The organism is Lentibacillus persicus (genome assembly GCF_900112705.1).
Lineage (GTDB): Bacteria > Bacillota > Bacilli > Bacillales > Amphibacillaceae > Lentibacillus > Lentibacillus persicus.
In genome coordinates, this window is sequence record NZ_FOMR01000002.1 from 1 (window position 1) to 115,343 (window position 115,343).

General features: G+C 41.1%; 120 protein-coding genes, 2 pseudogenes and 3 riboswitches (2 of these 125 only partly in view). Of the genes and pseudogenes, 22 read left to right on the forward strand and 100 right to left on the reverse strand.

Translation table 11 applies throughout. From position 1 onward, the window contains the following. Nucleotides 1-130 precede the first annotated feature (130 nt). The 7 genes from rpsA to prsW form a co-directional block, all read right to left on the reverse strand. Nucleotides 131-1,264 carry a 30S ribosomal protein S1 gene (rpsA, locus tag BMZ22_RS02235; protein WP_090080637.1) on the reverse strand — a complete coding sequence of 378 codons (1,134 nt, stop codon included), beginning with the start codon at nucleotides 1,262-1,264 and terminating at the stop codon, nucleotides 131-133. 74 nt (nucleotides 1,265-1,338) lie between these two features. Continuing rightward, complete coding sequence (locus BMZ22_RS02240; RefSeq protein ID WP_090080639.1) at nucleotides 1,339-1,944, reverse strand: lysophospholipid acyltransferase family protein; 606 nt, start codon at nucleotides 1,942-1,944, stop codon at nucleotides 1,339-1,341. Then, nucleotides 1,931-2,635 carry a (d)CMP kinase gene (gene cmk / locus BMZ22_RS02245; protein WP_090082049.1) on the reverse strand — a complete coding sequence of 235 codons (705 nt, stop codon included), beginning with the start codon at nucleotides 2,633-2,635 and terminating at the stop codon, nucleotides 1,931-1,933. Before cmk ends, BMZ22_RS02240 begins: the two co-directional genes overlap by 14 nt. 453 nt (nucleotides 2,636-3,088) lie before the next feature. Further along, nucleotides 3,089-3,736: a flagellar brake protein gene (locus tag BMZ22_RS02250; protein WP_177183333.1), complete on the reverse strand. Its 648-nt coding sequence runs from the start codon at nucleotides 3,734-3,736 to the stop codon at nucleotides 3,089-3,091. A 77-nt stretch (nucleotides 3,737-3,813) separates the two neighbouring features. Beyond that, the gene (ypeB, locus tag BMZ22_RS02255; RefSeq protein WP_090080643.1) at nucleotides 3,814-5,157 is read right to left on the reverse strand and encodes a germination protein YpeB; all 1,344 of its coding nucleotides are present in this window, start codon (nucleotides 5,155-5,157) and stop codon (nucleotides 3,814-3,816) included. A 15-nt stretch (nucleotides 5,158-5,172) separates the two neighbouring features. Then, a complete protein-coding gene (gene sleB / locus BMZ22_RS02260; protein ID WP_090080645.1) occupies nucleotides 5,173-6,030 on the reverse strand; it encodes a spore cortex-lytic enzyme in 858 nt (285 codons plus the stop codon). A gap of 160 nt (nucleotides 6,031-6,190) precedes the next feature. Beyond that, the gene (prsW, locus tag BMZ22_RS02265) at nucleotides 6,191-6,856 is read right to left on the reverse strand and encodes a glutamic-type intramembrane protease PrsW (RefSeq protein WP_090080647.1); all 666 of its coding nucleotides are present in this window, start codon (nucleotides 6,854-6,856) and stop codon (nucleotides 6,191-6,193) included. Nucleotides 6,857-6,944: 88 nt separating this feature from the next. Between prsW and BMZ22_RS02270 the strand changes: the two genes are divergently transcribed. Next, complete coding sequence (locus BMZ22_RS02270; protein WP_090080649.1) at nucleotides 6,945-7,913, forward strand: asparaginase; 969 nt, start codon at nucleotides 6,945-6,947, stop codon at nucleotides 7,911-7,913. Nucleotides 7,914-8,114: 201 nt separating this feature from the next. On the opposite strand, the gene BMZ22_RS02275 is transcribed toward BMZ22_RS02270, so the two are convergent. The 7 genes from BMZ22_RS02275 to BMZ22_RS02305 form a co-directional block, all read right to left on the reverse strand. After that, complete coding sequence (locus tag BMZ22_RS02275; protein ID WP_090080650.1) at nucleotides 8,115-9,116, reverse strand: YpdA family putative bacillithiol disulfide reductase; 1,002 nt, start codon at nucleotides 9,114-9,116, stop codon at nucleotides 8,115-8,117. A 140-nt stretch (nucleotides 9,117-9,256) separates the two neighbouring features. Beyond that, the gene (locus tag BMZ22_RS02280) at nucleotides 9,257-10,537 is read right to left on the reverse strand and encodes a Glu/Leu/Phe/Val family dehydrogenase (protein WP_090080652.1); all 1,281 of its coding nucleotides are present in this window, start codon (nucleotides 10,535-10,537) and stop codon (nucleotides 9,257-9,259) included. Nucleotides 10,538-10,700: 163 nt separating this feature from the next. After that, on the reverse strand, nucleotides 10,701-11,279 hold the full coding sequence (locus BMZ22_RS02285) for a genetic competence negative regulator (protein ID WP_090080654.1): 579 nt from the start codon (nucleotides 11,277-11,279) through the stop codon (nucleotides 10,701-10,703). A 234-nt stretch (nucleotides 11,280-11,513) separates the two neighbouring features. Beyond that, nucleotides 11,514-11,858, reverse strand: a complete 345-nt coding sequence (locus BMZ22_RS02290; protein WP_090080655.1) for a hypothetical protein — start codon at nucleotides 11,856-11,858, stop codon at nucleotides 11,514-11,516. Between the two features lie 11 nt (nucleotides 11,859-11,869). Further along, entirely contained in the window at nucleotides 11,870-12,436 is a 567-nt protein-coding gene (locus tag BMZ22_RS02295) for a CPBP family intramembrane glutamic endopeptidase (RefSeq protein WP_090080657.1), read from the reverse strand. Next, nucleotides 12,423-13,940: a RecQ family ATP-dependent DNA helicase gene (locus BMZ22_RS02300; RefSeq protein ID WP_245745163.1), complete on the reverse strand. Its 1,518-nt coding sequence runs from the start codon at nucleotides 13,938-13,940 to the stop codon at nucleotides 12,423-12,425. Before BMZ22_RS02300 ends, BMZ22_RS02295 begins: the two co-directional genes overlap by 14 nt. 37 nt (nucleotides 13,941-13,977) lie before the next feature. Beyond that, complete coding sequence (locus BMZ22_RS02305) at nucleotides 13,978-15,027, reverse strand: YpbB family protein (RefSeq protein ID WP_090080662.1); 1,050 nt, start codon at nucleotides 15,025-15,027, stop codon at nucleotides 13,978-13,980. 165 nt (nucleotides 15,028-15,192) lie between these two features. On the opposite strand from BMZ22_RS02305, the gene BMZ22_RS02310 reads away from it, so the two are divergent. Next, nucleotides 15,193-15,444 (forward strand): ferredoxin, encoded by a 252-nt coding sequence (locus tag BMZ22_RS02310; RefSeq protein ID WP_090080664.1) that lies wholly within the window; start codon nucleotides 15,193-15,195, stop codon nucleotides 15,442-15,444. Nucleotides 15,445-15,560: 116 nt separating this feature from the next. On the opposite strand, the gene BMZ22_RS02315 is transcribed toward BMZ22_RS02310, so the two are convergent. The 13 genes from BMZ22_RS02315 to BMZ22_RS02375 all read right to left on the reverse strand — a co-directional run bounded on the left by BMZ22_RS02315 (nucleotide 15,561) and on the right by BMZ22_RS02375 (nucleotide 27,755). Beyond that, nucleotides 15,561-16,076, reverse strand: a complete 516-nt coding sequence (locus BMZ22_RS02315; RefSeq protein WP_090080665.1) for an ECF transporter S component — start codon at nucleotides 16,074-16,076, stop codon at nucleotides 15,561-15,563. Beyond that, on the reverse strand, nucleotides 16,077-16,517 hold the full coding sequence (locus tag BMZ22_RS02320) for a DUF4430 domain-containing protein (RefSeq protein WP_090080667.1): 441 nt from the start codon (nucleotides 16,515-16,517) through the stop codon (nucleotides 16,077-16,079). It abuts the gene before it with no gap. Between the two features lie 180 nt (nucleotides 16,518-16,697). Then, a riboswitch (cobalamin riboswitch) is annotated at nucleotides 16,698-16,885 on the reverse strand. A 61-nt stretch (nucleotides 16,886-16,946) separates the two neighbouring features. After that, entirely contained in the window at nucleotides 16,947-18,710 is a 1,764-nt protein-coding gene (locus BMZ22_RS02325) for an ATP-binding protein (RefSeq protein WP_090080669.1), read from the reverse strand. Beyond that, entirely contained in the window at nucleotides 18,710-19,426 is a 717-nt protein-coding gene (locus BMZ22_RS02330; protein ID WP_090080672.1) for a response regulator transcription factor, read from the reverse strand. The genes BMZ22_RS02325 and BMZ22_RS02330 overlap by 1 nt, the downstream gene beginning before the upstream one ends. Nucleotides 19,427-19,479: 53 nt before the next feature. Then, entirely contained in the window at nucleotides 19,480-20,670 is a 1,191-nt protein-coding gene (gene ccsB, locus BMZ22_RS02335) for a c-type cytochrome biogenesis protein CcsB (RefSeq protein ID WP_090080674.1), read from the reverse strand. A gap of 30 nt (nucleotides 20,671-20,700) precedes the next feature. After that, entirely contained in the window at nucleotides 20,701-22,335 is a 1,635-nt protein-coding gene (resB, locus tag BMZ22_RS02340; RefSeq protein WP_090080676.1) for a cytochrome c biogenesis protein ResB, read from the reverse strand. Nucleotides 22,336-22,369: 34 nt separating this feature from the next. Further along, the gene (gene resA, locus BMZ22_RS02345; RefSeq protein WP_090080678.1) at nucleotides 22,370-22,945 is read right to left on the reverse strand and encodes a thiol-disulfide oxidoreductase ResA; all 576 of its coding nucleotides are present in this window, start codon (nucleotides 22,943-22,945) and stop codon (nucleotides 22,370-22,372) included. A 53-nt stretch (nucleotides 22,946-22,998) separates the two neighbouring features. Beyond that, entirely contained in the window at nucleotides 22,999-23,745 is a 747-nt protein-coding gene (locus tag BMZ22_RS02350; protein ID WP_281242067.1) for a pseudouridine synthase, read from the reverse strand. 62 nt (nucleotides 23,746-23,807) lie between these two features. After that, entirely contained in the window at nucleotides 23,808-24,338 is a 531-nt protein-coding gene (locus BMZ22_RS02355) for a spore maturation protein (protein WP_090080680.1), read from the reverse strand. Further along, nucleotides 24,335-24,925 carry a nucleoside recognition domain-containing protein gene (locus BMZ22_RS02360; RefSeq protein ID WP_090080683.1) on the reverse strand — a complete coding sequence of 197 codons (591 nt, stop codon included), beginning with the start codon at nucleotides 24,923-24,925 and terminating at the stop codon, nucleotides 24,335-24,337. Before BMZ22_RS02360 ends, BMZ22_RS02355 begins: the two co-directional genes overlap by 4 nt. Further along, nucleotides 24,918-26,027, reverse strand: coding sequence for a D-alanyl-D-alanine carboxypeptidase family protein (locus tag BMZ22_RS02365; RefSeq protein ID WP_090080685.1), 1,110 nt, complete (start codon nucleotides 26,025-26,027; stop codon nucleotides 24,918-24,920). Before BMZ22_RS02365 ends, BMZ22_RS02360 begins: the two co-directional genes overlap by 8 nt. Nucleotides 26,028-26,268: 241 nt before the next feature. Then, nucleotides 26,269-26,856, reverse strand: a complete 588-nt coding sequence (gene scpB, locus BMZ22_RS02370; protein WP_090080688.1) for an SMC-Scp complex subunit ScpB — start codon at nucleotides 26,854-26,856, stop codon at nucleotides 26,269-26,271. Nucleotides 26,857-27,008: 152 nt separating this feature from the next. Further along, the gene (locus tag BMZ22_RS02375) at nucleotides 27,009-27,755 is read right to left on the reverse strand and encodes a segregation/condensation protein A (protein WP_090080691.1); all 747 of its coding nucleotides are present in this window, start codon (nucleotides 27,753-27,755) and stop codon (nucleotides 27,009-27,011) included. A 219-nt stretch (nucleotides 27,756-27,974) separates the two neighbouring features. Between BMZ22_RS02375 and BMZ22_RS02380 the strand changes: the two genes are divergently transcribed. Next, entirely contained in the window at nucleotides 27,975-28,058 is an 84-nt protein-coding gene (locus tag BMZ22_RS02380; protein WP_090080693.1) for a YjcZ family sporulation protein, read from the forward strand. Between the two features lie 84 nt (nucleotides 28,059-28,142). Here the strand turns inward: BMZ22_RS02380 and BMZ22_RS02385 are convergent, their stop codons facing one another. The 20 genes from BMZ22_RS02385 to BMZ22_RS02480 form a co-directional block, all read right to left on the reverse strand. Continuing rightward, entirely contained in the window at nucleotides 28,143-28,517 is a 375-nt protein-coding gene (locus BMZ22_RS02385) for a GNAT family N-acetyltransferase (protein ID WP_090080696.1), read from the reverse strand. Between the two features lie 350 nt (nucleotides 28,518-28,867). Then, a complete protein-coding gene (locus BMZ22_RS02390; RefSeq protein WP_090080699.1) occupies nucleotides 28,868-29,317 on the reverse strand; it encodes a site-2 protease family protein in 450 nt (149 codons plus the stop codon). A 9-nt stretch (nucleotides 29,318-29,326) separates the two neighbouring features. After that, nucleotides 29,327-29,764 carry a peptidylprolyl isomerase gene (locus tag BMZ22_RS02395; RefSeq protein ID WP_090080702.1) on the reverse strand — a complete coding sequence of 146 codons (438 nt, stop codon included), beginning with the start codon at nucleotides 29,762-29,764 and terminating at the stop codon, nucleotides 29,327-29,329. Nucleotides 29,765-29,953: 189 nt separating this feature from the next. Next, complete coding sequence (gene lysA / locus BMZ22_RS02400; protein WP_090080705.1) at nucleotides 29,954-31,261, reverse strand: diaminopimelate decarboxylase; 1,308 nt, start codon at nucleotides 31,259-31,261, stop codon at nucleotides 29,954-29,956. A gap of 164 nt (nucleotides 31,262-31,425) precedes the next feature. Further along, nucleotides 31,426-32,898, reverse strand: a complete 1,473-nt coding sequence (locus BMZ22_RS02405; RefSeq protein ID WP_090080708.1) for a spore germination protein — start codon at nucleotides 32,896-32,898, stop codon at nucleotides 31,426-31,428. A 60-nt stretch (nucleotides 32,899-32,958) separates the two neighbouring features. Next, nucleotides 32,959-33,387 carry a stage V sporulation protein AB gene (locus BMZ22_RS02410; RefSeq protein WP_090080709.1) on the reverse strand — a complete coding sequence of 143 codons (429 nt, stop codon included), beginning with the start codon at nucleotides 33,385-33,387 and terminating at the stop codon, nucleotides 32,959-32,961. After that, complete coding sequence (locus tag BMZ22_RS02415) at nucleotides 33,384-33,983, reverse strand: stage V sporulation protein AA (protein WP_090080711.1); 600 nt, start codon at nucleotides 33,981-33,983, stop codon at nucleotides 33,384-33,386. Before BMZ22_RS02415 ends, BMZ22_RS02410 begins: the two co-directional genes overlap by 4 nt. A 102-nt stretch (nucleotides 33,984-34,085) precedes the next feature. Then, a complete protein-coding gene (sigF, locus tag BMZ22_RS02420) occupies nucleotides 34,086-34,841 on the reverse strand; it encodes an RNA polymerase sporulation sigma factor SigF (RefSeq protein ID WP_090080713.1) in 756 nt (251 codons plus the stop codon). Nucleotides 34,842-34,849: 8 nt separating this feature from the next. Then, a complete protein-coding gene (gene spoIIAB, locus BMZ22_RS02425; protein WP_090080715.1) occupies nucleotides 34,850-35,287 on the reverse strand; it encodes an anti-sigma F factor in 438 nt (145 codons plus the stop codon). Next, nucleotides 35,284-35,637, reverse strand: coding sequence for an anti-sigma F factor antagonist (spoIIAA, locus tag BMZ22_RS02430; RefSeq protein WP_090080718.1), 354 nt, complete (start codon nucleotides 35,635-35,637; stop codon nucleotides 35,284-35,286). The genes spoIIAB and spoIIAA overlap by 4 nt, the downstream gene beginning before the upstream one ends. 102 nt (nucleotides 35,638-35,739) lie before the next feature. Next, nucleotides 35,740-36,918 (reverse strand): D-alanyl-D-alanine carboxypeptidase family protein, encoded by a 1,179-nt coding sequence (locus BMZ22_RS02435; RefSeq protein ID WP_090080720.1) that lies wholly within the window; start codon nucleotides 36,916-36,918, stop codon nucleotides 35,740-35,742. 108 nt (nucleotides 36,919-37,026) lie between these two features. Next, a complete protein-coding gene (locus BMZ22_RS02440) occupies nucleotides 37,027-38,331 on the reverse strand; it encodes a pyrimidine-nucleoside phosphorylase (protein WP_090080723.1) in 1,305 nt (434 codons plus the stop codon). Nucleotides 38,332-38,348: 17 nt separating this feature from the next. Continuing rightward, the gene (locus BMZ22_RS02445) at nucleotides 38,349-39,170 is read right to left on the reverse strand and encodes a purine-nucleoside phosphorylase (RefSeq protein ID WP_090080726.1); all 822 of its coding nucleotides are present in this window, start codon (nucleotides 39,168-39,170) and stop codon (nucleotides 38,349-38,351) included. Nucleotides 39,171-39,189: 19 nt separating this feature from the next. Next, nucleotides 39,190-40,380 carry a phosphopentomutase gene (gene deoB, locus BMZ22_RS02450; protein ID WP_090080729.1) on the reverse strand — a complete coding sequence of 397 codons (1,191 nt, stop codon included), beginning with the start codon at nucleotides 40,378-40,380 and terminating at the stop codon, nucleotides 39,190-39,192. Between the two features lie 126 nt (nucleotides 40,381-40,506). After that, nucleotides 40,507-41,400, reverse strand: a complete 894-nt coding sequence (gene xerD / locus BMZ22_RS02455; RefSeq protein WP_090080732.1) for a site-specific tyrosine recombinase XerD — start codon at nucleotides 41,398-41,400, stop codon at nucleotides 40,507-40,509. Nucleotides 41,401-41,405: 5 nt separating this feature from the next. Continuing rightward, the gene (locus BMZ22_RS02460) at nucleotides 41,406-41,621 is read right to left on the reverse strand and encodes a DUF4227 family protein (RefSeq protein WP_090080736.1); all 216 of its coding nucleotides are present in this window, start codon (nucleotides 41,619-41,621) and stop codon (nucleotides 41,406-41,408) included. A gap of 261 nt (nucleotides 41,622-41,882) precedes the next feature. Next, a complete protein-coding gene (gene fur / locus BMZ22_RS02465) occupies nucleotides 41,883-42,341 on the reverse strand; it encodes a ferric iron uptake transcriptional regulator (protein WP_090080739.1) in 459 nt (152 codons plus the stop codon). Between the two features lie 113 nt (nucleotides 42,342-42,454). Beyond that, nucleotides 42,455-43,096, reverse strand: coding sequence for a stage II sporulation protein M (gene spoIIM / locus BMZ22_RS02470; RefSeq protein ID WP_090080743.1), 642 nt, complete (start codon nucleotides 43,094-43,096; stop codon nucleotides 42,455-42,457). Nucleotides 43,097-43,208: 112 nt separating this feature from the next. After that, a complete protein-coding gene (locus BMZ22_RS02475) occupies nucleotides 43,209-44,378 on the reverse strand; it encodes an endonuclease Q family protein (protein WP_177183334.1) in 1,170 nt (389 codons plus the stop codon). A gap of 3 nt (nucleotides 44,379-44,381) precedes the next feature. Further along, the gene (locus tag BMZ22_RS02480) at nucleotides 44,382-44,930 is read right to left on the reverse strand and encodes an NUDIX hydrolase (RefSeq protein WP_090080748.1); all 549 of its coding nucleotides are present in this window, start codon (nucleotides 44,928-44,930) and stop codon (nucleotides 44,382-44,384) included. 114 nt (nucleotides 44,931-45,044) lie between these two features. On the opposite strand from BMZ22_RS02480, the gene BMZ22_RS02485 reads away from it, so the two are divergent. Together BMZ22_RS02485 and BMZ22_RS02490 are read left to right on the forward strand one after the other, a co-directional pair. Continuing rightward, nucleotides 45,045-45,959, forward strand: a complete 915-nt coding sequence (locus BMZ22_RS02485) for an aldo/keto reductase (protein WP_090080751.1) — start codon at nucleotides 45,045-45,047, stop codon at nucleotides 45,957-45,959. Between the two features lie 168 nt (nucleotides 45,960-46,127). Further along, a complete protein-coding gene (locus BMZ22_RS02490) occupies nucleotides 46,128-47,378 on the forward strand; it encodes a Y-family DNA polymerase (protein ID WP_090080754.1) in 1,251 nt (416 codons plus the stop codon). A 587-nt stretch (nucleotides 47,379-47,965) separates the two neighbouring features. Here BMZ22_RS02490 and BMZ22_RS02495 read toward each other — a convergent pair. Beyond that, nucleotides 47,966-48,931, reverse strand: coding sequence for an MBL fold metallo-hydrolase (locus tag BMZ22_RS02495; protein WP_090080757.1), 966 nt, complete (start codon nucleotides 48,929-48,931; stop codon nucleotides 47,966-47,968). Nucleotides 48,932-49,006: 75 nt separating this feature from the next. Continuing rightward, nucleotides 49,007-50,629, reverse strand: coding sequence for a M20/M25/M40 family metallo-hydrolase (locus tag BMZ22_RS02500; protein ID WP_090080762.1), 1,623 nt, complete (start codon nucleotides 50,627-50,629; stop codon nucleotides 49,007-49,009). 261 nt (nucleotides 50,630-50,890) lie between these two features. Between BMZ22_RS02500 and BMZ22_RS02505 the strand changes: the two genes are divergently transcribed. The 4 genes from BMZ22_RS02505 to BMZ22_RS02520 are packed head-to-tail and all read left to right on the forward strand — an operon-like array spanning nucleotide 50,891 to nucleotide 55,002. Beyond that, entirely contained in the window at nucleotides 50,891-51,655 is a 765-nt protein-coding gene (locus tag BMZ22_RS02505) for a glycerophosphodiester phosphodiesterase (RefSeq protein ID WP_245745168.1), read from the forward strand. Nucleotides 51,656-51,671: 16 nt separating this feature from the next. Beyond that, entirely contained in the window at nucleotides 51,672-52,688 is a 1,017-nt protein-coding gene (namA, locus tag BMZ22_RS02510; protein ID WP_245745174.1) for an NADPH dehydrogenase NamA, read from the forward strand. After that, nucleotides 52,688-53,611 carry a ribonuclease Z gene (gene rnz / locus BMZ22_RS02515; RefSeq protein WP_090080769.1) on the forward strand — a complete coding sequence of 308 codons (924 nt, stop codon included), beginning with the start codon at nucleotides 52,688-52,690 and terminating at the stop codon, nucleotides 53,609-53,611. The genes namA and rnz overlap by 1 nt, the downstream gene beginning before the upstream one ends. Before the next feature lie 14 nt (nucleotides 53,612-53,625). Then, complete coding sequence (locus tag BMZ22_RS02520; RefSeq protein ID WP_090080773.1) at nucleotides 53,626-55,002, forward strand: aldehyde dehydrogenase; 1,377 nt, start codon at nucleotides 53,626-53,628, stop codon at nucleotides 55,000-55,002. Between the two features lie 91 nt (nucleotides 55,003-55,093). Here the strand turns inward: BMZ22_RS02520 and BMZ22_RS02525 are convergent, their stop codons facing one another. The 6 genes from BMZ22_RS02525 to BMZ22_RS02550 form a co-directional block, all read right to left on the reverse strand. Beyond that, nucleotides 55,094-56,227 carry an alcohol dehydrogenase catalytic domain-containing protein gene (locus tag BMZ22_RS02525; protein ID WP_090080776.1) on the reverse strand — a complete coding sequence of 378 codons (1,134 nt, stop codon included), beginning with the start codon at nucleotides 56,225-56,227 and terminating at the stop codon, nucleotides 55,094-55,096. A gap of 124 nt (nucleotides 56,228-56,351) precedes the next feature. Continuing rightward, the gene (locus BMZ22_RS02530; protein ID WP_090080781.1) at nucleotides 56,352-57,599 is read right to left on the reverse strand and encodes a DNA polymerase IV; all 1,248 of its coding nucleotides are present in this window, start codon (nucleotides 57,597-57,599) and stop codon (nucleotides 56,352-56,354) included. A 175-nt stretch (nucleotides 57,600-57,774) separates the two neighbouring features. Then, nucleotides 57,775-58,902 carry a M20/M25/M40 family metallo-hydrolase gene (locus tag BMZ22_RS02535; protein WP_090080785.1) on the reverse strand — a complete coding sequence of 376 codons (1,128 nt, stop codon included), beginning with the start codon at nucleotides 58,900-58,902 and terminating at the stop codon, nucleotides 57,775-57,777. 70 nt (nucleotides 58,903-58,972) lie between these two features. Beyond that, entirely contained in the window at nucleotides 58,973-60,520 is a 1,548-nt protein-coding gene (locus BMZ22_RS02540) for an acyl-CoA carboxylase subunit beta (protein WP_090080788.1), read from the reverse strand. Further along, nucleotides 60,520-61,341 carry a methylmalonyl-CoA epimerase gene (mce, locus tag BMZ22_RS02545; protein ID WP_090080793.1) on the reverse strand — a complete coding sequence of 274 codons (822 nt, stop codon included), beginning with the start codon at nucleotides 61,339-61,341 and terminating at the stop codon, nucleotides 60,520-60,522. Before mce ends, BMZ22_RS02540 begins: the two co-directional genes overlap by 1 nt. A gap of 74 nt (nucleotides 61,342-61,415) precedes the next feature. Next, nucleotides 61,416-63,068 carry an acyl-CoA mutase large subunit family protein gene (locus BMZ22_RS02550; protein WP_090080797.1) on the reverse strand — a complete coding sequence of 551 codons (1,653 nt, stop codon included), beginning with the start codon at nucleotides 63,066-63,068 and terminating at the stop codon, nucleotides 61,416-61,418. Between the two features lie 109 nt (nucleotides 63,069-63,177). On the opposite strand from BMZ22_RS02550, the gene prli42 reads away from it, so the two are divergent. Further along, nucleotides 63,178-63,315, forward strand: coding sequence for a stressosome-associated protein Prli42 (gene prli42, locus BMZ22_RS17345; protein ID WP_177183335.1), 138 nt, complete (start codon nucleotides 63,178-63,180; stop codon nucleotides 63,313-63,315). A gap of 50 nt (nucleotides 63,316-63,365) precedes the next feature. Here the strand turns inward: prli42 and BMZ22_RS02555 are convergent, their stop codons facing one another. The 10 genes from BMZ22_RS02555 to BMZ22_RS02600 all read right to left on the reverse strand — a co-directional run bounded on the left by BMZ22_RS02555 (nucleotide 63,366) and on the right by BMZ22_RS02600 (nucleotide 75,166). Further along, entirely contained in the window at nucleotides 63,366-64,355 is a 990-nt protein-coding gene (locus BMZ22_RS02555; protein ID WP_090080802.1) for an aromatic acid exporter family protein, read from the reverse strand. Nucleotides 64,356-64,452: 97 nt separating this feature from the next. Next, entirely contained in the window at nucleotides 64,453-64,884 is a 432-nt protein-coding gene (locus BMZ22_RS02560; RefSeq protein ID WP_090080805.1) for a BrxA/BrxB family bacilliredoxin, read from the reverse strand. 173 nt (nucleotides 64,885-65,057) lie between these two features. Beyond that, complete coding sequence (locus tag BMZ22_RS02565; protein WP_090080810.1) at nucleotides 65,058-66,320, reverse strand: dihydrolipoamide acetyltransferase family protein; 1,263 nt, start codon at nucleotides 66,318-66,320, stop codon at nucleotides 65,058-65,060. Between the two features lie 25 nt (nucleotides 66,321-66,345). Next, the gene (locus BMZ22_RS02570; RefSeq protein WP_090080814.1) at nucleotides 66,346-67,329 is read right to left on the reverse strand and encodes an alpha-ketoacid dehydrogenase subunit beta; all 984 of its coding nucleotides are present in this window, start codon (nucleotides 67,327-67,329) and stop codon (nucleotides 66,346-66,348) included. A 14-nt stretch (nucleotides 67,330-67,343) separates the two neighbouring features. Beyond that, the gene (locus tag BMZ22_RS02575; protein WP_090080817.1) at nucleotides 67,344-68,336 is read right to left on the reverse strand and encodes a thiamine pyrophosphate-dependent dehydrogenase E1 component subunit alpha; all 993 of its coding nucleotides are present in this window, start codon (nucleotides 68,334-68,336) and stop codon (nucleotides 67,344-67,346) included. Nucleotides 68,337-68,370: 34 nt separating this feature from the next. Beyond that, a complete protein-coding gene (gene lpdA / locus BMZ22_RS02580) occupies nucleotides 68,371-69,792 on the reverse strand; it encodes a dihydrolipoyl dehydrogenase (protein ID WP_090080823.1) in 1,422 nt (473 codons plus the stop codon). Next, on the reverse strand, nucleotides 69,776-70,900 hold the full coding sequence (gene buk / locus BMZ22_RS02585; RefSeq protein ID WP_090080827.1) for a butyrate kinase: 1,125 nt from the start codon (nucleotides 70,898-70,900) through the stop codon (nucleotides 69,776-69,778). The genes lpdA and buk overlap by 17 nt, the downstream gene beginning before the upstream one ends. Nucleotides 70,901-70,931: 31 nt before the next feature. After that, on the reverse strand, nucleotides 70,932-72,029 hold the full coding sequence (locus tag BMZ22_RS02590) for a Leu/Phe/Val dehydrogenase (protein WP_090080831.1): 1,098 nt from the start codon (nucleotides 72,027-72,029) through the stop codon (nucleotides 70,932-70,934). A gap of 60 nt (nucleotides 72,030-72,089) precedes the next feature. Then, entirely contained in the window at nucleotides 72,090-73,004 is a 915-nt protein-coding gene (locus BMZ22_RS02595; protein WP_425434265.1) for a bifunctional enoyl-CoA hydratase/phosphate acetyltransferase, read from the reverse strand. 113 nt (nucleotides 73,005-73,117) lie between these two features. Further along, on the reverse strand, nucleotides 73,118-75,166 hold the full coding sequence (locus BMZ22_RS02600; RefSeq protein ID WP_090080834.1) for a sigma 54-interacting transcriptional regulator: 2,049 nt from the start codon (nucleotides 75,164-75,166) through the stop codon (nucleotides 73,118-73,120). Between the two features lie 219 nt (nucleotides 75,167-75,385). Here BMZ22_RS02600 and BMZ22_RS02605 point away from each other — a divergent pair, with 219 nt between their 5' ends. Together BMZ22_RS02605 and BMZ22_RS02610 are read left to right on the forward strand one after the other, a co-directional pair. After that, entirely contained in the window at nucleotides 75,386-75,619 is a 234-nt protein-coding gene (locus tag BMZ22_RS02605; RefSeq protein WP_090080840.1) for a DUF2627 domain-containing protein, read from the forward strand. Between the two features lie 49 nt (nucleotides 75,620-75,668). Then, entirely contained in the window at nucleotides 75,669-77,015 is a 1,347-nt protein-coding gene (locus BMZ22_RS02610) for an aspartate kinase (RefSeq protein ID WP_090080845.1), read from the forward strand. A gap of 127 nt (nucleotides 77,016-77,142) precedes the next feature. Here the strand turns inward: BMZ22_RS02610 and spo0A are convergent, their stop codons facing one another. From spo0A to BMZ22_RS02740, 26 genes are all read right to left on the reverse strand, one after another. Then, nucleotides 77,143-77,925, reverse strand: coding sequence for a sporulation transcription factor Spo0A (gene spo0A, locus BMZ22_RS02615; RefSeq protein WP_090080852.1), 783 nt, complete (start codon nucleotides 77,923-77,925; stop codon nucleotides 77,143-77,145). 267 nt (nucleotides 77,926-78,192) lie between these two features. Further along, nucleotides 78,193-79,512 (reverse strand): SpoIVB peptidase, encoded by a 1,320-nt coding sequence (spoIVB, locus tag BMZ22_RS02620; RefSeq protein WP_090082064.1) that lies wholly within the window; start codon nucleotides 79,510-79,512, stop codon nucleotides 78,193-78,195. Between the two features lie 146 nt (nucleotides 79,513-79,658). Then, complete coding sequence (gene recN, locus BMZ22_RS02625; protein ID WP_090080857.1) at nucleotides 79,659-81,377, reverse strand: DNA repair protein RecN; 1,719 nt, start codon at nucleotides 81,375-81,377, stop codon at nucleotides 79,659-79,661. A gap of 19 nt (nucleotides 81,378-81,396) precedes the next feature. Then, nucleotides 81,397-81,846 carry a transcriptional regulator AhrC/ArgR gene (gene ahrC / locus BMZ22_RS02630; protein WP_090080860.1) on the reverse strand — a complete coding sequence of 150 codons (450 nt, stop codon included), beginning with the start codon at nucleotides 81,844-81,846 and terminating at the stop codon, nucleotides 81,397-81,399. Nucleotides 81,847-81,888: 42 nt separating this feature from the next. After that, entirely contained in the window at nucleotides 81,889-82,698 is an 810-nt protein-coding gene (locus tag BMZ22_RS02635; protein ID WP_090080863.1) for a TlyA family RNA methyltransferase, read from the reverse strand. 35 nt (nucleotides 82,699-82,733) lie between these two features. Continuing rightward, complete coding sequence (locus BMZ22_RS02640; RefSeq protein WP_090080866.1) at nucleotides 82,734-83,327, reverse strand: hypothetical protein; 594 nt, start codon at nucleotides 83,325-83,327, stop codon at nucleotides 82,734-82,736. 673 nt (nucleotides 83,328-84,000) lie between these two features. Next, nucleotides 84,001-84,891: a polyprenyl synthetase family protein gene (locus tag BMZ22_RS02645; RefSeq protein WP_245745179.1), complete on the reverse strand. Its 891-nt coding sequence runs from the start codon at nucleotides 84,889-84,891 to the stop codon at nucleotides 84,001-84,003. Further along, entirely contained in the window at nucleotides 84,888-85,121 is a 234-nt protein-coding gene (gene xseB, locus BMZ22_RS02650) for an exodeoxyribonuclease VII small subunit (RefSeq protein ID WP_090080872.1), read from the reverse strand. Before xseB ends, BMZ22_RS02645 begins: the two co-directional genes overlap by 4 nt. Continuing rightward, complete coding sequence (xseA, locus tag BMZ22_RS02655) at nucleotides 85,105-86,463, reverse strand: exodeoxyribonuclease VII large subunit (RefSeq protein WP_090080875.1); 1,359 nt, start codon at nucleotides 86,461-86,463, stop codon at nucleotides 85,105-85,107. Before xseA ends, xseB begins: the two co-directional genes overlap by 17 nt. After that, nucleotides 86,453-87,313: a bifunctional methylenetetrahydrofolate dehydrogenase/methenyltetrahydrofolate cyclohydrolase FolD gene (folD, locus tag BMZ22_RS02660; protein ID WP_090080879.1), complete on the reverse strand. Its 861-nt coding sequence runs from the start codon at nucleotides 87,311-87,313 to the stop codon at nucleotides 86,453-86,455. The genes xseA and folD overlap by 11 nt, the downstream gene beginning before the upstream one ends. A 15-nt stretch (nucleotides 87,314-87,328) precedes the next feature. Further along, nucleotides 87,329-87,709 (reverse strand): transcription antitermination factor NusB, encoded by a 381-nt coding sequence (gene nusB / locus BMZ22_RS02665; RefSeq protein ID WP_090080883.1) that lies wholly within the window; start codon nucleotides 87,707-87,709, stop codon nucleotides 87,329-87,331. Between the two features lie 270 nt (nucleotides 87,710-87,979). Beyond that, nucleotides 87,980-88,366, reverse strand: coding sequence for an Asp23/Gls24 family envelope stress response protein (locus tag BMZ22_RS02670; protein ID WP_090080887.1), 387 nt, complete (start codon nucleotides 88,364-88,366; stop codon nucleotides 87,980-87,982). Next, nucleotides 88,366-89,727 carry an acetyl-CoA carboxylase biotin carboxylase subunit gene (gene accC, locus BMZ22_RS02675; protein WP_090080889.1) on the reverse strand — a complete coding sequence of 454 codons (1,362 nt, stop codon included), beginning with the start codon at nucleotides 89,725-89,727 and terminating at the stop codon, nucleotides 88,366-88,368. Before accC ends, BMZ22_RS02670 begins: the two co-directional genes overlap by 1 nt. Before the next feature lie 13 nt (nucleotides 89,728-89,740). Then, nucleotides 89,741-90,244 (reverse strand): acetyl-CoA carboxylase biotin carboxyl carrier protein, encoded by a 504-nt coding sequence (gene accB, locus BMZ22_RS02680; RefSeq protein WP_090080892.1) that lies wholly within the window; start codon nucleotides 90,242-90,244, stop codon nucleotides 89,741-89,743. A gap of 208 nt (nucleotides 90,245-90,452) precedes the next feature. Next, nucleotides 90,453-91,025 (reverse strand): SpoIIIAH-like family protein, encoded by a 573-nt coding sequence (locus tag BMZ22_RS02685; protein ID WP_090080894.1) that lies wholly within the window; start codon nucleotides 91,023-91,025, stop codon nucleotides 90,453-90,455. A gap of 11 nt (nucleotides 91,026-91,036) precedes the next feature. Beyond that, nucleotides 91,037-91,672: a stage III sporulation protein AG gene (gene spoIIIAG, locus BMZ22_RS02690; protein WP_090080896.1), complete on the reverse strand. Its 636-nt coding sequence runs from the start codon at nucleotides 91,670-91,672 to the stop codon at nucleotides 91,037-91,039. Continuing rightward, nucleotides 91,669-92,298 (reverse strand): stage III sporulation protein AF, encoded by a 630-nt coding sequence (gene spoIIIAF / locus BMZ22_RS02695; protein ID WP_090080899.1) that lies wholly within the window; start codon nucleotides 92,296-92,298, stop codon nucleotides 91,669-91,671. The genes spoIIIAG and spoIIIAF overlap by 4 nt, the downstream gene beginning before the upstream one ends. A 10-nt stretch (nucleotides 92,299-92,308) precedes the next feature. Beyond that, on the reverse strand, nucleotides 92,309-93,496 hold the full coding sequence (gene spoIIIAE, locus BMZ22_RS02700; protein WP_090080902.1) for a stage III sporulation protein AE: 1,188 nt from the start codon (nucleotides 93,494-93,496) through the stop codon (nucleotides 92,309-92,311). A 29-nt stretch (nucleotides 93,497-93,525) separates the two neighbouring features. Then, the gene (gene spoIIIAD / locus BMZ22_RS02705) at nucleotides 93,526-93,918 is read right to left on the reverse strand and encodes a stage III sporulation protein AD (protein WP_090080905.1); all 393 of its coding nucleotides are present in this window, start codon (nucleotides 93,916-93,918) and stop codon (nucleotides 93,526-93,528) included. Between the two features lie 6 nt (nucleotides 93,919-93,924). Continuing rightward, nucleotides 93,925-94,131 carry a stage III sporulation protein AC gene (gene spoIIIAC, locus BMZ22_RS02710; protein ID WP_010530955.1) on the reverse strand — a complete coding sequence of 69 codons (207 nt, stop codon included), beginning with the start codon at nucleotides 94,129-94,131 and terminating at the stop codon, nucleotides 93,925-93,927. A 17-nt stretch (nucleotides 94,132-94,148) separates the two neighbouring features. Next, nucleotides 94,149-94,661 carry a stage III sporulation protein SpoIIIAB gene (gene spoIIIAB / locus BMZ22_RS02715; RefSeq protein ID WP_090080908.1) on the reverse strand — a complete coding sequence of 171 codons (513 nt, stop codon included), beginning with the start codon at nucleotides 94,659-94,661 and terminating at the stop codon, nucleotides 94,149-94,151. After that, the gene (spoIIIAA, locus tag BMZ22_RS02720; protein WP_090080911.1) at nucleotides 94,606-95,583 is read right to left on the reverse strand and encodes a stage III sporulation protein AA; all 978 of its coding nucleotides are present in this window, start codon (nucleotides 95,581-95,583) and stop codon (nucleotides 94,606-94,608) included. Before spoIIIAA ends, spoIIIAB begins: the two co-directional genes overlap by 56 nt. 132 nt (nucleotides 95,584-95,715) lie before the next feature. Next, nucleotides 95,716-96,273 carry an elongation factor P gene (gene efp / locus BMZ22_RS02725; RefSeq protein ID WP_090080914.1) on the reverse strand — a complete coding sequence of 186 codons (558 nt, stop codon included), beginning with the start codon at nucleotides 96,271-96,273 and terminating at the stop codon, nucleotides 95,716-95,718. A 28-nt stretch (nucleotides 96,274-96,301) separates the two neighbouring features. Then, nucleotides 96,302-97,363: a M24 family metallopeptidase gene (locus tag BMZ22_RS02730; protein WP_090080918.1), complete on the reverse strand. Its 1,062-nt coding sequence runs from the start codon at nucleotides 97,361-97,363 to the stop codon at nucleotides 96,302-96,304. Between the two features lie 19 nt (nucleotides 97,364-97,382). Continuing rightward, nucleotides 97,383-97,811, reverse strand: coding sequence for a type II 3-dehydroquinate dehydratase (gene aroQ / locus BMZ22_RS02735; protein WP_090080921.1), 429 nt, complete (start codon nucleotides 97,809-97,811; stop codon nucleotides 97,383-97,385). A gap of 90 nt (nucleotides 97,812-97,901) precedes the next feature. Further along, nucleotides 97,902-98,417, reverse strand: coding sequence for a YqhR family membrane protein (locus BMZ22_RS02740; RefSeq protein ID WP_090080924.1), 516 nt, complete (start codon nucleotides 98,415-98,417; stop codon nucleotides 97,902-97,904). Nucleotides 98,418-98,703: 286 nt separating this feature from the next. On the opposite strand from BMZ22_RS02740, the gene BMZ22_RS02745 reads away from it, so the two are divergent. After that, a complete protein-coding gene (locus tag BMZ22_RS02745) occupies nucleotides 98,704-99,087 on the forward strand; it encodes an SA1362 family protein (RefSeq protein WP_090080927.1) in 384 nt (127 codons plus the stop codon). An 11-nt stretch (nucleotides 99,088-99,098) separates the two neighbouring features. Here BMZ22_RS02745 and BMZ22_RS02750 read toward each other — a convergent pair whose 3' ends face one another. The 4 genes and pseudogenes from BMZ22_RS02750 to BMZ22_RS02765 form a co-directional block, all read right to left on the reverse strand. Beyond that, entirely contained in the window at nucleotides 99,099-99,989 is an 891-nt protein-coding gene (locus BMZ22_RS02750) for a patatin-like phospholipase family protein (RefSeq protein WP_090080930.1), read from the reverse strand. 80 nt (nucleotides 99,990-100,069) lie between these two features. Then, nucleotides 100,070-100,489 carry a transcriptional regulator MntR gene (mntR, locus tag BMZ22_RS02755; RefSeq protein ID WP_090080933.1) on the reverse strand — a complete coding sequence of 140 codons (420 nt, stop codon included), beginning with the start codon at nucleotides 100,487-100,489 and terminating at the stop codon, nucleotides 100,070-100,072. A 242-nt stretch (nucleotides 100,490-100,731) separates the two neighbouring features. Then, nucleotides 100,732-102,495, reverse strand: a pseudogene (locus BMZ22_RS02760) (vitamin B12-dependent ribonucleotide reductase); the annotation flags it as partial. A 493-nt stretch (nucleotides 102,496-102,988) separates the two neighbouring features. Further along, nucleotides 102,989-103,789 (reverse strand): annotated as a pseudogene (locus BMZ22_RS02765) (ribonucleotide reductase N-terminal alpha domain-containing protein); the annotation flags it as partial. 387 nt (nucleotides 103,790-104,176) lie between these two features. On the opposite strand from BMZ22_RS02765, the gene BMZ22_RS02770 reads away from it, so the two are divergent. Then, a complete protein-coding gene (locus BMZ22_RS02770; RefSeq protein ID WP_090080945.1) occupies nucleotides 104,177-104,548 on the forward strand; it encodes a rhodanese-like domain-containing protein in 372 nt (123 codons plus the stop codon). A 63-nt stretch (nucleotides 104,549-104,611) separates the two neighbouring features. Here BMZ22_RS02770 and gcvPB read toward each other — a convergent pair whose 3' ends face one another. The 3 genes from gcvPB to gcvT are packed head-to-tail and all read right to left on the reverse strand — an operon-like array spanning nucleotide 104,612 to nucleotide 108,533. Beyond that, on the reverse strand, nucleotides 104,612-106,069 hold the full coding sequence (gene gcvPB, locus BMZ22_RS02775; RefSeq protein ID WP_090080949.1) for an aminomethyl-transferring glycine dehydrogenase subunit GcvPB: 1,458 nt from the start codon (nucleotides 106,067-106,069) through the stop codon (nucleotides 104,612-104,614). Continuing rightward, nucleotides 106,062-107,411 (reverse strand): aminomethyl-transferring glycine dehydrogenase subunit GcvPA, encoded by a 1,350-nt coding sequence (gcvPA, locus tag BMZ22_RS02780; protein ID WP_090080954.1) that lies wholly within the window; start codon nucleotides 107,409-107,411, stop codon nucleotides 106,062-106,064. Before gcvPA ends, gcvPB begins: the two co-directional genes overlap by 8 nt. An 18-nt stretch (nucleotides 107,412-107,429) precedes the next feature. Continuing rightward, nucleotides 107,430-108,533, reverse strand: coding sequence for a glycine cleavage system aminomethyltransferase GcvT (gcvT, locus tag BMZ22_RS02785; RefSeq protein WP_090080957.1), 1,104 nt, complete (start codon nucleotides 108,531-108,533; stop codon nucleotides 107,430-107,432). 85 nt (nucleotides 108,534-108,618) lie between these two features. Next, nucleotides 108,619-108,720, reverse strand: a riboswitch (glycine riboswitch). Between the two features lie 3 nt (nucleotides 108,721-108,723). Further along, nucleotides 108,724-108,821, reverse strand: a riboswitch (glycine riboswitch). Between the two features lie 120 nt (nucleotides 108,822-108,941). Here gcvT and BMZ22_RS02790 point away from each other — a divergent pair. Together BMZ22_RS02790 and BMZ22_RS02795 are read left to right on the forward strand one after the other, a co-directional pair. After that, the gene (locus BMZ22_RS02790) at nucleotides 108,942-110,594 is read left to right on the forward strand and encodes a DEAD/DEAH box helicase (protein WP_090080959.1); all 1,653 of its coding nucleotides are present in this window, start codon (nucleotides 108,942-108,944) and stop codon (nucleotides 110,592-110,594) included. Further along, nucleotides 110,584-111,363 carry a YqhG family protein gene (locus tag BMZ22_RS02795; RefSeq protein ID WP_090080963.1) on the forward strand — a complete coding sequence of 260 codons (780 nt, stop codon included), beginning with the start codon at nucleotides 110,584-110,586 and terminating at the stop codon, nucleotides 111,361-111,363. The genes BMZ22_RS02790 and BMZ22_RS02795 overlap by 11 nt, the downstream gene beginning before the upstream one ends. Nucleotides 111,364-111,393: 30 nt before the next feature. On the opposite strand, the gene BMZ22_RS02800 is transcribed toward BMZ22_RS02795, so the two are convergent. After that, nucleotides 111,394-111,582, reverse strand: a complete 189-nt coding sequence (locus BMZ22_RS02800) for a YqzE family protein (RefSeq protein WP_425434266.1) — start codon at nucleotides 111,580-111,582, stop codon at nucleotides 111,394-111,396. 70 nt (nucleotides 111,583-111,652) lie between these two features. Further along, on the reverse strand, nucleotides 111,653-112,144 hold the full coding sequence (locus tag BMZ22_RS02805) for a shikimate kinase (protein WP_177183336.1): 492 nt from the start codon (nucleotides 112,142-112,144) through the stop codon (nucleotides 111,653-111,655). A 101-nt stretch (nucleotides 112,145-112,245) separates the two neighbouring features. Here BMZ22_RS02805 and comGA point away from each other — a divergent pair, with 101 nt between their 5' ends. Further along, on the forward strand, nucleotides 112,246-113,262 hold the full coding sequence (comGA, locus tag BMZ22_RS02810; protein ID WP_090080973.1) for a competence type IV pilus ATPase ComGA: 1,017 nt from the start codon (nucleotides 112,246-112,248) through the stop codon (nucleotides 113,260-113,262). Continuing rightward, entirely contained in the window at nucleotides 113,219-114,274 is a 1,056-nt protein-coding gene (comGB, locus tag BMZ22_RS02815; protein ID WP_090080976.1) for a competence type IV pilus assembly protein ComGB, read from the forward strand. The genes comGA and comGB overlap by 44 nt, the downstream gene beginning before the upstream one ends. Before the next feature lie 16 nt (nucleotides 114,275-114,290). Continuing rightward, nucleotides 114,291-114,599 carry a competence type IV pilus major pilin ComGC gene (comGC, locus tag BMZ22_RS02820; protein ID WP_090080979.1) on the forward strand — a complete coding sequence of 103 codons (309 nt, stop codon included), beginning with the start codon at nucleotides 114,291-114,293 and terminating at the stop codon, nucleotides 114,597-114,599. Next, nucleotides 114,596-115,024, forward strand: a complete 429-nt coding sequence (comGD, locus tag BMZ22_RS02825; protein WP_090080986.1) for a competence type IV pilus minor pilin ComGD — start codon at nucleotides 114,596-114,598, stop codon at nucleotides 115,022-115,024. Before comGC ends, comGD begins: the two co-directional genes overlap by 4 nt. Next, nucleotides 115,011-115,343, forward strand: partial view of a competence type IV pilus minor pilin ComGE gene (gene comGE / locus BMZ22_RS02830; protein WP_177183337.1) — the 5' portion only. 9 nt of this gene lie beyond the right edge of the window; the window shows 333 of its 342 coding nt (coding positions 1-333); its start codon is at nucleotides 115,011-115,013; its stop codon lies off the right edge, out of view. Before comGD ends, comGE begins: the two co-directional genes overlap by 14 nt. Beyond that, nucleotides 115,300-115,343 carry the 5' end (the start) of a ComGF family competence protein gene (locus BMZ22_RS02835; protein ID WP_090080994.1) on the forward strand. 403 nt of this gene lie beyond the right edge of the window, so 44 of the gene's 447 nt are visible here — the first part of the coding sequence; the start codon lies at nucleotides 115,300-115,302; the stop codon falls past the right edge of the window. Before comGE ends, BMZ22_RS02835 begins: the two co-directional genes overlap by 53 nt.

A 115,343-nucleotide genomic window follows, 5' to 3' on the forward strand; every position in this document is an offset into this window, starting at 1 on the left:
GTGCCAAGGCACTTCGTTGTCTCACCTATGCCTCTCTTCCCGCAGGAGTCTCCGCATATTTCCTCCGCTAACCTTGATTATCGTTCGTCTTTTATATTGCTGTTATGTCCCAGCCTGTTTTTTTATTACATTATTTGTACTTATTCAGCTTATCGCCGATGAAATCCCCAAGCTGAAATCCTGACTGATCGTCATCTTTTTCATATTGTTTTACTTCGGAAGCTTCCTGCTCCTGTTCAAGCTCTTTAATGCTGAGAGAAATTCGCTCTTCTTGCTCGTTAACATCTAATACTTTCACCTGAATCTCTTCCCCTGCATCGAGCACTTCCTGCGGTGTGCCAATATGGCGGTTAGCAATCTGTGAAATATGGACCAGACCTTCAACGCCAGGCAGAACCTCAACGAAAGCCCCAAAATTCACAAGGCGTTTAACAGTTCCTGTCAGCACATCGCCTTTTGAAATTCGGTCTTCAATATTCGCCCATGGCCCCGGTAATGTTTTTTTCCGGGACAAGGAAATACGTTCATTATCTCTATCAATGGACAGGACTTCCACGCTGATTGTATCGCCTTTTTCCACTACATCGGAAGCTTTCTCGACATGTTCATGAGCAAGCTGGGAAATATGGACAAGTCCATCAATTCCGCCAAGATCAACAAATACACCAAAGTTTGTCAAACGCTGGACTGTGCCTTCAAGCACCTGCCCTTCTCCAAGGGAATCCAGGACTTCTTGTTTTTTGGCAGCCAATTCATCTTGTACAACATCTTTATGAGATAAAATAATCCGATTTTGTTCCTTGTCCAAATCAACAATTTTAACTTTTAGGGAACGGTTTATATAGTCGGAAAAGTCCTCAACATAATACGTTTCCACAAGTGATGCCGGGATGAATCCACGCACACCAACATCAGCAACGAGGCCGCCTTTGACGATTTCTTTAACCTCAGTTTCAAATACCTCGCCATTTTCGTACTTTTCTTCAAGTTTGCCCCATGATTCTTCAGCATCCACTGCTTTTTTGGATAAGATAACTTCATCATCATCATCCATTTTTTTAACGTATAATTTTAATGAATCCCCTTCCTGCACAACATCACCAGCTTTTTCGATGTGCAGACTTGATAATTCACCAATCGGCACAATTCCTTCCGTTTTATAGCCAATATCTACAAGAACTTGCTTATCCTCTACCTTGATTGCAGTCCCTGTAACGATATCTCCTATATTTAATTGCGTTAATTCGTTACTGGATTCACTCATACCATTAGCCCTCCTTAAATTACATACCAACAGAAAATCAAAATACTCTTTTTTATAACTTCTAATATTTATAATTATTTGTCAAGCGAAGCATGCTGAGAATTATAATTTTCAAGCAAAAATTTTATTTCGCTCATGATCGCTTCAGCCGTTTCTTTTGCTGATGTCTTTTCTGCACGATAAGACGCTATATCCATTGGCTTGCCATATATAACAGTCAGCGTCCTGCCCGGTTTGTACGGGCCAATAATCGCACATGGAATAATTACAGCATCTGACCTGAGTGCAAAAAAACCAGCCCCTGCCAACGGCTTGCCCAGTTCGTTAGTCTTACTGCGTGTCCCTTCAGGAAATAAACCCAGCGTGTTGCCTTCTTCGAGAATTTTTAAACCTGTCCGCAAGGCATTCCTGTCCCGCATCCCCCTTTTAACAGGGAAGGCTTGGATACCTCTCAGAAGCTTGCCTAGTATTGGCTTGTCAAACAGTTCCCCTTTGGCCATAAAATAAATGTCCCTCGGGGATGTTATGCCGACGACTGGCGGATCCAAATTAGATATATGGTTTGAACATATAATGACCGGCCCATCTTTTGGCACATTCTCTTTCCCGATAACCCGGATTCGGTAAAGTGGGTAGAAAATTAATGATACAACCGATTTGGCCACTTTATAAAGACTCATTGTTCTCCCCTTCATCCCTTATGACTCGATTGGCTTCTTTTAGTATAGCATCTGTTACTTCATCAATTGACAGGTTTGTCGTATCTAGTTCAATCGCATCATTAGCTTTTATTAATGGGGCAGCCTCACGCTCTGAATCGATTTGGTCTCTTTGTTCAATTTCTTTTTTCATTTTTTCAAGGTCTGCTGAAAAACCTTTTTGAAGCATCTCCTCATAACGGCGCTTGGCCCGTTCCTCAACTGAAGCTTTTAGAAAAATCTTGACTTCAGCATCAGGGATAACATGCGTACCAATATCCCGTCCATCCATCACTACACCGCGTTTTTCAGCGAGATCCTGCTGCCTCTTCACCATTTCACGGCGGACTTTTGGATGTTTAGCCACATATGACACATTATTCGTGACATGGACAGTACGAATGTCTTCGGTAACATCATCCCCGTCAATTAGCACATGTTGCTGTCCTTTGCCATGAACAATTTCAATCGTCGTGTCAGCTAAGACAGTGGCAAGTTCTTCTTCGTCTTCTAATGAAATTTGATTTTTCAGCGCTTTAAATGTCAAGGCGCGGTACATAGCCCCCGTATCGATATAAATAAAAGAAAGTTCTTTTGCAACTTGTTTGGAGACTGTGCTTTTGCCGGCCGCAGCGGGACCGTCAATCGCTATTGCTATTTTATTTTTATTCATTGCTGTCATCAATTCCTCTCAATCCCGCCAATTACAATCAAGAAGATAATTACTTGATTTTTTAAGGTTTGTTCTATGTAATAGCTTCTGTTAAAGCATAACATACAACCCAAAAAAAGTTCTACTGATAAAGTGAAACTTCAATCAGTGGGACGTTTTCCCCCACTGATTGTTAGTTGAACCAATCGGGCATTTAAGAACAGTTAGCCGGCGTACTTTGACGGCATACTGTCCTTTACATGCGGGGAAAAGTGAAACTTCAATCAGTGGGGCGGTCTCCCCCCACTGATTGTTAGTTGAACCAATCGGGCATTTAAGGACAGTTAGCCGGCGTACTTTGACGGCATACTGTCCTTTACATGCGGGGAAAAGTGAAACTTCAATCAGTGGGGCGGTCTTTCCAACTGATTGTTGGGGGCTGCCAGTTATATGCAAGATAAAAAAGGTGTTGCACTACAATAGTTCTTTCTTTCTGGCTTCAAGCTGTTTTTCAAAACCATAGCGAATAATAGCTTGCTGATCATTTTTGCTTATTGACAAAAACTTTAAGGATGCCTTCCTGAGACTTTCATTATCATCAATACGAACGACTTCACCTTTAGCAGAAATATAATTGATCTCACCGGATTGCATATGGAGCACCATCCATATTTCAACGTTTTCAGCAATTTCAAAAGTGTATGACGGCGGTAAAATAATTGAGACACCACCCCCGCTTACATCTACTGTCACTGTTGTAAACGATATATCGGAACTGTGAATGGCTACGTCAACTGCCGTATCAATTCTGACAAATCGTCGGCGCTGTATTGTTGTAATTTTCTCTTCTGAAGGAAGTTCGATGACAATAGCCGGTAATTCGCCCTTAGCCAATCTCAATATTTTTGTATTAAACAGGTGAACTGATTGGTCTCTTCCAACGTAACTTATTTTAAAAGGTGTTCCTTTTGGAAAAATGGTGGTTTTATTTGTCTTGTTATCATTAAGTAAATCAATAAAAAGATATTGACCTTCTTTTTCAATTATTTTGCTGCGATAAGTATTCGAATAACCTGTTTCTGGCTCAATTTTTTCTAATTTAAGTACCGTACCTATTTTCATACAAACACCTCGGACGAAAAACTTTATAACCATTATGTCAAAAAACGCAAAAAAGGGGAAGAACTTAATCTTCCCACTTAGGACATGGATGCATAATTTATTTCCGTACCACCAAGTTTTTCAACTTTTTCTTCAGTGCCGTCCATAGCATTTATAAATATACGATATGTCTCACCGTCAAGGACGCCAAGAAATTCATACACAAGCACCTCTTCACCAACATCATTATCAATAACCGCCATATAATCTTCATTGATCTCTACACCCGGATTTACTTTATCCTTGGCTTCTTCAATGGATATTTCAGGCTCAGGAATATCCCGTTCTTTATGGTTCATGAAATAGTTCCTGGCCGTCAGTCCGAGTAGGTCACCGTTATCGAGAGCCACTTTCAATTCAATAGCATCGGAATAGATGCGGACATCATCCTGATTATAAAGATATGAATAGACGCCAACGTTGTCATATTGATTGCTTGTGAAAATTTGCATATCCTCAAAATTATGTTGTTTTAGATACTTGTTTGCTTTTTCCATCCCCTCGTTTAAACTGATTTTCTGTTCCTGAACATCACGATTGACAAGAAGAGTGAGCGGTCGGCCTCCCTGTTTCGATATATCGATATAACCATTTTTGTTATCGTTCTGATAAGAAACACTGTATATTGGGACATCTGCACCATCGCCACTTTCTGTAACATTTAAATCGTCTGTATTTTTCAGGCTGAGCAATTGGCTCCCTTTTTCAGCGGCTTCTTGCTGATTAATTGTTTTGCCTGAAAGATTCTCGTATTCATGTTCTTCTGAGGATGTTCCTGTCAGTGCGGAATCAGTGTTACTTTCAGCATACCCCTCAACTTTTTTCTCGACTGTTTTAAACCCATCAACAATGGTATTATCAGATTGCTCATCCTGTTGGGCTAAAGCCAGCTGCACATCCATCCAACGCAGGTTTTCATCCAGCACTGTATGCTGTACCTGCCTTAACTCATCTTTCAATTCTCCTGATTGTTCATATAAATTTTTAAGTGTTTTAACTTCTTTATCATTCAAAGGCTCATCCTTCAGGTCCCTTACAGCTGTTTTGTATGTGAAATCGCCTATATTCGAAAGAAATTCCTCTGTTTTGTTGAAGGGCATTAACGTGAGTGGGAGCTGTCCGACATCTGATATTGCTTCAGACGTCAGCCTCCATATTTCAACCATTTGCGGTGAAAGACTTTCTCTGGAATTCATAGCTAATGCTGTTCCAATTTTATCGTGCATGAGATCCATACGGTATGAAAGGTCATGAAACGCCCGCTGATACGTGTTCTCAGCTTGTATCAATACAGCATTTTTTTCCTGGTGCTCCTGATAGCCCCAAAATCCAACACCCGCAACCCCCAGTGAAAGCACACCGATTAAAATCCATCTGATCATTAGCCTTACTCCTTCCTATTTAGCAAATATATGTTTCCCGATTTTTTTAATTTGCGGTCTTGACCATATCCAGTCAGAGGTTGCCGTTTCCGGATTAAAATAATAGGTTGCGTTTCCACTAGGATCCCATCCGTTGAGCGCATCCATTACTGCTTTTTTGGAGGTTTCATTGGGTGTCAGCCAGATCTGTCCATCCGCTACAGCCGTAAATGCACGAGGCTCAAAAACAACCCCTGAAATCGAGTTGGGAAACGTCGGACTTTCAACACGGTTTAAGATAACTGCAGCAACCGCGACTTGCCCTACATAAGGCTCCCCTCTTGCTTCGCCATTTACGGCATTAGCCATCAATTGGATATCATTTTGAGAATACCCTTGAGGCACATTTACCGCGGTTGGCTCAGCATTTGCATTCTTATTTGCATCACCGGCTGTCCCATTTTCAGTTGTGTTATCCCCAGTATCGCCACCTTGGCCTTGTTTCGATTGCTCAGAATTATCCATTCCGCCATAATGTGTGAATTCATTGCCCTGATTTATTTGATTGTTTACATAATCTCGATCATATTCACTTGCTGAAGCCAGTTTTTCTTTTGTTTTCGTTCCGGCGATGCCATCGATCTCCATTCCAAATTCATATTGAAAATTTCTTAGCGCCCAGTATGTGCCCCAACCGAAAACACCATCAATCGTGCCATTATAAAAACCCAGATACTGTAACCGTGCCTGCAGTTCGATAACATCATCGCCCACAGCACCATGCTGGATTACCTGATCAGAAAAAGCACTTACCGGTTTAGCTGAATCTGCCGTTTGCAGTCCTGTTATCAAAAAACATATAATGATAAAAAGGCTCAATTTATTTTTCAACATGTTGTTTCCTCCTGCCCATGCTTAATCAAAGTTTCTGAGCCTATTTTTTTACGTAATTGCCTTTTTATTCATCATTATTATCTAATAAAAGATTATGTCGTGCAGATTTCTGTGCTGCAAGGCAAAGAAAAATCCTTTGCATCGTATAATACAAAGGATTTTACGCTTCTATTTCTGTATGATATAAAACATATTTATTAGCTTTTTTCATTCGGTGTAAAGCGGTCCACCAAAGCCCAATCATAAATGGAATAAGTAAAATAAGCCAATCGCTCGTCACAGTTGCAAGAATAAAATTATAGGTCCCATGCAATAAGAACGGCAGCATAAAAGCCAGCAGCAAATTCCAATGTTTATGCCGTCTGTTCATTTTAGCCTTGCCGAGGTGATAACCTGCTATAACAGCGAATAATGCATGCGAAGATACCGGGAATAACGCACGTATAACAGCAAACTCAAGGCCATTTATCATTAAATATAATATATTTTCAACCGCTGCAAAACCAAGACTGATAGCTACAGCATAAACAATCCCATCATAATGGGAATCGAATTCTGTATGGTGAAAAACCACATAAATAAAAATAAACCATTTAAAAAATTCTTCAATCAGTGCCGATTGGACAAATGACTGAACGATACTGCTTTCTGCCAGGTTTTCAACCGTTAGACCATATTGTATAAACATAATAGGGAATACGAGAAGAGCGCCTAACAAAAATGTCTTACACATTAATATTAAAGGTTCAGCATACTGGTCTTTCAGATAAAAAAAAGCCATTAATGCAAGAGCAGGTGCTATCCCCGCTGTTAAAAAAGCAAGCATTTTGTTAGCCCTCTTTTCCCATTTAAGTTGTCATTATCATATCATGCAATCAAAGAATTGAAAATAACACACTGAAAAGGTGATTTTTATGAAAAACATTCTGATTATACATACCGGCGGGACTATATCAATGCTCGAAAATAAAAATACAGGCGACGTTACAACCGCGAAGCATCATCCATTAAAAGATGTAACGGACCATATGTCCTTTCCTGCTAATATTGAGGAAGTCATTCCATTCTCAGTCCCTTCTCCGCAAATTACGCCGAAGCATATGGTGGAACTCGCAAATAAAATCAATGAGGCTTCAACTAAATATGATGGTTTTGTGATTACACACGGCACAGATACGCTTGAAGAAACAGCCTATTTCCTTGACCTTACAATAACTGTTAATAAACCCGTTATTATTACAGGTGCGATGCGCTCAGCTAATGAAATAGGGTCTGACGCACTTTATAATCTAATAAGCTCTTTGAGAACCGCCACAAGTGATGCTGCGTGGGACAAAGGCGTGTTAGTGGTTATGAACGATGAAATCCATACAGCGCGAAACGTTACAAAAACGTCCACAAGTAATATTGCTACGTTCAAGAGTCCGCAATATGGTCCAATTGGCATTGTAACGAAAGATGATATTATATTTCATCATGCAGTTTTGTCCAAATACACTTATCCGGTCAGCAAAGTAAATAAGCATGTATATTTGTTAAAAGCGTATGCGGGAATGACCGGAGATATATTCGATGCTGTCCATCAGCTTAAGCCAGATGGCCTTGTCATCGAAGGACTGGGACAGGGGAATTTACCCAAGGACACTCTAAATGTATTACAACATATATTGAAAGAGAATATTCCAGTCGTATTGGTATCACGATGCTATCAGGGAATTGTTCAGCCGACTTATGCTTACGACGGAGGTGGAAGGCAGCTTAAAGAAATCGGCGTCATATTCGCAAATGGATTGACCGGTCCTAAAGCTCGTCTTAAGTTGTTAATTATGCTGGAAATAACGAGCAATTTTCAAGTGATAAAAGAAACTTTCGAAAAGAAATGAGTGAGTAAATACACATTTAAATCCTTACACAATGACTGGACCATAACTAAAACGAGGGTTGAGGAAGGCGAACAAAACGATCTGCCAAAGGAGACATTAAAAGAAAACTCACTGGGCAGGGGCATAGTGAGCCCCCAAAGCGTACCCAAGTATATTTCTGAGGCGTGCATCGCGCCCAGCTTACTTCGTTGTTCGACATCCTCAACGAATACTCTTTTGTTTGAGCTTCTTACGTTTGATGGCTTCAGCAATAATGCCACCATGGAATCGGCCATTTTCAATAAATATTTCATTATTGTTATAACCTGCTGCCACTACACCTGCTACATAGATGCCCGGCACGTTGGTTTCCATAGTTTCAGGGTCATAATATGGGCGTCCACTTTCATCATCTATCGAAATCCCAGCGTTTTTTAAAAATGTGTGATCGGGTTTATAACCGGTCATGGCAAAAACGAAGTCATTTTCAACTTCCTTTAATCCATTGTCAGCAGTATAAATAATTTTATCGTGTGTTATTTCATTGACTTCAGCATTAAATTCCATATTCACAACATTTTTCCGCACCAGCGAATCAAATTCGGGAAGTATCCACGGTTTAATGCTCTTCGAATAATCGTCACCGCGATACAGAACTGTAATATTTGCCCCAGCCTTGTGTAATTCAAGTGTTGTGTCAACAGCTGAATTTTTGCCGCCGATTACCGCTACATTTTTACCAAAGTACGGATGTGCTTCCTTAAAGTAATGCATAACTTTCGGCAGGTCTTCTCCCGGGATATTCATCTTGTTTGGCTGATCATAATACCCTGTAGCAATAATAACGTTTTCAGCTGTGTAGCTTTCATACGTCCCTTTCGCAGTTTCTGTCTCAAGCACAAACGTGTTGTTTTCAGGTTGTGACACCTTGATAACGCGCTCAAATGCATTTATTCTCAAATTTTTTCTGTTTGCAACTTCTCTGTAGTAAGCCAGCGCCTGATTACGTACCGGCTTTTTCATTTCAGTTATAAAAGGGAGGTTTCCAATCTCGAGTTTATCACTTGAACTGAAAAATGTTTGGTGAGTTGGAAAATTATAAAGTGTGTTAACAACATTTTCTTTTTCAATAATTAATGGGTTTACCCCGTTTTGCTGAAGGCTTATGGCACACGACATGCCACAAGGGCCGCCTCCGATAATGATTGTATTTTCCTCTTTCACTGTACGCACTTCCTTATTTCATAATTCCATACAAAAACTCTTATCCAACTATACATGATAAGAGTTTTTTCGTCACATAAATTGTTTTATGCTTAAATTCCTGCGTTGCTAGGCAGCAACTTGTAAAGGTAATCCCAGATTTATACCCAGCCGCGAAATCTTGCAGCTTCCGCCATTTTTCGCACGCCCGACATATAAGCTGCCAGACGCATATCAACACGCCTGGTCTCTGCGGTATTATAGATGTTATTGAACGCTTTTATCATAATCTGATGCAGCTTTTCATCAATTTCTTCGGCAGACCAGTAGTAGCCTTGGTTATTTTGCACCCATTCAAAATAGGAAACAGTGACGCCGCCTGAAGATGCAAGGACATCTGGCACCAATAGAATCCCACGCTCTGACAGAATTTTGGTTCCTTCCAAAGTCGTTGGTCCATTAGCAGCTTCGACAACGATACCAGCTTTTATTTTATGAGCATTCTCACCGGTGATTTGGTTTTGGACTGCTGCAGGCACAAGTATGTCACAATCCAATTCGAGTAATTCATTATTGGAAATAGTGTCTTCAAATAACTTAGTGACCGTGCCGAAACTATCTCTTCTATCCAGCAAATAATCAATATCAAGGCCTTCCGGGTCATGAAGAGCTCCATAGGCATCAGATATGCCAACGACTTTTGCGCCTGCATCATGCAAGAACTTGGCAAGGAAGCTGCCTGCATTTCCAAACCCTTGAACAACTACGCGTGCACCTTTAACATCGAAACCTTTCTTTTTAGCCGCTTCATTTATGCAAATTGTTACACCTTTAGCAGTTGCAGATTCTCTACCGTGTGAACCACCAAGAACGATTGGTTTTCCTGTAATGAAACCGGGATTGTTAAATTCATCAATACGGCTGTATTCGTCCATCATCCATGCCATAATTTGTGAATTTGTAAAGACATCTGGAGCGGGTATATCCTTGTTGGGTCCAACTATTTGACTGATGGCACGAACATAGCCTCTGCTAAGTCCTTCCAATTCGCGAAATGACATCTCCCTCGGGTCGCAAATGATGCCGCCTTTTCCGCCGCCATATGGCAAATCAACAATCCCTGCTTTTAAACTCATCCATATTGATAAGGCTTTTACTTCCTTTTCAGTTACATTTGGATGAAATCTGACACCGCCTTTTGTAGGCCCGACAGCATCGTTATGCTGGGCACGGTATCCAGTGAAAATCTTGATTGAACCGTCATCCATGCGAACTGGGATTCTCACCGTCATCATGCGCATGGGATCTTTCATCAGTTCAAACACTTCATCAGGGTAACCCAATTTTCCCAATGCGTTTTTAACAACAGTCCGTGTTGAGGCTAACACATCTGTGCTTTCATTCTTTTCTTTGGTAGAATCTGCTGCGTTGTCGGCTACCATGAATTTACCTCCTATAAAATCAATAAATATTTAGATATATCGGTACTCAGAGATTAGTATACACTTTCCAACTAAATATGCAATAAAATCAAACGATTTTCTTTAGGGGAAAAGCGATAAATGTAAACGGTTGCAGCGGCACCTTTTCGAATACTAAGAATCATCAGTAAAACGTATCCATGATTTGTTTTACAGCAGTTGAACTCATAATTTGTTTCCCATATTCTTTTAACCGGTGGGATGTGATGATACTCGGGAAAGAAAACTCTGACATAACCGCAATTACATTTTCTTTATCCTTCTGAAGAAATTCAGCTTCATGAAATAACATATAGTAATGCTGATTCATATGATATATTTGTCCGCCATTTATTCCTAATGATGTCAGATTAGATGCCACAAGTATGATGTCCTCAAAATCATCAAATGAGAAAATCAGTTCCTTGCTCTCATCCATTGTAACTTTCATCTCAACAAAATCCTCATCCCATTCATCAGTGCTCCCCTTTTGCGTTACAATAACATGCATTCCCTGCGCCTGCATTAAATGCACCTGTACAAGCAAAAGACCTTCAAGTTCAAACCCCAGTTCACTACTGGCTTCATACATCATATCACTAAACAAATTGCGTACATTAGCAGCATCATACCACAAATCTTCCTTTGTAAAACCTCGATCTATTAAGTCATCAAACGTGAGAAAAATTGTAAATTGGTTGTTGGACACCCGTTCAATACGCATAAAGCATCCCCCTCTTTTTAACTTGGTTATATCCGAATGAGAAACCATCATAATTTCCTTTACTTTACTATATGCTGTCAACGAAATTGTTGAACATTATTAATTATTATTTCTTATTAGACAGGTTCTATAAGCTTTTATAAACATGGCGCTTTATTGATTATATCATGCTCTGAACTTATCCCTTCCATGTGCTCTCTCGCAGTTTATGTATTAAACGTTATTTTTTAGTGATTACATATTTTCAACCACATCAAGGAGTTCCTCTCCCCAAAAATAAAACATAACAACAAACAATACAACCAGTAAAACAGCAACAGTAATAAACCTTTTTGAAGGGTTGCTCATTTTTAATCTTGTGTGTGTTTTTGTGCTTCCGTGGACTTCCTTACGGGGGGGCAAGTTTAATATATCTATATTGAGATCCCTGTTGCTCTTTTTTTCTGTATCTGCCTCTGCTTCTTTTCTTTGGTGCGTTGTTTCCTCTAGATTCGTCACTTCCTGGCCATTTTCCACTTCATCAAGCAATTTTCTCAGTTCGGATGCTTGATCATCAGCCTCTTTTGTTTTATTCTCCATCAGCCTGCACCTCATTTCTTAAAGCGAATGATAAGTCCCAATACAAAATCCACCGTAAAATGAGCAGTTATTGTAACGAATAAATTCTCAGTAAGAACAAATATGTACCCAATGTAAAAGCTTATAAATATAACCGAAACCAGCAGCACCGGTTTGTTTAAATAACGAATGTGAACAATGGCAAATAGGACACTTGCAACTATATACCCGAATACGGTCTGAATCACACCCCGAAACAATAGCTCTTCAGTAACGGCCACAAGCAGAGCAATTCCAAAAATTCCTCTGACAGAACGATTTCTAAAAATTCTATCATTGATTCCACCGTCATCATAGTATTTTTCAGGAAAAACTCTTATGAGCAACAGGTCAATGAGTACAATAAAGATTCCCGTCAGAACGCCGTATAATATCAAATCGCTCATATGAAAGCTGAAGTAGTTAAGCCAGTCGCTCATTTTTTCAAAGAAAAAGAAACTTAATAAGAAGCTCAAACCCACCATTATCATCTGACTAAACACCAATTGTTGTGTTAACTCACGATCACTTAACTGCTTCACTATCTCACTTTGTTTCATTATTAAAACCCTCTGCGAGCATTAACTCTTTAAGTTTGTCATGCCACGAAAGCATCGTTTCGTCACGCCGGATCTGATCGGGTTCCCAATTTTCAAAAGTGAAGCCACAATTACTGCAGCACTCAAACAGCGGCGTCTTGTAACTATCCTGAAAACCTATGTAAAGTCGTTCCCGTAAACAGCCGTCCGCATGTATCCAGTTAAAAATATCGTATAGTTTTCTTTTTTTAAATGCTGTTCGTTCATCTATAAACTGAACGATTTCTTGAATGGACTGTTCCAAGTAACCTTTATTATAAACAAGTGTTTTTCCGTCCATTATACCATGTTTCTCCATTTGATAATATAAAAATCGCCCTTGAACGTCATTTAACTCTAAGTCCTCAATGACCTGGGATGCCGGCGGCAGTTCCTTGTTTTTCGAAGCCATTTGCAGTACTTTATTGAACAAGCTTTTCACGTCTTCCTTTGCAGGAAGCTCATTATGGATAATCGAGTTGGGGACTATTTCGTCTCCGGGTGCGTATAATAATAAACTGACACTCGATTTGCCGTCGCGCCCTGCCCTGCCTATTTCCTGCAAAAAAGATTCAATTTGCAATGGAAAATGATAGTGAACTACGAGCCGAATATTCTGTTTATTAATCCCCATTCCAAATGCACTTGTGCAACAAATGATATCGAGCTGCCCATTCATAAATTGCTGTTGAATTGTAATTCTGTCCATTTGATCCATGCCGCCATGATAAAAGGCCACCCGCTGGAATGGAAGCTTTTCTGTTATGTATGCGGCAGTTTCTTCAGCCTTTCGTTTACTGGAAAAATAAATCAAAGCCGGAATTTTGTATTGCTGCAAAATTTGATTCAATAAACTTCTTTTTTCATTTTCACTGTTTACTTTCTCAACTACAAACGTTATATTTTCTCTGTCCATTGGATAAATATGCTTAGTAATTTCAGGTCTTTCCAATGAACTGATGATGTCATTTTGCACCTCTTTTGTAGCTGTAGCGCTAAGTGCCAGCACAGGGGGATCGTGCAATTTGTTTAAGACAGTGCCCAGTCTTAAATAGTCCGGCCGGAATTCATGTCCCCATTGAGAAATACAATGTGCTTCATCAATAACAAACAGGGAAATATCAAAAGTTTTGATCTGTTCAATCACTTCGTCTTGCTGAAGGAGCTCCGGCGACAAATAAATTAATCTATACTGATTCAGTTGCTTTAAGGCAGAGGCTCTCTCATCAGGTCGCATAAAACTATTTAAAGCTACAACATCTTTAAATCCTGAAGCTTTCAGCTGTTTAACCTGATCTTCCATTAAAGAAATTAAGGGAGAGACCACAATTGTAAGTCCGCTAAATATAGATGCAGGGAACTGATAGCATAAAGATTTTCCCGATCCCGTCGGTAAAACCCCCAAAACATCCTTACCATCCATCACATCGTCAATAATTTCCTTTTGACCTTCCCGGAAGCCGGTTATATTAAATTGTTGTCTCAATTGACTTATTATTTCTTCTTTAATCAAAACACTCACCTTACCAGGTTATTTTATCGGTTGCTAAAACAAGACGAATTTGAAAATAACTGATGGACGCTGAGACATGCTGCTTAATGTCTTTAAGTTTATAGGAATCTGCGGCTGCAATAGCTGCACGAATTTGAGCTTGAATATCGGGAGTTACATAGTGTCCCAGCGGGAAAGCTTTATCATATAGTGCAATCTCAACCATATGATCATAGATTGTATTTAGTTTTAACTGTCTTATTGATGCAATGTTTTCAGCCGAATAACCTTTAGCCATAAATTGCTTCGTTTTATTTGCTGAATTTGTTACTTTAGCCTCATGCGTCAAATCTTGCAGAAAATGCTTTAATAACGGGGTATGTTGTTCATTTTGGCTGATAAGCATGAGCATACGATGGATAGTCGATGTTCGGATTAAAGGGACATCCACTTGTTCCAGCCCATAGCGTTCAGCAATCTGAAAGCTACTCATCCCATAATGATTGTATCCTGTCAAACTATCAACAAAAATGCTTGCCTCTGTAGTGTCAAATTGATTCAGCAAATGAAACAGCTCACTGTATAGCTTATTTAAAAATAACGATGTATCATACTTCCATAGTCGATACTGTTTTCTCACCCAGTCTGTGATTTCTGTTTTATCAATAACCGGAATAAAATTAAAATGATGTCGTTTGCTGTTTGTCATCGTTTGAATCATTAGAAGCAGCCGTTGCCAGAAGACAGGTGCATAGCGGCTGTATTCCATGCCGTGAAAGTAACAACCGGACACATTTATTGCCTCTTGATTAATCCAGTTTTCGCCCTTTCTGGTCACTATCGCGGTGTTATCCCCTTTAAGAGCGAGATCGTTATTTTTAATCAATTGTTGTACGTGTACCTCAAAGTCGTGTTTCGATAATGTTGGATAAATTCCATAGAAATGATTTAATTCATAAATATGAGCATCCTGAACGGTTTGAATTGATCGTTTTCCTTTTAATAAATGAAAGACAGCTGAAGTGCTTCTGTCTTCCTGGAATTTGGTACAGCATGAAAGGATGATATAATTAAAGAGCAATGTTTAAGACTCCTTTAACATAAATATATATCATGTTACCTTTAAGTTTGTTCTCTTAATCAATCATAACACGTCATATATAAGTTGAAATGATAAAGATGCCGTTTTACAATTATTATAGTGTACATAAAACGGACGGAGCGTTTTGAGCAATGGAGGAAATATATGGCTAAATATACAATGATAGATCAGGAAACGTGTATTGCATGTGGTGCATGCGGGACCACAGCGCCGAAAGTTTACGATTATAACGACGAGGCTTTGGCCTACGTGGTTTTAGATGAGAATGAAGGAGCTGTTGAGGTTCCCGAAGAACTGGAAGATGATGTATTAGATGCGTATGAGGGCTGTCCGACAGATTCTGTAAAAGTTGCAGATGAACCATTTCATGGCGACCCATTAAAATTCGAACCATGATATGGACGGCACTGTCGATACCCTATTTCTAAATAACGGACTTTTATTCATATGCCAAAAGCGTTCCTTAAATAATCGGATCCCTTTTGGCACATTTAAAAGGCCTCCTTAATCAGTCAGCCGGTATTTTGCAAATAAAAATGGTTGTTGGCATATTTATTAAAAAAATGACTGATTATGGGATACAGAAAAATAATAAAAACGGCATTACCGATTGCATGGTACGTATCAAACGGAAGACCGGCCACATAATACGGCCAGAATTTGCCGGCGATTGAGTACGTTGTCAAAGAGATAATAAATCCATATAAGTAACCGCTGAATACCGAGAACATAACCATGCCATACACCGAAAAATTTTTAAAACACTTTCCAAGCAAACCGCTCATAATACCTATTAAAACCCAGGCGATTACTTGCCAAATGGTCCATATGCCCATACCGAGCAGCATATTTGATAAAAAGGTTGTTAATAAGCCAAGAAATGCAGCGGCCACTGGTCCGAGCAGCACACCGCATATAATAACCAATGAAGTGACCGGCTGAACGTTGGGGAGGAATGTAAACAAACTCCGCCCTACAACAGCAAGTGCAGCTAGCAAGGCCAGCAAAGTCAGTTTATATGTGTTCATTTATTCCCATGCCTGAAAGTCAAATGTTATTTCATCACCAGGTGATAATTCATACTCAGAAGCACCTACATTAGCCATCTCGCCGTTAACTTCGAAAATCCAGGACTTTTCTTCCCCTTCTTCAGCTGACACTCGCTCAATTGATGTTACAAACTGGTCATTCTCTGCAGTTTCTACATAGAAATTTTCTTTCAAGACGTCCATTAGTTTAGCGCCTTCTTCGATCTCTATCTCTTCTTCGGCTATATATTCACTGCCGTTATCTTTGCTTACCGTGATACGAACTTCGTTTTCACCGAGTTCAGCTTCACTATTTGTTTCTTCAGAAGTTTGTTGACTGCTTTCGTCTGAGTCGGTTGGCTCCTCACTACCTGCACCGCAGCCTGTTAGAAATCCGATTACCATTAAAATTGATGCGAGATATAACATCCATTTTTTCATACCTTATTCCTCCTGTACTTTTATTCTCTTCGAAGGAAAGTTGAGCGACGAAATTACTGAAAACGCAAGAATACTAAAAAAGCTGACCTCCTTCAAAGGTCAGCTTACAAAGACAATCGAAATATACATACGTCATTTAAAACGTTTCCGGTTGCCTCAATCGCTTTAATCCCCGAAGCATTGAAACATCAGACATTGGCAGGTCTACTGACTTGTGATTATATCCTACTCTAAGCCCTTCCCTTATGGCGACTTCTCCACAAAGTGGTTAATGCTTATTTCGTTTACCACTCACAGTTGCGAGGACAGCTCCAGAATTGCACTGGATTCCCTTTTAAACAAAATACACCAAAATCTGTTTTATATTTTTGATTTCAACATAACATTACCATAAAGCGTTTGTTTCTGCCAGCATTATTCCAAAAAAGTTTAAGAGTTATTTAACGGAATCCTTACCTCAAACATTGTTCCTTCATCTGTTTTACTTTTAACAGTAATAACACCTTCATGTGCTTCGACAATATTTTTTGCAATGGCCAGCCCTAGACCGGTCCCTTTTTTCTTGCCGTTTTTCACACGTGATTTATCTGCTTTGTAGAATCGTTCAAAAACAAAAGGTATGTCTTCTTCCGGTATACCACTGCCATTATCCTCAATTGAAATATATAGTTCATCCGGTGTCGTCTCTGCAACTACTTTAACAAAGCCATTTTCTTTTGTATGTCTAATTGCATTATCAATCAAATTTGTAAAAACCTGCTCAATTCGATCTGCATCAATTGTGATATTGGAAACAGGCAATTTTGTTTCTGGTATTAATCGAACACCATTATCTTCGGCAATACCTTTGAATTTTTTAATGATACGCTCAATATAAGTTTCAGCATTAATTGTTTCTTTATCCAGCTGTGTGTGCCCCGCTTCCATGCGCGCCAAGTCCAATAATTCGTTCACAAGTCTTCCCATTCGGAATGATTCCTCATGGATTATCTGTGCCAGTTCGTTTTTCTCCTTTTTCGACTCTGCTACGTCATCTATAATGGCTTCACTGTAGCCTTGAAGCATTGAAATTGGCGTACGCAGCTCGTGCGAAACATTCGCTATAAAATCTTTGCGCATCTTATCCATTTGTCTTTCTTCGGTCATATCACGGATAACTGCTACGGCACCACGTATATAGGTTTGGTCGTACAATGGGGTCATGATCATAACCCATGTACGTCCCTGACTGCTAATTTCACGGATAACTTCTTCTTCATATTGAATAACGCTTCTCAAAGTATCATTCAATGGTTCGGGTGTTTTATGCGTGCTGTTACCAAGTTCCATCCCTTTATCATAATTAAGGTTTTGGATAAATTGTTCTGCAGGCGGATTTGTAATAAGCATGTCGCCGTTCCGGTTTAAGGTAACGACCCCATCGGCCATCGACCTGACAATACTTGAAATTTGTTCTTTTTCCTGTCTCAATGCATTAATATGAAACTTAAGCTGTCTGCCCATTCGGTTGAACGCTATCGCCAACTCGCCAATTTCATCATGTGTAAGGATTGGCACTTTTGTGTGAAATTCACCTCGTGTCAAGTCCAGGACGGCTTCACGCATTTTAATAAGAGGCGATGTGATTCGTGTTGACAGAAAGAAAGCAAATATCACAGTTAAAACGATAGCAATGCCTGCAGCAAGTAAAATAATTTTTGTGGTTTCAGCTTTAGTTTGATTCAAAATGTCCAACGACTGATAAATAAAAACAGCCCCGTCCTGACCGATCGGTGTTCCTACAATCATTGCTTTCTCGTCACTATCCGGCAGATTGGTTTCTTTTCGAACATTTTCCCCATTTGTAAAAACATCCATTAAATCTTCATCTGTTCGAAGCCAACCCGGATTTAACTCATTTAATCCATCATCTGTGCTTTCAGATGTACGAAACGTACCATCACTGTTAACAATAGTCATGCGGCTTAGCGGGTCTTTAATTAAGTTGGCATTTTCAAACGCCAGTTCCTGATCATCATACTGTTCCACCATGTGCGACACTTTCGTTGCTGTCTGCATCATATCATTCTCAGCTTGGTTAACGTGAAACGTTTCAAAAAACTCAAGCAGCAAAATCGTCAGAATAAATAATACAAAAGAAACTAGCAATAATATTGTTATTGCTAGCTTTCCTACTACACTGCGCCAGAACATTAGGCATCATCTACCTCAAATTTATATCCGACACCCCAGACAGTCACAATCATGTCCGCAGCCTGTTTGGATACATGATTCAACTTTTCCCGGAGCCGTTTCACGTGTGTATCGACTGTTCTCAAATCGCCAAAAAACTCATATTCCCAAACCTCTTTAAGCAGCACTTCCCTGCTGAATACTTTGTCAGGCGCTTCGGCAAGGAAACATAGTAATTCGTATTCTTTCGGTGTCAAATTAACTTCTGCACCTTCAGCTGTTACCCGGTGAGCATCGTAGTCAATCGTTAAATGAGGAAAAACAATTAAATTTTTGGTTGGTTTCTCTGCTTCGTTGTATGTGCTCGAAGTGACTCTTCTTAACACAGCTTTAACCCGTAACACGACTTCGCGCGGACTAAATGGCTTGACAATATAGTCATCTGCGCCGACTTCAAAGCCTTGCACACGATTTGATTCTTCGCCTTTTGCTGTAAGCATAATGATGGGCGTGTTTTTTTCTTTACGCAATTCCTTTGTCACGTCAATGCCATCCATCTCCGGCATCATAATATCAAGTAAAATGACATCATAATCGGAAGTGAGCGCAAGTTCTAAAGCTTCTTTTCCATCCGCTGCTTCTTCAACAAGAAAATCTTCTTTTTCAAGATACATCCGTACTAACCTTCGTATGCGATCCTCATCGTCTACTACGAGTATTTTAGGATTTTCCTCCATTTAGACTCCCCCTATTTGTTATTTTCAAAACGTCGCTCTCAATTAATGAAGCTTTATGCATAGGAGTGAAGCCCCGCCAAAATAAGGTTAACTGCAATTAAATTGAACATGATAATCGCAAAACCTATAACAGCAAGCCAGGCTGATTTTTCACCATGCCATCCTCTCGATAACCGTAAGTGAAGAAATGCGGCATAGAAAAACCATGTTACCAGAGCCCAAACTTCTTTAGGGTCCCAACCCCAAAAACGATCCCAGGCAATTTGCGCCCAAATTGATGCAAATATTAAACCGCCAAGGGTGAATACCGGAAACCCGATAGCAACTGAACGATATGATACCTCATCCAGCATATCAGGTTTTACTTTTTTCAGGAAGGGCTGAATGGCAGCACCAATTCGTTTGCGAAGTATCAGTCTGAATAAACCATACAATGCTAGTCCGGTTAGCACCGACCAAATAAGTGTATTAAATTTGCGTGCGGCATCCACCCCTTGCATCCAGCCTGGTGCAGCGAATAATGGTTCCATCCGGTCTCCTGTTAAAAGTTCCCCTTCATTTGGACCGGCAATCGGTGGTAAATGATAATCAGTTGTCATCGTCTGGCCATTTGAAGAGTACTCAAATTCCGCACTATAGCCTGACAGGTTAAACCCGGCCGATATAACACTGAAGCCGATGAATACAAACAAACCGACCAAAATGACTTCCAGCCATGTTGTTCGTTTGCTTCTGACGGTCTGATCTATTTGCCTGATTAAATAAATCAGCCCGGCAACGAAACTGATACTCAATATAGCCTCACCCAAAGCTACAGTTGTAACGTGAATATAAAGCCAATGGCTTTGAAGTGACGGAACTAATGGTGAAATCTCCGTCGGAAAGACACTCGCAAAAGCAATGACAACCATGGCAATCGGAAGGGCAAACAGTCCCAATATATTCAACTTATATATAAAGTAAATAATAATAAACGCAAAAACCAATCCCATGCCAAAAAACGTCATAAATTCAAACATATTGCTGACAGGAGCATGTCCGCTTGCCATCCATCTTGTAATAAAGTAAACAATCTGTGCTGTAAAACCAATGATGGTAAGCGTAATTCCTATTTTTCCGCTTATTCCTTTATTAGTATTCTTATTTTTTTGTCTGATTGTCGCGCCAAAGAAAAAGGTGGCGATCAGATACAGGACAAATGCTGTATAAAGCATTGTACTGCTAATATTAATTAAAGAATCCATTCATATCCTCCTTCAGCTGTACGCATGCAGCTATTCAAGTTCCTGCTGATCCTTAACCATTTTCACATTGGTATCTTCGATCGCATATTCAATATCCTTTTTAAGCCCAAACCAATTTTTATTCGTATGACCAGCCAGCAGGACACCTTCACCTTCAGGGTTCAGCCAAATTCGGCGGTGCTGCCAGTACATTCCTTGAATAACCCCAATCATAAAAATGGCTGCACCGATAATGAAGAACGGCAGTGTATAATCAACCCTAACGGTCAACCCGCTCGCATAGCGTGTCTCAAAATCCTGCACACCCAATTTATAATCATTTTCACCTGATGCGTCAACGTTTCTGCCTATCCCAACAAAACTCATTTCGGGTTCTTCATTATCAGGAGGATGGACCGTAAAAACGAAAGCGGGGTTTCTAGGGTAATTCGTTTTTGATCTTGGTTCACCTTCATCCATTTCATAATCCGGATAATACTGACTGACAACTACCCGGAAACCGTTATCGAGTGCATACGTATCTTTCGGGTCTGTCAAATCTACTTTAAACTCACCAAGTGAGGCTTCTTCCGGATCGTCTGTTTCATGTATTTTAAACGACATACTTTGAAATTCATTCTGTTGATAACCCGCTTGATATAATGTATATTTATCAAAGTTAAGCGGATGATTCATACGGATTTCGTCTTCAGTGACTTTTTCAAGTTCCGGTTCGGCTCCAGCGACTTCTTCACCAGTTTCTTTATAAATAACGGCGTTGGTCTGAAAGTTTTTTTCCACCATGCCTTCCTGCTGTATTGCTTCTTGGAACCGCTCGTCATTCTCATCATATGTTTCTAAGATAAACTCTTTATTCTCAATGTAATATTCCCTGTCTGTTCCCGGGATTACAGTTCTTTCTCCTTCACGAACCCATACATACTCATCCATATACATAAACGGTGTCATTCGCAGCAGAGCGGCAACCAATATGATAATCAAACCAATATGATTGACATATGGACCCCACCTTGAAAACCGGCCTTTTTCTGCCAGTATGTGCCCTTTTTCTTCATGAATTTTATAACGTTTTTTCCTGAGCTTGGAAACAACAGCTGATTTATCCTCATCAGAAACGTTATCGGTTTCGCTGAAAAAGCGCTGTCGTTTTAAGAACTGAGCATGCCGCCTTGGTTTCTGGCGTCTTAGCGCTTTGAACAGCGGGACAAAACGGTCAATGCTGCATATAACAAGTGAAATACCGATTAAGGCAATCAGCAGCATGTACCACCACGAACTGTACAAATTGTGAAAGCCAAGCTGGTAATAGATTTGCCCAAGTATTCCATACGTTGCTTCATAATAAACAGACGGGTCACGATCGACAGCCTCTGGCGGTATGTATTGTTCCTGAGGGAAAATCGTTCCGACACCTGATGCTATGAGTGCCAGGACGATGAGCCACACGCCTACTTTAACGGATGAAAAGAAATTCCATATTTTGTCGACAATCGTTTTATTATAAGTTTGCGATCTGCGTGCGCTTCCCTCATAACGCATATTCAATAATTTTCGCTGATCGTTGCCATCAATATGCTGGTTTTCTTCCACCGGTTTCCCGCATGCTTCACAGAGGACTGTCCCTTCCGGGTTCACATGCCCGCATTCACATTTGATTTTTTTCATACGTATCCCTCACAATTAGCACCAGTTGAATTGTTTATTGCTCCGGCTGTATCTGTTGCAAATATCCTTCTATTTTGTCAAGTGTCAGTCCGCCTTCTACCACCTCGACAATTTCCCTATCAGAGTTAATAAAAAATGTTGTCGGCAAGGGTTCCACTTGATAGGTGTCCATGACTTCTTTATTTGAATCATACGGCACAGGAAATGTTAAATTATATCTGTTGATGAATCGATCTACAACAAATTGCGTTGTGTCCAGATTGACCGCAACAATTTCTACGCCTTTTTCCTTATATTCCGGATAAAGTTCTTCCATATAAGGCATCTCGTCCTCGCAAGGTTCACACCAAGTCCCCCAAAAATTAAGCATGACACCTTTTCCTTCCAGATCACTTAACTGAATGGTTTCTTTCTCATTATTTTTATTAATTTGTTCAAGTTTAAAATCCGGCGCCTGTGCACCAGCCCGGACTTCGGTTTGATCTTTAGTAAAATTTGTTACTAAGGCGTATATAACTGCAACTAGCAAGACAGCCAATACCATTGTCCTGAAAATAAGACGCTGTTTTTTCTTCTGTTGTTTATTACCTTTTGCCACTGGTTTACTCATTGGTTACTCACTCCCAAAGGTATTGTATCATGTAAGCAATACGTTAAATTTGTCTATTGTTTAACAATTTTATCACTCGCCAATAGACGCATTTTTTTAACTTCATGCGGAGTAAGCTTCCTGAAGTCTCCCGGCTGCATACGATTCAACGTCAACAAACCATACTTTTCACGTTTCAATTTGGAAACAGTATAGCCCAGCGCATCCATCATTCGTCTGATATGTCTGTTTTTGCCTTCATGCAACGTCATTTCGACGATCATTGTGTTTTTTTGCCTGTTTACTTCGATTATTTTATAACTGACAATTTTTAACAGGTCGTTCCCGTCACGAACCCCTTTTCGCAGCTTATTAAGCTCACGCTTGTCGGGTATGCCTTTGATTTTTGCCACATAGACTTTATCGATGCCATAGCTTGGGTGCATCAGTAAATTGGCAAAATCCCCATCATTTGTTAAGAGCAAAATTCCTGATGTGTCATAATCGAGTCTGCCAATTGGGTAAATACGCTCTTCGACTTCGCCCAAATAATCAGTAACGACTTTTCTGCCTTTATCATCGCTAATGCTTGAAATGACTCCTCTTGGTTTATAAAGCATATAGTAGACAGGTTCTTCTTTCTCCAGAAGGACGCCCTCTACTTCAATATCATCCTGGGGTGACACTTTTGTTCCCATTTCGGTCACTTTTTTATTGTTAACTTTTACTTTACCTTGAGCAATCAGTTTTTCTGCTTTTCTCCGGGAAGTAACACCACTTTGAGCAATTACTTTTTGCAGACGTTCCATTGAGTTTGTCATTTTATCACCATTTTTTAATCATAATAGAAGCGTTAACCTTATGTTAACGCCACAAGAAATCTTTATCCAAAAATTAACGTCACGATGACTATCGAAGCAATTATACCAACAAAATCGGCTAATAGTCCAACCTTAAGTGCATATCGCATTTTTGTAATGCCTACAGCCCCGAAATAAATTGTCAATATATACAAGGTGGTGTCTGTACTTCCCTGCATAGTTGAGGCTAATCTTCCTATAAATGAATCCGGTCCGTGAGCCCCTATGAGTTCAGTTGTCATCCCTAAAGCAGCCGTTCCCGAAATAGGTCTGACCATAGCGAGAGGAATGATATCCGGCGGGACGCCAATGAAAATAAGGAATGGGGAAATAAATTCAATGAACGCATCAAGTGCACCTGAACTTCTTAATATTGAAATGGCTACAATCATTCCTAATAAAAAAGGAAGTAAGGAAAATGCCATCTTGACACCCTCTTTACCTCCTTCCACAAATATTTCATATGCCGGTACGCGTTTCCATGTAGCCACGGAAAGCACAACCAGAATAAAGCACGGAATCAGCCAAGTGCTGATTACAGTTATAATACTCATGTCTTCGTCCTCCTGAGACTTCTGTAATAAAAGATACGATCAATCATTAGTGCACTTATCGATGATATAAGAGTGGCAATTATCGTAGTGCCAACAATCTCGGTAGGTGAAACTGAATCATATTGCATTCTTATTGATATGACTGTTGTCGGGATAATCGTCAAACTTGATGTATTGATTGCCAAAAAAGTAATCATCGAACGCGAAGCAGTGTCACTTCCGCTTAATTCCTTCATATGCTCCATTGCCTTAATGCCCATTGGTGTAGCAGCATTACCAAGCCCAAAGATGTTGGCGGTAATATTTGATAATATATATCCCATCGCGGGATGGTCCTTTGGTATCTCAGGAAATATTTTAACAATGACCGGCCTGAACAATTTTGCAAGGCCATTTAAAATACCTGCCTCTTCTGCTACTTTCATAATACCAAGCCAAAAAACAAGTATACTAATCAGCCCGATTGATAATGTAACCGCTTCTTCAGCGCTTTCAAATAAAGCTTTATTAACCTCATCCATCGTTCCGTTGAACATCGCGTATACGATCCCGATTCCGGCCATTAATGCCCAAATAATGTTAACCATTCGGAACAAACCCGGTCATGCGTAAATAAACCAATGCAATCTTATTCATTAATCCTGAACTGGGCCGTTCAGAATATATAGGTGACTCTGTAACAGGTAAAGAATCAACGAAATATATTGTTTTTCCAATAACCTCCTGTTCAGAACGAGGGTTTTCATGCAATATATATGACTTGCTTTCAATTTGAGTTCGTTCATTAATTTTAAGCGGCAGTACAATATCATGATGCAAATAACCTTTAACCTGCATGCCTTCATCATTCATATCATATATACTTTCGCCTTTTTGGTCGATGGTTGTCATTTTAAATTCATCAAACCCCCATTCAAACATTTCTATATGATCACGCCAATCATCAGGATCGTTCAGTGTGACAGCGATAAGCTCCATGTTTTTCTTTTGAGCAGTGCTGACAAGTGTTCGTCCTGCGATTCGTGTGTAACCGGTTTTTCCGCCATTTGAGTGATCGTACATACCCGTGAGCAATTTATTTTTGTTGTGCCAGGGGTAGGCGCTATTATCGGGTTTATAGCTTGCGCTGCCGGTAACCAGCCTGAATTGTTGATTCTCCATGGCATAGCGCATTAACAGAGCCATATCATAAGCTGTTGAATAGTGGTTATCAGAGTCAAGTCCATGTGGATTATCAAAAGAAGTGTTCGTCATTCCAATCCATTTTGCTTTCTGGTTCATTAAATGAACGAAACCTTCCATACTTCCGCCAACTTCTTCACTAATCGCGATAGCAGCATCATTCCCGGAACGTAGCATTAAGCCGTAAACAAGATCTTTCAACTTAATTTTTTCACCTTTTTCCAAATAAATGGACGAACCGGGGGCATGAACCGCCCGATTACTTACAGTTACAGTATTATTTAGTTTTCCTGATTCGATGGCAATGATGGCTGTCATAATTTTCGTTATACTTGCAATTGATTGCTTTTCATGAGCTTGTTTTTCGTATAACACCCTGCCCGAAGACTGTTCAATCAAAATGGCATTGTTGGCAGAAACTTCTGGAGAAGACGCTGCTTGTCCAGTCTTGGGGATAAAAAAACTGCATATGAGAAGACAAACAAGTGTCAACACTGTATACCGCATACATTTTCCTCCCGGGAGACGTTTAATTTATCTGTACAGTTTATGCATGGCACCACAGAGGATATGCCTGGAAAAGCACAGGTTATTTATTTATCCCAATGTCCGTGGCACTCTTAACTTTGAAAATGAGAGATGATGTACCACAGGGCAGTTCACTTTCCTGTTTCAACATTAAAAAAATCCTTACTGAATTGAGTAAGGATCGGGGAATTAATATGCAATACTTTTAAAGTTCCAGGTCTTACTTGTCTTCCATTTGTTCTGAAAATTGGTCAAAAAATAAATCAGCTTCCTCTTCCAATTGACTCGCATTCACATCCTCAGGCAAAGGTGGCAATTCTTCCAGCGAAGTCAATCCAAAGTAGGTCAGAAAGTCTCTTGTCGTAGAAAATAATATCGGGCGGCCTGCCCCTTCTTTTCGGCCTGTTTCTTCAATTAATGACCTGGATAACAAGGTTTGCACAGGTCTGTCACTCTTCACACCACGAATATCTTCAATTTCAGTCCTCGTTATTGGCTGTTTATAGGCTACGATGGCCAATGTTTCAAGTGCTGCTTGCGACATTCTTGTGGATTGAGGTGTTTCTAACAATGTTTCCAGATAAGGACTGTGTTCGGATTTAGTCGTCAGTTGAAATATACCATGTGACTGCATCAATTGAATTCCACGGTTTGGATTATGATATTCATTTTTTAATTCTTCCAGCAAATGATCTGCTGTTTGATTCGAGACATTAAGGATGCGTGCCAATTGTTTTACAGTTAAACCCTCGTTTCCTGAGGCAAACAGCAGCCCTTCTGTGATTGCTTTCAGTTCATTAGTTTCCACGCTCATCCCCCATATAAAGTAAAACTTCAATCAGTGGGGGTTTTCTTCCTCCCCCGGCGATGGTTAGTTGAACAAAAATCGGCCTTATACTGGCTAGTTGGACTCCCCGCTTATCCGCTTATGTTTACCTCTTAACGTCTTGAAGTGGGGCCTTACTGCCAGTTACATGCGGGATAAAATACATGCAGTTGCCCGAAATGGTTTTCTTGTTCACAGATGACTTCATTATTCTTCATAAGTTCCAGCAGGGCCATAAATGTAACGACCACATGCGATCGATAAGGATACTCAAACAGTTCATCAAACGTTATACCGCCGTCATTGGAATATTTCAGTTTTTCCAAAACCTCTGTCATCCGCTGTTCAATAGAGATTTCACTGCTTTTTATTTTTGTTTCGAGCGGTTCAGTCCATCTTTTGCGCTCAAACATTTTACCTAGTGCATTAATCATTTCATAAACCGAAATATCACTTTTAACAGCCTTCGCTTTTTTCTCCGGGTCGTCTACGTGTAATGGCGGCCTGCTAAATGTCTGATTAGAGCCTAATTCTCTGGTCTCTAGTCTTTTAGCAGCTTCCTTGTATTTACGATACTCTATCAACCGCTGCATCAATTCCTCCCGGGGATCCTCCATATAATCCTCATCAGATTCATCAATTTCCTGTTTTGGCAGCAGCATTTGACTTTTAAGGACGAGAAGTGTTGAAGCCATTACTAAATATTCACTTGCAACGTTAAGTTCCAGGTATTGCATCGTATGTATATAATCCATGTATTGCTCAGTAATTCGGGCCACGGGGATATCATAAATATCAATTTCATATTGGTGAATCAGGTGGAGAAGTAAGTCAAGAGGACCTTCAAAGGTATCTAACTTAACCTGATATGACCGATTCAATATAATCCCCCCTCTTGGCTGAATTCGCAGAACAACTATAAGCTATTTCCGCGACAGTAGCGACCATCGATCATTAATTTCTAATAATTTCTTAAAAAAACAGCATATATTAGCCTAAATGCCTATACAACATGACTTCTGTTATCATAAGTTATTAACGTAAGATAAATGTTACCAAAAAAACATTTATTCGTTAAGCAATAAAGGAGGAATTTCATAATGAGTTATGGTCATGGCGGAGGATTTTCGCTTATTGTTGTATTGTTTATTCTTCTGATTATCGTCGGCGCTGCATGGATGTAATTGTTGCTATAGTGAATTAAGAAACACCGCAGAAAATAACCTTCACAAGTAAGAGCCATCTCCAATGACGAGATGGCTCTATTTTTATTCGGTTTCTTTATTTTGCTGTTCTTCATTCGTACACTTGCTTAAAAATTGCTGTGTCGAGTCATCAGCGCAGACTGCATATTTTTCGCCATACATGTGATGTATTTCGTCCACCATTTTTTTGCCGATCCCCGAATTTCGGTGGGAAGGATTTACAGATATATGCTGTACAACTGCGTTAATGTTATTTTCAATACGGACACCGATAGCCCCAAGAACATCTTCTTCTTTCCAAAGGAAAAGACTCCAGTCCGGATTTGTTTCATATTCTTTAATGGTTTGCTGCAGCTTTTTTACATCCTTTTCCTCAGGCATAAAAGAAAGAAGGCCCATCGCTATCTTTTCATAATTCTTTTTGTACCGTATAAACATACATATCCCTCATTATGATAAAGACTTACCATTCCAACAGAGCAAATCGTTTATTTAATGGTATCCTATTTTAATCGAAGTGTGTATATATAGTTATGACGCATGAAATATTTTTTGTCAACACTAAGTTAATAACTTTTTACGAAATAGACTTACACACGTTCTTCCTAAACCCATGGTGGTAGCATTTGTTAAATGAAGTTATAAAACAATCAGGAACCAATAAATAAATCCCCAGACAATTCCAAGGCCCAGAAGGATAAAAAAAAGCAGCCAATTCTTTTTACGGTAATTCAAGTCCACATTCATCCTTTATCATCTTCACCATTTTTTTTAATACGCATACCCGGTTATTTATTTCTTACTGCCATACAAATGGTATACCCATCGGATTTTTTTTCTTTATAACGAAACGGGATGATATTAACACCCGCCACCCATAAATTAAATAATAAAAGCACAAGCAAATATTTATTTGAAAAAACATTATAGAGACAAAAGCATGCACCTGCTGCCGCTAAACTCATGAGCGGCCCCCCACTTGCAATTGTTATCTGCTCACCCGGGAGATAGGGGTCTTTCCTCCGGCTGCCAGCCATGCCCCCTAAAAAGTAAAATAGCCGTATGGTATATACTGTCTTTTTAAACACAAAACGGCCTATAATTCTGCCTGTGCCGATCGTTAGTGTCGTCATGTCAGCCCTGACCAACGTTGCACCGAGAACATGGCCAAGCTCATGTATCACCGTTCCGATCGGTGCAGCAACTAGGATTAGATAAACGAATAAATATATATCCATACAATTTAATTAATCTGTTGTAACTTTTACTTCTTTCATAACATCGCCATTTTTCATCTCTTTGGCATACTCGACTCCTGAAGTGACCTGCCCAAAAACGGTATGCACACCATCTAAGTGCGGTTGTTCTGCGTGTACAATAAAAAATTGACTGCTTCCAGTATCTTTTCCTGCATGAGCCATTGAAAGAGATCCTTCCACATGTTTATGCGGGTTCCCTTCTGTTTCACACTTAATTGTGTAGCCGGCGTTTCCTGTCCCGGTTCCATTTGGACAGCCTCCCTGACTTACAAAACCATTAATCACACGGTGAAACGTTAAACCGTCATAAAATTCACTATTAGCAAGCTTTTCGAAGTTTGCAACCGTGTTTGGCGCCTCATCGGGATAAAGTTCAAACTCAATTTTGTTCCCGTTTTCCATTAAAATGTAACCTTTTTTTTCCATCCTTGACATCCCCTTTTAGTTGTATTTATAGTGTATGTTCAAAAAGGATGATAACGAACAAAGCAACCTCCACAGGATGTGGTTGCCAGAATCGAAGGGTCCTTGTTATCATTATCACTTTTTGAACAGTCAATTATAGGACAACCTTTCCCATTATTTTAGCTGACCTTTTGCGAGAAGACAACAATATCACTCATAGGAAATATCATTTTTAACAAGGTCCTGATAAGTTTCGCGTTTTACAACAAGTTTATCAGTGCCATCTTCCACAAACACTGCAGCGGGCTTTGCAAATCGATTATAATGATTAGCCATTGAATAGCCATAGGCGCCAGTGGAGAAAACAGCCAAAATATCATTACCGTCAATTTCAGGCACCGGGAGGTCCCATATCAGCATGTCTCCAGACTCGCAACATTTTCCGGCTACAGAAACAGTCTCAGCAGTTGGAAGAGATGCTTTATTCGCCACAACAGCCTCATACTTAGCCTGGTACAGTGCCGGACGAATGTTATCAGTCATGCCTCCGTCAACTGAGATATATTTGCGGACGCCGGGTATTTCTTTCGTTGAGCCTATTGAATACAATGAAATCCCTGCATTGCCCACAATCGAGCGGCCAGGCTCAATCCATATTTCAGGCACAGGAAGATTAAAAGAATTCGACTGTTCCCGGACAGCTGCAACAATTTTATCGACATGCTCAGCGTAAGCCAGCGGCTGGTCCTCTTTTGTGTAACGAATGCCAAAACCGCCTCCAAGATTCAAAACCTCCGGGACAAAACCATATTTACGGTGCCATTCAGCTAATTTATTAAATAAAACGCTCACCGAGAGTTGAAATACTTCTGTTTCGAATATCTGTGATCCAAGATGATTGTGCAAGCCTTTAAAGTTTATTTTATTGTGTTCATGTAATTTTAAAAACGCCTCATCAGCCTGCCCATTTTCCAAGTTGAATCCAAATTTGGAATCTTCATTTCCGGTTACAATATATTGGTGAGTGTTTGGCTTTATGCCTGGTGTTACCCGCATTAAAACATCGATTGATTTATCTTTTTCCTGCAAAATTTGACTGAGTAAATCAATCTCATGAAAGTTATCAACTACAATACAGCCAATGTTATGATCGACCGCCATTTCGAGTTCATCATAACTTTTATTATTGCCATGCATATGAATCTTTTCTACAGGAAAGTCTGCAAGAAGTGCGGTATATAATTCCCCCTGTGATACTACATCAAGGCTCAGGTTTTCCTGCTTTATCACTTGAAGCATTGCAACAGAAGAAAATGCTTTACTCGCATACGCCACTTGCGCACGTACCCCAAGCTCCTGAAATGTGTTGACAAACGTACGGCAATTTTCGCGTATTAACGATACATCAAAAACATATAATGGCGTACCATACTTATCGGCAAGCTTCACAGCATCCATTCCTCCGATTACCAGGTGTCCAGCTTCATTTATTCCAAAAGGATGATTATCCACGATCATATTTTTCCTCCTATTCCATTGCGGCCAACGACTTTTAATAAGAAATCTCTGCCCTGCTAAAGCGTAAAAATACTTTATCATATAAAAACGAAAAAAAAAAGTGGAACCGGAAACCTCTTTCCAGGCCAAGTCGTGGACTCGGATTTCCAGTAACACTTTTTCCATTATTTTGGCTGCCTGAAATCATTTCTGGGGCGCACAACGCTTGGACGCCGTCTCGAATACGGTATCGGGACACGGAAAATAATTTCAGTCATACCTTTTGCTTCAAAAGGCAAAAACGGCCACAGGTATGGTGTTTTTAATGATTTTAGCTGTGCAAGATATAAGATAAATAAGGTGAAGCTGACAGCAAAGCCAATCAGACCAAACAAAGCCGTTGCAAGAATCATCATGAGCCTGGCAATCTTATTGGCCACTCCCAGTTCATAGCTTGGTGTGACATATACACCAATAGCGCTCACGGAAACATATAAAATGACTTCCGGACCAAACAATCCTACATCAATAGCAATTTGACCAATCAGCACTGCTGCAATTAACCCCATTGAGGTGGCAAGCGGTGTGGGCGTGTGGATCGCTGCCATTCGTAAAAATTCTATTCCTAAGTCAGCCAGAATAATCTGTACAGCGATTGGAATCGTTCCTTCTTCTTTAGGACCAATAAATGACAGTTCACCAGGCAATAAAGCTGGCTCAAGTGCAAACAAAAGCCATAGAGGCAAGAGAAAGATGGAAGCCATGATAGCTATAAACCTAGTCAAGCGCATAAACGTTCCAATTAATGGTGTTTGCCGGTATTCCTCTGCATGCTGAACATGATGAAAAAAAGTTGTCGGCAAAATAATAACACTTGGTGATGTGTCGATAATCAAAACGACGTGCCCTTCCATGAGATGTGTCGCTGCCACATCAGGACGTTCAGTATACCGCACCAGAGGATACGGCCTCCACTTTGGTCCAACAATATATTCTTCCACTGTTTTATCTGTCATGGTGATGCCGTCAACTTCAATCTGGTTTATTTTGGTTTTTATCGTTTCGATAAGATCTTTATTTGTAATATCCTCGATATAGCATAAGCTGACGTCTGTTTTTGATCGTTCACCCACTCTCAGCATCTCGATTCGAAGTCTTGCATCACGAATTCGTCTTCTGGTCAAAGCTGTGTTTTCAATGATATTTTCTGTGTAGCCGTCCCGTGAACCCCGCACAACATGCTCGGTATCAGGTTCTTGAGGCGTCCGTCCCGGATAATTTCGAACGTCTACAATAAAGGCATAACGTATGCCGTCAACGAAAATGAGAATTAATCCTGACAACATTTTATCAACCGCTTCATCAAGCGATTCCGTTCGTTCGACTTGTTGATAAATTATTCGATTTTCGATAATCTCGGGCACTTTTTTCAAATTGGATTCGTAATCATTTATTTCAACAAGCTGACGCATAATTTGCTGTACAACTGAAGCATCACAAAGCCCGGTGACATAATACAAATGAATTTTTGTTTTTAAGATTGTTAATTCCCGAAAACCAAAATCGAAAGAAGTTCCCAGCCCTACGTTGGCCTTCATATACTGTTCGTTTTTATTGAGTTTTGCATAAATGTGGCTTTTGTTATTATTTGAACTCATATAACGTCAACTCTCCAGTTAATGTAATTTTCCTATTTATACTGACAAAAATAAGTTTGTCTATTTTACAAAAATAGTCCATTGAAATAAGGATCCGGCAATTTTTCCAAAAACAATTGCCATCAATAACCATAGAAGTTTATCTTCGAGCCGGATACGTTTGGAAAGGATCGGAAATACATTCAGAACTTCCGTCAAAGCTGCAGCAAGCATCCCATTGAATATCCCATGGAACGCTCCCCAAAGAACGAGCAATATAAAAGACTGATTAAATGATATATCTGCAAATGACAAATAGATACCGATCAATGAACCAAGTATTAAGCTTGCTATATAGACCGGTATGAGTTTATCCGTCTTACTTAACTGGATTAGTCTCGGAATAACACCCAATAATGTCAAAAAAGCTACAAAACCGCCTCCAACAGCAATACCAGCAGCAAAACCGATAAAAATTTCCAGAAGAATAATAACACTATCAGCTATCATCGGAGCTTATTCTCAAAATGGCTGAGATAATTATCAATATTCTGCTGGTAATTAAAGATTTCAACTTCAAGTGGGCTGGGTTCTTCATTAATACGCTTTTGAAACCAATGGTTAAAAAACAACAACATGCCCACCCCAAGCCCGATAGAGTATGGTATTTGAATCCAAAGAGGATGTTCACTCCGTACGCCTGTGAGTAAAAAATGAAGTTTTTGCTGTACTTCCTGCATACTGACATCGTAATGAAAATTCATAATTGTCATAGCCGTCCCTATAAAAAGAAGCAGCCAGACAAACGCTACAATTAATAAATTTGGCGGTTTTTTATATTTATTAATTCTAATTACTGTATGTGAAGGACCAACAAGCTGAAATTCAAGGTTATTGTATTGTTCATTTAAATGATCAATTACTAAAAAGCTGTCGATGATCACAACATTCCGGTCTTTACTGGTAATACGGTAAACCGGCATTCGCTCCAAATCTTTTTTAAAGGGCGAAACTGTTGAGATGTAAGCTATATCCTTAAGATTCATTTGCCTTAATTGAGATGTTTCAATGTTCTTTTTCATCCGCAGGTAGACGATATCTGACATCCAGCGATCATCCTTTGTTAGATGTTATATCTGATAGTATTTACTGAGAGCAGGATAATTATCACAAAAAAAGCTGTCCTGTTAACTGGACAGCTTTTTGCTTCATGAAAACATATTCATTTTCATATCTTTCAGTATTTTTTTCTCAAGTCGTGATACTTGCACCTGGGAAATACCCAGTCTGTCAGCTACTTCTGACTGTGTACGGTCTTTATAATAGCGCAAATAAAGGATTAGCCGTTCACGTTCCTCCAAATCTCTTATAGCTTCCTGCAATGTTATTTTATCAAACCATTTCGTATCATCATCAGCTATCTGATCCAACAAGGTAATTGGGTCTCCATCATTCTCGAAAACTGTTTCATGAATCGAGTGTGGTGACTTTGCAGCCTCTTCAGCATGAACGACTTCTTCAGAGGTGATTTCAAGCGACTCGGCTATTTCATTTACCGTTGGCGTCCGGCCAATCTTTTTTGTCAATTCCTCTCGCTTTTTACGTATTCTGTTCCCTGTTTCTTTTAAAGAACGGCTGACCTTCACACTTCCATCATCCCGGATAAACCGTTGTATTTCACCAATAATCATCGGCACGGCGTAAGTGGAAAATTTGACATCATATGATAGATCAAATTTATCGATGGCTTTTATTAGACCGATGCTCCCTATTTGAAATAAATCATCCGGATCATAGCCGCGATTAATAAACCGTTGGACAACAGACCAAACAAGCCTGACATTTTGTTCGACCAGCAAATCACGTGCCTGTTTATCACCTTGCTGGCTTTTCTTAATGTAAGTCTTCACTTGTTCGTCAGTTAACGATTCGTGACGATTTTCATTTTTAACATTTACATCCATAGGCATCCCTATTTAGATACCGTTTTTTTTGATAGTTGTTTTGTCATATGAACAGTGGTCCCATTTTCCGGAGATGATATGACATCCAGATTGTCCATAAAATTCTCAATGATGGTAAATCCCATCCCGGATCTTTCTAACTCTGGTTTAGACGTATAAAGTGGCTGTTTTGCTTCCTCTACGTTACCAATGCCGATTCCTTTGTCTTTGATGGTCAATTCCACTTCGTCCTCATACAATACACACGCAATGGAAACGTGATGACTTGGCTCATTGTTGTAACCATGGATAATTGCATTTGTAACAGCCTCCGAAACAACGGTTTTTATTTCGGTCAATTCATCCATCGTTGGGTCAAGCTGTGCTACAAATGATGCGACTGTCACCCTGGCAAACGATTCATTCTCACTGACACTTGCAAACTCAACGAACATTTCATTTTTCATGAAGCCACCCCCAACGTAAATAACGCATGTTCTTCGTTCTCCTCTAACCTTACAATTTTAAACATTCCTGACATATCAAATAAGCGGCGAACAGGGGCAGAAACGGAACAAACGACCATCTCCCCTCCCAACTGCAGGACTTCCTTATATCTTCCAAGAACCACTCCGAGACCGGAGCTGTCCATAAATGATACAGCCTCGAGATTCAAAACGATGTGTTTAATCGCGTTAGTATACATCATTTCTTTCCATTCGTTTCTTAAACGCTCTGCTTCATGGTGATCCAATTCGCCAGCCATCCTGACAATCAGGACATCTTGTTTAACATCAAACGAAGTAGTCAGTCCCATCTTATTTCCTCCCCATATTTTCTTTCTGAAATACTAATTCGGCACACTGTTTAGCGATTCCTGCTTAACGACAAAAGAAGTAAAAGTTCGTTTGAATCCTTTTTAATTCACCATTTTTTGCATTGTTCGTTTTAATAATGTTATATAGGTGGCTTTTTTAACATCGTGGTCTGCAACCAATGGTGTTTGTGTTAAGACCTGTCCATTATTTTTTATAATCAGTTCCCCAACCTGGTCACCTTTACTCAGTGGGAGCTCCACGTTATCGCTCAATTTCACTGAGGTAGTGATGTTTTTATCTGCCTCGCCTTTACGATGAATTGTACTGACGGATTCAGAGGCTACAGCGTCTACGGAGGCTTCCTCGGCTTTCAGGAATTCAAGGGAAGTAATCATCTCACCCTTATCATACAGATTGTTTGTTTCAAAGTGATTAAATGCATAATCAAACATTTTAGTAATATCTGCATTACGTTCTTTGGTCGTCTCCGCTCCCATAGCAACCGCAATAACACGCATTCCCTCTTTTTCACCCGTTGCTGTCAGGCAGTATTTGGCTTCATTCGTATAGCCGGTTTTTAAACCATCAGCTCCTGGGTAAGATTTAATTAATTTATTTGTATTTACAAGCCAGAATTCATTCTCTTCTCCTTTGCGCAAATAATCATCATAAATTGATGTATAATCTGTTATGGATTCATATTTTAACAATTCTTTAGCCATCACTGCCATATCATAAGCCGTGCTGTAATGATCGTCTGCCGGCAACCCGGTCGAATTCTGGAAATTAGTATTTTCCAGGCCGAGTGCTTCGGCTTTTTTATTCATTTCTTCAACGAATGCTTTTTCGCTTCCGGCAATGCGCTCTGCCAGAGCAACGCTTGCATCGTTGGCTGAGGCAACAGCTATGGCCTTAAGTAAATCGTTGACACTCATCTCTTCGCCAGTCTCAAGAAACACTTGCGAACCGCCCATTGACGCTGCCTGTTCACTGACGCGTATTATTTCATCTTTACTGATTTTTTCGTGATCCAGAGCTTCCATAATCAGTAATAGAGTCATAACTTTGGTCATGCTTGCAGGCGGCAGCTGCTCATGCATATTCTTATCAAACAGCATTTTTCCGGTATCACGTTCGATCAGAACAGCTGACTTGGAATCAGGGGCCAAGTTCAGCTCCTGTTTTGCATCACTGTCAACCTGCTCCTGGCCAAACACGGTTAACGGTAAAAACAGAATTGAAAACAGGATGATGCTAATTAATACCACATGCTTTTTCATTATCCACCCTCCACATCAAATATAGTTTTAGGGTTGCCATTTCAGGCCGGTCTTATACCATAAAAAAACGCATACTCAAAATCAGTATGCGTTAGGTCGTGTTAATAGTTATTCTGTTATTTTGTCATAAATTAATGGTGGCGATTCAACCGTCTCACTTGTTATTGCAATACTTTCATATAACTTTTCTTTTACATCCTCAACTTGATCAGTATTAGCGTGGATTCTTAACAACGATTCGCCCTTATCAATGGGGTCACCAACTTTTTTATTAAGCACGATGCCGACAGACAAATCAATTTCAGAATCCTTTGTAGCTCTGCCGGCGCCGAGCATCATTGCTGCGGTACCGATATTATCGGCTATGATTTCTGAAACCGTGCCAGATTGCTTTGCGGAAAGCTCAAACGTATGGGCAGCCTGGGGCAATAAGTCAGGATTGTCAACGACACCTGCATCGCCTCCTTGTGATTCCAGAAATTGTTTAAAGTGGTCAAGTGCCTTGCCATTATGCAAATTGTCATAAAGAAGTTCTTTTGCTTCTTTAAGTGTGTTCGCTTTACCACCCAATACGACCATTTGGCTGCCAAGTTCCAAACATAATTCAGTTAAGTCGTCAGGTCCTTTGCCACGCAAGGTTGAAATCGCCTCTTTAACTTCCAGGGCATTCCCAATGGCGTTACCGAGCGGCTGACTCATATCAGAAATAACGGCCATTGTGTTGCGGCCCACTCGATTTCCAATCGAAACCATTGCACCGGCTAATTCCTTTGCCTCTTCAAGCTCCTTCATGAAGGCTCCCGCGCCGGTTTTAACATCCAGTACAATAGCATCTGCGCCGGAGGCAATTTTTTTACTCATAATTGAACTCGCTATCAGAGGTATAGAATTTACGGTTGCTGTGACGTCTCTAAGACCGTACAATTTTTTGTCTGCAGGGGCCAGATTTCCTGTCTGTCCGACAACAGCAACTTTATTTTTGTTAACGAGGTCAATAAACGCGTCATTGCTAATTTCTACATGAAAGCCAGGGACTGATTCAAGCTTATCAATTGTACCACCGGTATGGCCCAGCCCCCGCCCGCTCATCTTGGCCACGGGCACTCCAAGTGAAGCGACCAGTGCAGCAAGGATGAGTGTTGTCGTATCACCAACACCGCCTGTTGAATGTTTATCCACTTTTATACCGGAAATTGCAGAGAGATCAATTTGATCACCTGATTCAACCATCGCGCCAGTTAATTCCGCACGTTCTTCTTCAGTCATATCCTGGAAAAAAACCGCCATTAACAACGCACTTGCCTGGTAATCCGGAATTTCACCATTAGTGTAGCCGTTAATAAAAAAACGTATCTCTTCATTCGTCAGCTTTTGGCCGTCACGTTTTTTTTCAATAATATCGTACATTCGCATAAAATCACCTTTATTAATTAATTTGGCAGTGTACCTATGATTTCCTTAACAAAGCGTAAGAAATCTTCTCTCACTTGAGCAGTTGTCTGGATTACTTCGTCATGCGTCAACGGTTGATCAAGGATACCGGCAGCCATGTTCGATATACAGGAAATACCCAATACACGCAGACCGGCATGCGCTGAAACAATTGCTTCCGGTACGGTTGACATACCGACTGCATCGCCGCCAAGGGTGCGCAGCATCTTAATTTCGGCAGGTGTTTCATAGGTTGGCCCGGAGTTTCCGACATAGACACCTTCCCGGACTCCCAGTTTCAGTTTCGCGGCCATCTCTCGTGCATGGCTTAAATATGCTGTATCATACACATGAGACATATCTGGGAATCGTTCTCCAAGAGCGTCATCATTAGGTCCGAGCAGCGGATTGTCGCCCATATTATTAATATGGTCTTTTATTAACATTAAATCACCAGGATTAAAATCTTTATTAATGCCGCCGGCTGCATTTGTAATGATGATAGAACTGATTCCCAAATCCTTCATCACTCGGACAGGAAATGTTACGTGCTGCATTGAATAACCTTCATAATAATGAAAGCGACCCTGCATCGCAATTACTTGCTTCCCTTCCAGATTTCCGATGACAAGCTGTCCCTTGTGACCAGACACAGTGGACTCAGGAAAATGCGGAATATCTTGGTAAGAAATGGTAATCGGATCTTCTATCTCCTCTGCAAGCACCCCGAGACCGGATCCCAAAATAAGACCCAATTCCGGACTATGGGTTAATTTGTCATTAATATATGCAGCAGCATCTTTTATCGCCGTGTGGTGCATAATCAAACCCCTCTCTATTTTATGAATCCGATTTGTTAACATCGTTTAAAAAGCTTTTACCATGTTCAGGCATTTTGATATTAAAATTATCTGCAACCGTAGCACCTATATCAGCAAATGTTTCGCGTAATGGGAGGTCACTTCCACTGTCCATGTTCGTATGATAAACCAGCAGCGGTACATATTCGCGTGTATGATCGGTTCCATGGTGGACTGGATCATTGCCATGATCCGCCGTAATAATTAATAAATCGTCTTCCTTAAGCCGGTTAAACACTTCCGGCAAACGTGCATCAAATGCTTCAAGTGCTTTTCCGTAGCCTTCAGGATCTCTTCGGTGGCCATATTTAGCGTCAAAATCCACAAGGTTGAGGAAATTTAGGCCGTTAAAATCTTTTGCCATCGAGTCAACCAATTTTGTCATGCCATCTTCGTTATCTGTCGTGCGAATAGATTCTGTTACACCTTCATTATCATAAATATCCGAGATTTTACCAAGTGCAATCACATCATAACCATTATCTTCCAGTTCATTCATTACCGTATGCCCGAATGGCTTAAGGGCATAATCATGGCGGTTAGCTGTACGTTGAAACGCACCGGCCTCGCCAACGAATGGACGCGCAATGACCCGCCCCACCATATATTTTTCATCCAATGTCAGTTCACGGGCAATTTCACAAATTTTGTACATTTCATCTAACGGAACAATCTCTTCATGGGCTGCAATTTGTAAGACTGAGTCAGCTGAAGTGTATACAATCAACGCCCCGGTATCCATATGCTCTTGACCCAGTTCTTCTATTATTTCAGTGCCAGAGGCAGGTTTGTTGCCAATCACTTTACGTCCGGTTTTCGCTTCTAATTCTTTAATCAGTTCATCAGGGAAACCATCTGGAAATGTGCGGAAAGGCTGCTGGATATTCAGCCCCATAATTTCCCAGTGTCCGGTCATTGTATCTTTGCCATTGGAAGCCTCCTGCATTTTTGTATAATATGCCATTGGAGTATCAGCTTTTTCGATGCCTTTTATTTCTCTAATGTTACTTAATCCTAATTTAGCCATATTAGGCATATTCAATCCATTCATTCGCTCGGCAATATGGCCCAGGGTGTCCGCACCTTCATCATTAAATTGCTTGGCATCAGGCGCTTCGCCAATCCCGACCGAATCCATTACAATTAGAAATACACGTTTAAAATTTTGCATCATAAATCCCTCCTAGTAGTCGTTTTCCCTTTATGACTCGAGATTATGTCATCTCATGATTATAGTTGTTGGATGTCTGACATGTCTTCCTAAAAAACTTCTGATTACCACTCTGACTATAGCAAACTAAGCCCGCGGATGGTAAGATTGATAGATATCTTTTAACCGTGTTTTGGTAATATGTGTGTAAATTTGAGTAGTTGATATGTCCGCATGACCCAGCATTTCCTGCACAGATCTTAAATCTGCGCCATTTTCCAATAAATGGGTGGCAAACGAATGTCTTAACGTGTGTGGTGTAATCTGTTTGTTGATGCCGGCCTCGCGTGCGATCCCTTTTAATATTTTCCAGAAGCCTTGCCGGGACAAGGGACGTCCATGCTGATTAACAAATAAAGCGTTTTGGTCCTCGCCTCGTTTTGTAAGCTGCCCCCGTGCTTTTTGTAAATAATCATCGACAGCTTTTTTTGCCACATCACCAAGGGGGACTATCCTTTCTCTCGAACCTTTGCCCATGCAACGTACAAACCCCATTGTCAAATGAAGATCACTCACTCTCAATGAAACTAATTCCGTTACACGCAATCCTGTCGCATACATTAATTCCAGCATCGCTTTGTTGCGAATTTTCAAAGGCGTTCCGCTGTTAATTGACAATAAAGTTTCCACATCCTGTGATGACAATGCAGCAGGCAATTTTCGTTCTTTTTTAGGCGTCTCGATATGTATACTTGCGTCATGGTCCACAAGTTGTTCTCGTACCAAAAAATGGTGAAACCCCCGTATCGAAGAAATCGTCCGTGCAATCGTCGCAGAGGATTTGCCATCTTCCTTTAATTTATGGAGGTAGCCCATAATGTCTGTTCTGCCTGCTTCATTCCAATCTGTTTTCCGGCTTACTTTTTCAACGTATTGCATATAATTTTGTAAATCCCGCTGATAAGATTTTAATGTGTTATCAGATACTCCCCGTTCCACTAATAGATAATGGAAAAAATCCTCAAAAGCTGGTTTGAGCATAAGTATTACTCTCCTAGTCGAAGAAATAAGTTCAGCCGGTCTATAAAACGGTCATTTTCATCCTCATCATCAAAAACTTTCACAGACGGTCCTTCAGGCGGGTCATACCGGTGGAATTGTTCATATTCGCTATGCATGTATCTTAAACCGATATAGAATAGACTTGTGCACGCTATGAAAATAATAAACACTTTAGCTGTATCCCATACCATCTGTTTCATGTTGTTCTGTCACCTCTTTTTTCATATCCTTATAAAGTCTGTCCAAACCGAAGTAAACACTTATTACAATAAAGATATGCTAAAAAAAGGTGATAATATACATCGTAACGATAAACAGCCATAAACGGGTCAACTATCACCAAAATAACCCATTTAAGACCAAATGTAAATTAGAATATCCAAAGCTTTTATTTACAGCCGATCCAGCAAATAAAAAACCTTTTTCCAAAAGAAAAAGGTATGTATCATTTGTGGTGTTTATTAACTTGTTGATTTTATCATAACTTCCTGGCATTCCTTGCAAACCCCATGGAAAGTTAAACGGTGGTCTTTTACCTGGAAACTCCAATTTTTCTCAATAACCTTTTCTACATCTCCAAGAAGGTCCTCGACAATTTCTTCAACAGATCCACATTCAGTACAAACAAGATGATGATGAAAATGTTCTGCTCCCTCTTTACGAAGATCGTAACGTGAAACACCATCACCAAAATTAATTTTATCAACGATTTTCAATTCGGATAATAATTCCAGTGTGCGATAAACGGTTGCCAAGCCAATTTCAGGTGCTTTTTCTTTTACCAGCAAATAAACATCTTCAGCACTTAAATGATCTTCTTCGCGTTCCAGCAAAACCCTGACCGTGGCTTCCCGTTGCGGAGTAAGCTTATAACTTTGTGCGTGCAATTGTTTTTTAATCTGTTCAATGCGGTGCTCCATGGCAGCTCTCCTCCCTCTCATCCCCAACTTCATTATATGCGCAGAGAGATAACGTGTCAAAATATAATAATTATAATTTGTTATTTACAATAATTATAATTATATAATATTTATCACTCATTATAAAGGGATTTTATTAACATTTCCATTGCTTCGTTTGCCACATATGCTTCCAGAGCTGCTGCAGCCAGAGAAAATATTATTAAGGAAGCAAACACCGACGCATATCTTCCTAAAGACTTAAGAACAGGCTGGGAGATTCGTCGCGAAAAAAGTTTTCTCAATAATGTCAGGGAAAAAAGCATGGCCAGACTTCCAGCAATAATATAAATCGGGATGATCAGTAAATTCTGCGGTGCGATTGAAAGAGATGCAAGAAACAGACCATTAATACCAATCTGGTTAACAATAAACCCAACGGAAAAACCGACAACCAAACCTTTTAAAAACAGTAATATCCAAACGACCGGGAGCCCTACTACGGACAACCCTAATACAAACAGCATAAACAAATATTTCACATGATATAAAAAGCTTGTCCTTAACACTTCATTATTGTTAATTTGTTCTTCGTCAGCAATTCCTCGGAAAAACCGTTCAAGGTAAAAAAACAGATCTTCTTTTTGGACAAAATTCATGCTGTTAACGATCACTGCCCCAAAGATAACACCGGTTAAAAACAGGATTGTCATAAAAATATAGATGGTTGCATGCTCTCGCACATGATCGATTAATAGTGTCCGTTTTGTGTACATTGGAATCCTCCATCAACTCGTCTCGTTTTAGTCGCCGAGTACTGGTATAGCCTCTAATAGAAACTATGAAGAATTCCGTGTGAACATACCAATTTATTTTAAATATTTATAATCAGGATAACGTGACACGTCCATATTTACCGCCACCACCAGCTTTAATTGATAACTTTCCTTCTCTCATAGCTATAATAGAAGCTGCTAGTTTTTCAGGTATAACTTTTTCCAGGTCATCAAAAGATGCGTAATGAATAACATTCATCTCCGTCTTAAAATATTCCAGCAATTTTGCAAACGTTTTAGGGCCAAGTTTCGGTAAATATTCCAGTGGCACCTGGTACAAATATGGAGGTCTGTCCACTTTTACATCACCACTGTTTCTCAATTCGTGAATCCGGTCAGAAACGCCTTTAACAATTTTTGATGAGCCACACTTTTGACACGTAAAACGATCAGCTGACAGCGGCTCCAAACATTGGCTGCAAACGGTTGTGTAATATTTTCCCAGATGAGGATTCATGCCAAAGTTCTTGTTTACAACGCGGTTCTCTACATGGTGCAACGCCCAGTTGAATTCGACAAATGAAGGTTCTTCCATAAGAAGTTCTTGATATTCTCTGGCAATTTTAGGAAGCGAATGCGCATCAGAGTTAGATAAAAATGTAAAATCGTGAAGTTCTTTTATCTGGTCAGCCATCGATGTATCCGAGCTGAGTCCAAGTTCAATCCCATCGATAAGGTCCGGGTCAAATACTTCCTTTAATGAATGCTGAACCCCTTTTCCATACATGCTTTTGAATGGTGTAAAGACATGGGCCGGTATAAAAATGCCTGAAAGTTCTTTCACCTTATACTGTAATTCTTTAGCCGATCCATAATAACGCTGCGAACTTAAGGTAATGTTCTTCATCTTTGCTGACAGCCATTCCGAGAATTTTTTCATTTTCTCCATCGTTGGCAAATAACAGAGAACGTGAATTGGACCCCGGCAATTTTCATCGTAAACTTCGATTTCTGAACCAAGTATCAACGTGACATTCTCAAACCGAATCCCGCCGTTTTCCAGTTCATAAGCATAACGGGCATTCATGAGCTCTTTAATTTCTTCCAGGACTGCAGGTGCATGGCTGTCGATCACCCCAGCCATATGGATGCCCTTGTTACGGCTTGCTTCCTTTAAAACATTTGTCAATGTTAACGTTTTAGCTCCGGTGATTTTAACGGGGTTCTGATACATATCCCGGCCAATGTGAATGTGCATATCGGCAAAAAATGATTCCAGCATCCGTTACATCCTTTCGAGCATTTCCAAATAGAGTATGGCATAGTTCGTTTTTGCATCATGGATCCTTAACTCTTGCGCATATTGTTTTGCTTCTTCCAGGGTTAATTCGATTAACTCGATAAATTCATCTTCATCACCTGCTGCCGGGTTTTCCATCGGTTCCAGATTTTCAGCCAGATACAGGTACATAATCTCATCAGCAAACCCGGGTGATGTATAAAAAGAGGTTATAAATTCCATAGGTTCTGTTACAGTATACCCTGTTTCCTCTTCCAGCTCACGCCGTGCAGTCACCACCGGTTCTTCCTCTTTTTCCAATTTCCCGGCAGGTATCTCGACTAAAGATTTTTCCAGCGGCTTTCTGTATTGTTCCACAAACACAATTTTATTATCTTTTGTAACCGGAATGATACCTACTGCTCCTGAATGTTTAATAAGCTCACGTTTAGACGTATTCCCGTCAGGCAGTGTCACATCATCAACTTGCAGTTTAACGACGTTTCCATCATATATTTTTTCCGTATGGGTTGTTTTTTCTTCAAATTTTTTCATACTATTTAACCTCCTTTTCTCGCTTGTGGTTAATACTATCATATCTTAATCGTTGTACTTGCTACAATTTATTTTCTACAATAGACAAAGAACATTTAATATGGAGGCGATCGTATGAAAAAAAATCAGCTCGGGCAATCGGATTTATATGTATCTGAATTGACGCTTGGCTGTATGTCGCTGGGTACCGACAGCCAAAAAGCAAGCAATATTATCGACCGGGCTCTCGATGCCGGTGTCAACCATCTTGATACAGCGGATCTTTATAACTTTGGAGAAAATGAAGAAGTAGTCGGAAATGCCATTAAAAATAAAAGAAATCAAATCATTTTAACAACCAAAGTAGGAAATAATTTTGATAAAGCTAAAGGAGACTGGTTTTGGGATCCTTCCAAAGAACATATAGAACAAGGCGTTAAAGACAGTCTGCGCCGTCTCGGAACAGATTATATTGACTTTTATATGCTGCATGGCGGTACAATCGATGACCCAATCGGGGAAACGATTGATGCGTTTGAAGGTCTGAAAAAAGAAGGTCTCATCCGGGCTTACGGTATTTCATCAATTCGCCCGAATGTCATCCGTGAGTATGTGAAGCGTTCAAATATTGAGGCAGTTATGATGCAGTACAACATACTTGATCGGAGACCTGAAGAAGAAATTTTGGACCTCCTTTATGAAAATCGCATAAGCGTTCTTGCACGCGGTCCATTGGCGAAAGGTATGCTGAGCAGCCGGGCACGTGAGCAAGTCGAGAAAAAGGGGCGTGAAGGTATTCTCGATTATTCATATGATGAACTGAGAACGATTCAGCAAGATCTTGAAAAAATTAATACTAAAGAATCGATGAACACACTCGCTTTAAGCTATGTCTTAACACATCCTGCTGTCGCGAGCGCTGTTTTCGGTGCAAGTTCTTCCGGCCAGGTGGATGAGAACACGCTTTACAGACCTTCCCCCTTGTCTGATGAGACGTACCGCAACATACAAAAATTAACTAAAGCAATTCAGTATACCAATCACCGCTAACCACTGTGAAAGCGGCACCTGAAAATATTTTTTTCTTTGCCGCTTTTGCTTTCTGCCTGCCGCCCAAAGATAGAAAGAAGACCGTTGTTCCATAAAATCCCATTGATATTAATTTATTACACCCATATAATATAAGAACAAACGTTCCTGTTATAAGGGGTGGTATTGATGGATTATTCCAGTTATCCGCGAAACGATGTGTTATGTATCGATATGCGTTCTTTTTACGCAAGTGTAGAAGCCGTCAAACGCGGGCTTGATCCGATGACTGTGCAACTGGCCGTCGTAGGAGATGTCAACAGACCGGGGAGCATCGTCCTGGCTGCCTCCCCTGCGCTGAAGAAAAAACACGGAATAAGCAATGTCAGCCGTTTTTTCGAATTGCCTGCCGATCCTGATATTGTAATTGCCCCGGCACATATGGCAGATTATTTAGAAGTATCGACGGAAATTACAAAATTGATTAATCAATATGTCCCGAAAGAAGCAATCCATCAGTATTCAGTTGATGAAGTATGGGTAACAGTGAATGGACTGGAAAGATTATTTGGCAATCGGCGGCAAGTAGCAGAAGCCATCAGGCAGGACATTCAGGAAAATTTCGGTATCACATGTGCCATCGGGATAGGTGATAATAAATTTCTGGCTAAAGTCGTCATGGACCTTCATGCTAAAAAATACGGCATCGCTGAATGTACGTACGAAGGTGTTGCCGAAAAATTGTGGCCCTTCCAGGTTCAGGAGATTTGGGGAATCGGCCGCCGAATGGAGCGCAATTTAAACCGGATGGGAATTGTAACACTTGGACAACTCGCTAAATTCCCCATGAAATCATTGACCAAACGATTTGGTATTATAGGTGAACAGCTGTACTGGCATTCGTGGGGAATCGATTTAAGTCCTGTATACGGCAATTTCACCAAAACAGAGCAGAAAGGCTTTGGGCATGGGATCTCATTGCTTCGGGATTATTCGGGCGACGAGGTTGCGATTTGTATTCTTGACTTATGTGAAGAGGCGTGCCGGCGGGCAAGGCGTGCCGGTAAGGCTGGTAAGACCATTCACCTCGGCATTTCATACGCAAAAGAGTCAGGCGGCGGTTTCAGCCGGTCACGATCCGTTACACTGCCAACCAACATCACGATGGATGTCTACGATGTTTGTATGCAATTATTCCATGAATTCTACGATGGTATCAGTAATATCCGACATGTCTATGTAACGCTTGGCAACCTTTTTGAGAATGGTGAAACACAACTGGATCTTTTTAATAATCGTCCTCAGAAAAAAGATATTGGTTATGTTATGGACGCCATTCGTGATAAATACGGATCAACGGCCATACTTCGGGCTTCCAGCTATACAGACGCGGGAATTACAATTGAACGCAGCAGCAAAATAGGCGGCCATCAGGCATAGTCCGCCTGCAGGATCAATTCCCATAGTGTTTTGGGGTAGATGTAAACTGCGACACAGTGAAAATTCTCATTCTAATTTCAGTTAGTGCTATACCACCGCTTCGGAAATACACGCCGCTTTCCGCGGGCGGCTGGTGAGCCTCCTCGGGCTATCGCCCAGCGGAGTCTCACCTATGCCTTTGCTCCCGCAGGAGTCGGCGTGTATTTCCTACGCTGGCGTTGCGCTCTATAATCTACTTGCTTGGTACTAACAAAAATCGCGTGTGAATGTTGATTGGAGGGGAAGGCAGTCGACTCCTGCGGTCGTCGGCTAAAAGCGGTCACGTCCTGTGACCAACGCTGACACTAGAACATCGTGTTCGTCGAAGCAACGGCTGAAGACCCCGCAGGAAGCGCTAAGGTTCAAAGGCTAAGAACGCCACGTCAATAGCCAACGCCTTTGTGACCAACATCGTGTTGGCCCGAGGCTGAAGCGTTGCCCGCGGAAAGCGACTGCCTGGAACGGAAATCAACAAGCACCTTGTCGCAGTTTATGGTTTTTGTGCAAAATGCAAAAAAGAAACCGGAAGCAGTCTCCAATTTCCCTATTTAATACTTTACAGCTTCATAAACAAAGATATCATCCTGGAGCTTTTTACGGATAAGGCCTTCATTCTCAAGATAATCGAGCTGCCCGATTGTCTCGGACATCGTCAAGCTTAATTGTTGTTCGTATTGTTTCGGGAATACCTGCTTACAAAGCTCAAATGGCGTCTGAGGATGGGTCAATAAGAGCCGATATACTTTATTTGCCCGTTCTTCCTGCCTCTTCAGACGCAGCGGGACAATTCTGTCTACATCTGAAAATATATCGCCATGGCCCGGATAAACCGTTTGAATCCCGAGCGAACGGCACTTGATCAGATTGGCACGGTACTGCAGCATCGGTTTCGGCCTGCCTTCATTTCTTATCGGTGGTTCCAAGAGCGGATTCGGTGAAATATGTTGAAGTAAATGGTCTCCGCCGATAAATGCCCCATCACTTGAACGGAGAAAGGATAAATGCGTCTGGGCATGCCCTTTCGTTTCAATAACTTTCCAATCCGCATGCCCGGGCAGCGGGTCCCCTTCTTCAAGTTTATGTGTCAGATTGCCTTTTCCTGTATAGTTAATAGAGCCTTGCAGTTCAGTGGTGCTTGGCATCAATTGTGCCGGTACGCCGCAAGCCTTTAAAAATGTTTCAAAGAAATGTTCATACCGGGCAAAAAATTCCGCGTCCCTTCTCAGCCATAAGCCAACATTTTCGTGTGCAGCAATTGTCTCAGCCCGCGGGAAGCCCTCAATTAACCCTGTATGGTCCGGATGATGGTGCGTCAAAATTATTTGTTCAATATCATTTGGCCTGTAGCCTAATTCATTTAATTGAATCTTCAGCGCTTCCCACCCCTCTTTCGTCTTAACACCGGCATCAATAAGTGACAATGTATCACCTTTAAGCAAATACACGTGGACATCGCCGACTGCAAATGGGGTTGGTATGGTGAGCTGACTGATTGTTTTGTCCAATACTTTCATAATTTAATGGCCTCCAAGAATGAATAGCAATTCAGTTATGACTGCCATTATATACTTTTTTGAGTAAAAAGTCAGCTATTCTTTTTCAAAAAGCCGGTGAATCGCCTCAGTTAATATGGATGGCAAATAGTCAAAACTATACGTAAGATTAAGTCGCTCAGTCCATTGATGCGGATCTTTTCCTAAGGGACCAATATTTAGCACCGGCATTGTCAGCCGCTCCATTACACGCTCCGGAAACGTAAAGCCATTATTTTGCAGCGGTAAATTAGCTGTCAGCTGCTGCAAATTGCTTTTAGAAGCAACCGGGCCGACAAAGCTTAAGTCAGAAAGACCGGTGAAGAATTCAGCTACTGTTAAATCGATCTGAAAATTAGCCCGCGTATAAGCTTTCACATGTTCCATTACGTTTTGCACATACGGGTCCTCAAAAGAGGAAACCGCCGGATAAAAAGGTGGGCTGTAAAAAAGAACAATCATCGGTGCCAGGTCTTTACACATATCAGCAAGGTCCTGAACCAATACTGTCGAAAACTCCCTGTCGCCCTGCTCACGTTTATGTGCAAGCAGGTTTTGCCTGCGTCTTACCTCTTCTTTACCCTTCCGTTTGACAGCCTCATTATACAAGTTTTCATACATCATAATATTAACCCGGAAGTCAGGCATCTTAAAATCCTCTGATACACTCCCATAAAAATTTGCTTTTTGCTGCAAATAGCTTTCAATATTTTCGGCTGCCTTTTGAGCACCCTTAAGCAATTTGTCGTTTATGTCCTCAAGCGTCTGGTTTAAATATAAAAGATTGTACATCGCAATCGCTGCATGAGGTGTCTGCACTGAATATTCTTCTTTCAAATCACGCTGCATTAAACTGACAGGCGGCGGGGTCACCTCATCACCAGAACGTTCAATGAACATCTCATTTAGTTCAAGTTGCTGTGATAAAAAACTCGTCATTAAATTCGGATTGACACCGGCAAAGGGTTCACCGACGTGTGATTCCTTTCCGCAGCAATAAAAACCCGGCAACACTTTCCCGATGGACCCGGTATAATTGTAGTAATGACTATCACCTGGATACTTGCTGAATATCGGTTCCCCGTTTAAGCAGGCATTATACGTCAGCTCCTCGTCCTGCTTGAGTTGGTCCAAAATAGGAAGTGCTGTCATCATTCCCTTTGAATTCATTTCCTCATCAGGGACTGAGAGCATAAGAAGGTTTCCCTTAAATTCACCCTTCATCGCTTTTTCCAGCATGGACAAGTGCAACGTGATCCCTGCCTTCATATCCATTACACCTCTTCCGAACAGCCAGTCCCCCTTGTCAACATCCATTTGGACATCTTCCGGGAGTTGTTCTTTTATGTATGCCATTTGTTCCGTCAGTTCTTTTGGATAAAAAGCTAAGTTCTTCAACGAGCCAAAATCCTCGATGCTGACTACATCAAAATGGCTCAGCAGAATCACTGTTTCTGAGGTATCCTCTCCTTTTACCAGTGCTGTTAACAGTCTGCGTCCATCCTCTAATGGATGCAATTTTAAGTGATTGGGATTCGCTTCAAAATACGGCTGTTGTGAAAGTAAGCGCTGTAAGTATTCTGCCTGTACAATTTCTTCATTGCTGCCGGTGATGCTTTTAAGATTGACAAGTGAAACCAATAATTCAATCAACTGCTCTTTTGTTTGCCATGTTTTCATCGAAATCCTCCCCGTATAAATTGACTTATTTCAAAAAATCAAACACAATAAAGTGAAACTTCAATCAGTGGGGGATAAAGAAATCCCCCATTGATTGAAGGGGAACAAAGGCTAAGTTCGCAACATCCTGTTGTAACGCCTCCCGAGGCCTGCATCATGCAGGCCCGAACGAATCGGACATTTACTGGCAGTTGGTTCCCCCACTTATCCTCTTGTGTTTATCCTTCATCATCTTGAAGCGGGGGACTTACTGCCAGTTACATGCGGGATCAAACCGAGGTGAGTCTTTTGCAGCCAAAAATCTTTGCACATCGCGGCGCCAGCAGGCACGCACCGGAAAATACAATGGATGCTTTCAAACTTGCATATCAGCAGGGCGCTGACGGCATAGAAACAGACGTTCATCTGACGAAAGATCGTGTCCCCGTGCTCATGCACGACGAACGGGTGAATCGTACGACAAATGGTACCGGCTACATAAAAGATTATACGTTCAGCCAATTAGAAAAACTTGACGCAGGCACATGGTTTTCACCGCACTTTGCCGGATGCCGAATTTTACAACTTGATGAGCTCCTGGAATGGATTCGCGATAAGCCATTATATTTAAATATTGAACTGAAAAATAATAAAATAGATTATAGTCACTTAGAAAGTATTGTTTGTGAGCGCCTTTCACAATATCGCTTATTACATCGTACTACACTGTCAATGTTTAATCCACTCAGTATAAGAAGGTTACAATCTCTGAACCAGCCGGATGGATTAGCCCTTTTAACATCCAGCCGCATCAAAAATCCTGTCTGGTCTGCTAACCAGGCTGGTGCGAATGCTCTGCATATTAAATACGCGCGGCTAAGCCAGAAAATTGTCGACGCTTGCCACCGACGGGATATGGCTGTGCGTGTATATACAGTAAATAAGCCAAAACAAATACGTCGCTGTTTCAGTACAGGATGCAACGGCATATTCACAGATGTACCACAAGTTGCTGTTGAATACCGCGAAAAGTTCACAAATACATAATCCAGGAGGAACAATTGTGACAAAACTTTTTACACCGATTAAATTTAACAATGTCGAGCTAAAAAACCGTATAGTCATGTCACCAATGTGTATGTATTCCTGCACAGAACAAGATGGAAAAATCACGCCGTTCCATATGACGCATTATGTGTCACGGGCAGCCGGTCAATCCGGCTTAATTATGACTGAAGCAACAGCGGTTATCCCGGAAGGCCGGATCTCCCATGAAGATCTGGGTATATGGGATGACAGCCACATCGACGGTTTAAACCAATTGAACGAACAAATTCACAGTTATGGGGCCAAATCCGCCATCCAGCTTGCCCATGCTGGCCGGAAAGCCCGTCTTGACTCAACGATTTACGCTCCTTCACCAATCGCGTACAATGATTCATCAAAAACCCCGTCAGAAATGTCGTTGAAAGATATCGATATAACGATTGAAGCTTTTAAGAATGGTGCACGGCGGGCAAAAGAAGCTAATTTCGATATCATCGAGATACACGGTGCACACGGCTATTTGATTAATCAATTCCTTTCACCGCTTACAAATAAACGAAACGATGAATATGGCGGCAGCCTTGAAAACCGTTACCGTTTTCTGTCAGAAGTGATTGAAGCTGTGCAAAGCGAATGGAATGGCCCGATCTTCGTACGTATCTCAACTGACGAATACGCGCCGGACGGCAGCACCCTGAGTGACATTTTATATTTTACCAGCCGCATGAAACAACAGGGAATTGATCTCATCGACTGCAGTTCGGGTGGAGTTGTCCCGGCATCCATTAATCGATATCCGGGCTACCAGCTGAAACGCTGTGAAATGATAAAGCGGGAGGCAGCTGTCGCCACAGGCGGCGTTGGTTTGATAACAACAGGGATTCAAGCTGAAGAAATCGTACAAAATGACCGTGCCGACCTTGTGTTTATCGGCCGTGCATTGCTCAGAAATCCTTATTGGCCAAAAGCGTGCGCTGATGCGTTAAACGAAACAATCACGCCGCCAAAACAGTATGAACGGGGCTGGAACTAATGGAACTCTTATTTCTTGGTACGGGTTCAGGCGTGCCTTCTAAAGAACGTAATGTTTCAAGCATCGCACTAAAACTGCTTCAGAAACAAAACAGTATTTGGCTGTTTGACTGCGGGGAAGCAACACAGCATCAAATTTTGCATACAAACATTAAACCGCGTAAAGTCACAAAAATCTTTATTACCCATATGCATGGTGATCATATTTTTGGCTTGCCGGGATTTCTAAGCAGCCGTTCATTTCAAGGCGGAACCGATCCTTTGACGATTTATGGACCTGAAGGCATTAAAGAATTTGTTGAAACCAGTTTATCAGTTAGCGGGTCAACGCTCACCTATCAACTGTCCATTATTGAATTCACAGAAGGCGAATTATTTGAGGACGATCAATTCACGGTTTTCTGTAAAAAGCTAGAACACGGCATGCCAAGTTATGGTTTTAAAATCAAAGAAAAAGATAAGCCTGGTAAACTTCTGGTTGATAAACTGAAAAATGCAGGAGTTGAACCAGGACCAATTTACCGGCAAATAAAGCAAAGTGACGTCGTTCAAACTGATGACGGCCGCATTATTCACCGGGATGACTACCTTGGACCTGTAAAAAAAGGCCGGATTGTGACCATACTTGGCGACACACGATCACCGGAAAACTATCAATCCTTTGTAAAAGGTTCAGATGTATTGGTACACGAAGCCACATTCGGTGATGAAAAAAAGCATTTAGCCCGAGCCTATTATCATTCTACAGCGACACAGGCAGCGCGTCTCGCTGCTGAGAGCGATATCCGAAAACTTGTATTAACGCATATTTCTTCACGCTATCAACAAGGAGCCGATTATGAATTGACCGAGGAAGCAAGAGAGATCTTTCCAAATACAGAACTTGCTTACGACTTTCATCAGCTTAACATTGCATTCAATTAGGAGGCGGTTAGTGCATGCGAAAGACTGAAGTTGAAGAAATCGTTAATGGGCAACGCCGGTTGTTTCTCTCAGGTGAAACATTAAATTTTGATTTTAGAAGACAGCAGCTTGCCTCGCTTAGAGATATGCTGGAAAAATTCGAAGGTGAAATTTATCATGCTTTAAAAAATGACTTGAATAAATCGGAATATGAAGCATTTACAACTGAAATAGGGTTTTTGTACAGTGAAATTGATTTTGCGCTGAAACATTTGAAGGATTGGATGAAACCGGAAAAAGTTTCAACGCCCATCACCCATAAAGGAAGCAAAAGTTTCATTCATGCAGAACCTTATGGGGTCACATTGGTGATAGCACCATGGAATTATCCGCTGCATCTGGCCCTTGCACCAGCAATCGGCGCCATCGCAGCAGGCAATACTGTTGTAGTGAAACCTTCTGAATTCACACAATCAACCTCAGCGATTCTTTCAGAGATGGTGCAATCAACATTCGATGCTGACTACTTTACTGTGGTGGAAGGTGATAAAGAAATCAGTCAGCAACTTTTGGAGCAACGATGGGACTACATCTTTTTTACCGGCAGTTCACGAGTCGGCAAAATTGTGATGGAACAAGCCAGCAGACACCTCACACATGTCACATTGGAGCTGGGCGGCAAGAGCCCCGCCATCATTGATAAAGATGCAAAAATTGATTTGGCTGCCAAGCGCATCGTTTGGGGAAAATTTACAAATGCCGGGCAAACGTGTGTTGCACCGGATTATGTGTACGTTAACGCGAAAGTGAAACTAAAGCTATTAAGAGCAATGAAAAAACATATCAAATCATTTTTCGGTAAATTTCCCCTTAAAAATCAGGACTATGTACAGATTATAGGCAAGGAACATTTTAACAGATTGAATGCATTTCTCTCAGAAGGCGAAGTGGTTCACGGCGGTGAGAGTGATGACGAAAAGCTGCTTATTGAACCAACCATACTGGATAAAATAGACTGGGAAAACGCACTCATGCAGGAGGAGATTTTCGGGCCGATTTTACCAATTATGACGTTTAATTCACTAAATGACGTTATCTCAGAACTTAAACAAAAGGATAAACCTCTGGCACTTTATTATTTTGGTGAAAATGAAGAAAAACAACAACACGTGATGACAAATATCGCTTTTGGCGGCGGCTGCGTCAACGATACACTTTATCATCTAGCCAACCCACATTTGCCTTTCGGAGGTACAGGCGAAAGCGGAATGGGGGCTTATCACGGAAAATATAGTTTTGATACTTTCTCCCATCGAAAAAGTATTCTAAAACAGACAACGAAGTTTGATATTCCCTTCAGGTATCCCGGCAGGAAAATCGCAAAAGCCGTTGTTAAACGTCTGATGAAATAATCAAGCGCTCCCTCCCCTGACTGGGTGGAGCGCTTATTCGTTTACAGAGAGAGAATTCTGTACTTAATACGTGTTCGGATCGATTATTAATTTACGGCTTGAAAATAAATTTAATGCTATTTTCTTCTTTCCGATCAAACAAATCATACGCTCGTTCGGCATCTTCAAGTTTGATGCGATGGGTAATAATATCTTTCGGGTCAAACTCTTTAGCCTCAATCATTTCATAAAGTTTTGGCATAAGGTGAATGACCGGCGCTTGGCCCATTGTAAGTGAAATATTTCGCATGAAAAAATCACCCAAAGGAAAATTGTTTGCCTCACTGCCATAAACGCCTGTTAATTGAACGGTTCCGAATTTTCGTACCGCCTGCGAAGCGATAGCAATCGGACTGATTGTGCCAAATTGATTATCCATTTCTGAACCAAACTGCGTGTTTGGCGGGACCGTCCCATCCATGCCTACACAATCAATGACAACATCGGCGCCTCCTTTAGTTTCCTCATGCATTAATTGGCCAATTTCTTCTTTATCTTTGAAACTATATATTTCAACGTTGTTCGTCTGCTTGGCGTGATTAAGCCGGTAATCCACATGATCGACTGCGATTACCCGGCTGGCGCCTTTCAACCAGGCAAATTTCTGGGTCATCAATCCAATCGGACCACAGCCAAGAACAATCACCGTGTCGCCTTCTTTCACACCGCTATTTTCCACGCTCCAATAGGAAGTAGGAATAACATCTGACAAAAGAACAACCTGCTCATCTTCCAGTTCGCTTGACTCAGGAACCTTAAAAGAGGTGAAGTCTGCATATGGGACACGCATATATTCGGCCTGACCGCCAGGGTGATTGCCATTTTGTTCAGCAAATCCAAACAATCCCCCAGTCTCTCCATGCGGGTTCGAATTATCACACTGGCTTTCCATCTGGTTTTTACAATAAAAGCAATCACCGCATCCAATATTAAAAGGTATGACAATGCGATCCCCTTTTTTAAGTTTTTCTACATTCGAGCCAACTTCTTCTACAATACCCATCGGCTCATGTCCCACAACATAATCCTTTTCGGGCACAACACCGCCCTTATATAAATGAAGATCTGAACCACAAATACCGCTGGCAGTGATGCGTACAATCACATCACTCTGTTCCTGTATAGCCGGATATTTAACATGTTTCATCTCCATAGCTTCTTTGCCTTGAAAAGTAACAGCTTTCATGTCTTGCTACACTCCTTTGCTGCGAATTATTACAATTCCTTTTCCTGAAAAAAATTTGTTTAAACATGAAGTGTCTGCCTGGATTCGTTTAAAGAAATAAGCGCCCCTCAATTATAAAGGGCGCTTATTGTTTGAAATCATCCAGAAAATCTTTTTGAAAGCTGGTCCTCGGCTGTTCACTTTTATCATTGTTGTGAAGTTGTTTAAAAGGGTTTTTGCCAAATTTTTGAGAAAGTTCGTCAATTGTCTTGTACAATTTTTCTTTCTCTGCTTCTTTCTCATACGTAAATAAATCCAGTTGATTGGCAATATTCTGCTTTTCATCAACGTCCTGGACAGTTATGCCCAGTAATCTGATAGGTTCTGTATTCCAATGTTTTTGAAATAATTCATTCGCAAAATACAGAATATCATCCTTATTTTCAATGAATTGATGCAGTTTTTTGCTTCTTGTTACTGTTTTACGGTCATGATATCTGATCATAATCTGGATACTTTGTCCTGCTGCCTGTTTACGTTTCATACGACGCTCAACATTTTCAGCCAGTTTATGCATCAGAGTGCGGATTTCCGAATCATCAGTTGTATCTTCGGCCAAGGTTTGGGAGCTGCCAATGCTTTTAAATTCATGAACAGCTTCAGGATCCACCGGACGCGAATCGATTCCGTTTGCTCTGTTCCGCAATCGCTCTCCGTTAATACCAAGTATCTGCTTTAACTGATAACTGTCAGCGTTCGCTAAATCTCCAATGGTGTTAATATTAAATTTGCGCAATTTATTCGCTGTTTTCGCACCGACACCATACATCTCTTCAATTGGCATCGGCCAAAGTTTATCACTGATGTCCCTTTTCCGTAAGATTGTAATACCCATCGGCTTTTTCATATCTGAAGCCATTTTTGCTAAGAATTTGTTGGGCGCGATACCGATGCTGCATGGAAGATCCAATTTTCTGTGGATTTTCTGTTGAAGATTCTCAGCAATTTCAATCGGACTTCCATGCTCTTCAGTACCGGTTACATCCATATACCCTTCATCAATCGACACAGGCTGAACATACGACGTTATTTCCGCAAGCATCTGAAATATTTCTTTCGATGCTGTGCGGTACCGATCAAAATTCGGGCGCATCACGATTAATTCCGGGCATAAACGACGAGCCTCCCACAACTGCATTGTTGTCTTGACCCCTTTTGCCCGTGCTTCATAACTGCTTGTGACAACAATGCCTTTACGTTCTTCCGGATTCCCTGCAATCGCGAGTGGTTTACCTTTCAATTTTGGATTATAAGCCGTTTCAACAGAGGCATAGAAGGAATTCATATCAACGTGAAAGATAACTCTTCCCTTTTTTGGGTACCATTGTGACATCAAGTGACATTCCTTTAAACGTGTTTAATCCATTGTATCATATAACAACTATGAGGTAACTTTAGTAAAGGCGCTATGTAGATAAAGAAGTCAGCTTAAATACAAAAAATCCCGGGAAAAGAACGCTAAAGCAGTCTTTCCCAGGGTTATTGGTCCAGCTTAATTATGTAATTTATTATTTATTGGCTACTTCCTGTATAATCGCAGTCACCATTTCAGTTATTTTTTCCAATTCTTCCACCGGTATCCGCTCGTTTGTTGTATGGATCTCTTCATACCCCACAGCGAGATTTACTGTTGGGATACCCTTACCTGAAATAACATTCGCATCACTGCCGCCTCCGCTTTTCTGCAGATTGCTTTCACGGCCAATTGATTTGGCAGCAGTACGTGCAACTTCGACGACTTGATCATTTGGCTCTTGATTAAAACCCGGATACATAATTTCAACGTCTACTTCAGCACTGCCTCCATAAGCTTCTGCTGTATTAACAAAAGCTTCCTTCATAGCAGTTGCTTGCTTTTCCATTTTTTCCGGGTCAAGCGAGCGAGCTTCAGCCAAAATATTGACACGATCAGCAACGATATTCGTCTGCTTTCCACCTTCAAATCGGCCGATGTTAGCAGTTGTTTCATCGTCAATTCGGCCCAGCGGCATTTTTGAGATTGCTTTAGCTGCAAGCGTGATGGCTGAAACGCCTTTTTCCGGCGCAAGCCCGGCGTGTGCCGTTTTCCCTTTCATCACCGCATAAAGTTTGGCTTGAGTAGGTGCTGAAACAATAATGTCACCGACCGGACCGTTACTGTCGATAGCATAGCCATACTTAGCTGTGATAAGCGAACTGTCAAGAGATTTCGCACCAACTAATCCGGATTCCTCACCAACCGTAATGACAAATTGCACGTTACCGTGTTCGATATCGTTTTCTTTTAACGTACGAATTGTTTCTATTATGGCTGCAATTCCAGCTTTATCATCTGCGCCCAAGATTGTGGTCCCATCTGAGACAACATAGCCATCTTTGACTTTTGGCTTCACACCGCTGCCTGGAACGACCGTATCCATATGAGAAGTAAAATAAATCGTGTCTGCATTGGCTTTCGTTCCTTTTAATGTACAAATCAGATTACCGGCACCATGACCCGTTTCTTCTTTGCTATCATCTTCAATAACATCCAATCCTAAACGTTTAAATTTATTTGTCAGCGTTTCCGCAATTTTTGTTTCGTAACCTGTTTCTGAATCAATCTGCACAAGTTCGAAAAATTCATCAAGCAGTCTGCTCTTGTTGATAGAAATCATAAATAATGCCTCCTGAAATTATCCCGCATGCAACTGGCAGTGAGCCCCCATTAATTGAAGATTCACTTTATTACAACGGTATATTGCCATGTTTTTTCTTAGGTCGTTCTTCTTCTTTATTGTAAAGCATTTCTAACGCTTGAATAAGTTTAACGCGTGTTTCCCGTGGGTCAATCACATCATCGATCATGCCCAGACCGGCTGCTACATAGGGGTTGGCAAACTTTTCCCTGTACGTGCTGATTTTTTCCTGTCGTGTTGCTTCAGGGTTTTCGCTTTCAGCTATCTCTTTGGCGAAAATAATATTAGCAGCGCCATCAGGTCCCATGACAGCTATTTCTGCATTTGGCCAGGCATAAACAAGATCTGCTCCAATCGATTTACTGTTGAGTGCAACGTACGCACCGCCGTATGCTTTGCGTGTAATTACCGTTATTTTTGGCACGGTTGCTTCGGAATAAGCATAAAGAATTTTTGCCCCATGACGAATGATACCGCCATGTTCCTGTTTTACGCCAGGGAAAAACCCGGTAACGTCTTCAAACGTAATAAGCGGTATATTAAACGAATCACAGAACCGAATAAATCTGGAAGCTTTGTCACTTGAATCAATGTCCAAACCGCCCGCAAGGTATTTGGGCTGATTACAAACAAATCCAACTGTTTCACCATTTATTCGTGCAAAACCTACGACGATATTTTTCGCAAAGTCTTTATGTATTTCGTAAAAACTGTCTTCATCGACCACTTGCTTAATCACAGATTTAACATCGTACGGGCGCGTGGCATTATATGGCACAATATCTGTGAGATCAGGGCGTGTTTCATCATTTAATTCAAATTGTTTCAACCGCGGCTTTGTTTGATTATTCGCCGGTAAATAATCTACCAGTTCTCGCACCGCATCAAGCGCTTCTTCTTCACTTGAAGCTTTAATGTGTGCATTTCCGCTTTTAGCGTTATGGACGTCCGCCCCACCTAATGCCTCAGAGGAGATTTGTTCCCCTGTTACGGTTTCAATTACTTTCGGGCCGGTGATAAACATTTGAGACGTTTTTTCAACCATGATGACAAAATCAGTAATCGCCGGAGAGTATACCGCACCGCCTGCACTCGGTCCCATAATGACAGAAATTTGCGGAATGACACCTGAATAGATGGAATTTCGGTAGAATACTTGTCCATAGCCATCAAGTGACGAAACACCCTCCTGAATTCTCGCCCCTCCAGAATCATTCAAACCAATAAACGGTGTCCCCGTTTTAGCGGCAAGATCCATTGCACTGGCAATCTTTTTTCCGTGCATTTCACCAAGAGCACCGCCGAAAACCGTAAAATCCTGGGCAAATAAATAGACAGCCTGTCCGTTTATTTTGCCATAACCGGTAACAACTCCTTCACCATTGGCATGGTTGTTGTCCATGCCAAAGTCGGTTTCCCGGTGCTCAATAAATGGGTTAAGTTCAACAAATGAGCCATCATCCAGCAAATAATCAATCCGTTCACGTGCAGTCAGCTTTCCCTTGGCATGCTGCTTATCAATTCGATCGTCTCCGCCACCCAATTCCACTTGTCTGCGTTTATCATATAATTCATTTATTTTATCAAAAATATCCATTATTGTTCACTTCCCTCCGGATGCTGGCACAATTCAAACAAGACACCATTCGCAGCTTTCGGATGAACAAAAGCAACTTGGCTGTCGTGAGCACCTGCTTTCGGTTCTTCATTAATTAAAGGCACGCCTTCCATTTTCATAGTATTAAGACGATCTTGGAGATTATCCGCCTCTAGTGCAATATGGTGTATCCCTTCACCTTTTTTAGTTAAAAATTGCTGAATAGGTGAATCGTCTCTCAATGGTTCAAGCAATTCAATTCTTGACTCACCGATCTTCAAAAAAGCTGTTTTAACACCTTCTGACTCAACTGTTTCAACACCTTCCAAAGTGAGCCCGAGTGTATCAGTATAGAAAGGCAGCGCATTGTCGATTTCCTTGACGGCTATTCCAATATGTGCAATTTTTTCAGGCGCTTTAATTTGGTCTTCAGGTTGAATCAGTTGTTTTATATACAACGCAAGCGCCTCAGTCGAAGAGCCGCTCGTGAAAATTTTCCGGACGCCTTCCTTTAATAGATAAGGAATATCTTCAGCAGGTATGACACCGCCACCTACTACGGGAATGTCAGCTGCATTTTTGTTTTTTAATTCCTCCATCACTTTTGGAAATAAAGTATTATGCGCACCGGAAAGTGATGAAAGCCCGATAACGTCCACATCTTCCTGTATAGCTGCTTGGACAATTTGCACCGGCGATTGCCGAAGCCCGGTATAAATAACTTCCATTCCATGGTCACGCAGGGCCTGTGCGATAACCAAAGCACCCCGGTCATGGCCATCAAGACCGGGTTTAGCAATAAGGACTCGTATTTGTTCCATGATGTCTCCCCCTCATTTATATCCGAAAAATGACTTCAGTATCATTTTTAATTCATGTCGTTCTGATTCCAGTTTTATACACCTGTGTACTCGCCGAATTCATCACGCAGTACGTTACAGATTTCTCCAACAGTCGCATAAACTTTAACGGCATGTAAAATATGCGGTATCAGGTTAGCACTTGAGTCCTGCGCTTTTTTTCGGAGTGTGACAAGTGCGTTGTCGACCGCATCTTGATCCCGTTCAGAACGGGCTTTTTCAACCGAATTGATTTGTTCAGCCTCAAGTGTTTCATCGACCTTTAACAGATCCGGTTCGATTTCTTCTTCTGATTTAAACGCATTTAAGCCAACGATAATTTCTTCATCATTTTCAATATTCTTTTGCGTTTCGTAAGCAGTGCGCTGAATTTCCCGCTGCATATATCCCTCTTCTACAGCTTTTACCGCACCGCCAATATCATTAATTTGATCGAGATACTTATTCACCTCTTCTTCTATGCGGTCTGTCAATGACTCGACATAATAGGAACCGCCCAATGGATCTGCCGTATCGGCAACACCACTTTCATGAGCAATGATTTGCTGAGTACGGAGGGCGATGCGTGCCGATTCTTCAGTCGGCAGTGATAATGCCTCATCACGGGAATTCGTATGAAGACTTTGTGTACCGCCGAGAACAGCCGCAAGAGCTTGCATTGTCACACGAACAACATTGTTATCAGGCTGCTGGGCAGTCAGTGTTGACCCGCCTGTCTGAGTGTGAAAACGCAATTTCCAGCTCTTTGGATTTTTTGCCTGATAGTGTTCTTTCATAATTCTTGCCCAAATTCTCCGGGCAGCACGGAATTTGGCGACTTCTTCCAGAAAATTGTTATGTGCATTAAAAAAGAAGGCGAGCCTGGGTGCAAAAGCGTCAATATCAAGTCCTGCTTCCAGTGCGGCATCCACATATGCCATCCCGTCAGCAAGCGTAAATGCCACTTCCTGCACCGCTGTGGAACCCGCTTCACGGATATGGTATCCTGAAATGCTGATTGTGTTAAATTTCGGAACCTGCTCATGACAGAACTCAAATATATTCGTAATTAAGCGCATAGACGGTTTTGGTGGGAATATATATGTACCACGTGCGATATACTCTTTTAGTATATCATTTTGAATGGTGCCTGTGAGTTTTTCCAGCGGCACACCCTGCTTTTCGCCAACAGCAAGGTACATGCATAATAGTACAGAAGCAGGCGCATTAATCGTCATCGATGTACTGACTTTGTCCAGTGGAATTTGGTCCAGCAATAATTCCATATCGTGCAATGAATCAATTGCCACGCCAACTTTGCCGACTTCTCCCTCGGCCATTACATCATCAGAGTCATATCCAATCTGGGTCGGCAGGTCAAATGCCACTGACAACCCAGTCTGCCCCTGGTCAAGCAAATAACGGAAGCGTTCATTCGTCTCCTTGGCTGATCCGAATCCTGCATATTGACGCATCGTCCAAAATCGGCTGCGATACATAGTCGGCTGAATCCCGCGGGTATACGGATATTCTCCCGGGTATCCCAACTTTTCTTCGTACGTTTCATCTTCATCTGGGTGATATAGCCGATTCACTTCAATATCGGATGTAGTTGTAAACTGGTCTTTGCGTTCAGGAAAGCGATCCAACGTTTTATTGACAGAAGCCTCCCAATTTCCTTTATTGGATTGAAATGTGTTATCGCTCATTAACAAAACCCCCTGTATTATTTTCTATTTTTATTCAATGACGGCACTTGTCCAAATCTGCAATTAACGGTACAATACTAGCAGGATAAGGACTTAAGGAGGAATAAAATTGGCTAAAAACCAAACTAAATCGACGGCACCCAGAAAAAAGTCTAAGCGTGAACGCAGAATAAAAGTCATCATATACATTATGATCCTGGCAATGATTCTCTCTACAATGACAATGGGATTGTCGATGTTTATATAAAACCTTGTTTAGTAAGAAAGAACCTAATATATGAGCAAAGAGACTGGAGATTAAGTTGCTCCGGTTTTTTTTCGTTTAACTTTTTTCTCATTCACATCACTTTTTTTAAACTTTTTCTTCAACAGCAGATAATCCTCTATCTCATGTAGCAACCGAAACAAATTAGCACGTGTTTCAAATTCCTCCTGGGTTTCCGGCAAATCTTCTGCATCAAATCTCCGCCGCAAATCTTCCAATTTATCTAGATACAGACTCGCTGTATTGCCTGGATGTACAGCATCACCAAGGTTTTCAAAAAAGTCAGCAATTTTCAGTGAAATTGAGTCTCTATTTGGCAGCCTGCTGACTAACGGAAGCATTTTTTCGAGTAATTCCAACTGTTTCTTGCGCATTACGAAATAATCTCGGTAGGGATGCTCGCTTCGCAATAAATGATTTTCCTTATCTAATAATACCAAATCCATAGCTTCTTGCAATATATCTTCACAGATACCGAGCTCTTTTCCCGACCAATTTTCATTTTTGTCACGTATGTATAAAGCGATTTCGTTCAATATAATTTGGAAATAGTATTCAAGCTCATCTTGTTTTTGTTTAAGCTGCTTTTCCATAGACGGCATGTATAAATTCAGCAATAACGCCGTGCCAATCCCAATGACAATGAGCAGAAACTGTTCGGTTAACAGTGAACCTGAAATCGTTTGGGCGCTGAATAAATTTAAAATAATGACAGAACTGGTGGCGATACCAGGCGTTACTTTTAACATAACAGTTACAGGTATAAAACAAATGAGCATTGCGCCGATTACTACAGGATGGTAGCCAATTAGTCCGAAAAACACGATTGAAAATAAGGCTGCTACAATGCATGCAAGGAATCGATGCCAGGCACTTAATACTGACCGTTTTCGAGAAGGCTGAATACATAAGATGGTTAAAATACCTGCAGAAACGAAATTCGTTAATCCAAGCATCTGTGCAATCGAAACTGAAATCGGTGTGCCAATTGCTGTCTTAATGGTACGTGAACCAATTTTCACATGAGATTCTCCTTAGATGATTAATCAAATGTGGATTGAACAAAATAAGGCTGACCCGTTGATGTTGAGACAGCCTCATTCCATATTTTTAGTATGTTTAAACCTCTTCACAATGTTCATCGAAAACTTTTTGCAGCTTGCCGACAACATCCATTGCACTGTAGCCTTCAATCTCAGAGCGTTCGAGCATTGTAACGATTTTACCGTCCTTCATAAATGCGAATGAAGGGGAAGACGGTGGATAACCTTCAAAGTACTCCCGTGCTTTTTCAGTTGCATCCCGATCTTGTCCAGCAAATACTGTGACTAAATGATCAGGCCGCTTGTCGTAATGAATCGCGTTCATCGCTGCTGGACGAGCCACGCCGCCGGCACAGCCGCACGTCGAATTGACCATAACCAGGGTGGAACCTTCGCGCTTCATTGCCTCATCAACTGATTCAGGCGTTGTCAGTTCCTCATAGCCTGCTTCCCTTACGTCCTCACGCGCAGCGTTTACCACGTCGTTCATGAATACGTTAAAATCCATTTATGTGTCCATCCCCTTTTAAATAATAATTAATGTTGCCTACAATTAGCTTATCAATTTTATTACCGGATTTCAATTTTGAAAACTTCTGTAAAATGAACTCTGTTATTCTTGTTCACTTCATTGCCATCAATCAAACTCAGATTGCAATGACCTGTATTAAGCAACATTACTTAATAGACCTTCGTCGTCTCTGCGTTTATATTCTCTGTTATTTCTTTAACTCGCGCCAGGAATTGTCCAACTATTAAACCGTCAAGCACACGATGATCGAGGGACAAACAAAGATTAACCATGTCGCGGGCAGCGAACATATCGTTTATAATAACCGGCCGCTTTACAATTGATTCTACTTGCAGTATAGCAGCCTGCGGGTGATTAATCACACCCATGGACTGGACTGAACCGAACGAACCCGTGTTGTTAACAGTAAATGTCCCCCCTTGCATATCCTCTGATGTCAGTTTACCGGCCCTGGCACGCGCTGCCAGATCATTGATATCTCTTGCAATGCCCTTGATACTTTTCTCATCTGCATTTTTAATAACCGGCACAAACAGCTCGTTATCTTTCGCAACGGCGATGGACAAATTAATCGCTTTATGCTGAATGATTTTATCCCCGGCCCACGTGCTGTTTAGTTGTGGAAATTCTTTTAAGGCTTGTGCCACCGCTTTTACAAAGAAAGCGAAAAAGGTAAGGCTGTAGCCTTCATTCTGTTTAAACTCATCTTTTAGTTTATTACGATAACTGACGAGATCTGTAACGTCAGCTTCTACTGCCATCCAAGCATGCGGTATCTCAGTTGTCGATTTCACCATATTTTGAGCAATAGCCTTTCTGACACCGGAAACCGGAATTTCAATATCCCCCGCCTTTGCAGCCGGCTGTGATTCTGAAGATTTTTCAGGTTCTTTAGCTTTTTCCTGCACAGTTTTCTTACTTTCAGCGGCTGCGTGTCCGGGCTTTTGACCCGAAGTGATCAGTTTCTCAATATCTTTTCGGGTGATACGCCCGCCTTTTCCTGTTCCTTCAACTTGCTGCAAATCAATATCATTTTCTTGTGCCAACCGCATAACGGCAGGTGAATAGCGTTTCTTCATTGACGTGTCACTTGATGCTTCTTGTTCCTGGTTAGCTGCAGGCTGTTTTTCCTTTTCTGGCTCTGCATCGGTCGTGCCGGGGTCAGACCCTTCTTCTGTCTCGATATAGCCCATAAGGTCCCCGACTTGAAGCGTGTCACCTTCATTCGCTGCAAGTTCCTTGATGACACCGGTAAACGAAGACGGAACTTCAGCATTAACCTTATCCGTCATAACCTCTGCTATGGGATCGTATTTATTGACTTTATCTCCCACTGCAACCAACCAGGAACTGATTGTGCCTTCTGTAACACTTTCGCCGAGTTGTGGCATGTTAATTTTCTCGGTTGCCATTTTTATCCCTCCTCTGAATTAGTCTTTAAAATTCAGCCAGTTCACGTATGGCATGTTCGACCTTATCCGGATTGATCATAAAATACTTTTCCATTGTTGGCGAGAATGGCATGGCTGGAATATCCGGGCCAGCCAGTCGTTTAATTGGCGAATCTAAATCAAAAAGACAATTCTCCGCAATAACGGCAGCGACTTCTCCAATAATACTGCCTTCTTTATTGTCCTCAGAGATTAGAAGCACTTTCCCAGTTTTTTGGGCCGCTTCGACAATAGCTTCTTGATCAAGCGGATAGACTGTGCGCAAATCAAGTATATGGGTATCAATTCCTTCTTCTTCAAGCTTTTCAGCAGCCTGTAAAGCAAAATGAACCGCTAACCCATATGTAATAACCGTGACGTCCGTTCCCTCCCGCTTAACATCTGCTTTACCTATTGGAAGCGTATAATCATCGTCCGGAACATCACTTTTAAGCAATCGATAAGCCCGCTTATGCTCAAAGAATAACACCGGATCATTATCCCGAATGGAAGCTTTCAATAATCCTTTGACATCATAAGGCGTTGATGGCATAACAATTTTCAGTCCCGGCTGATTTGCAAAGATTGATTCTACGGATTGCGAATGATATAACGCCCCATGAACGCCGCCTCCATAGGGAGCTCGTATTGTCATTGGCACATTCCAGTCGTTGTTTGAACGATAACGCATCTTAGCTGCTTCAGAAATGATTTGGTTTACAGCGGGCATAATAAAGTCCGCGAATTGCATTTCGGCTACAGGACGCATACCATACATAGCAGCACCAATACCAACCCCTGCTATGGCTGATTCCGCAAGAGGCGTATCGAGCACGCGATATTCGCCAAACGTTTCATGAAGTCCTTTTGTGGCGCCAAAGACGCCGCCTTTTTTTCCAACATCTTCTCCTAAAATAAATACTTTTTCATCACGTTCCATTTCTTCTCGCAACGCAGATGTAACTGCCTGAATATATGACATAACTGGCATGACTGACGTCCCCCCTATTCTTCATAAACGTAATTAAGTGCGGATTCAGGTTCAGGATATGCTGCACTTTCAGCATAGTCTGTTGCTTCATTTACTGTTGAATCTATGTCAGCTATAAACGCTTCTTCCATTTCCTCTGTGAGAATACCTTCCCCTTTCAAATAGGCAGCATATGAAATGATGGCATCCTTTTTCTTTGCTTCTTCAACTTCAGCACTTTCGCGATATTGACGATCATCATCATCGCTTGAGTGAGCAGTAAATCGATAAGAGATGGCTTCAACTAATGTCGGTCCTTCACCGTTCGACGCGCGATCTCTTGCTTTTTTAACTTCCTCATATACTGCTAAAGGATCATTGCCGTCAACCGTTACACCAGGCATTCCATAACTTTCTGCCCGGACGGAAACATTTCTGCTTGCAATTTGTTTTTCCAATGGTACCGAAATGGCATATTTATTGTTTTCCACCATTGTTATGACCGGCAGTTTATGAACACCGGCAAAATTCAAGCCCTCATGGAAATCACCTTGATTGGTTGACCCCTCGCCAAGTGTCACAAATGCTGCAAAGTCTTTCTGCTCCATCTTGGCTGCTAAAGCAACGCCTACAGCATGTGGCAGCTGAGTAGTAACCGGCGATGACTGGCTTAGTATCCGATTTTCCTTCTGCCCAAAGTGACTTGGCATCTGTCTGCCACCGGAATTGGGGTCTTCTGCTTTTCCAAACGCAGAAAGCATTAACTCTTTTGCAGTCATTCCAAACGCAAGAACTACACCCATATCTCTGTAATAGGGCGCTGTATAATCCTTATCACGATTCAATGCAAATGAAGCTCCGACCTGTGAAGCTTCCTGACCCTGACACGAAATGACAAAAGGAATTTTTCCTGCACGGTTTAAGAGCCACATACGCTCATCAAGTTTACGCGCCAAAAGCATATGTTTATAAATATCAAGTGCTTGTTCATCGGTTAAGCCCAATGATTCATGGCGGTTTTTTGCCATTTTCATTCCCTCCTTTTAATACTTTAGTACAATTCTATCCATGAATTTGGTTTCCTTCGACTGCCATTGCTGCTTCTCCCATTACTTCTGACAATGTAGGGTGCGGATGAACAGTCTGTGATATCTCCCACGGCGTTGCGTCCAGCACTTTGGCTAAACCAGCTTCTGATATCAAGTCGGTAACATGTGGTCCAACCATATGAACACCTAATATGTCATCTGTTTTATTATCTGAAATAATTTTAACGAATCCATTCGACTCACCATACACCAACGCTTTGCCTATTGACTGAAATGGGAATTTACCAATCTTTACCTCATATCCTTGATCCCTGGCCTGTTTTTCAGTCATACCGACACTGGCAGCCTCCGGGCTGGAATAAATGCACGATGGAATTGTATCGTAATCGAGCGGGATGGGGTCTTTATCCGCCATATGCTCGACGGCCGTAATGCCCTCATGCGATGCAACATGCGCCAGCTGCATTCCACCTATCACATCACCAATTGCGTAGATGTGAGTTTCTTTCGTCTGGAAAAATTCATTTGTTTGAATTACACCATTCTCCACTATAATATCGGTATTTTGCAGGCCAATATTGGAGGTATTCGCTTGTCGACCGACAGATACCAGCATCTTCTCTGCTGTGAACGTTTCACTGGTCCCTTCGATTTCAGCTTCAATTGAAATGCCGTTCTTTTTTTGAAGCGTTTCAGGCAGTATTTTAGCACCTTTTACAAATCGAACACCCTTTTTACTCATTAATTTTTCAATTTCGTTTGCAACTGATCCATCTTCAGTTGGCAAAATTTGGTTGAGGTATTCAATAACCGTGACTTCAACACCAAAGTCTGCCAGCATGGAAGCCCATTCAATACCAATAACACCCCCACCGACGATAACAAGTGAGGACGGCAATTTATCCATATGAAGTGCTTCATCCGAACTCATCACGATATCTCCATCGATATCAAGCCCCGATAATGACTTCGGTTTTGAACCTGTCGCAATTAACACATTCTTAGGAACAATCATTGTATTTTCCTCACCGTTATCATATTCAATCGAAATTGTTCCAGGCATAGGCGAGAAAATACTTGGTCCCAATATTCGCCCAAAGCCTTCAAACACGTCAATTTTTCCCTTTTTCATAAGTCCTTGGACACCTTGATGGAGCGTACTGATAATCCTGTCTTTCCGCTCCTGTACTTTAGGAAAATTCAATGCCACATCATTTGTATCAATACCATAATCACTTGCTTCTTTCGTCTGCTTATAAACTTCAGCACTTCTTAGCAAGGATTTAGATGGTATGCAGCCGTGATGCAGGCAAGTACCGCCAAGCTCGTTTTTCTCAACAATTGCTACTTGCATTCCGAGCTGTGAAGCGCGAATCGCCGCTACATAGCCACCTGTGCCTCCGCCTAGAACAACTAAATCATATTCTTGAGCCATTAGCTGAATGCTCCTCTCTCTGATTAATTGAAGGATAAGTCTTTGCTTGCTCCTGTCCCTTGAGCACACGTAATGCGCCTTTGTTAAGCGCTTCCAATTCATCTTCCCCGGGATAGATAACTATATCTGCAATCCAGTCGATACGATCGGTTATCATTTGAACAAACTGTTTCCCATAAGCCAATCCTCCAGTTAAAACAATCGCATCAATGCCGCCTCGCAGCACTGTGCTCATTGCACCAATTTCTTTGGCAATCTGATAAGCCATTGCATCATAAATTTGAGAAGCATAGCGGTCACCATTGCTTATCATACGCTCCACCTTAACAGCATCATTTGTCTTCAAATAAGCCATCAGACCACCGCCGCCGATGAGCTTTTTCATAACTTCTTCCCGATAATACTGTCCGGAAAAGCACATGGATACCAGATCGCCAACAGGGGTTGTCCCAGCCCGCTCCGGAGAGAACGGGCCTTCGCCGTGAAGCCCGTTATTCACATCAATGACTTTCCCTTGCTCATGTGCTCCGACAGTTATCCCGCCGCCCATATGCGTCACAATAAGGTTTGATTCAGTATAACTTTTTCCAATGTCTTGAGCTGCTTTTCTTGCCGCAGCTTTTTGATTCAATGCGTGAAAAATACTTTTCCTAGGTATTTCCGGAACGCCTGATATTCGTGCTACTTCATTTAGTTCATCCACTACCACCGGATCAACAATAAAAGCCGGTATATTTAACCCTGTTGCTATGTCATGTGCAATCATGCCTCCTAGATTAGAAGCATGTTCGCCAATATAGCTCATTCTTAAATCTTCTAGCATAGCTGCATTCACTTCGTACGTCCCGCCTTCGATTGGACGCAGGAGGCCTCCTCTGCCGCACACGGCGTTCAACTTGGAAATGTTTATGCCTTCATAATCCAACTGTTCCAATATAACACGTTTTCTGTAGACATACTGATCAATAACGCGCTTATAGTGGGATAAATCTTCAATGCTGTGACGCATTGTTTTTTCAAATATACAGTGTTCATTGTCAAAAACACCTATTTTGGTAGAGGTTGATCCTGGGTTTATAACCAGCACCCTGAGTGGCTTCTGTGACAACGGAACATACCCCCGTCTCTTCTGGATTAAATTAACGTCTGCTTAATGTATGGTGACCATTTAATAAAAATTGACTGCGTGATTTTCGCAAGGATTCAATTCGTTCTTCGGCCAGGCGATCAGCTGCGGTATGTGTTGGGATGTTATCCCGTCGTGAAATATCAAAAACGCGACTTAAGTTATCATAGATTGATTCAACTTTTTTCATGGCTCTTGTTTTATTATAGCCGTTTAATTCATCAGCAACATTAATGACGCCGCCTGAATTAATGACGTAATCCGGCGCATAAACAATCCCCATTTCATGAATCATATCGCCATGAGCATCTGTTTTAAGTTGGTTATTGGCTGAACCAGCAATAACGCTTGCTTTTAACTGCGGAATTGTTTCGTCATTGATTGTTGCTCCGAGCGCACATGGCGCGTAGATGTCACAGTCCACACTGTAAATAGCATCAGGCTCAACCGCTTTCGCACCAAAGTCATTTACTGCTTTATTAACTGCATCGTCATTAATATCAGTCACAATAAGACTTGCGCCTTCCTCATGCAAATGTGTGCACAAGGCATAAGCCACACTGCCAACACCCTGAACGGCAACAGTTTTTCCTTCCAGTGAATCATCACAATACGCTTCCATAGCTGCGGCTTTCATTCCTTTATAAATGCCATATCCCGTTACCGGCGATGGATTGCCGCCCGAAGAGCCGTTTTCAGGTGAAATACCAGCCACATAATCGGTTTCCAAATGAATCAGATCCATATCATCTACTGTTGTCCCCACATCTTCAGCTGTAATATAACGACCATTAAGGCCTTGAATATATCGGCCAAAAGCACGGAACATTTCCGGGTTCTTATCTTTTTTAGGATCTCCGATAATAACCGTTTTGCCGCCTCCCAGGTTCAATCCTGCTGCAGCATTTTTATAAGTCATGCCTTTGGCAAGTCTTAACGCATCCTCAATCGCATCCGCTTCAGACGCGTATGTCCACATCCTCGTACCGCCCAGAGCCGGCCCAATGGTTGTATCGTGGATTGCGATAATCGCTTTCAATCCTGAATTTTTATCCTGACAGAACAACAGCTGTTCGTAGTCATATGTTTCCATATAATTAAAAATTTCCACTTTAAGTTCCCCCTTATAATAGGTCTCATTATAAATTGATTTTCAACACTTTATGTGTTTTTAAAATGTTTTCGCTGCAACTAGCGCCAATGCCAGTGAATTCAATTTATCTTCACTTGAATCAGCTCGTGACGTAAGTACAATTGGTGCACGGGCCCCGCTGATAACCGAGGCAACATTTGCACCGGCAAGGTACATGAATGATTTATAAAGCATATTGCCCGCTTCAATGGCAGGTACCACTAATATATCGGCTTTACCGGCAACTTCTGATTCGATTCCTTTAAGGCGGGAAGCTTCTTCAGAAATCGCGTTATCCAAGGCTAGTGGTCCATCAACGATGCACCCGGTAATCTGGTTGCGTTTTTGCATTTGTGTCAAAACAGCTGCATCCAGCGTTGCTTGCATGTCCGGGTTAACCGACTCTACAGCCCCGAGAACTGCCACCTTTGGACTGTCCCAACCCACCCCCTGGGCCACTTGTACAGCATTTTCAATGATAGTCGTCTTATCTTCTAAATCGGGCGCAATATTCATAGCTACATCAGTTAAAAAGATAAGCCGATTTTGGTTTGGAATTTCAAACAGGGCAACGTGTGATAAGCTTTTGCTTGTTCTTAAACCAATTTCTTTACTAAGCACCGCTTTTAACAAGTTTCTTGTTGTGACATTACCTTTCATTAGAATATCTGCTTTACTATCATGCACGGCTTTGACTGCTGCTTCTGTTGCATTGCCCGCCGAATGCATAATTTTAATTCTTTCGTTTCCGATATCAAAATCCAGCACTTCTGCCGTTTTTCGAACTTCTATCTCATCATCGAATAATAAAAATGAACACATGCTCTCTTCAGCCGCAATTTTGATTGCTGACAGAACGGATTCATCTGCTGCATTGGCTACAGCTGTAACTGATTTGTTTTCCGCGCTTGCTTGTTGCCTTATTTCTTTTAAATCCTGCCAAATAGGTACCACCTCTCATATATTTATGCAAAAAGCATGCCAAGGTCTCAATTGTGGAAGCGCTTCATTCAAAGGATTTATATCGTGCAATATCTTGCCTGTCATGAAAAAAAATGCATGCTATTTTATTCAATCCCGTGCTTTTCAATCTTATAGTAAAGATTCCGTATTGAAATATTCAATGCTTTAGCTGTTTTCGTTTTATTGTGATGATGTTCATTTAACACACGCTTAATATACGCTTTTTCATAATTATCCATAGCCTCCTGCAGCGTTTCATCTTGAGCAACAACCGGTACCGAGGACTGTTCTGGCAATTCATCTGTTCTTAAATTTGGGAGATGCTTTTTATTAATCGCATCTTCATTCATATCCATGTAAATCATAGCTCGTCCGATGATGTTCTCCAGCTCACGAACGTTTCCGGGCCATTCATAACGTTTTAAATAGGATATAGCTTCCTCATCGATCGATTTCATATTCCGACCATAGTCTTGATTAATTTTTTGGATTAGAAAGTCGATAAGTTCAGGAAGGTCTTCAATTCGCTCTTTCAGCGACGGTATGTAAATTGGAAGCCGATTAAGACGATAGTACAAATCCTCGCGAAATGTTCTGTTCATTATTGCCTTTTCAAGGTTAACGTTGGTTGCAGTAATCACTCTGACATCAATTGTAACAGGTGATGAGGCACCAACTCGTATGATTTCCCCCTCCTGCAGTACACGAAGCAGTTTGGCTTGCATATGGAGAGATAATTCACCTATCTCATCAAGAAAGATACTTCCCATATTTGCTTCTTCGAAAAAACCCCTTTTGCCGCCCTGTTTTGCACCAGTGAATGCACCTTCTTCATAGCCGAATAATTCGCTTTCTAAAATATTTTCAGCAATGGAAGCGCAGTTCACTCGAATAAATTTATTATGTTTGCGGTCACTTTCATTATGTATAGCGTGAGCAAACAACTCTTTACCTGTCCCTGAATCTCCGCGCAGAAGAACGGTTGCCGGGGTTTTTGCTCCCACTTTTGCTTGTTCTAAAGCGATTTGCATTTCGGTAGAAGAGCCTATAATATCATCGAAAGTATATTTAGCTTCCAAATTACGAATAATTCGCCTGGCCCGCTTTAGCTCACTTGTCAATGTTTGAATCTCTGATACATCATGCAGAACACCGACACTTCCTTTTATTTTGCCGTCAACGATAACGGGAGCAACATTAACGAGTACTTCTTTTCTGGACGGACCTACTTTCATTCGCACCCCGCGGACCGCCCGTCGGGTTTGAAGTACTTTCATATGCATACTTTCCCCTTCAGTAATGTCCGCAGTGGCAGGTTTACCAATAATGTCAGAATCGCGCAGACCCGTGATGCGCGTGTAGGCAGGGTTAATCATAATGCCTGTTCCGTTTTCATCTACAACGCTGATGGCTTCGTCTGACGAATGGATGATTGCTTCAAGCAGTATTTTTATCTCTTTAAGATCAGTATTTTCTTCTGCAAGGTTCATGACTTCGGTAATGTCTTTAAAAACCGCGAATGCCCCAACAACCATTTCCTCTGAATTTATTATCGGAATTCGCGTCGTAATAATTTTCTTGCCGTTTTCAAGAACGAGCCGCTGGTTGACTTCCTTTCTTCGTGATCGCATCACGTGGGGAAGTCGTGTTCGGGCGATAACATGTTTGATATTCAGACCGTTAAAATTTTCTTTATCCAACCCGATAATCCGTTCCGCACTTTTATTAACGAATTGAACCATCTCTTGCTCATCCACTACAATCATACCGTCATGAATGTTATTGAGGATAAGTTCCTGGTTATTCGTCTCTAATTTTAATCTTTCAAGCAGTGACTCTTTTTCTTCCATTAATTCCGAAATAATATACGCAACACTGCCCGGGATGACGACTGTCTTTCTGTTCCGTTTTTCAAGCAAATATTCAAGTACCTTCTCATTACCTGTTGCTTCAACTATGATATCGACATCGCCCTGCAGCCACTTCGTAAAATCTGTATCAATCGGTATGCCATGCTCAGCTGCCAGTTTTAATCCTTTGGCATCCGGATTCGTATCCGTAACGCCAATGATATTCATTTTATTAGTGTTAGATAGAATTTCTAACAGAGCACTGCCGCCTTTTCCCGCGCCGACAATAAGCACACGCTTCACACATACCCCCCCAATCACTGCAAGATATTGCGCAATTTAAGCATACGCTAATCTGCACTATAATTCAAATCGTAATCGGCTATAAATTCTTTAACTGCAGTGTTCATATTTCTCACAGATTTTGCTATAATTAAAACAGTCTGTCTTACATAGGCATGTGTTGAAAAAGTGTGTTAGTGTACTTTTTGCACAGCCTTACAACAAGGGAAGTGCAATATTATGATTCGAATCATTGCGGTGCTTATGCTGCTGGTCCCGGGTCTGATTTCCGCGTACGGCATTAAGCTTATGCGGGATACACTATTCAATGAATTTCACCCCATTTTCTTTCATAATAGTGTTCAATTTATGATAGGTCTTCTATTATTTCTTGGCGGAATTTGGTTTATCGGCGGTTTTATCGTATATCGTGACAGAAAAAAGCAAAAGGAAAAACAGAATAACTATAATTGAATATTTATAGGCATAAGATTTTTAACGACTAATGATGGAGAGGTGTAGCATGAAAGTAGCAAAATTCGGGGGAAGTTCCGTCGCAAGCAGTGAACAAATTAAAAAAGTAGGATCCGTAATTGGTGATGATCCCGACAGAAAATTTGTTGTTGTATCAGCACCAGGCAAGCGGTTTTCGGGTGATACCAAGATAACTGATCTTTTAATTGAACTCGATGAACTAGCTGAAGATAACAAAGATACCCAACATAAAGTAACCGAGATTATGAAACGTTTTTCCGAGATTGTTGAAGAACTTCAAGTTTCAAAAACTGTCTTGGATAGTATTGAAAACACCATTCACAGTACTCTGAACAGTGATTGGACAGGACAAATGAAAACAGATGCACTAAAGTCAATTGGTGAAGACAGCAGTGCCAAAATTGTCAGTGAATATTTAAAAACTCAAGGGTTGAATGCTGAATACGTAAACCCGCAGGATGCAGGAATCATTGTCAGCAATGAGCCGGGCAATGCACAAGTTCTTCCAGAGAGCTATGAAAAACTATACACGATGAGACAAAAAGACAGCATTAGTGTCATACCTGGTTTCTTTGGCTATGCAAAAAGCGGCCAATTGATAACATTCCCTCGAGGCGGCTCAGATATTACAGGTTCAATTGTTGCCGCCGGCGTACAGGCAGATTTATATGAGAATTTTACAGACGTTGATTCCGTGTATGTGGTGGATCCGAGAGTGATTGAAAATCCTGAGGAAGTAACAAAACTGACATACAAGGAAATGCGTGAACTATCCTATTCCGGCTTTGGTGTTTTTCATGACGAAGCACTTATGCCTGCCTTTCAAGCTGAAATACCTGTATGTATCAAAAATACGAACAATCCATCCAGTTCCGGCACAATGATTGTCTCTGAAAAAGACCCTGACACCCGGTGTGTAGTTGGTATTGCTGCCGACACAGGTTTTTCTAACTTATACGTCAGTAAATATTTAATGAACCGTGAAATCGGTTTTGGCCGGCGATTACTGCAAATACTGGAGGAAGAAGGCATTTCGTTTGAACACGCACCTTCAGGTATTGATAATATGTCTGTTATCATCCGGGACAATCAGCTGACGGCTGAAAAGGAACTGAATGTCATTAATCGTATTAAAAGTGAATTGAATCCAGAAACGATTTCAATCGATTACGGTTTCGCAATGATAATGGTAGTCGGTGAAGGCATGATGAATGCTGTGGGCATAGCAGAGAAATCAACAGCGGCTTTTGCCGAAGCAAATATAAGCATCGAAATGATCAACCAGGGGTCATCGGAAGTATCAGTCATGTTTGGTATTCGAAAAGACAAACTGGATTTGGCTATAAAATCATTGTATAATAAATTCTTTGAATAAAAACCTGAATGCGGCATCGCCGCATTCAGGTTTTTATTTAGGACCGTTACTAAAAGGTCATTATTTATGACGCAAAATCCATAAACTGTGACAAAGTGCTTGTTGATTTTTTGCTGGTGAATGGATTTTAACTGGCTTTATGTTCCAGACGCAAACGGTCGGCGACCATTGCGATGAATTCGCTGTTGGTCGGTTTTGCCTTTGAAATGTTCACGGTGTATCCGAACATGGCTGAAATTGATTCAACGTTACCGCGGCTCCAAGCAACTTCAATCGCATGGCGAATAGCTCTTTCAACACGAGACGCAGTTGTATTAAACTTTTTGGCAATGTCCGGGTAAAGTACTTTAGTGATTGAACCCAACAACTCGATGTCATTATAAACCATTGTAATGGCTTCTCTTAAATACATATAACCTTTAATATGAGCCGGAACGCCAATTTCATGGATTATATTTGTTATGCTCGTTTCCAGATCCCTTTTCTTTCTTTCTTTGCCATTTGATCGTTTTGGAGATGCCTGATTAGTCGTTTTGACCCCTTGAACTTGTCGGATCTGCTCTGCCAAATTATCCAATTCAAACGGTTTCAAAATAAAGTATGAGGCCCCTAAATCTACAGCTTTTTTCATTACTTCTTCCTGTCCAAAAGCTGTCAGCATAATGACGTTTGGTTTATTTCCGTTCTCTGAATCACGAATTGTGTTTAACACACCTAAGCCATCAATATGCGGCATAATAATATCTAAAACGAGTACATCCGGTTCCGTTTCTTCGAGCATTTCCAAACATTCCCGGCCATTATAAGCTATCCCTGAAATTTCTATATCCGGCTGTTCGTTAAAATACTCCTCCATTAATTCGATAAGTTCCCGATTATCATCAACTAAGCAAACTGAAATTTTTTCCACAAAACTTCCTCCTTTAATTCGAGCATTCTCCACGTAATGTATTCGACATAAGATCCACATATCCTTCTTTTGTTTAAAAAACTTTAAAAATTTCTTGTTATCCGCGTTATATCTGTAATTTACTCTTAATATCGACTGCATTCGATGTATAATGACAGGGCTTGCATGAATTTGTCGAATAATATTTAGATTTTGCTTGCCTCAATTCAAAAAAATGACTTGTCAAGGCAAACTTACGCCCTATGACAAGTCATTTAGATCGGTTATTTAGCTTGCTTTGTTCTTTTCTTTATTTTCTGTACCTACGCCTGCTTCTTCAAGCATCCACTCAATATGCACACCATAACCACTGGTCGGGTCATTCACAAAAACGTGCGTAACTGCCCCGATAACTTTCCCGTCCTGGATAATTGGACTCCCGCTCATCCCTTGAACAATACCGCCGGTTTCCTTCAAAAGTTCATCATCAGTTATTTGTATAACCATGCCTTTTTTAGCGGGGAACTTCTGGGGAACACTGCTGACCACTTTAACGTCAAATGCTTTCACCTTTTCGTCTTCAAGAACCGTTAATATTTTAGCCGGACCTTCTTTCACTTCATGTGACAAAGCAATCGGCAACGGTTTATCATATTTGCCATTTTTAATTGGCTTATTCAGCGTTCCAAAAATCCCGAATGGGCTATTCTTCGTAATGTTTCCAATTTTTTCATCCTTCATGGAGAACTTAGCTTGTTTTTCGCCTGGTGTTCCATGGTTTCCCTTTTCAATCGATGTTACGTTTGAACGAACGATCGATCCGTTGTGAATTTCAATGGGCTTCTGGGTATCCATATCGGAAATGACATGACCAAGAGCTCCATAATTTTTAGATTTAGGATCATAAAAGGTCATTGTACCAATTCCGGCAGCGGAATCACGAATATATAAACCAATCCGGTACGCGTCCTCTTTTTTATCTTTTACCGGTGCAAGTTTGGTTTTGATTGTTTCATCATCTCGTTTCACCGTTACATCCAACTGCTCGTTATTCCTGCCTGCTTTTTTAACAAATGGTTTTACATCTTCCATCGCTTTTACTTCTTCACCATTTATTTTTAAAATGACATCACCCACCTCAATACTGGCGTCTTCGCCAGGTGAGACTGCCCCATCTTCACCTTTAATTTGATGATGCCCTACTACGAGCACACCAAGCGTGTGAAGCTGAACACCAATTGATTGCCCGCCGGGAACCACTTTGACATCTTCGAGTGCCGATGTGTTCACTTTTTTATCTGGCATGCCTGCTGCCTCGAATATCAGGTCACTTCTTCCCGGTTCTTTCGCGTAAAACTTTGAGGAATCAATTGCCTCTAAACTGTCCTCTGATGAATTGCCTTCATTAATTTCGTCAAAGGCCGGCACATTTATAGGTGATGAATCGTTATTAAAAGCCATAACGTGATTAGGAAGGGAAAGATAATGTTTTCCTGATGCAGTAAATGTTAATATCGTTATCAGAAGCAGGACACCTGCTATAAGTCGAAATCTTCGCTGATTATCCACCCAATTCACTCTCCTAATCCTAACCTCATACCAATTCATTGTTTTCTCTTTCTGTACTCCTAATTTCACCTAACGTACCTCATTTTAAACTGGTGAAATTAAAGAAAAGATGTGTATCATTTCCTGTTATAAAGCAAAAGAATTTCGGAGTGGGTGATTTAAATTTACTTTTTATCACAATCGTCTTATGGCTTCCCCATTTGTTCTTTGTAGTTGGATGCTGAATCAAGCAATTCCTTCGCATGCGTTTGGGCACTTGCTGTTAAATGAGCACCTGTAATCATCCGACTCAGCTCATTTATTTTTTCATTTTTGGATAATTCGTTAACACTGGTCGAAGTCCGATTAGTTTCTTCATGTTTTTCGATCAATTTGTGTGTATCAGACATTGCAGCAACTTGCGGCAAGTGGGTGATACATAAAACTTGTGACTGAATTGATACTTGCTGAATTTTTTCAGCTATCGCCTGAGCAACTCGTCCGCTCACCCCTGAATCCACTTCATCAAATATGACGCTTGTTACACCTTGATGCTGAGCAAATATTCGTTTCAATGCCAGCATAATCCGTGACATTTCGCCTCCGGAAGCCACTTTATGCAATGGTTTCAACGGCTCGCCCGGATTTGTTGATATTTGGAAATAAACTTGGTCAAACCCGTTTTTATTTAGTTCGTATTGTTCGTTACCGGATTTCAACTGTGTATTGAACGACACAGAAAACGATGATTTCTCCAAGTAAAGATCTTTCAGTTCTTTCTGAATATCTTTAGTTAATGAATCAGCAGCTTCTTTGCGCAAGTCGTGCAGCTGTTTCGCCTCGAGATAAGCATCATGATAAACACCATCAATTTGCTTTTCCAGTTTGGATATATGCGAATCTTTATTTGTGATCTCTTCCAGCTCTTCTTCAATTCTTCCTAAATACTCGATAATTTCATTTACGGTTGAACCATATTTTTTCTTTAAACGGTTTATTTCATTCAACCTGGATTCAACTTCATTCAGTCGTTCCGGTTCATATTCGAGTGTATCGGTATAATTTCTGATCTCGTACATTAATTCTTCAACTAAGAAATAATGATTAGACATTTCTTCAGCTTTTTCTGCAATGAATGTGTCATGCTCCTGGCTGCGTTGAAGGGCCTGACTGGCAGTATTCAGCCATTCGAGACCTTTCTGTTCACCATACAGGGCATTATAAGCATCTTGCAGTCCGCTGTATATTTGCTCAAAATTCGAAAGCCTGCTGCGTTCGTCTTCCAGTTTCTCATCTTCATCAGGAACTAGGTTTGCCTGTTCAATTTCATTTTTCTGGAATTTAAGCAAATCAAGACGCTGGGAAATTTCCTGTTCATTTTCACTTAATTCTTTATAACGTTTCCGCAAACCAGAAAGTTTATGAAATAAGCTCAAATATTCTTTTTTTGCTTTTGCAATTTGTTTCTCATTATATAAGTCAAGAAGCCGAATATGGTTGTCGGCATTTAACAATGACTGGGTTTCATGCTGGCTGTGCACATCAATCAACAATTTTCCAAACTCTTTTAAAATCGCAAGTGTAACCAATTTCCCGTTAACCCTGCAGATACTTTTCCCGCCAGAAGTTATTGTCCGGTGCAAAACCACCATCTCGTCCTGTATATCGATTCCATACAATTTTGCTGTTTCGTATAGTTGATGCTTGTTTGAATCAAGCGTGAAAAGCCCTTCTATTTCAGCTTTTTTTGTACCGTGGCGTACATACTCCACTGAGCCGCGGCCGCCCGCCAGCAATTGAACAGCATCGATAATGATGGATTTCCCTGCACCTGTCTCACCAGTAAGAACAGTTAAACCTTCGTCAAATGTCACGGATATCTTATTTATAATTGCAAAATCCTGAATTGATAATTCGGTCAGCACATAACTCACCCCAACATCGTTAAAGCATACTTATAAAACGGTCTTCAATATCAGCTGCATTTTCTTCTGTACGGCATATAATCAAGCAAGTATCATCCCCGCATATGGTGCCCATAATCTCGTCCCACTCAAGGTTGTCGATCAGTGCCCCAAGCGCATGGGCATTTCCAGGCAATGTTTTTAATACAATAAAATGACTGGTGCTCTCGATTTTCACAAACGCATCTCTGATTAAACGCTTTAATTTATCAAAAGGATTAAACCGCTGATCAGCAGGAAGGCTGTATTTATAACGGCCATTTGACGAGGTAACCTTTACCAGATGCAAGTCTTTAATATCACGGGAAACTGTTGCCTGCGTAACATTATAGCCAAGCGATTTTAACTCATCGACGAGTTCATCCTGTGTTTCGATTTCACTATTTGTTATTAGTTCACGTATTTTAATATGCCGCTGGATTTTACTCATTAAAAGACCTCCAAAAGTGACCGGTCACTCAGTTTCTATTTTCTAAAAGTTATCGTGTGCATTTTCCACTATTTCTTCTAAAACAATTTCTGAATTATCACGATCCATTCCAGGCTTTATCCACCCCAGATGCAAAAGAAATTCGATGTTTCCATCGCCTCCAGTAATTGGGGAATATGTTAGGTCAATCAATCTAAACCCTTGAAGTTCAGCAAATGAAACAATATCTTTTAACACCTGTTTATGTACTTTTTTGTCACGGACGATCCCTTTTTTGCCTACCTGATCACGACCAGCTTCAAATTGAGGCTTAACAAGTGCTACGACGTCGCTGCCAGGCTTAAGCAACTGACTCAATACAGGCAATATTAACCTCAAAGATATAAATGAAACATCGATGGTTGCAAAATCAGGGGACCCAAACTCAATCATATCAGAGGTCACATACCGGAAATTAGTTCTCTCCATTACAACGACACGTTCATCACTGCGCAGTTTCCAATCCAACTGATTGTAGCCAACATCGATGGCATAACTAAGACGTGCACCATGTTGCAGTGCACAATCCGTAAACCCTCCCGTTGAAGAGCCAATATCGAGCATGACCCTGTTATTCAATGTAATTGAAAAACTTTGTAATGCTTTTTCCAGTTTCAGGCCGCCGCGACCGACGTATGGCATCGTTTTTCCCTTCACACTAAGTTGCACAGCCGTGTCTATTTTCATACCAGGTTTATCCAAACGGGTCTGCTCAGAAAAAACAACACCAGCCATAATAAGCCTCTTAGCCTTTTCCCTTGTATCAGCTAATGCCCGTTCAACCAACAAAACATCCAAACGCTTTTTTGTCATAACCTATACCCTTTATCGTTTGATTTATTATACAGTTACCTATTTGTCTTCTTATCCTCTTTGGGAAATATACTGATCTTGAAATTTTTTTCAATAAAAGCGATAATTTTCCCGGCAAAAAAAATAAGATCGGTCGAGAAATTAATTGCCGCAAATTTACCTATTGCTTTGCCGCCTACAGTTAAAGCAGCGACAAGACTTGTAAGGACAACAGAAAGGACAATTTGCAGGCTGGAGCCATCACCTTCTCCGAAAATGTGGGCAATCTGAAGAACAACTGTCGCTGAGGCTGTGCCACTGACAACGCCCGATATATCCCCAATCACATCGTTGCAAAAACTGGCAAATTTATCAGCATTTCGCGTAATATTAACCGCTTCTTTCGCACCGTTTACTTTCTCTGCCGCCATCGCATGAAATGGCTTTTCAGTAGCCGAAGTGGCAGCGATTCCCAGCATATCAAATACAACACCCACGAATACTATGATAAATACAATAAACAGACCAAGTATCCATACAACATTGCTGAGGACAGACTCAGAAATAACTGCAAAAATAGCCGCTAGCACAAACGTGATAACGGCAATAGTAACACTGAATTTTAATGATTTTTTAGTTTGCGATTTCATTTTAACCTCTGTTTGGCAATTTATGTAAGCAGGAATGGTCATTTAAGAGGTAAAAACTGCGGCTTAGGTCCAGTAGGTTTTCCCAAGTGGATACCTTATGTTGCCATTAAGGTGGTTCCCCTTTAAATCCACCTCAGCATCGTCGCCGAATGCCGGACTGGATTACCACTTAGTCCGCACTATAATGCCTCTTAAATGTCAATGAACAGTCTAGGAGTTTTCCTCGGCAGCCTTTGACCGTTCCCTAGCCTCTTTTGCAGCGATGATTTCATAGAGGTAGCATAGACAATCCAATGGCCATTTGGACTGTAAATAAAGACTCTAATCCCCTCATTTCCACTCAAGGCAGGCTACGCTGTAAATAAGGTCACCCTTAACCCTATTAAACAGGTTCATACCCCATTCCATAATGCTATCTAGGCTTAGACTACACCACAGATATGGGCCTCCACGGAAATCGGGTCAACGCCCACATGCCTTTGCGGATCGCCCGAAAACCTTAACTCCCAGCACCGACCCAAGGCTGGGCGCCTCAAGCCGGCACAAGGAACTTCATCGATGTGCCCTTTGGCGGATTTTTAGGCCCGCCTTCAGGAACGGAGGGCTGACTAGAATACTGCACCATTCCTTTAATAAATTTATTATAACATATATTTGTTCAAAACAATAGTTATTAACGCTCGCGATTACTGAAGTAGTCAGTCAATGACATCAAATGCGACGTTTCAGCTCCTGCTTCGCGTAATGCTTTCTTGGCTTTGTCGACATAATCGTTCTTTTTTTGAACAGCTCGATCAAGTCCGAGCAATTTGACATATGTATTTTTTTCATTGCTTACATCGCTTCCAACCGGCTTGCCAATTATATCAGGATCACCTGTAACATCCAATATATCATCCTGAACTTGGAAGATTAGACCAAGATAACGGGAAAATTGATCCAAATGGCGAATTTGCTTGTCTTGAGCGCCGCCTAGATAAGCTCCTGCCCGAATCGCGAATCGGAATAATTCACCCGTTTTCAGCGTATGGATTGTTTCAAGTTCTTCAAGTGTGGCATCTTTCTTTTCTGCTTCCATATCTAAAATCTGGCCTGCTACCATACCTTTTGGACCGCTGGCTTCTGCTAAAATCTGAACAATTCGCACTTTTTCACTGTCTGTCAGCAATGCATCGTTTGAGATAAGTTCAAAACTATATGTTAATAATGCATCACCGGCCAGAATCGCTGTTGCCTCATCGAATTTTTTATGATTCGTCGGCATCCCTCTGCGTACGTCATCATCATCCATAGCAGGCAAGTCATCATGGACCAGTGAATACGTATGAATCATTTCAAGTGCAGCAGCAGTTGGGAGCACCCGGTTGATTTCATGATCGTAATTCCTGAAGCTCGCCATTAGGATGACAGGTCTCAGCCTTTTCCCGCCAGCTTCCAATGAATAAATCATTGATTCTTTAAGTCGAACAGGAATGTCGAGATTAGCCAAATGTTTATTGAGCTCGCTCTGAATAAGCTCTCGATTTTCAGAAATAAATTCTTTGAGTCCCTGGTGCACCGTCATTCGTCCCCCTGTATTTCAAATGATTCAAGCTGGTCTTGTTCATTCATAATTTTTGTCATCTTTTCTTGAACACTGGATAATTTATCATTACACACTTTTGAAAGCTGCATCCCTTCCTGATAGTATGAAATGGCTTTTTCCAGCGGGACATCCCCTTTCTCTAGTTTTTCCACTATTTTCTCCAATTCAAGCATTGCCTCTTCAAACGACAATTCATTCATGTTTTCCATTATATTCCTCCTCTATGCTCACTACACGGGAAACTAACTTTCCATCAGATAGGGCCACAGTTATTTCCTCTGATTCAGCTGTATCTTTAACGGTTTTCAATAGCCTGCCGGATGATGAATAAGTAATGGCGTAACCGCGTTTCATTGTTTCAAGCGGGTTCAGCAATGATAATTTTTCAATGGCGTTTTGCTGCCTGCTTTCACTTTGATCCACTTGTTTTGTCATCATATAATTAAGTTGTTTAGTCAGTTGATTCAAATCCTTAGTTGTCCGTTCAATCTGCCAGCGCGGATGCAGTGCTTCCATACGCGCATTTAAACTGATAAGCAAATCACGTTTTCTTCGCTGTTCTTGTTTAAAAGCCGTTCCAAGCCGTTCCACAAATTTATCCAATTCCTGTTCTTTTTGTGCAATTAATTGTTCCGGGTAGCGGAAGGCATATGATTGTTGAATCCGTTTAAGGTGCTGTGATGCCGCAGTGGTTTTTTCATTCACGATTCGGCTCATTGAACGCTGCATACTTTGGACGTTATGTAATAGTTCAAGCCTGGACGGCACAGCAATCTCAGCCGCCCCTGTCGGCGTGGGTGCTCTCATATCTGCTGTGAAATCACTAATCGTGATATCCGTTTCATGCCCGACAGCTGAAATGATTGGAATGCTGGATTTATATATTGCATTAGCCACAATCTCTTCGTTGAAGCCCCATAATTCTTCGATAGAGCCTCCTCCCCGACCAACAATCAACAGATCAAAATTGGTATTATGATTAGCTCTGGTTATCGCATCAGCAATTGAATGGGGTGCATTTTCACCCTGGACAAGGACAGGAATAATTGTTGTTTGCACAATTGGATACCGACGTTTAATAGTCGTTATAATATCACGCACGGCTGCTCCCGTGGGAGAAGTAATAATCCCTATATTCTCCGGATATTTTGGTAATTTCTTTTTACGTTCGTTTTCAAAATAACCTTGTTTAGCCAATTTTTCCTTTAATTGTTCAAACGCTAAATATAACGACCCGAGTCCATCCGGCTCCATTTGTTGAATATAAAGCTGATATTGTCCGAATTGCTCAAAGACACCAATATCACCGCGAATTAATACATTCATTCCGTTTTCCGGCCGGAATTTCAACTTCCTGTTATTACCCGCAAACATCACGGCTTGAATACGCGCATTATCATCTTTAACCGTTAAATACATATGTCCGCGACTATGATGCTTAAAGTTCGAAATTTCGCCTTTCAACCATAAGTTTTTCATATGTGGGTCCGTTTCGAACTTGCGTTTTATATATTTGGTCAGAGCTGAAACGGTTAAATATTTATCCTCCAAGGTGCGACAGTCCTTTAGCAGCCTTAATCGTGTTTTGGAGAAGCATTGTTATCGTCATAGGTCCTACGCCTTTTGGAACAGGCGTTATATATGCAGCTTTTTCAGCTGCTGATGAAAAATCAACATCTCCAGTCAATGACCCATCTTCCTTGCGATTTATACCTACATCGATTATTACTGCCCCATCCTTTATATGCTCACCGGAAATCATATTTGGTTTGCCTATAGCCGCAATAAGGATATCGGCGCTGCGGGTATATTCAAACAAGTTCTCTGTTTTTGAATGACAGTATGTAACAGTTGCATTTTCTTTAAGAAGCAATTGTCCCACCGGTTTGCCTACAATATTACTCCGCCCAAGCACAACCGCATGCTTGCCCGCGATTGGAATATTATATGAATGAAGCATCGTTATAATGCCGTAAGGGGTACACGGCAGAAAAGCATCATCGCCTGTCATCATTTTCCCAATATTAACCGGGTGGAAACCATCAACGTCTTTATAAGGGCTGATCGACTCAATGACAAGCTGTTCATTGATATGATCAGGAAGTGGGAGTTGTACCAAAATCCCATGCACCGCTTTCTCATTGTTCAGTTCTTCTATTTTCTTAAGAAGCTCTTCCTGAGAAACAGAGGCCGGCATTTCGATGACATCGGACGAAATGCCAGTTTGCGCTGAGGCTTTCTTTTTCCCGTTTACATACGACTTTGATGCCGGGTTATCACCAACAATGATAACAGTTAAATGAGGAACAATCCCTTCTTCTCTCAGCTGTGTCACTTCCCCTGTCATCGCTTCCCGAAGTTTCTGCCCTAATTCCTTTCCATTGATTGTTTTCGCTGGCATGTCTCAGGCTCCTCTCTATGCTATAATTTTTGATAATACGCCGTTTACAAATTTTCCGGATTTTTCTTCTCCATATGCATTTGCCAGTTCTACCGCTTCATTAATTGCAACATTTACCGGTATGTCTTCCCGATAGCTGATTTCGAAAACTGCAATTCTTAAAATCGTTTTTTCAACCGAAGCAATCCGGTCGATTGACCATTTTTCCATATGCTCAGTGATTTTTTGATCCAGCTGATCTTTGTACGAAGCAACGCCTTCTACAAGTTCCTTCAAATATGCGTCAACTTCCAGTGACTCAAACTGCTCATCTATTGCTTTTTCAGGATTTTTATCATTAATATCCAATTGAAAAAGGATTTGCAGTGCATTTTCTCGTGCTGCGTGGCGATTCATAACCCTTAACTCCTTTTTAGCAATGTGTTTCAAGCGGGATTGAAAAAAGACCTGTTAAAAACAGCTCAATTTCAAGGCCTTTGAAAACCTATTTTTACTAATATCATTGCAAATCATATCATGATTATAACTATGAAGCCAGAAAGAAACTGTCACAATAGCGGTTTTATAATTGCATTCTTAAACTTCACCGACAAGTCAGGCTCAACAGCTGTCTTGAAACACAGCATTAAGAAAAAAAGAAGGGCAAAAGAACAAATTCTTTTGGCCCTACTCACTTTCTTCCGTTTCTTCCATCTGAATGCCAACTACATGAACATTAATTTCATCAATTTCAAGTGCTGTCATATTTTTAAGTGTCTGACGAATATTTTCCTGCAATTGTTGAGCCACTTTTGGTATTGACACACCAAAATTCAATACAACAAACAGATCAATAAGGATACCTTTTTCCGTCAAGTCAACTTTTACGCCTTTACCATGTGATTTCTTCCCGAATCGTTCTACAACGCCTGTTGCAAAGTTGCCACGCATTGCAGAAACACCTTCTACTTCGGATGCGGCTATCCCCGTGATCACTTCAATGACCTCAGGCGCAATTTCAACAGTCCCCAGATTCGTATTGTCGCTTACATTCAGCAAAGGCTGTTCACTCATCAATCATCATCCTTTTCTATAATCGGATTTTCTTCAAGGAAATTTGTGTTAAAGTCACCATTCACAAAAACATCATGATCCATAATACGCCGGTGAAATGAGATTGTGGTATCAACACCATCCACAACAAATTCATCCAGCGCGCGTTTCATTCGATCAATCGTTTCATTCCTTGTTTTCCCGTATGTTATTAGCTTAGCGACCATCGAATCATAATATGGAGGTATGCTATACCCCGGATACGCTCCCGAATCGATTCGAACACCCAGACCTCCGGGAGGAAGATAAAGATCGATTTTGCCGGGGGAAGGCATGAAGTTTTTAAACGGGCTTTCAGCATTAATCCGACACTCCATTGCCCAGCCATTGAAATTAATATCGTCCTGCTTGAAGGACAATTTTTCGTGGTTCGCTACCCTGATTTGTTCTTTTATCAAATCGACACCGGTAACCATTTCAGTAACGGGGTGCTCAACTTGAATGCGGGTGTTCATCTCCATAAAATAGAAGGCATGCGTTTTTCGGTCAAAAATAAATTCGATTGTACCCGCTCCAACATAATCAACTGCTTTAGCAGCTTTTACTGCTGCCTCTCCCATTTCTGCACGAATTTCAGGCGTTAATGCCGGCGATGGCGTTTCTTCAATCAATTTTTGCAGTCGCCGCTGAATCGTACAATCCCGTTCGCCAAGATGTACGGTATTGCCATGTTCATCTGCCAGTACTTGAATTTCAACATGACGGAAATCTTCAATGAATTTCTCAAGGTAAACACCCGGGTTGCCGAATGATTTTTCAGCTTCCTCCTGGGTAACCCGTATACCTTTAACAAGATCTTCTTCCGTTTTAGCAACCCTGATGCCTTTTCCTCCACCGCCCGCTGTTGCTTTAATAATTACTGGGTAACCAATTTCTCCGGCGATGTGAATCGCTTCATCTTCATTTTCGATAATCCCATCAGAGCCAGGAACGATAGGCACATCAGCTGCCTTCATTGTTTCCCGGGCAACATCTTTAATTCCCATTTTCTGAATAGCTTCTGCTGGCGGGCCGATAAATGTAATGTTGCAAGCACTGCAAATTTCGGCAAAGTCAGCATTTTCCGCCAGAAAACCGTACCCGGGATGGATGGCATCCACTTCAGTTGATGTAGCAACACTCATGATATTTGTAAAATTTAAGTAACTGTCTCTGCTTAGCGCAGGGCCTATACAATAAGCTTCATCAGCCAACTGGACATGCAGGGCATCTTTATCCGCTTCAGAATAAACTGCGACCGTAGCAATATCCATCTCTTTGCAGGCCCTTATGATGCGAACAGCTATTTCTCCTCGGTTCGCAATTAATACTTTATTAATCACCTGCAACATCCCCTTAGTTAGTCTTTACTCTGAATAATGGCTGGCCGTACTCTACTAATTCGCCGTCTTCGGCCAGTATCTCGGTTATTTCACCCGATGTTTCGGCCTCGATTTCATTAAAAAGTTTCATTGCTTCCACAATACATACGACTGTATCGGTTTCCACTTGAGAACCCGGCTTTACATATGCATCGCTTTCCGGATTTGGTTTTGCATAAAATGTTCCAACCATTGGGGACACGATTTCATAATCAAAATCGGTTGTGTTTTCCGGAGCAGAGCTTTCAGCCGGAGCGCTCTCTGTTTTTTGTTCCACCTTAACGCCCGGTTCTGCAGGTTTTGCCGGTTCTGCGGACTGTTCAACTGCTTCCACGTGTTTTGGAGCATTAGACGTGACGACTTGCCCATTTGATTTTTTCATCGAAACGCTTGTACCGTCTGATTCATACGTAAATTCGTCGATTGCCGATTGATCAACCAGTTTTATTAATTCGCGTATTTCCTGAACTTTTAACATGATTGGCACCCTTTCGTTTGTTACAGATTAAATTATAAATTCTTATAATATTCTACGATAACCGTACTGAAAACATCAACCCAGCCTAATATGTAAAACGGTTTCAGTATGTATTATATCAATCTTTTAAGTAACATGCGAATGATAGTATAAAAAATTATTAATCATAAAAGCCGGATGGACGATTCCACCCGGCTCCTCTGCTCATTCACTTTTCAACTGGCTGATAATCAACATCAACCGTTATATCGCCAAATTCATCACGTACCATCTGCATGATATTGACGACTTCTGAATTGCTCAGCTTTTCAGTTTCCTTCACATGCACCAGAACTTTTCCTTCCTCATGACGGACAAGGACATCACTGTAGTCGGCAGCCGCCAAAATTGATTCTTCCAGTATGGTCTCCTTGCTGGAAACCTCATCAAGCTCATTCATCTCATCTCTGGCCTGATTTTTTTCTTCTGTACTTGCCGTGCTGGAGGCGACAACGTCATTCAGCCGATCTTTTGCTTCACTGCGCTCGTCCTGTATTTCCATTCGGATTGACGTAAACAATTCATCTTCACTTGCATTTGTTATATCGGTAACCTCAGCATCTGTTTCATCAGCAGCTTCTCCTTCAGCATTTTCGGATGAAGCTGCTTCTTCAGACGTTTCCTCCCCTTGTTCAAAATAAGCAAGATCCCCGCTATTTCCAGGTGATGTCATATAGTAAACGCTCAAAACAATCATTAAACTTAGCATCGTTAACAACCATACCGTTTGTTTTTTTAACATTAATTACCCTCCTAATTTTTTGGCATTACTGATACTCTGTGTGTTGGTGCATTCAGCACACGGGAAATCGATTCGACTACCCGCTGTTCAACCGAAGCATGATCAACCCCCTTTGCAACAACAAAAACCCCCCTTACATCCGGTTTTTCAGTGCGGACCAGCAGCGGAACTTCCTTGTCCCCTTGATTCACTAACACAACCTGCGTTTCCTTTTGGGTATCTTCGATGTCTCGAGTCCCGCCATTTGTGTCCGATTCCTCAGTGACTTGCTGACCGGCTATTAAATTTTTTTCATATATTTTAACTTTGGTTGACTCAAGATTTACCATTACTTCAGCTTCGGATACACCTTGGATTTGATTCAGCATTTCTTGCAGATCGTCTTCATAACTTGCCTCAATTTCATCCACAGCTGTTGTCTCAGCTGATTTATTTGAAAACGTTTCATTTGTTGATTGCTCCGCATTATCAGTTGAATCTAAATTAATGGACGAATCATTTTCCTCAGGTTCCCCCATTGAAAACACGTTGCTTAAAATAATCAGCAGAAGCCCAATTAAACCTATAACAATAATGTAGCCCGCTCTTCTTGAAGGTCTTCCCGAGGAATCCGGATTATTAAATAGTTTTTTTAGCTGATTTTTCAAGCTGACCCTCCCTCCCCTGTAATGCTAATCTTGTCCTTGTCTACCTTCCATAGATCCTCAAGCAGTCGTTTAATGCCTTCTACATCGACTGCCGCTTCATTTTTAGATGGCTCATCCATAATAACGACATCTTCAACAGCATCCACACTCCCTTCCGGTGGTTCTGCTTCACGCAGTGTGACGTCGAGTTTATCCAGGTTTTCCTCCAGGTTTTCATATGTAATATCATGCGTGTTTGATATCTGGAAGTCGATGTGTGTTATCTCCCGGTGGTACTCTTCCCGCAATGTATCGTTCGCCAGCTCTTTTAGCTGTACAGCCATCTCTTCTAGAATATATGCATGCTGCGAGGCTTGTATTTCTTTTTTTTGTGTTTTTATTAAATTTTCTGTTTCGCCCATTTCATTTTGCTGTGATTCAACTTCTGTCATCGATTGTTCAATTGCATGCTTGATATCCATATCAAATAAATAAAAAACCGGTTTTAAGAAGATAAGAATTAAAATAAGACCAACCGTAAAATTGATATATTTTTTTAAAGACGTTTCCGGGATTAACAAATCAACAACGGATGCCACCAATAAAAAGATAATGATTTGAGTTACCCACTCAATTAAAAGATCCATCAGGGACCCCCTACCGGAGCAGAATAGTGATATTACTTGCCGCAACTAAAATGACAATCGATAAAAAAAACATTAATGTAACAGCCAAAAGACAAGCTAAAACCAATACAATGAATTTGCTGATCGTATCAAGTGTGGTGATCACAGGTCCATCCCCGATCGGCTGCAAAACAGCAGACGCCAGTTTATAAACCAGAGCGATGGCAAAAATTTTGATTGCCGGGAAAATCGCGACCAATAAAACGATCACAACCCCTACTATCCCCACAGCATTTTTGAGCAAAAGTGACGCGCTTAAAATCGTATCCGTTGCATCTGTAAAAGTTCTCCCAACAACCGGTATAAAATTGCCGGTGATGAACTTCGTTGTTTTCATCGCTACACCATCCTGCACAGCGCTTGATGCTCCCTGAACAGACATCACTCCTAAAAATACTGTTAAAAAAACGCCTAAGGTTCCCATGCCAACGTTTTTGAATAAATTAGCAAGATTCGTCACGTTGTAATTATCGTTTAAGCTGTTGACGATCAATAATAAGGCCGAGAGAAATAATAGCGGCAAAATAAACTTAGAAACGAGCACCCCACTCACATTGATAAGAAATATGATAATTGGATGAAAGAATGCAACTGTTATAACATTGCCAAGTGTAGCCATAATTCCGAGAACAAGCGGCAATAATGCAATCATAAAACCGCTCATCGATTCGATCGCATCGTTGGCATACGATACCGCTAAGTAAAAACTGTTAAGTGCGAGATAAACCAGGACAATATAAACGACGTAATAGGCAATTCTGCTGACGGCACTTTTTTCAAAAGCGGTATGCATCGTTTGCAAAATGCTGGAAAATAACGTCAGCATGAACAGAGTCCCTAACAATTTTCCGTTAAGAATCAGCTCGTGCAATAAAAATTCGATAACACCTAAAAACACATTCTTTATTGAAAAAGCTCCATTGTCTTTTACAAATTCATAGATGCTCGTTTTTTCAAGTTCAGGCACAAACCCACCGTACTCATTTACAAGTGTTTGCCAATGGGTTTCAATTCCACCCAGCTGGACATCATTTAACATTTGTCTTTCAACTTCCGCCGAATCCTTCTCATCCTTGCTCTCGGCTGCCAAAGCGGGTGTAATATCGGCGAAAAGCAGTAATATAAAAATTATCCCGACTGCCCATTTGCAGTTTTTCATTTTCCGTGTGCCCCCTTTCTGGACCACGGCTAAACCGAGTCAATAAACTTGAGGATTGCTTCGATAACTGCCGTAATGATTGGGATTGATAACAACAGGATAAATATTTTACCGGCCATTTCAATTTTAGATGCCACCGACTGCAGTCCCGCATCCTTTGTCAGATTAGCCCCAAATTCAGTAATATACGCGATTCCAATTATTTTCAGGATTGTCTCCATATACATGCCATCAATGTTTGCCTTGTTTCCTAAGGTTTCAATTAATCGAAAAATGACGCCAATTTGCTGGATTACAACCAGAAAAATGAGGATTGTCGTAACAAGAACTAATAAAAACGCAAAGGAAGCATTCATTTCCTTCAAGACCATATAAAGAATACTGGTGATAATGCCAATGGCAACAATCTGGAAGATGTCCATCTGCGTCTACCCCTGGAAAAGGAATACAGACTTTATCTGCTGGAATAAATCTGAAAGTCCATTAACGACAATGACTAAAACAATTATAAAACCTACCAGAGTGGCAAATTGAGCAATTTCTTCTTTCCCCATTTGTTTCAGAATTGTGTGTATAAGAGCAACGATAATACCAATTCCTGCGATTTGAAATAATATGGATGCATCAATAGCCATGGAAGTGCTCCTTTCCTCTATATAAACAGCAACACGATAAAAATGCCGCACAGCACGCCTAAACTTTTAGCCATTTTGCTGTATTTGTAGTGTTCATCCTGAGCCTCTTCCAGCTCACGGTCGAGGTGCTTAATCGCGAGGTGAATATGTTTCTGCTGCTGGGTGAAATCATGCTGACCGAGTGTCCTGCCAAATTGTTTCAATATTTCACTTTCATTTGCTCCAAGCGCTGAATTTTCCAATAAACTATCTACACATTTCGTCCATACAGTGTATAGATCAACGTTTTTGTTCTTTAATGAATTGTCAAGATCTGCAAAAAACGTATTAGCAGGTCCGGGAATTTGTCCTGCTATCTTTGTAAACACATCTGGTAAGGGCAGTTGACTATATAGGATTTCAGCTTCAAGAATCTGCAATGCATTTTTCATTTGACGGATATGTTTTGGTCTCTCAGTTAATTGTGAACTGATTTTAAATCCGATCAGCGTGGTGGTTCCTATGAAAAGAAGCGCGCCAATCCACTGCATTCATCATGCACCCCGGTTTCTGGATAATGTTTTCATATGAGTGGGTATAAATCCCATGAATTTGGCCGGGCTTGGCTTGTCCATTCAGTACAACAAAGCGCTGAAACACCTGTTGACGAAATAGCGGTTGTAACGAAGGCCGTTTCTGCAAGGCTTCCAATGAATTTCCATGTATCGTGCATATGACAATGACACCAGCATTAATAGCCTCCAACAGTGCTTGTACATCTGACTTGCTTCCAATTTCATCAACAATTAATACGTCAGGTGACATTGATCTGATCATCATCATCATGCCTTCATCTTTGGGACACGCATCCATCACATCAGTTCTTTTGCCTAAGTCATGCTGCGGGATCCCTTTTTTTGAGCCGCCGATTTCAGATCGTTCATCAACGATGCCGACTTTACGGGCACCCACTCTGTTCCATCCTGTTCCAATCAAACGGGCTAAATCACGGATTAAGGTCGTTTTCCCTGTTTGTGGCGAACCGATAAGCAATGTGCTGAGATACTGATTCTTATAAAGATATGGTATGAGCGGCACGGCTGCTCCGATCTTCTCGCTCGCAATACGGATATTAAAAAACGTTATATACTGAATTGCTTTAACCTGACCATTAACTGTGTTCACCTTACCTGACAAACCAACACGATGGCCGCCTTCAATCGTGATATAACCTTCCCGAAGTTCATCTTCCATCTGATATAACGAAAATTCACTAAGCTGATTCAACACAAATATACTGTCATTTCTATCCGGCCTTTTACCTTCCAGCCATTCCGTCCGGTCATTGAAAATCAATTCGATTGGCTGTTGGAGCCGGAAGCGGATCTCTTGCAGCTTGTCCCAGCGATTTTCCACTTTTAAAAAAACCGCTTGTCTTATTTTCTCGGGAAATAGTCTCAATATCTCTTCCATCACATGTCCTCACTTTTACAATAGCTTGTTAGTAAATGTATGATATCAAGATAAAATTATGACTCAGCAGCTTTAAAGGCATAAAAAAACGACCCTGTATAACAGGACCGTTTGGGGTTTCTTTGCTATTTGTTAAGCTCGTGAAACGTACTTGCCTTCTGATGTGCTAATAATCAGGGCGTCACCCTCATTAACAAAGAGAGGGACTTGAACGGTATAACCGGTCTCCAATGTTGCTGGTTTCGTGCCGCCGCTTGCTGTATCACCCTTTAAACCAGGCTCCGTTTCTGTTACAGTCAGTTCGACGTTTTTAGGGAGCTCCACACCAATGACTTCCCCTTCATAGGTAATAATGGAGACCTCCATATTTTCCCTCATAAAATTCAGTTCGTTTTCAATCTGGTTTGTTTGCAGTTCAAGCTGTTCAAATGTCTTGGTATCCATAAACGCATGTGTGTCCCCTGAAGCATATAAATATTGCATCTTTCGGTTTTCAATATGAGCTCGATTAACTTTCTCACCAGCTCGGAATGTTTTCTCCTGGATATTTCCGTTTCGCAAATTTCTGAGCTTCGACCGAACAAAAGCTGCGCCTTTACCTGGCTTCACGTGCTGGAAATCAATCACTTGCCATGCCTGGTTATCCAGTTCAATCGTTAATCCGGTCTTAAAATCGTTTACTGATATCATATATAAAGTCCTCCCGTTTGTCGTTTATCTAAAGCCGAACCAATTCTTTTGGTGCGCGCGTGAGACGATCATTCCCTGTCTCTGTTATGACAATATCATCTTCAATGCGGCAACCGCCAACATCAGGTATATAAATACCCGGTTCGACTGTCACGACCATGCCTGGTTCTAATTTCTTATCAGATTTAAAGGACAATGCCGGCCCTTCATGAACTTCCATGCCAAGTCCGTGCCCGGTTGAATGTCCGAAATAATCACCAAATCCTTTACTATCAATATAATCTCGTGTCAGTGCATCAGCTTCTTTGCCGGTCATTCCCGGCTTAATATTTGCAACACCACGCAACTGGGCTTCGAGTACGGTATCATATATCGTTTTTAATCGATCACTGATTTCACCGACCGCCACCGTCCTGGTCGTGTCAGAACAGTAACCGTCCAACAGTGCACCATAGTCCATTGTAACCAGTTCACCGTTCTGAATTTCTTTTTCAGAAGCAACGCCATGCGGAAGGGCAGCGCGATATCCTGAAGCAACAATAATATCGAAACTGGATGAGGCTGCACCTTGCCTCCGCATAAAAAATTCAAGCTCATTCGAAATATCGATTTCTTTAACACCCGGCTTGATATAGTTTTGAATGTGATCGAAAGCATCGTCTGCAATTTTAGCTGCTCGTTTTAGATGCTCAAGTTCTTCATCCGACTTAACCAGGCGCAAGTCTTCCACAAGACCGCTGACAGGCACTAATTCCGTCTCCAATGTTTCGTTATATTTTTCATAGGTTGAAAAGGTTACATGGTCTTTTTCAAACCCAATCCGCTTTACGCTCATTTGTTTTAATTGTTCGCTTATTTCATTATGGATTGGTTGCTTATGTTCAACGATTGTAAAGTCAACTGCTTGTTCACTTGCTTGTTCTATGTAGCGGAAATCAGTTATAAATCGTGCGTCATTCTGGGTGACGACTGCCGCACCAGCCGTCCCGGTAAACCCGGTAATATATCTTCTGTTGATTGGGCTGTTGATTAGAATCGCATCCAAATTTTCCTCGTTTAATTTTCGACGAAGTTCAGCTAATTTCCCCATATAATCATCCCTTTCCACTTTAATCCAGGAAGGCTTGTGCAGCCAAACGATAGCCTTTTCGTCCCAACCCCACAATTTGACCATAACACACCGCTGCAAGCATCGATTGATGTCTGAAGTTTTCTCGTTTATGCACGTTAGAAATATGGACTTCGATGACAGGAACGCTAATCGCAGCGATTGCGTCACGTAAAGCAATGCTCGTATGTGTGTAGGCAGCAGGGTTAAATATAATGCCATCATAAGATAATTCATTCGCACGGTGAAGCGAATCAATCAATTCACCTTCATGGTTTGACTGAAAACAATCCAGTTCACCGCCGGCAGTCTTAACCAGTTTAGTCAACTCATCCTCGATTGACTGCAATGTGAACTCCCCATAAACATCTTTTTCCCTCATACCGAGCAAATTAATATTCGGTCCATTCAATAGCAAAAGACGGCTCATTATTGGTTCATTCCTTTTTCATTCATAATAGTAATGGACGTTTCCAGTTTATCACAAACGAAAAGGATTGAATAATGCTAAACTCCAAAATTACTTCGACGCTTCTTTTTCTCTGACTTTTATAATTGTTTCGTTATAGTCATAGGATATGGAATAACCAATAAAAGTGCCGTATAATATATATAAACAAATCGATGATACAATCGTGTCTGTCTTCAACTCTGTAAGATGTGGAATATTAGGGAAAATGGGCTGGATAACGTAGAAAACGATTATCCAAAGAAGCACCCCGTATGCAGCCCCAATCCAGAGGGTGTTTATTTTTTTAAACAGCATGAAGTAAACTAACGCCGTTCCCAGTGAGATAACACCCATCATAAATATCGATATGACATTGCCGAGCCACGTGTCAATCCACGGTGCTGAGAGCCACGAACGGAGCACATAACTTTTCGGGGCTACTTCTGAAAAATTGAAATAATACAATACAAGGCCAAAAAAGCCTCCAAGCACCCCTCCGATAAATCCTGTTAAAAGTGATCTGGATAAGATACTGACGGGTTCTTCCTGCTTGTTTTGTTCCAGCCGGTTGTCTTGTTCACGCATGAAAACACCTCCACTCATATATTGTTTCCAAACGTTCTCAACTCAATCATGACTTTTCAAAAAACGATTTTGACAGTAGCTGAATGGGCAATTTTCTAGTAAAATAGAATGTGAAAATAATATTCAACCACCACGAATAATTTAAACAGTAAGGGAAACAATTGAAATAGAATAATTTTTAAACCAAAACCACAAATCCACCTGATTTTTTTCCGTTGAAGTGATAAAAAGAAGGCTAACAGTGGTATAAGTACAATAGGACTGCAAAAGAAAGGAGGAGATCCGGGTGCAAAGCAGTAAAGGAACTATAGTGGTCTATGCGATTATCGGCCTTGCCATAATCGGGGTTGTCACACAATTATTCAGTAATACAGCTTCCTTTCTGACAAGTATTTTTACGATGCTTGGATTTAGTATCGTTGTTTTTGCTTTGCTTTACTTTTTCATTTTCAAAAAAAGGAGTGGAGGAACTTCCGACGAATCCAAGAAATACAAACAGGCAGTAAAACAATCAAAAGCCAAATATAAACAGCCGCAGCAGAATAAATCACCTTCAACATCCAAAAGCCCAAAATCATTTCCTTTTAAAAAGAAACAAAATAAGCGACCTTCCCATCTGCGGGTAATCGATGGTAATAAATCAAAAAGAAAAAACCGGGCCAGCTTTTGACTGGACCGGTTTTATTTTGGCCAATGTTTCAGGAACGACTCAGCTCTATTCTTTCCTGTATGAATCAATTTTTCTTTTGTACGATGATCCAGCTCAAAATCCATTGTGGCAACTTGATCAACAGGTATGAAAATAATGTTATGCTGTTCGGATTTTGAAACGTAGCGGGCATCATGAGCATGAAGCATGGTTGAGAAAAGCGCGTGGAACATATCGAGTGCATTTCGTATATCACGCTGCTGCTCTTTCTCCGGGAAGCCACTTAATTTCATTCCTAAAACCGGTCGGTTGTTCCGTCTGTTTTCCCCTTTAAAAACCCACAGCGGAAAGTTGCTTAATAAACCGCCATCAACTATCAAGCTTTTTTTATCAGATTTACCGGGCAATTTTTTGGGGATAAAAAAATATGGAAAACCGGCGCTCATTCTAACCGCCTTGGCAACTGGAAAATAAGCGGGGCTAATACCATAAATTCTTTCCAGGTCATCAGGGATAACCACCAGCTTTCCAAGTGATATATCACTGATAACAACTTTCAAATACCCAGGCTTTAAATCGTTAAAGGTATATATACTTTTTGCTTCCAGGAGTTTATAAATCCATTTTTCCATTTTATTGCCTTTGTATAAGCCAAGCTGAAAATAGAGGTTCAGCCATTTTGAAAAAGGCACCAATGTCGTCCATTTAGGCGGATCCAGAAATTTTTCGGTATTAAGCTCCTTAAACTTCTTTTCGATTTCGTTAATTGAATAACCGGCCGCAATCAACGCTGCCAGAATAGCTCCTGCCGACGTACCTGCTACCCGCTCATACGAATGGTTGTACGCGTACACTTCCTGGAGTGCTCCCAGAAAGGCATATGCTTTAACACCACCACCAGAAAAAACGCCGTCGATCTTCATGTGATCTCTCCCTGATGTACCTAGTTATTTATATATGTAAGTACACATCAGGAAAAATAGAACACAAATGTATTGTGCGATTATTCTGTGTTTGCCTGAATAATGTGCCGCAGCTCATTTATTCGGTCTTGATCAGCTCTGAAATATTGTACCAAATCACCAATCCTGTCAATTGAATTCCAACTAAGGTGATGTTCAATCCCTTCAACATCTTCGTATATTTTGTCACTGTCAACACCGATTATTTCAAGAAACTCTTCCAATAGTTCATGACGGTAAACAAGGCGTTCGCCCAGCTTTTTTCCTTTCGCTGTCAAGATAAAACCTCTGTATTTCTCATAGTTAAGATAGTCATCCTTATCCAATTTTTGAACCATTTTTGTGACAGACGACGGATGAACCACTAACGCTTCTGCTATATCAGAGACACGTGCATACCCTTTAGATTGCATTAAATTATGGATTAGTTCTATATAGTCTTCCATGCTTGGTGTTGGCATCGAATCACTCACTTTAATGAATAATTTTTTGTCTAACGCAAAAGTTTTTCTCCCTACAGCATACAGGAAATGCATTATTGGGACAAGTTTTATGTGGCTTATTATACAGTTTATAAGCAATTGCCAACTTTATTTGGAGCCATTATAGAGTGGATTATCGAAGCTATATTTCTTCTTTGTTAACGAATGTCTTTTTAAAATGTAAAAAGGAACCGGCTATTAACCAGTTCCTTTCGACGGCATTATAATCCGCACTTAAGCTGTGCACCACAGCTTGTACAAGTATTGCAGCCGCCAATATCCTCAATGCTTCCATTCCGGCAGACAGGGCATGTATCGCCGATTTCTGAACCGATGGATACATTCGTTTTATCTAATTCCTGAACAGTATCCATCAAAACAACTTTTGGTTTTTCGTCCTCAAACAGTTCAGCCTGTTCACCAGTGGCGTTTTCTTCAGCTTTTAAAGTCAGCACCTGTGTATCACGACTTCCATCGACATATACTGTTCCACCTTTTGCACCGCCATTATATAATCTGCGGTACACACTCTCGACCTGGTCCACAGTATAACCTTTAGGTGCGTTAACAGTTTTTGAAATAGAACTGTCCACCCAGTTCTGGATGACGCATTGTACGTCTGCGTGTTGCTCGGGCGACAGGTCCATAGCCGATACGAACCATTCCGGCAGTTTCTCTGGATCCTGATTAGGATTTTCATCCAGATATTCCTGAACGATATCGGCGTTGACTTCAATGAATTTACCTAACCGGCCGCTGCGATAGTAAGAAAAGGAAAAATATGGTTCCAATCCTGTGCTCACGCCGGCCATTGTCCCAGTGGATCCAGTTGGTGCAACAGTCAGTAAATGTGAGTTGCGAATACCATACTTAAGAATGTTTTCTTTGATATCTTCCGGCATTTTTTGCATATAACCGGTGTTTATGAACGATTCTCGCAGGCTTTTTGTTTCGTCATCGGTCTCCCCATTCAAAAATGGGAAGCTACCCTTTTCTTTTGCCAGTTCAACTGATTCACGATATGCGGTCGTTGCAATGGTCTCAAAAATTTCGTCAACAAGCTCGTTACCTTCGTCTGACCCATACTTGGTCTCGCAATAGATCAGTAAATCATGCAGACCCATAACGCCAAGACCAACACGGCGTTCGCCCAGTGCTTGCTTTTTATTTTCTTCCAGGAAGTATGGCGTTGCGTCAATTACATTATCCTGCATTCTTACCCCGGTTTTGACTGTCTGTTTAAGTTTTTCAAAATCAACATTTTTTGACCGCTTGTCAGCCATCTGAGCCAAATTGACAGCAGCAAGGTTGCAGACAGAATATGGTGCAAGTGGTTGTTCTCCACACGGGTTTGTCGCAACGACCTGGTCGCCATATGCTTGTGCATTGGTCATTTCATTGGCATTATCAATAAAGAAAATACCAGGTTCAGCCGAATAAGTTGCACAAATGTTAATCAAATTCCATAATTCTTTTGCTTTGATACGCCGGTAAACCCGAACGCCGTACCCCATTTCTTCCCATTTGCGAACATCACCGACTTCATGCCACTGTTCATTGTATGCCTTCATTTCTTCATCAGTATAGTTCTCAACATCAGGGAAACGAAGCTCGTATTCACCGTCATTTTCTACGGCCTGCATAAAGTCTTTTGTGATACAGACTGAGATATTGGCGCCGGTTAAAAACTCAGGATTATGAACATCGTACGTCCCGCCTGTTACCAGTTTTTGCTCTGCTTCACGAATGGCAGCCTGTGTAAAACCACCCTGTCCCGGCATTGAACGGTAATTGACAATCCCCTGGTAGAGATCCGCTTCCGTTTCAGTCAATGGTGTGAATTTTAATTTTTCTTCTGCAAGTGTTTTGATTTGTTCATCCTCTGTGTTTTCAATCAAATAACGTAAAATTCTCGGATTCTGCATTTTTGAGATGATAAATTCAATAATGTCCGGATGCGAATCGACTAACATGATCATTTGAGCCATTTCGTTGCGTTGATACGCTACATCAACTCTCCAGGTCACCCTGAAGTTCAGACCATATCTTGCACATATGAAATGTGCCCTCGCGCTTCGAAATCGCTTGATTTCTACTCTACTCACTTACGCTTTCACGTGTTTTCGATGGTCGTTGAACCTTCTTCTATAAGCAAATTCAAAAAGGACTTTAAAATTGCTCTATTAGAAGCTTGGCTGCTGGTTGTCTTTATCCACTTGTTATTTTTATGCTTTCACGCTTACCGTTTCCAGTTACGTTGTAGCTAACAAGTCATATATGATGCGTTTGATATAGCTAAAATTATTTATAATCTCTTCTTCCCAAGTCAAGTACAAATTGCATTGTTGACGCTTTTTCGCATCATATAATTTCACGCTTTTTACACCTCAAATTTCAAATTTTTTTATGGGTGGTTTATCCAGGTGAAATTTAAAGAGTTCCCAGCAATTCACGAGGTTTTTTATAGACGAGGCACTACTGTTTACCACGTCTTGATCCGCCTTGTTCCACGAGATGCGTCAGCTTAGCGATATCGTCCAGCCAGGAAACTGATCCTGACGACTTTCCATTCACGCCTCTTGCCAAGGCATTGCGAGGTCTCAGTGTCGAACCATTTGTACCGACACCACCACCGCGGGACATTATTTCCATCACCTGTTTACGATGATCTGATATACCTTCACGTGAGTCTTTAATATTCGGCATGACATAACAGTTGAAATAGGTCACATCCGTCTCTGCTCCCGCACCGTATAGCACGCGTCCTGCAGGAATAAAATTCATGCTGCTCAGTTCTTCATCAAAAGTTTCAAACCATTTATCCTGCTGTTCTTTTGTTGTTTCAACAGCTGCCAGACCGGCTGCATTCCGTTTAGCAATTTGCTCATAGAAAACCTCGAGCGGCTTATCAATCACACTGAGTGACCGTCTGATAATACCTGTTGAAGCTTCCTCTTCATCGTCAAGGACAGAAACAAAATCTGATTCCACCTCAACCATTGCTTCTTTCTTATCCCAATCAACCGACTTAATAAACCCCAGCCCCCGGGCCGGAAACTTAGGATCGGCCTTAACCGTCAATACAACAAAATCTCCTGATTTTAACGTTGACTTTCCGGTATCCTTAAAAGCATACCGATCAAGCATAACCAACCGTGATACGCCTTTATGCGTTAATGTCATATCATCTGTAACCGGGTGTACCTGCGGAAACTGTTTTATATCCTCATTCAACGCTTGTACATCAATTCCATGCCGGTTCTCTACAGCAGTCGACATATTTAATTCACTCCCTTTCGTAAATATGCTATTATTAACATACCACATTTTAAAAGAATAAAACAATATATGGTGCTTAAATTTATAAAATAATACAATATATGGTGTTTAGAACAAATCTTTTATGTTTTGTCAATATCGGAAAGGCATCAAAAAAATAAGATAAAACCAGAAAAATCGCGCTATCGATGAATAATACAAGGTTAATGACATTTTTTGAATTTAATTCATAAGGTCATATAAGAAGTTCGGCAAATATTGTCACCACCGTTATCGCGTAACAATCCATCAAAGTTAAACAGCCAGTGCCATTAATATTCTTTGAAAAAAATCCTGAACACACTTATAATAGATAGTGGAAAGATTTAGACTGACGGGGGAGTCAAAATGGAAATTTTAATCACAGCAGCTGTTGTTATTCTCGCAGTTGTGATGTTTCGTTATTTCAGACAAAAAAACGTCTTGAAAACTTTAACGGAAGATCAGTTCCGCGAAGGCTACAGAAAAGCACAGCTTATTGATGTCCGTGAACCAAATGAGTTTGATAAGGGACATATACTCGGGGCGCGTAATATACCGTTAACACAAATGAAACAGCGACTTGTCGAGCTGAGAAAAGACAAGCCGGTTTATTTATATTGCCAGGGCGGCTCACGGTCAGCGCGAGCTGCACAACTGCTCCACAAAAATGGCTATGAAGATATTAACCAGCTTAAAGGCGGTTTTAAAAAGTGGACAGGCAAAGTAAAATCAAAGTAAATCGAATATAATAAAATGGACGGAGATGCTTATCTCCGTCCATTTTATTTGTCTCTCTCGGGTTTAAGGCTGATAACGCAATATCGGTTTGCGTGCAGCCGTTGTTTCATCCATACGTCTTACAGGGGTCTCATGCGGAGCTTCCTGTACGAGTTCCGGATCGCCCTTCGCCTCTCTGGAAATGGCCAGCATCGCTTCAATGTACCCATCCAATGTTTCTTTTGATTCAGTTTCGGTTGGTTCGGTCATCATGGCTTCTTCCACGTTAAGCGGAAAGTAGATTGTCGGCGGGTGATAGCCATAATCAAGCAGTCGCTTGGCGATATCCAATGTGCGAACGCCCAGTTGCTTCTGATTTTTACCTGATATAACAAATTCATGCTTACAGTGCTGGGAATATGGCAATGCATATTCCTCTTCCAATCTGCGCATTACATAGTTTGCATTCACGACTGCGTATTCACTTACTTTCTTAAGGCCTTCAGCGCCCATTGTCCGAATATACGTGTAAGCCCGCAAATAAATACCGAAATTGCCATAGTACGGCTTTATCCGGCCGATAGATTCAGGGCGGTCATAATCAAATACAAATTCACTGTCTTTTTTCGTAAGCACCGGTTTCGGCAAAAAAGGCGCAAATTCCTCGGTTACGCCGACTGGTCCTGAGCCAGGTCCGCCGCCGCCATGTGGTCCGGTAAATGTTTTGTGCAGGTTTAGGTGCACAACATCAAATCCCATGTCTCCGGGACGGACAAATCCCATAATAGCATTGAGGTTAGCACCATCATAATAAAGTTTTCCGCCTGCCCCATGAACAATTTCCGCCATTTCCATTATCTCGGTCTCAAATAACCCGAGGGTGTTTGGGTTTGTCAACATTAAAGCTGCTGTATCTTCATCCACGACACGTTTTAAATCTTCAATATCCACTAAGCCATTCTCATTTGTTTTAACCGTTACAGCATCAAGCCCAGCAACGGTGACCGATGCCGGATTTGTACCATGAGCAGAATCCGGAACAATCACATTGGTGCGATTGAACTCACCGTTTTTCTCATGGAGGGCACGAATCATCATCAGCCCGCTCCACTCGCCTTGTGCACCGGCGGCCGATTGAAGCGAAAAGTCATGCATCCCTGTTATTTCACTGAGCGACGTTTGCAAATCGTACATTATTTCCATCGCGCCCTGCACCGTTTTTGGATCCTGATGAGGATGAATGTGACTGAATCCTGCCAGCCTTGCTACATCTTCATTTATTTTCGGGTTATATTTCATGGTGCAGGACCCGAGCGGATAGAATCCGGAATCGACGCCATAGTTACGGTTCGAGAGTGCCGTATAATGACGCATGAGATCGAGTTCACTGACTTCCGGCAGACCAGGAGCTTCTTGACGGATGTATGCTTCATCAAATTCATCTTCCAAATTTATTTCCGGAACGTCCATCTCCGGTAAACTGTAGCTCGTCCTGCCCTCTTTGCCGCGTTCGAAAATTAACGGAAAATCAGTCTTAGCCATTAATATCCCCCAATTCTTTTACCAAGTTATCTATCTCATCTTTTGAACGGTTTTCAGTTACAGCTACTAACATGTGCCCGGCGAGTTCCGGATAGTAAAACTCCAGATCATAACCGCCAATTATACCTTTATCCAAAAGTTTTGCATTTACATTCGTCACGCTTTCAGAAAGCTTCACAACCAATTCATTAAAAAACGGACCATTAAATGAAGCAGCTATCCCTATATTTTCAAGTTGCTGTTTTGCATAGCGTGCTTTTTGCATATTCAAAACTGCCATTTTGCGGAGACCGTGTTTGCCGATGGAACTCATCGCAACTGAACTGGCCAGGGCGTTTAATGCCTGGTTGGAACAGATGTTAGATGTCGCTTTATCACGTCTGATATGCTGTTCCCTCGCCTGGAGTGTCAGAACAAAGCCACGTTCACCATTTTCATCAGTTGTTTGTCCGACCAATCTCCCGGGAACTTTCCGCTTTAATTTATCGGTTGTGGCAAAATAACCACAGTGCGGTCCCCCAAATTGAGCCGGGATGCCAAATACCTGGGTATCGCCTACAACAATATCAGCACCAAAATTACCCGGAGGAGTTAAATACCCCAAAGCTAACGGATTGCTTGAGACAAGAAACATCGTCTTTTTCTGCTTCCGAATAATTTCCTGTACATCGTTCATCGGTTCAATCTGCCCAAAAAAGTTCGGATACTGAATCACAACACTTGCCGTTTCATCATCAATCTCATTATCCAACTGCTCAAGATCAGTTATACCGCTTTGGTGATCAATTTCAATGACTTCAAGGTTTTGACCTTTGGCATACGTATGAATTACTGCGCGTGACTCGGGGTGGACTGTTTTAGATACAAGGATTTTCTTTCGTTTTGTCTGGCCTGCACTTAACGTGACAGCTTCAGCCAAAGCTGTTCCGCCATCATACATAGAAGAGTTTGCAACTTCCATACCTGTCAATTCACAAATCATTGTTTGAAACTCAAAAATCGCCTGTAATTCACCTTGGGAAATTTCCGGCTGATAGGGTGTATAGGCTGTATAAAATTCTGAACGTGAAATAACATGGTCAACAACAGAGGGAATATAGTGATCATAGACACCAGCCCCTAAAAAGGAGGTATATTCCTTCAGGTTGGCATTTTTGCTTGCCAGTTTTGTCAGCTCTTGCATTAATGCTGATTCATTTGCAGGTTTTTTCAAGTTTAACTCCTGTTTAAACCGAACATTCTCCGGGATATCCGAAAATAGTTCCTCGGTGGAATCAACACCGATGGCATCGAGCATTTCTTGTTTATCTGTTTCAGTCATAGGCAAATAGCGAAATTCCATTTAATCATCTCCTCCTTCTTACTTCCGTTTATAAAATGGCGTCTCAATAACAACCGCCTTAAGCATTCGCTTTCGCACTTGCACATGCAGTTCGTTTCCCAATGCTGCGTATTGACTGTCTACAAGTGCCAAACCAATATTTTTCTTTAAAGTTGGTGACTGCGTGCCGGTTGTGACAAACCCTGCCTCTGTTTCCCCTGCAAAAACTTTATAATCAGTGCGGGGGATTCCTTTATCAATCATTTCAATACCGACAAGTTTTCGCTTGGGCCCATTTTCGATTTGCTCTTTAAGCACTTCTTTACCAATAAAATCATGTTCTTTGTCAACTTTAACAGCAAATTTCATCCCGGCCTCTACAGGCGAAATTGTTTCAGAAATTTCCTGGCCATACAGTGGTAATTTTGCTTCGAAACGCAGTGTGTCACGAGCTCCAAGACCGATTGGCTCAAGCCCCTCGTCCTTGCCTGAATCAAGTATTGAATGCCAAAGCGCTCGCCCTTTTTCCGCCTTGAGATATATTTCAAAACCGTCTTCCCCTGTATAACCTGTCCGCGAAACAATTGCAGATGCATCTGCTTGGGTGAAATAAACAGGATCTTCAAATCGAAATGGTTTTATTTCATTTAGTGGTACATCCGTCAATCGCTGCAGGATATTCTCAGCAAGCGGCCCCTGTAACGCCAGTTGAACATAATCTTCTGTGACATTATTAATATCAACGTTGCCTTCTTTATGTTCAACCAGCCACTCAAAATCTTTTTCAGTATTAGCGGCATTGACGACGAGTAAATATTTATTCGTATCAAGCATATAAACAATGAAATCGTCGATCGTTCCGCCGTCTTCATTACACATAAACGTATATTTTGCACGTTTTGGGGTCAATTTTGAAATGTCGTTTGTAATCATTTTTTGCAGGAACGGCAGACTGTCCTGTCCTTCAACCATAATTTCGCCCATATGGGACACATCAAACAACCCTGCCTTTGTTCGTGTAATTTCGTGTTCATGTTTAACACCACTGAATTGAACCGGCAGCTCCCATCCTCCGAAATCAATCGTCTTGCCTCCCCATTTTTCATATTCAGGAAACAACGGTGTTCGTTTTAAATCGCTCATAGCTCCAGCTCCTTCTTAAGAATTTGGCCTTCCATTTCAGCCGAAATTGGACACAAAAAATAGAGACTCCCTGTTATAAGGGAATCTCTGTCCTTCAACCAGAAAGTTGCACACTTTTTGAAACCGGATTCATTACGGGCAAAGTGCTTGCTTCGTGGGTGGTTTACGATGTAAACACTCTCCAGAGCCGCGTCCTGCAAGAGTCTTTTTGCCTGAGAGATTCACAAAATCGCTTGCTCCTTCGGCGTTACTGCTTTTATAAGCAGTAAACTCTCCCCTTGCAATCATTCGCATAATGATATTTATTGTTTTGGTTATACTATGTAAGAACCTGAGATGATCTATATCACTCGTATTATATCATATAAACATTCATAAAATCATTAATTTATGTAAAAGGAGTTCACAATGCGCCACATAGATATTCAAAAAGACACCTCTTTTGTAAATGAGTTTGAAGAGACTCTCCATACAGAAGGACCATTTTCGTCGTGGAAACTTTTTCAAATGAATTATCAGGCTGCCCTGACAACCATGGCACCATCATTTGAAGGCTTAAAAGCATTGGATTATTTGCCTCAGATGGATTTTATGGAACATCAAATTTCGAGCGCAAGAAAAGCAATAGAAGAAATGAACGGTCGTGCAATTTTAGCCGATGAAGTGGGTCTTGGGAAAACAATTGAAGCAGGTCTTATTTTAAAAGAATACATGCTGAGAGGCTTAGTCAAAAAAGCATTGATTATCGTCCCTGCCTCATTAGTGAATCAATGGGCGAAAGAACTTAATGAAAAATTTTACATCCCAGCTGTTACATTCCGAAAAAGTTATCCTTGGGATCAATATGATGTAATTATTACATCGATTGATACCGCCAAACGGTCCCCCCACCGTGAACAAATACTCGAACAAGATTATGACATGCTGCTGGTTGATGAAGCACATAAGCTTAAAAACCATAAAACAAAAAACTTTGCATTTGTAAAATCCTTAAAGAAAAAATACTGCCTGTTGCTGACAGCAACCCCCGTCCAAAACCGGCTGGTCGAAATTTTTAATCTTGTATCTATATTAAAGCCCGGACATCTTGGGGACTACGATTCCTTTTTAAAACAATATGGAAAAGACCGTAATAGCTTAAAAGAAGATGCCTATTTAAAACAGCTCGTTCAAAAAGTAATGATACGAAACACACGGCAAAACACCCAGTTTGATCACATCAAGCGCAATATTGAAACCATTTGGCTCGATTTCGGCAGTGAAGAAAAGAAGGTTTATGAGCAATTGGACAATTCAACCGATACCTTTCCTGCCTTTTCAAAAATAACGTTGCTCAGAGAACTGTGTTCATCACGCGAAGCTTGTTACTTGTCATTAAAGAAAATGATCAATGCCAACACAGAACAAAAAGTAGAACCTATAACAACAGCAATCGAACAGCTCCCCCAGCATGTGAAGGCTGCGAAAACAGTTGAGTTAATCAAGCAATTCAACGATAGAAAAGTAATTATCTTTACCGAATACCGGGCAACGCAAGTATACTTGCAATGGTACCTCAAGGAGAATGGTATTTTATCCGTTCCATACAGGGGAGGTTTTAACAAAGGCAAAAAGGACTGGATGAGGCAGTTATTTGAAACTAAGGCACAGGTGTTGATTGCAACGGAAGCCGGTGGAGAAGGCATCAATCTCCAATTCTGCAACTATTTAATTAACTACGACCTCCCGTGGAATCCGATGCGTCTTGAACAGCGCATTGGCAGAGTTCACCGATACGGTCAGAAAAATGACGTCCATATTTTTAATATGGCCATCCGCGGAACCGTTGAAGAACATATTATGACACTCTTGTATGAGAAAATTAAATTATTTGAACAAGTTATCGGTAACCTGGACAGTATTCTTGCCGAATTAAACATAAACGATATTGAATCCGAAATACAATCAATATTTTCCACGTCCTCGTCATCAGGCGAAGCTAAAATAAAATTAAATAACCTTTCGTCTGTTATAAATTTGACACATCAGCAGGCCGAACAGGAGGAGCATTATGGAAATTAACGATTTACACACTTTTTTATATGATTATTTCACTGCACACCACTGTGAAATCGTGCTGAACCAAAATGGTATGTTAACCGTCCAGTTGACTGAGGAAATGGATCGTGCGTTAATGAACCGGCCTTTTTATTGGCACTATATCAAAAAGATGGGGCATCCCGGTGAGCCAAAACAACTGACCTTAATTACAAACCCGGAAAAGCGTGACGGCAAACATGAATGGATTCATTATGGCAGTCCGCGTCTGCATCAAATTGTCAATCATCTACGTGACCATGAAAAATATACGAAACTGTTTGAACGCGTTGAAACATATAAAAATCAGGCCCTGTTCCCGTGGCTCATTGCAAATATCAAAATCAGCTACCAAGGGAAACAGAAAAAAGATGAAATGGTTTCAATAGGACTTCATCTTGTTAACGGCACAATGCGTTTGAAAATGATGGAAGAATTACAGTATAAAGAGCTGCAAAACACGATCTCTGATTATTGTTATACCATTACACCAATGATTAAGCTGCATAGCGGATTCAAACGAATTGAAAAAGTTCTTGAAACGTACGTGGATGATCAGGATCACGATTGGGCTTTACAATCACAGAAAACGATGGCGGAAGAAATCGACTTGTTAAGCCATTTTTATAAAAACAAAACCGATGAAGAAACAATGCAGAAAGAAATTAGCGAAATAAAAAAGCGGTACTCTCCCTATATAAAATTCGACGTTATTAATGGCGGTCTATTTTACTTAGCGGAAAATGCGGTTTAGAAACAAAAAAAGCCCAACTTAACGGGCTTTTCAATTCATGTTTTTCTTAGCTGCTTTTAATATAAAAGGGATTACTCCCAGCCACCTGCTGGAATAGACAGGTGTAACACTTTTGCTGTTTTGGCGCCTGCCCTTTTTCTCTTCTGCCGGCGTATCAATATAGGAAGTAAATTGCTGTGTTATATATTTAACATAATCATTGAAAGAAATATGGGTCACCTCTATGCTGCAGTCTTGTAATGCTAGTATATCCCAGTATATGTACGACTATTCAGATTCAAACGTCTGTTTAAGTCAAATAGTCCATAATTTCATCTGTAATTTCTGTTGGCGATTTGCCATCTGTGGAAATCCTTATATCAGCAGTTTCCGTATACCATTCATAACGTCGCTTATATAATTTCTTTTTCTCCAGTACAGTTTTGCCCCATAAAGGTCTTTCCGTGTCATTACCGAGTCTGCGTGCAACCTCTTCGAAGGACGTGTCAAGATAGATCACCAAACCACTTTTATTCATAAGTGTTATGTTTTCTTCTCTTTCCACGATCCCCCCACCCGTCGAAACGATATAACCTGTTTCAGGAATATCTCTTAATACTTCCGTTTCATAATGACGAAATTGGTTTTCGCCTTCGTTTTCAAAGATCGCTGCTATCGCACCATATTTTTCAACAACCAGCTGATCTGTATCTAAATACTGTGCACCTGTTTTACGGTGCAGCAACTCACCTACCGTACTTTTTCCGCTTCCCATAAATCCTGTTAAATAAATTGTTTTCACGGTTATAACCTGCCTTAAAAATTTTTTAAAATAATTTGCAAAAAAAGAAGGAGTTTGATGAAACATGTCGAATATAATGACATAAAGGAGGTGAAAAATGATTGAACACAGCTCCAGGACTCTCGGATAAACTTCTCAAATCTGCTGTCCGCATTAATGCTTCGGATATTCATTTCTACCCTTTCTCCGATCATGTCAACGTTTACTTCCGTGTATTTGGAAAACGAACGCTTCATCAGACAATTTCAACAGCCCAATACCAGTTATTACTGACTTATTTTAAGTTTACATCAGGAATGGATATAGGTGAAGTCCGTAAGCCTCAAAATGGCACCATCATCCATGAAGATCTTCATCAGCAATTTGCACTGCGTCTTTCCACGTTGCCCGTCAGTCATGTCGAAAGCCTGGCAATCCGTCTCCTCCCGCAGGAAGATAATCTTACCCTTGATAGACTGTTCCTTTTCCCGAGCCAATTAAGAAAGCTGAAAAAGTGGATAAACAACCGCAGCGGAATTATTCTGCTGACCGGACCGACAGGAAGTGGCAAAACAACCACTTTATATGCACTTTTGGAAAACATTTTGCAGGAAGAGTCGTATCAGACCATTACACTGGAGGATCCAATCGAAAAAGAAATCAGTGACATTCTGCAAGTTCAGGTTAATGAAAAAGCAGGTGTTACCTATCAAACCGGGCTTAAAGCCGCCTTAAGACACGATCCTGACATCATTATGATTGGGGAAATTCGAGACCGGTTCACTGCGCAATTTGCTTTTGATGCATCGCTTACTGGTCATTTAGTATTAAGCACACTGCATGCCAAAAATGCTGCGGGCACCATTCATCGTTTAGTTGAAATGGGATTAAAAAAAGCATACTTGCAGCAGTCCTTAATAGCCGTAGCAGCCCTGCAGTTAATCCCGGTCGAAGTCGGCCACAATGTCGTCAGGCGAGCCGCCATTATGGAACTGCTGGATGGCAAACTGCTGGAAGATACAATCAGCGGACAAACGACAACAGAAGCGGAACATTTTCATACATTTGATCATTTACGAAAGAAGGCTTTTGCATATGGATTTATGGCAGAAGATACGTTTTCATCACTCAAGGAATAAGGGACCTAAAAATGAATTGCAACTGCGATTTCTAACCCGGCTATCCCGATTGCTGGCAAATGGCTATCCAATCATTCAGGCACTCGAAATCCTTCAATGGGACCCACAATTAAAATCAGCAGCTTCATCAGTACAGGCATCACTTAAATCGGGAAAGCATTTTGATGAAGCGCTGGAGGAGCTTCATTTCAGACAATCGATAACGGCCTATTTGTATTTTGTGCGAAGTAACGGTGACCTTCAAAACAGTATTACAACGTGTGTCGCAATGTTTGAACAGCGCATGCAATATATGAAAAAGTTTCAGGAATCCGTCCGATACCCGCTTATATTGCTCATCGTGTTTGCGATTTTGCTATATTTTGTCAAACAGTCAGTCCTCCCTTCGTTTGTTGACCTGTTTCAAAACAGCAATGAAACATCTTCAATTATTATGCTGACAATGAGTTTTATTGATATGACGCTTACTTTTTTGTTACTTATGAGCTTAACCTCAGGATCGTTTTTCCTGTTGTGGCGATTTCAAGAGAAAAAAATCAGCATTGAAAGCCGCATCAAATTGTACAGCATGCTTCCAGTTTACCGTCATTATAAAACGATGGAGATATCATTTCTATTTGCTTCCCACCTCAGTTCACTTCTAACAACCGGTTTATCAATGAAGGAAATACTGGAAAATATGGCAAAGCAGAAAAAACAGCCCATTCTTGCCCACTATGCCGCTTTATTGACCTCAGAGTTATCCAAAGGGATTTACATCACAAGTATGCTTGGCAGCATGCGTTTTATTGACAACCAAATCTCTCTCATTTTCCAAAAAAATGCAGATAAAGAAGCGCTGGAAAAGGATTTAGCTATTTATGCCGAATTCCAGACGGAAGAGATGCACCGCAAAATTATGAAAGCCATTACTTACATTCAACCGATTTTCTTTCTCATCTTGGCCAGTCTGATTGTTTTCATTTACATGGCTCTCATGTGGCCGATGTTCCAGTTAATCAATACCATTTAAAAAGGAGATGCAATCGATGTTTAACAATCAACGCGGTTTTACATTAATCGAGATGCTCATCGTGCTGATGATCATCTCAGTGCTAATTATTTTAATCGTTCCGAATCTGGGCGATAAAAGCGAAGAAGTCTATGACAAAGGCTGCAGTGCACTTGTCAGTGTCGTCCAGGCTCAGGCGGACGCTTATTATATTGAGGAGAAAGCACGCCCGAGTTTGAAGGATTTATTGGACAATGACTATATTACTGAAGATCAGCAAACATGTCCCGATGGTACTGGCTTGAGCATCGACATCGATTCAGGTGAGGTGTCGGTAACGGAATGAAGCATGAGGCCGGCTTCACCCTTATTGAAGTCATATTCGTTCTGGCTGTTCTCTCAGTTTTAATCCTTTTAAGTGCACCGTTAAAATCTTCGGTGCTGGAAACAAAAACCGAAGAAACTTTTCTGAATACACTGGAGATGGATTTATTGTTTATGCAATCAATGGCTTCCAATTCAAAATCAATATACAAAATGTCATTTGCGGTGCCTGGTTATTACACAATCAAACATAGAGATAAGTTATTCAGGGAAAGAAAAATCCCTGAAGGATGGCGGATAAACACACGCACATTTAAAGAAGTGATTACATTCAATGAATCTGGGAACCTGCGCAAATCAGGTACGTTTGCCATCCATACATTGAACGAGCACTATAACGTCATCTGCCCCCTGGGGAAAGGCCGGTGTTACATTGAGAAACAATAAAGGTTTTTCATTAATTGAATCACTTGTTGCTGTCAGCCTTCTCATGATGATTATAACCACACTCGTCCCGGCGATGAATTTATTGCAAAATGAGCGTGCAAACCAGCAACAGAAGCGTCTTATGGCAAACAGCCTGCACGATGAACTGCAGCCTTTTTTGTGGGAGGCGAACACCAGCCTCCCGCATCACTTTACTAAAACCATTGACGGGGATGAAGCTCAATTTCGTATGACGTATGAAGGAAGACTAGTGAAAGGATGTGTTAAGTGGCACAATGTTCAAAATAAAACAAAGCAATTCTGCATATACGGCCTTCCG

Coding starts and splice junctions, on each gene's coding strand:
- xerD (WP_090080732.1), bottom strand. CDS start 41,400: ATGCTCAAACCAGCTTTTGAGGATTTTTTCCATTATCTATTAGTGGAA.
- BMZ22_RS02490 (WP_090080754.1), top strand. CDS start 46,128: ATGGATTATTCCAGTTATCCGCGAAACGATGTGTTATGTATCGATATG.
- BMZ22_RS02560 (WP_090080805.1), bottom strand. CDS start 64,884: ATGGATTTTAACGTATTCATGAACGACGTGGTAAACGCTGCGCGTGAG.
- BMZ22_RS02445 (WP_090080726.1), bottom strand. CDS start 39,170: ATGCACCACACGGCGATAAAAGATGCTGCTGCATATATTAATGACAAA.
- spoIIAB (WP_090080715.1), bottom strand. CDS start 35,287: ATGAAAAATGAAATGTTCGTTGAGTTTGCAAGTGTCAGTGAGAATGAA.
- BMZ22_RS02410 (WP_090080709.1), bottom strand. CDS start 33,387: ATGATAGCTGATAGTGTTATTATTCTTCTGGAAATTTTTATCGGTTTT.
- BMZ22_RS02325 (WP_090080669.1), bottom strand. CDS start 18,710: ATGTTCTGGCGCAGTGTAGTAGGAAAGCTAGCAATAACAATATTATTG.
- spoIIAA (WP_090080718.1), bottom strand. CDS start 35,637: ATGGGACTGACTACTTCGTTTGATGTTAAACAAGATGTCCTGATTGTC.
- mce (WP_090080793.1), bottom strand. CDS start 61,341: ATGGAACAAATACGAGTCCTTATTGCTAAACCCGGTCTTGATGGCCAT.
- nusB (WP_090080883.1), bottom strand. CDS start 87,709: ATGAATCGCCACGCAGCACGAGAAAATGCACTGCAAATCCTTTTTCAA.
- fur (WP_090080739.1), bottom strand. CDS start 42,341: ATGGAGCACCGCATTGAACAGATTAAAAAACAATTGCACGCACAAAGT.
- BMZ22_RS02480 (WP_090080748.1), bottom strand. CDS start 44,930: ATGAAAAAATTTGAAGAAAAAACAACCCATACGGAAAAAATATATGAT.
- BMZ22_RS02350 (WP_281242067.1), bottom strand. CDS start 23,745: ATGACAAACTCAATGGAACGTCTGCAAAAAGTAATTGCTCAAAGTGGT.
- gcvT (WP_090080957.1), bottom strand. CDS start 108,533: ATGAGCGATTTAAAACGAACACCGTTGTTTCCTGAATATGAAAAATGG.
- BMZ22_RS02485 (WP_090080751.1), top strand. CDS start 45,045: ATGAAAAAAAATCAGCTCGGGCAATCGGATTTATATGTATCTGAATTG.
- lysA (WP_090080705.1), bottom strand. CDS start 31,261: ATGATCGTGGATAATCATCCTTTTGGAATAAATGAAGCTGGACACCTG.
- spoIIM (WP_090080743.1), bottom strand. CDS start 43,096: ATGTACACAAAACGGACACTATTAATCGATCATGTGCGAGAGCATGCA.
- BMZ22_RS02495 (WP_090080757.1), bottom strand. CDS start 48,931: ATGAAAGTATTGGACAAAACAATCAGTCAGCTCACCATACCAACCCCA.
- comGC (WP_090080979.1), top strand. CDS start 114,291: ATGTTTAACAATCAACGCGGTTTTACATTAATCGAGATGCTCATCGTG.
- folD (WP_090080879.1), bottom strand. CDS start 87,313: ATGCCAGCGAAAACAATCAATGGAAAGGAATTAGGGCAGAAACTTCGG.
- spoIIIAA (WP_090080911.1), bottom strand. CDS start 95,583: ATGGAAGAGATATTGAGACTATTTCCCGAGAAAATAAGACAAGCGGTT.
- BMZ22_RS02565 (WP_090080810.1), bottom strand. CDS start 66,320: ATGGCAACCGAGAAAATTAACATGCCACAACTCGGCGAAAGTGTTACA.
- BMZ22_RS02390 (WP_090080699.1), bottom strand. CDS start 29,317: ATGGATATATATTTATTCGTTTATCTAATCCTAGTTGCTGCACCGATC.
- BMZ22_RS02635 (WP_090080863.1), bottom strand. CDS start 82,698: ATGACAAAAAAGCGTTTGGATGTTTTGTTGGTTGAACGGGCATTAGCT.
- mntR (WP_090080933.1), bottom strand. CDS start 100,489: ATGCCAACACCAAGCATGGAAGACTATATAGAACTAATCCATAATTTA.
- BMZ22_RS02405 (WP_090080708.1), bottom strand. CDS start 32,898: ATGAGTTCAAATAATAACAAAAGCCACATTTATGCAAAACTCAATAAA.
- cmk (WP_090082049.1), bottom strand. CDS start 2,635: ATGAATAAAAATAAAATAGCAATAGCGATTGACGGTCCCGCTGCGGCC.
- BMZ22_RS02670 (WP_090080887.1), bottom strand. CDS start 88,366: ATGAGTGAACAGCCTTTGCTGAATGTAAGCGACAATACGAATCTGGGG.
- BMZ22_RS02540 (WP_090080788.1), bottom strand. CDS start 60,520: ATGGATATTTTTGATAAAATAAATGAATTATATGATAAACGCAGACAA.
- BMZ22_RS02530 (WP_090080781.1), bottom strand. CDS start 57,599: ATGTCACAATGGTACCCAAAAAAGGGAAGAGTTATCTTTCACGTTGAT.
- aroQ (WP_090080921.1), bottom strand. CDS start 97,811: ATGAGCCGTCTTTTGCTATTGAATGGACCGAATATTAATTTGCTCGGT.
- ypeB (WP_090080643.1), bottom strand. CDS start 5,157: ATGATCAGATGGATTTTAATCGGTGTGCTTTCACTGGGGGTTGCGGGT.
- BMZ22_RS02330 (WP_090080672.1), bottom strand. CDS start 19,426: ATGGAGGAAAATCCTAAAATACTCGTAGTAGACGATGAGGATCGCATA.
- BMZ22_RS02575 (WP_090080817.1), bottom strand. CDS start 68,336: ATGGCAAAAAACCGCCATGAATCATTGGGCTTAACCGATGAACAAGCA.
- gcvPB (WP_090080949.1), bottom strand. CDS start 106,069: ATGGCTAAGACTGATTTTCCGTTAATTTTCGAACGCGGCAAAGAGGGC.
- resA (WP_090080678.1), bottom strand. CDS start 22,945: ATGAGTAAACCAGTGGCAAAAGGTAATAAACAACAGAAGAAAAAACAG.
- BMZ22_RS02360 (WP_090080683.1), bottom strand. CDS start 24,925: ATGGTTAACATTATTTGGGCATTAATGGCCGGAATCGGGATCGTATAC.
- BMZ22_RS02605 (WP_090080840.1), top strand. CDS start 75,386: ATGATTCGAATCATTGCGGTGCTTATGCTGCTGGTCCCGGGTCTGATT.
- spoIIIAC (WP_010530955.1), bottom strand. CDS start 94,131: ATGGCTATTGATGCATCCATATTATTTCAAATCGCAGGAATTGGTATT.
- BMZ22_RS02295 (WP_090080657.1), bottom strand. CDS start 12,436: ATGAAACAAAGTGAGATAGTGAAGCAGTTAAGTGATCGTGAGTTAACA.
- BMZ22_RS02770 (WP_090080945.1), top strand. CDS start 104,177: ATGGAAATTTTAATCACAGCAGCTGTTGTTATTCTCGCAGTTGTGATG.
- BMZ22_RS02740 (WP_090080924.1), bottom strand. CDS start 98,417: ATGCGTGAACAAGACAACCGGCTGGAACAAAACAAGCAGGAAGAACCC.
- efp (WP_090080914.1), bottom strand. CDS start 96,273: ATGATATCAGTAAACGATTTTAAGACCGGATTAACGATTGAACTGGAT.
- BMZ22_RS02570 (WP_090080814.1), bottom strand. CDS start 67,329: ATGCCAGTTATGTCATATATTCAGGCAGTTACATCTGCGTTGCGAGAA.
- BMZ22_RS02730 (WP_090080918.1), bottom strand. CDS start 97,363: ATGGGGAAATTAGCTGAACTTCGTCGAAAATTAAACGAGGAAAATTTG.
- sigF (WP_090080713.1), bottom strand. CDS start 34,841: ATGGATGTAAATGTTAAAAATGAAAATCGTCACGAATCGTTAACTGAC.
- BMZ22_RS02505 (WP_245745168.1), top strand. CDS start 50,891: ATGCGGGATCAAACCGAGGTGAGTCTTTTGCAGCCAAAAATCTTTGCA.
- BMZ22_RS02475 (WP_177183334.1), bottom strand. CDS start 44,378: ATGCTGGAATCATTTTTTGCCGATATGCACATTCACATTGGCCGGGAT.
- sleB (WP_090080645.1), bottom strand. CDS start 6,030: ATGTTGAAAAATAAATTGAGCCTTTTTATCATTATATGTTTTTTGATA.
- spoIIIAE (WP_090080902.1), bottom strand. CDS start 93,496: ATGAAAAACTGCAAATGGGCAGTCGGGATAATTTTTATATTACTGCTT.
- BMZ22_RS02270 (WP_090080649.1), top strand. CDS start 6,945: ATGAAAAACATTCTGATTATACATACCGGCGGGACTATATCAATGCTC.
- BMZ22_RS02440 (WP_090080723.1), bottom strand. CDS start 38,331: ATGCGAATGTACGATATTATTGAAAAAAAACGTGACGGCCAAAAGCTG.
- BMZ22_RS02240 (WP_090080639.1), bottom strand. CDS start 1,944: ATGAGTCTTTATAAAGTGGCCAAATCGGTTGTATCATTAATTTTCTAC.
- BMZ22_RS02500 (WP_090080762.1), bottom strand. CDS start 50,629: ATGAAAACATGGCAAACAAAAGAGCAGTTGATTGAATTATTGGTTTCA.
- spoIIIAB (WP_090080908.1), bottom strand. CDS start 94,661: ATGCAGTGGATTGGCGCGCTTCTTTTCATAGGAACCACCACGCTGATC.
- ahrC (WP_090080860.1), bottom strand. CDS start 81,846: ATGAGTAAAATCCAGCGGCATATTAAAATACGTGAACTAATAACAAAT.
- BMZ22_RS02645 (WP_245745179.1), bottom strand. CDS start 84,891: ATGACGGTGCACCAGGGACTCAAAGAATTTATTTCTGAAAATCGAGAG.
- rpsA (WP_090080637.1), bottom strand. CDS start 1,264: ATGAGTGAATCCAGTAACGAATTAACGCAATTAAATATAGGAGATATC.
- spoIVB (WP_090082064.1), bottom strand. CDS start 79,512: ATGAATTGGTATGAGGTTAGGATTAGGAGAGTGAATTGGGTGGATAAT.
- resB (WP_090080676.1), bottom strand. CDS start 22,335: ATGAAAAAAATCAAATGTGAATGCGGGCATGTGAACCCGGAAGGGACA.
- ccsB (WP_090080674.1), bottom strand. CDS start 20,670: ATGGATTCTTTAATTAATATTAGCAGTACAATGCTTTATACAGCATTT.
- BMZ22_RS02285 (WP_090080654.1), bottom strand. CDS start 11,279: ATGCGTATTGAACGGGTGTCCAACAACCAATTTACAATTTTTCTCACG.
- BMZ22_RS02460 (WP_090080736.1), bottom strand. CDS start 41,621: ATGAAACAGATGGTATGGGATACAGCTAAAGTGTTTATTATTTTCATA.
- spoIIIAD (WP_090080905.1), bottom strand. CDS start 93,918: ATGGACATCTTCCAGATTGTTGCCATTGGCATTATCACCAGTATTCTT.
- BMZ22_RS02550 (WP_090080797.1), bottom strand. CDS start 63,068: ATGAGCGATAACACATTTCAATCCAATAAAGGAAATTGGGAGGCTTCT.
- BMZ22_RS02535 (WP_090080785.1), bottom strand. CDS start 58,902: ATGATTTCTATCAACAAGAGCAGACTGCTTGATGAATTTTTCGAACTT.
- BMZ22_RS02395 (WP_090080702.1), bottom strand. CDS start 29,764: ATGGAAAAAAAAGGTTACATTTTAATGGAAAACGGGAACAAAATTGAG.
- BMZ22_RS02250 (WP_177183333.1), bottom strand. CDS start 3,736: ATGAAAATAGGTACGGTACTTAAATTAGAAAAAATTGAGCCAGAAACA.
- spoIIIAF (WP_090080899.1), bottom strand. CDS start 92,298: ATGGATCTTTTAATTGAGTGGGTAACTCAAATCATTATCTTTTTATTG.
- BMZ22_RS02795 (WP_090080963.1), top strand. CDS start 110,584: ATGGAAATTAACGATTTACACACTTTTTTATATGATTATTTCACTGCA.
- BMZ22_RS02610 (WP_090080845.1), top strand. CDS start 75,669: ATGAAAGTAGCAAAATTCGGGGGAAGTTCCGTCGCAAGCAGTGAACAA.
- BMZ22_RS02380 (WP_090080693.1), top strand. CDS start 27,975: ATGAGTTATGGTCATGGCGGAGGATTTTCGCTTATTGTTGTATTGTTT.
- comGB (WP_090080976.1), top strand. CDS start 113,219: ATGGATTTATGGCAGAAGATACGTTTTCATCACTCAAGGAATAAGGGA.
- BMZ22_RS02790 (WP_090080959.1), top strand. CDS start 108,942: ATGCGCCACATAGATATTCAAAAAGACACCTCTTTTGTAAATGAGTTT.
- BMZ22_RS02640 (WP_090080866.1), bottom strand. CDS start 83,327: ATGAAATCGCAAACTAAAAAATCATTAAAATTCAGTGTTACTATTGCC.
- accB (WP_090080892.1), bottom strand. CDS start 90,244: ATGTTAAAAGTTCAGGAAATACGCGAATTAATAAAACTGGTTGATCAA.
- BMZ22_RS02415 (WP_090080711.1), bottom strand. CDS start 33,983: ATGTCAGATATCGTCTACCTGCGGATGAAAAAGAACATTGAAACATCT.
- gcvPA (WP_090080954.1), bottom strand. CDS start 107,411: ATGGAATTTCGCTATTTGCCTATGACTGAAACAGATAAACAAGAAATG.
- BMZ22_RS02280 (WP_090080652.1), bottom strand. CDS start 10,537: ATGGTAGCCGACAACGCAGCAGATTCTACCAAAGAAAAGAATGAAAGC.
- BMZ22_RS02525 (WP_090080776.1), bottom strand. CDS start 56,227: ATGAAAGCTGTTACTTTTCAAGGCAAAGAAGCTATGGAGATGAAACAT.
- prsW (WP_090080647.1), bottom strand. CDS start 6,856: ATGCTTGCTTTTTTAACAGCGGGGATAGCACCTGCTCTTGCATTAATG.
- BMZ22_RS02385 (WP_090080696.1), bottom strand. CDS start 28,517: ATGTTTATACGGTACAAAAAGAATTATGAAAAGATAGCGATGGGCCTT.
- BMZ22_RS02315 (WP_090080665.1), bottom strand. CDS start 16,076: ATGAACACATATAAACTGACTTTGCTGGCCTTGCTAGCTGCACTTGCT.
- BMZ22_RS02750 (WP_090080930.1), bottom strand. CDS start 99,989: ATGAAGATCGACGGCGTTTTTTCTGGTGGTGGTGTTAAAGCATATGCC.
- BMZ22_RS02365 (WP_090080685.1), bottom strand. CDS start 26,027: ATGCGGTATACAGTGTTGACACTTGTTTGTCTTCTCATATGCAGTTTT.
- deoB (WP_090080729.1), bottom strand. CDS start 40,380: ATGCAAAATTTTAAACGTGTATTTCTAATTGTAATGGATTCGGTCGGG.
- BMZ22_RS02290 (WP_090080655.1), bottom strand. CDS start 11,858: ATGGAGAATAAAACAAAAGAGGCTGATGATCAAGCATCCGAACTGAGA.
- BMZ22_RS02320 (WP_090080667.1), bottom strand. CDS start 16,517: ATGAAAAAATGGATGTTATATCTCGCATCAATTTTAATGGTAATCGGA.
- BMZ22_RS02685 (WP_090080894.1), bottom strand. CDS start 91,025: ATGTTAAAAAAACAAACGGTATGGTTGTTAACGATGCTAAGTTTAATG.
- rnz (WP_090080769.1), top strand. CDS start 52,688: ATGGAACTCTTATTTCTTGGTACGGGTTCAGGCGTGCCTTCTAAAGAA.
- comGD (WP_090080986.1), top strand. CDS start 114,596: ATGAAGCATGAGGCCGGCTTCACCCTTATTGAAGTCATATTCGTTCTG.
- BMZ22_RS02435 (WP_090080720.1), bottom strand. CDS start 36,918: ATGAAAAAGCATGTGGTATTAATTAGCATCATCCTGTTTTCAATTCTG.
- lpdA (WP_090080823.1), bottom strand. CDS start 69,792: ATGGCTCAAGAATATGATTTAGTTGTTCTAGGCGGAGGCACAGGTGGC.
- BMZ22_RS02355 (WP_090080680.1), bottom strand. CDS start 24,338: ATGAGTATTATAACTGTAATCAGCACTTGGCTGATTCCGTGCTTTATT.
- BMZ22_RS02520 (WP_090080773.1), top strand. CDS start 53,626: ATGCGAAAGACTGAAGTTGAAGAAATCGTTAATGGGCAACGCCGGTTG.
- xseB (WP_090080872.1), bottom strand. CDS start 85,121: ATGGAAAACATGAATGAATTGTCGTTTGAAGAGGCAATGCTTGAATTG.
- BMZ22_RS02310 (WP_090080664.1), top strand. CDS start 15,193: ATGGCTAAATATACAATGATAGATCAGGAAACGTGTATTGCATGTGGT.